The following is a 112,191-nucleotide window of genomic DNA, read 5'->3' on the forward strand; positions in this document are numbered from 1 at the left end:
GACGCTCAGCCGCCGGCGGCGGCCAGTTCCGCCCAGGTCGGCGCGCGCCCAGGGAAGGCCACCGCCTTGAACGGCCAGGCCTCGGCCAGCCAGCCGCGCAGGGTCTCGTAGAGCGGCCCGTCCAGCGCCGCCGCATGGCTGGCGCGGATCCAGCAGAAGGCCTCGGCGTCGTACCCGGCCAGCTCGGTGGGATCGATGTACAGGCAGCCCAGGCACAGGGTCTCGTCCAGGCTCATCACCGTGTAGGCGAACGAGCGGCGCTGCTGGAATTCCTTGTGATGCCAGCCGAGGTCGATCAGGTCCTGTTCGAAGGTCAGGCCGCGTGGCCAGCGGCCGGTGGGACTGAACACCCCCTGCAGGTGCGCCTCGCTGGTCATCACCGCATCGTAGTCCTTGACCACGTCGCTGATCCGCAGCTGCCGGATCCGGAAGTCCGCCGTCTCCAGAGCGGCGGGAATGACGAAGTCCTTGGGCACGAAGGGGGGCATGGGACGCCTGCGCGAAGATGGGGTTGCAGGCCGACGTTGCCCCATCCCGGCGGCGAACGCACGCGCGGTTGAGGGAGCCATGAGCTTTGCTCGCGAGCAGCAGCCCGCAGGAGCGGCCGGTCCCGATCTGGCGGGTGGCGTCTTTCGCGCGCAGCCGTCCTGGACGGCCTGTTCAAACCACCGCGTCGGGGCTAGACAGTGAGGGTCGGGCCTCAGCGGGCGCCCGGCCAAGACGGTTCGCCGTCCAAGACCCGCTCCTGTGAGTTCATCCGCGAGGTTGGACGGGAGCGAGACATGGCCATCAGCAGCAAGAGCAAGGTCGCCATTCTGTGGCGCGGTGACCGCCCTGCGCGCGACGCAGCGCGGGCCGAGTCCAGCCGGCTGAGTTCCATTTTTGAAGCCCTGGCGCATTGCGGGATCGGCGCCGAGCCGGCGGTCTGGTCGGAGGACCTGACCGATGAGGTTCGAAATCAGCTCCTGGCAATGGACGGCGTACTGGTGTGGGTTGATCCCATCTCCACAGCGACCGGCGCCAGGCGAAACGCCCTGGACGGCCTGTTGCGCGACGTGGCGCGCGCGGGCGTGTTCGTCAGCACTCATCCCGACATCGCCGCCAAGATGGGCGTCAAGGCTGTCCTCCACAGGACCCGCGACCTGGACTGGGGGTCTGACGTGGCGCTCTACGAGGATGAGCCGAGTTTCCGGGCGGCGTTTCCAGCCCGGCTGGCCACAGGCATACGCGTCCTGAAGCGCAACCGCGGCAACGGCGGGATCGGCGTCTGGAAGGTCGAAGGCCTGGATGGCGCGACCGTACGGGTCAAGGAGGCCAGGAGCGGCGGAGCGCCGCACGTCGTGCCGCTGGACACCTTCATGGCCGAGCGCCAGGCGGACTTCGAAGGCGGCGAACCCCTGGTCGACCAAGCGTTCCAACCGCGACACCTCGAAGGCATGGTTCGATGCTACGTGGCCGGAGACCGCGTGGCGGGTTTCGGCCATCAGTTCGTGCGGGCGCTGGCGGGGCCGGAGGATGGCCCGTCGTCGCCCAGGCTCTACTCGGCGGCCGACGATCCACGCTTCCAGCGGTTGCGGGCCCTGATGGAGAGCGACTGGATACCGGCCATGGCGAAGCGTCTCGCCATCCCCCCCGACACCCTGCCGGTGATCTGGGACGCCGACTTCCTGCTCGGTCCGAAAACCCCTGAGGGCGACGACAGCTACGTGCTCTGCGAGATCAACGTCAGCTCGGTGTTCCCTATCCCGGCGGAAGCCCCAGACGCCCTGGCGGAGACAACACGACTGCGCCTGGCGGCTCGCGCCGCGCGCAAGGCGGGCGCCTGACCCCGACCCCAATCCCCCAAGCAAGCCCGGAGACCTCCCATGTCAGAACCCCTGTTGGACCGCCGTCATCTCATGGCGAGCGCCACCCTGCTGGGCGCAGGCGCCCTGATCGCCGCGGGGTCGGCGCACGCGCAGCCACCTCCCGCGTTCGGCCCCACGCCCAAGGCCTTGCCGTTCGATCCAGGCAGCATCGCCGGACTGTCCGACAAGCTGTTGATCAGCCACCACGACAACAACTACCTCGGGGCGGTGAAGCGTCTCGGCGCGATCAGCGCCGAGTTCGCCGGCCTCGACCCAGCAACCGCACCTGGCTACCGGATCAACGGCCTCAAGCGGGAGGAACTGATCGCCTGGAATTCGATGATCCTCCACGAGGTCTACTTCGCCGGGCTGGGCGCCCCCTCGCAGCCGGGGCCAAAGCTGGCGGCCGCCCTCGAGCGTGACTTCGGCAGCGTGGACCGCTGGCGCGGCGAGTTTTCGGCGATGGGCAAAGCCCTCGGCGGCGGGTCCGGGTGGGTGCTGCTGACCTGGAGTCACCGTGACGGCCGCCTGGTCAACCAATGGGCGGCCGACCACACCATGGCGCTGGCGGGATCGACGCCGGTGCTGGCCCTGGACATGTATGAACACGCCTACGCCATCGACTACGGGGCCAAGGCCGCGGCCTACGTCGACGCCTTCATGAAGATCATCAACTGGAGTTCGGCTGACGCCGCCTTCGCCAAGGCGTCTGGCTGAGGCGGCTGACACTGATGCCGAGCCAGGTCCCAGGTGAAAGCCTTTTCCGATTGTGGCGCACCTGAGACTACCCCAACGCCGACGGCTGCCTACCGCAGCTCGAACCCGAGCCCGCCCAGCACTTCGCGCAGCACGTGGCGGCCGGCCATGGAGGCGGGGCCGGCGGTGCGGGTGAGGGCCTGGGTGGTCCAGTCCTGCTGGGGCATGGCCTGGCGTTGCTGGAAGGCGCGGATGCGGGGGTTGTAGGCCTCGACCGCAGCGGTCTGGGCGTCGGTCCAGGCGTAGGTCTCGTGGAACAGCACCGCGGCCTGCGGCAGGCGCGGCTTGACCTCCAGGCCGGCGTCGGGATCGGGCCAGCCGACGGCCATGCCGACCACGGCGACCACGTGCGGCGGCAGGTCCAGTTCGGCGGCGACCTCCGCCGGGCGGTTGCGGATCGCGCCGACATAGACCGCGCCCAGGCCCAGGGACTCGGCGGCCACGGTGGCGTTCTGGGCGGCGAGCGCGGTGTCGACGGCCCCCAGCAGGAAGCTCTCCACATAGTCCAGCGCCTCGACCGGGCGGTTCTGGGCCCGGCCTACGTAGCGCAGCCTGTGCTGGTCGAGCAGCCAGACCAGCAGCAGCGGGGCCTGGCGGATGAAGGCCTGGTCGCCGGCCAGTCTCGACAGCCGCGCCTTGCGTTCGGGGTCGGTGACGGCCAGCACGCTCCAGGTCTGCAGGTTGGACGAGCTGGGGGCCGACTGCGCGGCCGCCGCGAGGGTCTGGGGCACGCCGTCCGGCAGCGGCCGGTCGAGGAAGCGGCGCACCGAGCGGTGCGACAGGATCAGGTCCAGGGTCGGGTTCCAGGCCGGCGGCGTCCAGTCAAGCTGGGGCCCGTTCGGCGCCGTGGCGTCCGCCTCGCCCCCGCCCAGGCCGTAGCGGTCGGCGAGGCGGCGGGCCACGGGGGCGGCGTCTTTCGGCCCCCCGTCTTCTGCCCCCCCGTCTTCTGGCCCCCCGTCTTCTGGCGCAGCAGTCTCTGGCGCGATCCTGGCGTGGACGGTCATGCGGGGCTCCCTTGGCGATGCACGTCCCGCCTATCAACTAGATATGATATGGAGAAGACCGGTTTTGCTCACAGCTGCCTCAGGAATTCTCAGCCTTGGCGGCGCGCTGGATTTCAAATCCAATCTTGTTGATAGGATTTTGGAGCGATAGGAAGGCCCGGCGAGCGGCGGGGGCCGCGCTGCCGCTCAACCCGTTTCCTCCAGTCCAGCACAGGTTTGGCATGAGCAGCGATCCCGAAGTCCTCTGGTACATCCCCAACCAAATCCAGCCCGGCCACCGCGGCGACACCGTCGATGCGGCCCCGTCGAGCCTGGAGACCCTGACCAGTCACGCCCGGGCGCTGGAGGACAACGGCTGGAAGGGCGCGCTGATCGGTTCCGGCTGGGGCCGGCCGGACACCTTCACCGTGGCCGCGGCGCTCGCCGCGCGCACCACCACCTTCGAGCCGCTGATCGCCATCCGGCCCGGCTACTGGCGGCCGGCCAACTTCGCCTCGGCGGCGGCGACGCTGGACGAGCTGACCGGCGGGCGGGTGCGCATCAACATCGTCTCCGGCCAGGACAACCTGGCCGCCTATGGCGACGCCGAGGGCGACCAGGCCCAGCGCTATGACCGCACGCGCGAGTTCATGCGCCTGGTGCGGCGGCTGTGGACCGAGGAGGACGTGACCTTCGCCGGCGAGCATTTCCAGGTGGCCGGCTCGACGGTGCAGCCGCGCCTGACCCCGCGGGGCGAGCGGCGCCATCCGCGGCTCTATTTCGGCGGCGCCTCCGAGGCGGCCGAGCGCACCTCGGCCACCGAGTCCGACGTGCAGCTGTTCTGGGGCGAGCCGCTGGAGGACATCGCCGCGCGCATCGACCGGCTGAAGCGGCTGAGCCGCGACCTGGACCGCGACCTGCCGCCGCTGGAGTTCGGCCTGCGCATCACCACCGTGGTGCGCGACACTACCGAGGCGGCCTGGTCCTATGCCGAGGGCAAGGTCGAGGATATGGCCAAGGCCCGCGGCGAAGGCTGGCAGGATCACCGCCGCTGGGTGGCCGTGGGCCAGCAACGCCTGCTGGACCTGCAGGCGCGCGGCGACGTGCTGGACGACAACCTCTACACCGCCCCGGGCAAGTTCGGCGGCGGCGGCGCGGGCGCCACCTGGCTGGTCGGCTCGCCGCAGGACGTGGCCCGCTCGCTGAAGAAGTACCAGGACCTGGGCGTCACCCACTTCGTGCTGTCCGACACCCCCTACCTGCAGGAGATCGAGCGCCAGGGCCGCCAGCTGCTGCCGCTGCTGAAGACCCGCAGCCACACCGCCGAGCTGGAGGCGGCGCTGGTGCAGGCGGGGTAGGCGGATCCTCTTCCCCCGCCTCGGGTGGGGGAAGTGTCGCCAAAGCGAAGCGGGCGACGATGGGGGTGCGTGAGGGGTGAGGGCGCGGCGCGGCGCCCTACCCCGCGCCCTTGGCGGTCACCACCTGGTGGATCTCGGCGGTGAGGGTGTTGTTGACCTCGATCAGGCGATGGATCTCGTCCTGCATCTTCAGCAGGGCCTCGGCGTCCCTGTAAGTCTGCAGGGCCTGCTTGTCGGAGGCCGCGGCGGCCACCTTCTGGCCGACCATGATTACCGACAGCAGCACCAGCTGCAGGAAGGTCTGGGCGATCCAGGCGATCAGGGTGGCGACGCCGCCGCGGATCGCCTCGGGCAGGCTGACCAGGGCCAGGGCGGCGAAGGCGTAGGCGCACCACATGGTGCCGACGGCGTTGGTGATCAGCAGCGCCACCCGGCCGTTGAAGCCCATCCGCTCGTGCTTCGTCAGATGCGGCCCGATCGCCTCGCGTTCCTTCAGGCGCTGGTGCGCGGCGTGTTCGACCATGGCTGGGCTCCCCTCCGGATCGCCGCAGGCTAGCGCACTTTCGTGGCGCGGGGTGAAGCGGCGTCTAACCCCGTCCGCCCGCCCCCTGCGTACTCCTGCATGAACCGGCCCCACGGCGGGCCGAGCAATGGAGGCGCAGATGGCGACGACGGTGAGCCGCAGGACCCTGGCGGCGGCGATCCTGGGGGCGGTGGGCGTGGGGGCCGCGGCGGTGGCGGCGGGGACCTGCGCGCACGCCGACCCGGTGGACCTGCGGGTGGTCGACCGCGACAGCGGCCGGGTGCTGCCGCTGTGGCGCCATGACGGGCGGCTGTACGTCGCCGGACGGCCCGGCGCGCGCTATGGCCTGAGGGTGGTCAACCACACCGGCCGGCGGGTGCTGGTGGTGATGTCGGTGGACGGGGTCAACATCCTCAGCGGCGAGACCGCCGGCGCGGACCAGCGCGGCTATATCTTCGGACCCTACGAGCGCTACGACATCACCGGCTGGCGCAAGTCCGACACCGAGGTGGCGGCCTTCACCTTCGCGCCGCTGTCGCAATCCTACGCCGCGCGCACCGGACGGCCGGCCGACGTGGGGGTGATCGGCATCGCCGTCTTCAACGAGCGCCGCCGACCCCCGCCACCGCCACCGCCGCCGGTGGACGACGAGGCGGCGATCAGCGCGCGGCGGGCGCCGTTCGCGGCCAAGGCCCCGCCCCCGGCGCAGCCCGCGCCCGCGCCGCCCCCGTCCGCGGCCGGCAGCCGCGCCGCGCCGATGGCCCGCGCCGCGCCCGGGGGCGAGGTCTATGACGAGCCGCGCGACGAGCGGCTGGGCACCGGCCACGGGGCGCGGGAGTGGTCGGTGACCCACACCGAACCCTTCGAGTGCGAGACCGCCTGGCCGCAGTTCACGCGCCAGATCGAATACGACACCTATGCGAATCTGGCCGCACGGGGTGTCATACCGCGCCATGCCGAGCCGCCGCGCCATCCCCGGCCGTTCCCCCAGGACCCCGACGACGGCGGCTACGTGCCCGACCCGCCGGACGAGCCCTAGGCGCATGGGGCCGTCCTGCGACGCGGGTGGGCGCTGATGGCGGCGGAGTCGGACGACGACGCCGACCTGCTGCGCGCCCACGTCGCAGGCGATCCGCATGCCTTCGCGCGGCTGTACGACCGCTGGGACCAGCCATGCTTCCGCTTCATCCGCCGCCTGCTGGGGCCGGCCCAGGCCGACGCCGCCGAGGACCTGCACCAGGAAACCTGGATCGCGGTGTCGCGCGGGGCGGCGGGCTTCGACCCGGCGCGGGCCGGCTTCCGCACCTGGCTGTTCACCATCGCCCGGCGCAAGGTGCTGGACCATTTCCGGCGCCAGAAGGTTGTTCCCCTGGGCGTGGGCGACGACGATGCGGCGATGATGGTCCCCGACCCCGGCCCTTCCCCCGCCTGGCAGGTGGAGACGCGCGAGCTGGCGCAGAGCATCGTCGGCGCGGTGGACGCCCTGCCCCTGGAGCAGCGCGGCGCCCTGGTGATGTTCACGCAAGGGGGCCTGTCGCTGGAAGAGATCGCCCAGGCCACCGGGGTGGCCGTGGAGACCGCCAAGAGCCGGCTGCGCTACGCCCGCGCCCGGCTGCGCGCGGCCCTGAGCGGGGTGGCCCATGTCTGAGCGCCCGGAAGACGACATGCCCGATCCGGTCGACGACGCCTATGTGCGGGCCGAGGCGATGCTGAGCGACGACGCCGAGTCGCGCCAGGCCCGGGCCGAGCGGCGCGCGCGGGTGCTGGCGGCGGTGGCCGCCGCCGCGCCGGCGGAAACGCCGGCCGCGCCGCGGCCAAGGCGGACCGTCGGCCGCTGGGGCGGCTGGCTGGCGGCTGCCAGCGTCGTCGGCCTGAGCATCTTCATGGTGACGCAGATCTACCGGCCGCTGCCGCAACGCCGGGCGGACGTCGCCCCGGCCGAGACGGCGCCCGCCCTTGTCAAGCCGCGCGCCGCGCCGTCGCCCGCTGCAGCGACCGAAGCCGGCGGCAAGGTGAGCCTGACGCCCGCGACGCCGTCGCCTGTCGGAGCGCCGCCGGTGTCGCCCGCGGCCAAGGCGTTGCCGATCGCGCCGCCGGTCTCGCCACGACTGGCCCCGGCCCCGCCCGCCATGGAGCCCGCGCCGGTGATGGCGCCAAAGCCCCCGCCGCCGGCGCCCCCGCCTCCACCACCGCCACCGCCACCGCCCATGGCCGCCGCCGCACCGGCGCCGCCGGTCGCCCAGCCCGATCAGTCTCCGGCGGACACCCTGGTGGTGACGGCCGAGCGTCGCTCGAGCCGCCAGGAGAGATCGAGACCCACGTCCGGGGCCGATGCGCCGGCCGTCTCGAGCGGCTTCGCCCGCAACGAGGCGGCCGCTCCCGGCGGCGCGCTGGCGTCAGGGGCGGAGGCCTCACGGTCCGATCCCGCCGCCCGGCTGCGGGCCGCCGCCGCGGCCGGCGACCTGGCCGAGGCGCGCCGGCTGATTGCCGGCGGCGTCCGCATCGACGCCCCCGACGCCAAAGGAGAGACCGCCCTGATCGCCGCCGCCCGCGCCGACCATGCGGCGCTGGCCGCCCTGCTGGTGCGCCACGGCGCCAACCCCGACCGCCGCAACGCCGCGGGGGAAAGCGCGCGCAGCCTCGCCGCGCTGCTGGGCGATCCGGCGCTGAGCGAGGCCCTGGAATCGCGACGCTGAGGCGCCCGGGCGCGGCCGGCACGAGTCCGCCTCCCGCCCGGGACCGCCGGGCGAGCGCCGGGCCGGGCGGCTTATTCGTAACGCAGGGCGGTGATCGGATCGAGGCGGGCGGCCTTGCGGGCGGGGTAGTAGCCGAAGAAGCCGCCGACGCCGGCGGCGAACAGGAAGCCGCCCAGCACCGCCGCCGGCGAGACCGGGGCGGGCCAGCCGAACAGCAGCGACACCAGGGCCGAGACCACCACGCCCATGACGATCCCGGCCAGGCCGCCGCTGACCCCGAGGAACACCGCCTCGGCCAGGAACTGCAGCAGCACGTGCAGCCGCTGGGCGCCGATCGCCATGCGCAGGCCGATCTCGCGGGTGCGCTCGGTCACCGACACCAGCAGGATGTTCATGATGCCGATCCCCCCCACCAGGAGCGAGATTGAGGCCACCGCGGCCAGCAGCAGGGCCATGATCCGGCTGGATCCCTCGGCGGTCTCCGCGAACTGGCTGAGATTGCGCACGTCGAAGTCGTTCACGGCGCCCGGGCGGATGCGATGACGCCGCGCCAGGGTGGCCGTGACCTGTCGGATCGCCTCGGCCACCTGGGCCTGGCTGGCCGCCTGGACGAACAACTGGTTGGCGTAGCCGGTCAGCCGCGGCTGCAGGCCGTAGGGGTTGGGCGGCGCCTGGTAGGGCCAGTTCATCGCCGAGGTCGCCTGGCTGGGCGCGGCCACGCCCAGCACCTTGCGCTCGGCGGTGGTGAACGGCATCAGGATCAGGTCGTCCTGGTCCTGGCCGAATGACGATTGCCCCTTGGCCGCCAACACGCCGACCACCCGCAGCGACACGCTCTTGACCTGGATCGTCGCGCCGACCGGCGTCTCGGTGGGGCCGAACAGCTGCCGCGCCGGAGTCTGGCCGATCACCGCCACCGGCTCGGCCCGATCGACATCGTCGGCGGTCAGTTCGCGGCCCTCGGCGATCCGCCAGTTGGTGATCGGCGGATAGTTGGCGCTGACCCCCTGCAGGGTGGTCTGCCAGTTCCGGCCGGCGTACTGCGCCTGGCCCTGTTGGCGGATCAGATAGCCGACCTCGGCCACCGCCGGGTCCTCGCGCTGGATCGCCTTGGCGTCGGCCACGGTGAGGGTGCTGGCGCTGCCGAAGCCGCCGCGCACGCCGCCGGTCCGCGCCGCGCCGGGCAGCACGACCAGCAGGTTCGAGCCCAGGCCCTCGATCTGCTTTCGCACCGCCTGGTTGGCGCCCTGGCCCACGGCCACCATCACGATCAACGCGGCGACGCCGATGAACACCCCCAGCATGGTCAGGATCGAGCGCATGCGGTTGCGGAAGATCGCCTGCGCCGCCGCCGCCACGATCATCGCCGCGAAGCCCAGCATGTCGCCGTCCTCGGCGGGGGGCGACGGCGGTTCGACCGGCAAAGCGGCCTCGGGTCGCGGCGCGGCGGCGGGCTTGCGCTCGTCGGAGACGATCTGGCCATCGCGCATGGTCACCACGCGGTCGGCATAGGTGGCGATGTCCGGCTCGTGGGTCACCACCACCACCGTCACCCCCTCGCGCCGGTTGAGATCGGTGAGGGTCTGCATGATTTCGTGCGAGGTGCGGGTGTCGAGGTTGCCCGTGGGCTCGTCGGCCAGCAGCAGGCGCGGCCGATTGATCAGGGCGCGGGCGATGGCGACCCGCTGCTGCTGCCCGCCGGAGAGCTGGCCGGGACTGTTGCGCTCGCGATCCGCCAGGCCCATCCGCGCCAGCATCTCGCGGGCGCGGGCCAGGCGCTCGGCGCGCGAGACCGGGCCCGAGGCGGCGTAATAGAGCGGCAGGGCGACGTTCTCCAGCGCGCTGGTGCGCGGCAGAAGGTTGAAGCTCTGGAACACGAAGCCCAGTCGCTCGCCGCGGATCCTGGCCAGCGCCACCTCACCGAGGCCGGCCACGTCGACGCCTTCGAACAGGAACCGCCCGGCGCTCGGCCGGTCGAGGCAGCCGAGGATGTTCATCAGCGTCGACTTGCCCGACCCGGAGGCGCCCATGATGGCGACGAATTCGCCGGCCTCGATGGTCAGGTCGACGCTGCGCAGGGCCTGCACCTCCACATCGCCGAGCACGAAGGCGCGGCTCAGCCCCTCGATCCGGATCACCGGCTCGGCCATGGACTCAGAGCCTGGGCTGCGGCGCGGCCGCCGTGCGCCGCGTCCCGCCGCCCGTCGCGGCGCCCTCGCCGACGATCACCGCATCGCCCGCCTTCAGTCCGCCGCCGGAAATCTCGGTGAAGGCGTCGTCGGCCAGACCCGTCCTCACCGCCACCGCCACCGGCCGGCCGTCCCGCAGCACCCAGACCCGGGGCCCGCCGCCCGCCGCGGCGGCCGCGGTCTTCGGGGCGTATCGCAGCGCGGCGTTGGGCGCGCGCAGCACGCCCTCGCGCTCGGCCGAGACCATCTGCGCGGCCGCCGTCATGCCCGGCATCAGCGCCAGGTCGCGGTTGCCGACGGTGATCACCACGTCATAGGTCACCACGTTCTGCACCGTCTGAGGCGACTGGCGGATCTGGCTGACCACCCCGTGGAACACGCGCTGCGGCCAGCCATCGACCGTGAAGCTGGCCCTGGCCCCGACCTTCAGCCCGGTGACGTCGCTCTCGCTGGTGTTGGTGTCGACCTGCATGCGGGTCAGGTCGGTGGCGATCAGGAACAGGGTCGGGGTCTGGAAGCTGGCGGCCACGGTCTGGCCCTGGGTGACGTTGCGCGACACCACCGTGCCGCTCACCGGCGAGACGATGCTGGTGTAGCCGAGGTTCAGCTTCGCCCCGCGCACCAGGGCCTGATCCAGCCGCACGGTCGCGGCGTCCTGCTGCACCTGCCGGGCCTGGTCCTCGGCGAGCTGGCGGGCGATGGAGTCCTGGGCCAGCAGGGTCTGGTACCGGGCGAGGTTGGCGCGGTCCTTGGCGGCGATCGCCTGGTCGCGGGCCAGCTGGGCGCTGTACTGGTCGAAGGTCGCCTGGAACGGCCGCGGATCGATGCGGGCGCACACCTGCCCGGCGCGCACGCGGGTGTTGTAGTCGCACGACAGCGACTTCACGACGCCGGAGACATAGCTGCCGACCACGGTGGTGACTTCCGGATTGACCGTGCCGGTGGCGCTGACCGTGCGCACCACGTCACCGGTCGCCAGCGGACGGGTGAGATAGCGCACCGGCGGCGGCCGCGTGGCCGCGAACCAGGCGGCGCCCGCTCCGGCCAGGACCACGGCCGTCGCGCCCAGGATGACGAGGCCGCGGCGGCGGCGGGGAACAGGGACCATGGCAAGCGTCCGGCGAGGGTCAGGCGGCGGCCCGGGAGCCGACGCCTCACCTCAGCACAGGTCGCACCTGCCGCCCTTGCGCCGGATCAATCGGCGTCACCCGGCGGGTGGCTCCGCTCCGCCACCGATCATCGCCAGCCATTCATCGTCCTCGCCGGCTCCAGGCGAACGGCGGCGTCAGCGTCGCTCGCGCCGGACGTCTTCGACCACCCGGGTGATGGCGTCGACCACCGCCTGAGGTCTGGACAGCTGGATGAAGTGGGTCGAACCCGGGACGATGCGGGACACGCCGCGGGTCGAGAGGGCGGCGATACGGTCGTGACCGGCCCGCCAGTCGCCCAGGAACTGCCGCCGCAACGCCTCGTCCATCCAGGCGCCCATGGGCGTGAACTCCGACGTCAGCACCACCAGGGGCATGTCGCCCAGCGGGCGAGCGACCCTCTGAGACTCCTGGGTGTCCTCGCTAAGTCCCTGGTCGGCGATGAAGTAGTTGCGCGACTGGTTGTATTCCGCCTCGTACCAGTAGGGGTGCTCGACGATGTAGCTGAGGTAGGCCGCCTCCGCCGGCGACTTGGCCGGGCGGTAGCGGATGCAGCCGTGCTCTTCGCCGATGTGCTGACGCCCCTGCCGGGCCAGGTCGGCGCACTCCAGCAGGTGCGCCTCGGCCGGGCGAATGTTGCGCAGCCAAGTGTCCTTCTGCGCCTGGTCGCGCGGCTGCACCTGGCCGCCGAAGCCGGGGTCGACCAGCACGAGACCGGCGACCGCGCCCGGGAATCGCTGCGCATAGATGGTCCCATAGAAGCCGCCGATCGAGTGGCCGACGATCACGATCGGCCCCTCCACGTGGAGGGCGGCCAGGATCGCGCGAGTGTCGTCGGTCACGGTGACGGCCGTGATCTGGCCCGGCGGCGGGTCGCTGTAGCCGAAGCCGGCGCGGTCGTAGAAACATGTGCGGGTCAGGGCGGTGATCGCCGGCTGCACCTGCTGCCAATTCAGGATCGAGGCCTCACCGCCCTGTTCGAACAGCACGGTGGGGCTGCCGCGGCCGATGCAGGCCGCGTGGATTCGCCGGCCGTCGGCAAGGGTGACGAAGGTGCGCTGCATGAGCCGCGGATCGGAGAGTGGCGGCCCCGGGGGCGCAGGGATGAGGTCATCCGGATCCGGCGGAGGGTCTGCGGCAAATACCGTCCCCGCGGAGAACAGGCAGACAAGCGCCAGGGCGAGCCGGCGACATGCACGCTTCACCGCAAACGCCTGCCGCATGCGCCCTCCGCAATCCCGCATGGCGTGAGATTGTCGAACGTGCGCGCGCTGGGCAAGCCGCTCAGCCGTCGGCCTGGCCGTCCGTCGTCACCCCGATCATCGCCAGCCACTCGTCTTCGGTCATCACCTGGACGCCCAGCTCGGTGGCGGTCTTCAGCTTGGAGCCGGCGCCGGGGCCGGCGACCACGATGTCGGTCTTCTTCGACACCGACGAGGCCACCTTGGCTCCCAGCCCCTCCGCCTGGGCCTTGGCTTCGTCGCGGGTCATCCGTTCAAGCGAACCGGTGAACACCACGGTCTTGCCCGCCACGGCGGTGTCCGTCTTCGGCCGGGCGACCGGCTGAATGTCCAGCTGGGCGACCAGGTCGTTCACCAGGCCGAGGTTGTGCTCCTCCGAGAAATAGGCCGCCACCGCCTCGATTACCGCCTCGCCGATCTGGTCGAGGGCGTCCAGCTCGTGGATCGCCTCCGCGTCGCCGGCCGCCACCTTGTGCATCGCTTCCAGGAAGGCGTCCTTGTCCCCGTAGCCGCGCGCCAGGACCACCGCCGTGGTCTCGCCGACATGGCGGATGCCCAGCGCGTTGATGAACCGGTCCAGCGGGATACGGCGGCGCGCCTCGATACTGGCCACGAGGTTGCGCACCGAGGTCTCGCCGTAGCCGTCGCGCTCGCGCAGAGCCGCCAGCACGCTCTCGTTGCGGGCCAGGCGGAAGATGTCGCCAGGCGCCTTGATCAGACCCTCGTCGAAGAACGTCTGCAGCTGCTTGATCCCGAGGCCCTCGATATCGAACGCCCGGCGGCTGCAGAAATGGATCAGGTGCTCGATGCGCTGGAACGGACAGGCGAACTCGCCGGTGCAGCGCCGCACCACGCCGTAGATCGGGTTGCCCTCGGCGTCCTCCCCCTGGACGTCGCGCGCCAGGGGCGTGTGCAGCGGGCACGGGCAGTGGGTGGGATAGTCGAACGGGACGGCGTCCGCCGGCCGCGCCTCCAGCACCACGCCCACGACCTGCGGAATCACGTCGCCGGCGCGCTGCAGGATCACCGTGTCGCCGACCCGGATGTCCTTGCGGGCGATCTCGTCGGCATTGTGCAGCGTCGCGTTGACCACGGTGACCCCGCCCACCAGCACGGGCGCAAGCCGGGCGACGGGGGTCACCGCCCCGGTGCGGCCGACCTGGATGTCGATCGCCTCAAGCCGGGTGCGCGCCTGTTCGGCGGGGAACTTGCGGGCGATGGCCCAGCGCGGCGAGCGGGAGACGAAGCCCAGGCGCTGCTGCCAGTCCAGGCGGTCGACCTTGTAGACCACGCCGTCGATGTCGAAGCCGAGCGTCGGGCGGATCTGCGCCATGCGGGCATAGGCTTCCAGCAGCCCCTGGGCGCCCGCCACGGTGCGGGTCTCGGCGGTGGTCCGGAAGCCCCAGTCGGCCAGCTTCGCCAGCGCCTCGGTCTGGGTCTCTGCGAACGGGGCGCTGAGTTCGCCCCAGGCATAGGCGAAGAACCGCAGCGAGCGCTGGGCGGTGATCTGGGGGTCGATCTGGCGCAGCGAGCCGGACGCGGAGTTGCGGGCGTTGACGTAGGTCTTCTGCCCCGCCGCCTCGGCCGCCGCGTTCAGGGCGGCGAAGTCCTCGTGCCGGAAGTACACCTCGCCGCGGATCTCGATCAGGTCGGGCCAGCCGGAGCCCGCGAGCCGATGCGGAATCTCCTTGATGGTCTTCAGGTTGGCGGTGACGTCCTCGCCCACCCGGCCGTCGCCCCGCGTGGCGCCGCGCACCAGAACGCCACGCTCGTAGCGCAGCGACGCCGACAGGCCGTCGATCTTGGGTTCGGCCGTATAGCGGACCTCTTCCTCCAGGCGCAGGAAGCGGCGGATGCGGGCGTCGAACTCCAGGGCGTCCTCGTCCGAGAAGGCGTTGTCCAGCGACAGCATCGGCACGCCGTGCTCGACCGGCGCGAACTGCGAGGCGCGGGCGGCGCCCACCCGCAGCGACGGCGAGTTGTCGCGCACCAGGTGCGGGAAGCGCGCCTCGATGGCGGCGTTGCGCACCTTCAGCGCGTCGTACGCCTCGTCGCTGATCGAGGGGGTCTGGTCCTGGTAGTAGCGGATGTCGTGGGCCGACATCTCGTCGGCGAGGGCGGTCAGTTCGTCCAGCGCCTCGGCTTCGGTGAGGGCGTCGACGGGTTTCAGCGGCTCAGGCATGGACGAGCTTTAGCGCGCTCCGGGGCGGGCGCGAAGATGCTCGTGTCATCAGACGCAAGGGGCGCGAAGCGGCGGGTGGTCAGGCGCCCATCAGCGCCCTGGCGGCGGCCCGCGCGGCGTCGGTGATCTCGGCCCCCGACAGCATGCGCGCGATCTCCTCCTCGCGCGCGCCGGCCGACAGCACCGCGATTCCGGTGCGCAGGGCCTCGCCCTCCCCGGCCTTGGACACCCGCCAGTGGGCGTCGCCGCGGGCGGCCACCTGCGGACTGTGGGTGACCACCAGCACCTGGGCCTCGGCGGCCAGCCGCCGCAGGCGCAGGCCGACGGCGTCGGCCACCGCGCCGCCGACCCCCTGGTCCACCTCGTCGAAGATCATCAGCGGCTGTTCGCCCACCGCCCGGCCGGCCCCGCGCGAGGCAAGCGAGGCCTTGAGCGCCAAGGCGAAGCGGGCGAGTTCGCCGCCGGAGGCGATGGCGCCCAGGCCCGCGAACGGCGCGCCCGGCACGGTGGCGATCTCGAACTCCACACGGTCGGCGCCGGCCGGGCCGCAGCGATCCTCGGCCAGCGGTTCGACAGCCACCCGGAAGCGCGCCTTGTCCAGTTTCAGCGGCGGCAGTTCGGCCTGCACCGCCTCGGCCAGCCGGTCGCCGGCGGCGCGGCGCGCGGCGGTCAGGGCGGCGGCGGCGGCGTGATAGGCCGCGCGGCCGGCCGCCTCCTCGCGCTCGGCGGCGGCCAGGGATTCGCCCACCGACTCGATCGCCAGCAGGCGGGCGGCGAATCCGGCCCGGGTGGCGGACAGATCCTCGACCGCGACGCCCAGCTTGCGGGCCATGCCGCGCAGGGCGAACAGGCGCTCCTCGGCCTTCTCCAACTCGTCCGGCTCGAAGTCGAAGGCAGCGGCGGCGGCGTCGATGGCGCCGACGGCCTCGGTCGCCTCGATCAGGGCGCGGTCCACCGCCTCGGCGGCGTCGGCGATCAGCTTGCCCGCCCCATGATCGGGGCTGGCGCCCGCCTGGATAGTGCGTTCGCGAGCCCTTTCCAGGGCGCGGAAGGCCTGCGCCAGGCGGCTGGTGACCGCCTCGCCGCCCATGTGGTCGCGGGCGGCGGCGATCTCGCCCAGCGCCTTTTCCGCCGCGCCCAGCAGCGCGCGCTGCTCGGCCAGCGCCGTCTCCTCGCCGGGCTTCGGGTCCAGCCGGTCGAGTTCGGTCAGGCGCAGGGTCAGTTCCTCGGTCTCCGCCGCCGCACGGTCCTGGTCGGCGCGCAGGGTCGCGGCCCGTTCGCGCGCGGCGCGCCAGGCGCTCCAGGTCTCGGCGGCGGCGGCGAGTTCGGGCGCCACGGCGCCGAAGGCGTCCAGCAGCGGCCGGTGCGTGCGCGCGTCCAGCAGACCCACGGTCTCGTGCTGGCCATGCACCTCCACCAGCAGCGCGCCGAGCTCACGCAGCACCGCCACGCTGGTGGCCTGGTCGTTGACGAAGGCGCGCGAGCGTCCGTCGGCCGACAGGGTGCGGCGCAGGATCAGGTCCTCGTCGCGATGGTACTCCAGCCCTTTCTCGTCGAGGGCGGCGAACACGGCGTGGTCCGCCGGCAGGGCGAAGATGGCGGTGACGACCGCCTGGGCGGCGCCGCGCCGGACCAGGCCGGCGTCCGCGCGCGCCCCCAGCGCCAGGCCGAGGGCGTCGAGGATGATCGACTTGCCGGCCCCGGTCTCGCCGGTGAGCGCAGTCAGGCCAGGCCCGAACGCGAGGTCCAGGCTCTCGATCAGCACCACGTCGCGGACACCGAGGCCGATCAGCATGGCCGGTTACTCAACAGGCTCCCGTCGTGCGGGCGGCGAGTCGCCCGTTCACGAAACGTGCCGCAGGATCGCCGAAAATCGCGGCCGCTTAAAGCCCGAGAACGCCGTGCATGAAATCGCCCTTCTTGGCCGCCTTGTTGGCCGGCTGCCCGGGGGCTGTCGTAGCCGGCGGCATCAGGGTGTCGTCCTTGTGCTTGCCGAACCGGGGCAGCAGCCGCGGCAGGGGCGAAGCCGCGGCCGCCGGAACGACGGCCGGACGCAGGCCCTTGGAGTTCAACAGGTTGAAGGCGTCGCGGTACCAGATGTCGCCCGGATAGTTGTAGCCGAGCACGGCGCCGTTGCGCACCGCCTCGTCGCGCAGCCCGACGGTCAGATACGCCTCCACCAGGCGGTAGAGGGCTTCGGGGGTGTGCGAGGTGGTCTGGTAGCGGTCGACCACCGTGCGGAAGCGGCCGATGGCGGCGATGGTGTCGCCGCTGCGCAGGTAGTAGCGGCCGATGGTCATTTCCTTGCCGGCCAGCTGGTCGGCGACCATGTCCATCTTCAGCCGCGCGTCGGCGGCGTACTCGCTGTCGGGATAGCGCTTGATCACCTCGCGCAGCGCCGCCTGGGCGTTCTCGGTGAAGCCCTGGTCGCGGCCGACGTCGACGATCTGCTCGAAGTAGCAGATGGACTTCAGATAGTAGGCGTAGACCGTCGACGGATTGCCCGGATAGAGCGAGATGAACCGCTCGGAATCGGCGATCGCCTCGGCGTAGTTGTTGGCCTGGTAGTGGGCATAGGCGGTCATCAGGATCGCCCGGCGCGACCACTCCGAATACGGGTGCTGACGTTCGACCTCGCGGAAATAGTCGGCCGCCTCGCTCCAGCGGTGCTTGTCCAGCCGGTCGGCGCCGACGTTGTAGAGCACCTCCACCGGGCGCTCCTCGTAGGCCAGGGTCGCGTGCTTCTTCTTGCTGGCGCAGCCGGTCACGGCCAGGGCGGCGACAAGGGTCAGCAGGACGGCCGGACGACCCCAGGATCTGGAAAGCACGAAAGATCACCTCGAATGTCAAAGCGCGCCCCAGCGCCCGGGAGGTTCTACACTGTCCGCCGGGCGGCGCAAACGCCGCGACGGGCGTCCCGCCGCCGCAGGCGCCAGGGTCAGCCGGCCTCGGCCAGTTCGGTGGGCAGGGTGATCAGCCGCCAGGCCTGCGGCCGCGCCAGCAGCGCCCGGACCACGGCGTTGTTCAGCCCATGGCCGGCGTAGACGCCCTCGTAGCGGCCGAACAGCGGCGCGCCGAGCAGATACAGGTCGCCGACCGCGTCCAGCGCCTTGTGCCGCACGAATTCGTCGGGACGGCGCAACCCCTCGGGGTTCATCACCGTGTCGCCGTCGATCACCACCACATTGTCCAGCGAACCGCCGCGGGCGAAGCCAGCGGCCTGCAGCTGCTCGACCTCGTGGAAGAAGCCGAAGGTCCGGCAGTCGGCCAGTTCCCGGCGGAACACCGACTCGTCCAGCGCCAGGTCCACCTGCTGGCGGCCGATCGCGGGACTGTCGAACAGGATTTCGAACGCCATCTCGAATCGGTCGCACGGCGACAGCGTCACCCGCTTGTCGTCCTCGACCACCTCGACAGGCTCAAGCACCTCCAGGTAGCGGCGCGCGGCGGCCTGCGGGCGGCGACCGGCGCGGTCGAGCGCCTCGATGAAGGGTTGCGAGGAGCCGTCCATGATCGGCACTTCCGGGCCGTCCAGCGCCACCACCGCGTTGTCGATGCCCAGCGCCGACAGCGCCGCCATGAGGTGCTCCACCGTGGAGACGGTCACCCCGGCGGCGTTGCTGATCACGGTGCCCAGCTGGGTGCGGCAGACGGCCTCGCCGCGGGCCGGCACCAGGGCGTCCCGGTCATCGATGTCGGTGCGCAGGAAGGCGATGCCGCTGTCGGCTTCCGCCGGGCGCACCTCCACCGAAACCATCAGGCCGGTGTGGATGCCCACGCCACGGAACTGGGCCGGGGCGGTCAGGGTGTGCTGCCGATCGGGAGCAAGGCGAGGCGACAAGCGGTCAGACTCCACAACGGCGGCGGCCAGGCCGCCAGTCGCCCCTGACGTGCGGTCTAGGGTGCGCCCCGAAGGCCCTCAAAACAACTCCGGTTTCGGATTGTTTCCCAAAACCTGTTGAATTCATTGGAAAATACAAGCACCCCAAAAGCAACGCCCCGGCGCTGAGGCCGGGGCGAAACTTACGCGGGTACGCTAAGCATTACGCGACACTGCGCCCAAGTCACTCAGGGCGGTACTGAAAACCAGGCGCCACTCAGTTGGCGAGGCGACGCAGGAAGGACGGGATCTCGAGATCCTCGTTCGACTCGGCCTCCGGATCCTCATGCAGGTCCATCGCCGGCTGGGCCCCCCCCATCGGGCGAGAGGTCATGCTCGGACCTGCTGCGGCCTGCGGCTCGTGACGCGGCCGGCCGCCGAACAGGCTGAAGAAACCGCCCTTCTGCTGCTGCGGCCGACGCTCCTCGGCGTAGTGGGTCGAGGGGAACAGCGGCTCGTCCTCGTCGTCGGCCACGGACGGGTCGACGATGCGCTTGACAGTCGGCTGCACGATCTGCGGCTCGGGCGCCGCCTGCATCACAGGCGCGGGCTGGACCGGCTGCGGCGCCGGCTCATCGAAGGCAAACCCGGCCTGGTCGACGGTCGGCTCCGGCCCCGTGCGATAGGCGGTCGCGCGCAGCGGCTCGAACACCTTGGGCGCGGGCGCCGGCGCGGGGTTGAACACCATGCTCGGCGCCGGCTCCTCGGCCTCCATGAACACCGGTTCGGGCTCGACGGCGACGACCGGCTCGGGCTCGACATAGGCGATCGGCTCGGGCGCGGGCGGCGGGGCCTGGACCACCGGCTCGACGTAGCGCGGCTCCGGCTGGCGGGAGACGGCCTCAACGCGGCGGTAGCTGGGCTCGATCGCCGAGATCGAGGCGCCGTCCATGCCCGTGGCGACCACGGACACGCGGATGGTGTTCTGCAGCTGCGGATCGAAGGCGGCGCCGAAGATGATGTTTGCGTCCGGATCGACCTGGGCCGAGATGGCGTTGGCCGCCTCGTCCACTTCCAGCAGGGTCATGTCCAGGCCGCCGGTGATGTTCACCAGCACGGCCTTGGCGCCCTTGAGCGTGACTTCGTCGAGCAGCGGATTCTGGATGGCGTTCTCGGCTGCCATCAGGGCGCGGCCTTCGCCGGTCGCCTCCCCGGTGCCCATCATCGCCTTGCCCATCTCGGTCATGACCGTGCGGACGTCGGCGAAGTCGAGGTTGATCAGGCCCGGCAGCACCATCAGGTCGGTGATCGAACGGACTCCGGCGTGCAGCACCTGGTCGGCCATGCCGAAGGCTTCGGCGAACGTCGTGCGCTCGTTGGCGACCCGGAACAGGTTCTGATTGGGAATGACGATCAGGGTGTCGACGTAGCGCTGCAGCTCGGCGATGCCCGCATCGGCCAGGCGCATGCGGTGGCGGCCCTCGAAGTGGAAGGGCTTGGTCACCACCCCCACCGTCAGGATGCCGCGCTCGCGGGCGCACTTGGCGATGATCGGACCGGCGCCGGTGCCGGTGCCGCCGCCCATGCCGGCGGTGATGAAGATCATGTGCGCGCCGTCGAGGTGCTCGCCGATCTCGCCGGTGGACTCCTCGGCCGCCGTCATGCCGACATCCGGGTGCGCCCCGGCGCCCAGGCCCTGGGTCACCTGGATGCCCAGCTGGATGCGTTTGTCGGTCTTCGAGAAGGCCAACTGCTGGGCGTCGGTGTTGGCGACGACGAACTCGACGCCTTCGAGCCCCGCCTCGATCATGTTGTTGACCGCATTGCCGCCGGCGCCGCCGACGCCGAACACCACGATCCGGGGCTTAAGCTCCCTGGTCTGCGGTGCGAAAACCTTGAACGTCATCTGGACCCCGCGTCCTCCGCCGTAATTTGGAAAGCACAGCCCGTGACCCGCCAACGAGCTGCTTCGACGATGGGATTAACTGAACGACCACCATCCTTAAGCGTCGGTTAACTGCATACGCTGAGTCGTCCCGCCGTCGACGCCAGCTGGCCGCAAATTGTTGGCGGAATTGGGGTTGTGCGAGGGGGCGCGACCGGATGGCGCAGAGAAATCTCTTCATGCCCGATTAACCCGACGCCCCATGTGGGGCTTGAGCACAGGTTTCGAATCGGTTCGGCAAGCTTAAGCACGCAACAAACGCGGCTGTGGATTAACCATGATCTGAGGCTATTGGCGCCCGCCGGGGCGGCGGCGGCGACGTATCTGTGGCGCACAGACGAACAGCGCCCCGACCTGGTGGCCGGGGCGCCGGAAGCTCGATCGGCAAGTCGCGCGATAAAAGCGCCTAGAGGTTGTCCCTCAGCCAGGCCGCGGCCTTGGCCACGACGTTGGCGCGCGGGTCGATGCTGGCGCCCTGGCGGGCCTCCTGCAGCACCTTGGGGCCCGCCTCGCGCGGGCCGAAGGCGGCGCGTTGCAGCACGCCCGCCGCAGAACAGAACGCCGGTCCGGAAGCCGCATCGGCCAGATGCGGCACGCGGCGAGGCCGGCCCAGCCTCACCGGCCGGTCGAACACGCGCACGGCCACCTCGCGCACGCCCGCCAGCTGGCTGGCGCCCCCGGTCAGCACGATCCCGGCGCCCGGCTCCAGCGGCGCGCCGGAAGCCTTCAGCCGCTCGCGCAGCAGTTCCAGGGTCTCCTCGACCCGCGGGGCGATGATGCCCTTCAGCAGCGACCGGGGGGCGACCACGGGGCCGGCGCCGGGATCGTCGCCGCGCGGCGGCGCCTCGATCATCTCGCGGTCCTCGTTGGCCGAGGCGATGGCCGAGCCGTGCAGGGTCTTGATCCGCTCGGCGCCGGCGATCGAGGTGGACAGGCCGCGCGCCACGTCCTGGGTCACGTGGGACCCGCCCACGGCCAGGCTGTCGACGTGCACCAGGCTGCCCTGGGAATAGACCGCCACGCTGGTCGAGCCGCCCCCCATGTCGATGCAGATCGAGCCGAGGTCCATCTCGTCCTCTTCCAGGGCCGCCAGGGCCGAGGCGAACGGCGCGGCGACCACGCCCTCGAAGCTCAGGTGGGCGCGCTCGACGCAGTGTCCGAGCGTCTGCAGCATGCCCTCGTTCATGGAGACGACCAGCAGCTCCAGGCCAAGCGCGCGGCCGAACATGGCGCGCGGGTCCTTGACCCCCTTCTGCCCGTCGACGGCCCAGGCGATGGGGCGCAGGTGGATGGCGCGGCGGCCCTGCAGGCGCAGGGTGGCCAGGGCCTGGCCGATGCAGCGGCCGAGGTCGGCGTCGGTGATCGGCCGCGCGCCCAGCGACACCTGGGCGGCGACACGGTGGCTGGCCAGCTGGCCGCCCGCGGTGGTCACGGTCACGCCGGACACGTTGACGCCAGCGACGGTCTCGGCCCGCTCCACGGCCTGGGCGATGGCCTGCGCGGCCTCGTCCATGTCGACGATGGAGCCGCCGCGAATGCCGCGCGACTGGACGTAGCCGACGCCGCAGGTGGTCAGGGTGCGGTCTTCACGGCGCACGCCGTCGGGTTTCATGATGAAGCAGGCCACCTTGGAGGCGCCCAGGTCCACCGCCGCCACCACGGGCGCGCGGCCCAGCGCGGCCTTCAGCCCCTCGCGATTGTCGCGACGTCCGCCCGGCGCCGGCTCGGCCCGGCGCTCCTTCAATGCCAGCTTCATCCTAGACCCCGTCCGCCACCAGAGCCGGAGCGCCAGTCGACGCCCGCGGCCGCACCGCCACCATCTCCGGGTCGCGCAGATCGATGCGCGCGAACCCCAATTCCAGAATCCTCGACTTGTCGTCGAGCTGATCGAGGCGGATCAGGGCCGCCTCCTCCCCTGCCGCCGGCAGCTGGATCAGGCCCCCGTCCTTCAGCCTCAGGTCCCAGCGCCGGTCGTCGACACGGACGGCCGCCTCCACGCGCTGCGCCAGCCGCGGGCGCGAGGCGATCGCCGGCAGGATCTCGCCGGCGGCCTTGTCTGCGCCCTCGCCCACCACCAGCGGCAGGCCGGCGAAGCGGCCGGGATCGGCCTCGGGGACGACGTTGCCCTCGGCGTCCACCACCTGGCTGTGGCCGGCGTGCTGCCAGACGGCCAGCATCCGGCGTTCCTCGACCGCCACCACCAGGGTGTCGGGCAGCAGGCGCACCACCTTGGCGCTCTTGACCCATCCGACATGCTCGACGCTGGCGCGCACGGCGGCCAGGTCCAGGCCGAAGATCGGCTGACCCTGGCGCAGACCGGTGGCGGCGAGAATGTCGGCCTCGGCGGCCTTCGAGGCGCCCTGCAGATGCACCGCGTTCACCCGGAAGCCCGCCTGCGCCAGGCGGTTGTCGAAACCGGCGTTCATGGATGAGGCGAGGTTCGCGCCGCGGTTGCCGGTGGCCAGGGCGATGGTCACGCCCAGCACCACAATGGCGGCCGTGCCGGCCAGCGCGACGACCGGCGACAGGCCCACGCCCTGCGCGGCGTGCAGCTTGGACGGCGCCACGGCGGCGGCGCCCTTCGCGGACTTGCTCGGACTTGGGGGCCTTTTGGCCCGAGGCTTAACGGCTTGTCGTTCCGCCCCCCGCACCGCCGCGGGCATACGCGTCCTCCGTGATCCAAAGAACCAGGTCGTCAAACCCGATACCCAAATGCGCCGCCTGCTCGGGAGCGAGCGAGGTCGGAGTCATCCCGGGTTGGGTGTTGACCTCTAGAAGGACCAGAAGGTCGTTAATGTCGTCATAACGGAAGTCGCTCCGGGTAACGCCCCGACAACCAAGAGCGGCGTGCGCGCCCTCGGCCATCGCCTTCGCGCGCTCGGCGACCTCGGCGGGAATCCGCGCCGGAACCACGTGCATCGAGCCGCCTTCCCCGTACTTCGCCTCGTAGTCGTAGAAGCCGGTGCTCGGCACGATCTCGGTGACCGTCAAAGCCTTGCCGTCCATGACCGCGACGGCCAGCTCGTGGCCGCGGACATAGGGCTCGACCAGCACCTCGTCGCCGAACGTCCAGCCGGGGGCCAGAACCTCCGTAGGCGGACCATTCGCCCCCTCGAACACCAGGATCACCCCGACCGAGGATCCCTGGGCGTTGGGCTTCACCACATAGGGTGGCTGCATCACATGGTCGCGCGCCACATCGAAGCGGCTGTAGAGCCCCCCGCCGGGCACCTTCACCCCCGCCGCGGCGATCACCGCCTTGGCCTTGACCTTGTCCATGGCCAGGGCCGAGGCGAGCACGCCGGAGTGGCTGTACGGCAGGGCCAGCGTCTCCAGCACCCCCTGCACCACCCCGTCCTCGCCCCACTCGCCATGCAGGGCGTTGAAGCACACGTCGGGCTTCAGCGCGGTCAGCACCTGGGCGATGTCGCGGCCGGCGTCCACCCGGCTGACCCTGGCGCCCAGGCGCTCCAGGGCGTCGGCGCAGGCGGCGCCGGACACCAGGCTGACCTCGCGCTCCGGCGAGAGGCCGCCCATCAGGCAGGCGACGTGGCGTCCGGCGAGGGGAAGGGACATGCGGGCTCCATCGGCGATTCCCGTGGGCTTGTGGCGCAATCTAAAGCCGCTGTTAAGGCCGAGCCTCGACGATCATGGGGAGGGCGTCACGGGACCAGCCAGAAGGCCGGCTCCCGCAAGGACGCGCACGCCAATGGAAATCGTCAACGGCTACGTCTGCCGGACCTGCTGCGACGTCGATCTCGCCAAGCGCGGCGTCGACCCCGCCCACCCCAAGGACGATCCCAAGAACCCCGCGTACGACCCGGCGAAGGCCGCGGCCGACAAGGCCAAGGACGGCCACGGCCCGGCGTTCCAGCTCGGCGGCGCCCTGAAGGCGCACGGCGCGAAGGACGCTAGCGGCGTGGTCGGCGCCGCGACCAACGCCCTGCCGCCGGTCAACGGCGTCCAGGCGTCCGACGGGGCGGCGACGGCGCCGGCGCCGCAAAACACCCAACCCGGCTCGGTGCTGAACATCGCCGCCTGAGCCGCGGCTGTCTTCGAAGGCCCTTCCCCCTTCGGAGGAGAGGGCTTGTGGCCCCTACGGGCGCGCCGGCGACGGGGTCCCGGCGGGCGGATGCAGGTCCACGTCGGTGTTGGCGGCGATGTACAGGAAGGCGGCCCAGGCGGCGACGTTCTGGTTCAGCTGGACGCGATCGACCTTGTCCAGGGTGTCGTCGGCGCTGTGGTGCCAGTCGAAGTAACGGCTGGCGTCCTGGCGGAACGCGATGGTGGGGGCGCCCGCCATGGTCAGGCCCCCGATGTCGGAGCCGCCGAACCGCGACGGCTCGGGCGAGACATAGATCGACAGCGGCGCCAGCACCGTGGCCAGGGTCTTCATCGGCCCCAGCTTCGCCGCCCCGGCCGGCAGGGCCAGCGCCCAGATGCGGTCCGAGCCGGAGTCGCTCTCGCCGACGGCGACGATGTTGGCCAGCTCAGGCTTGTGCGCGGCGGTGAAGGCGTCGTCTGAGAAGTCCATCTCCTCGGCCCCGAACAGGGCCACCCGGATGGTCCGCTTCGGCGGATGGGCGGCGCCGGCGAGGTGCGCGGCGGCGACGGTGATGGCCATGCCGGTCCCGTCGTCGATGGCGCCCGTGCCCGGGTCCCAGCTGTCCAGGTGGCCGCCGACGATGATCACCTGCTCGGGGTGCTCTGATCCCGGGATCTCGCCGGTGACGGTCCACGCGGTGGACGGCGTGGCCGTGGACTGCAGCTTCAGCCGGATGCGGATCGGCTGGCCGCGGTCGGCCATGTGCTCCAGCAGCTCGGAATCGATCACCGACAGCGCCGCGGCCGGGATCTTCGGCGCGTCGGCCTGGTAGTTCAGCGCGCCGGTGTGCGGCAGCCGGCTCTCGCCGGTGGCCAGCGAGCGGTGCAGATAGGCCACGGCGCCGCGGCGCGCCGCTTCCGACGGGCCGGAGCGGCGGATCGGATTGGCCGCGCCGTATCCGGAGCCGTCGGCGGTGCGCACCATCGGCTGGGTGACGATGGCGATCTTGCCGGCCAGCGAGCCGACCGGGGCGGCCAGCAGGTCGTCATAGGTGCGGAACACCACCGCCTCCGCCTCGATGCCCTCCGGCGGGGTCGGGACCGAGCCGCCGAGGCCGAGGATGGCCAGCTTCTGCGGGTGCGGCGAGACCACGGCGGCCGCCTCCTCGCCCCGCTGCCAGGCCGTCACCGGGAAGGCTTCGGCGTGCACATTCTTGAAGCCGAGCGCCGTCAGCCGGGCGATGCCCCAGTCTCGGGCGCGGGCGCTGGCCTCGGTCCCGGCGAGGCGCTGCCCCACGTCGGTGGTGAGCGACTCCACGAAGTCATAGGCCGTGGTGTCGGTCAGCGCCCGGTCGCGAGCGGCCTCGGCCCCTGTGCGCAGCGGATCGGACGGCGGCGCGGCGATGGCGGGCATGGCGAGGGCGCTCAGGGCGGCGGCAAGCAGCAGGGGTCGCAAGCGGTAACTCCCGGACGAAAGGGCGGCTCCCTCAAGGGTCCGCCGACATGATCTCATGCGCCTGTCCATCGACCACCACGGCCGACGGCAGGGACAGGCTGCGCCACAGGGACATGGGATCGATCCCCAGCCGGCGGCTCACCCATAGAGCTATAACGGTTCCGTGCGCCGCAACCGCTACTGTGTGCGACTCTCGCCCGGCGACGGCGCGGGCGATGGCGGCGTCGAACCGCGCGTGGGCGGCGTCGCCGGTCTCCTCACCGTAGACCAGCTCGGCGGGGCGGCGCAGCAGGCCCTCGATCGCCGCCTCCACCTCGCCGCGCGGCAGCCAGCCGACCGTCTCGCGGTAGGTCTCCACCAGGCCCTCGTCGAAGCTGATCGGCGCGCCCAGCCGCTCGGCGATCACCCGGCCGGTGTCGGCGGCCTTGGGCTCGGTGCTGGCCGCGACCCGCGTCAAGGCCAGCGGGCGCAGCCGCTCGGCCAGGCGCCCGGCGGCGCCCCTGCCCTCTTCCGAGATCGGCCAGAGCTTCGAGGGCCTGCCCTCGTCGATCGCCGGCATGGCGTGCTTGACGAGGACCAGCCGGCTCACTTCGGCCGGCCGATGCGCTTGATTTCCCAGTGAAGGTCGACCCCGGCCTTGGCCTTGACGTCGGCGCGCACCGCCTCGCCGAGCCCCTCCAGGTCCGCGGCGGTGGCCTCGCCGGTATTGATCATGAAGTTGGCGTGCAGCTCCGAGAACTTGGCGCCGCCGAACAGCCTGCCGCGCCAGCCGGCCTCGTCCACCAGCTTCCAGGCGCTGGTCCCTTCCGGGTTCTTGAAGGTCGAGCCGCCGGTCTTCTCGCGGATCGGCTGGGTGGTCTCGCGGCGGGCGGTGATCTCGGCCATGCGCGCCTTGACGGCCTGCGGATCGTCCGGACGGCCCTGGAACAGGGCCTGCATCCAGATCACCTCGCCCTCGGGCAGGCTGTTGCGGCGATAGGAAAAGCCCATCTCCGCCGCCTGGAAGCTGCGCAGTTCGCCGGTGCGGTCGAAGCCCCAGGCCGACACCAGGACGTCCTTGGTCTCCGCGCCGTAGCAGCCGGCGTTCATGGTCAGGGCGCCGCCGATGGTCCCCGGGATGCCGGCGTAGAACTCCAACCCCGCCAGTCCGCCGGCCGCCGCCGCGCGCGCCACGGCCGTGTCCAGAGCGCCGGCGTCGGCGATCACCTGGTTCTCTTCCTTGTCGATCTCGATCTCGGCGAAAGCCTTGCCGGCCAGCCGGATCACCACCCCCTCGATGCCGCCGTCGCGAACGATGACGTTGGAGCCGACCCCCAGCACGGTCAGCGGAACCTCGGGGTCCAGGGCGCCGAGGAAGCTCGAGAGATCCTCCATGTCGGCCGGCAGGAACAGCGCGTCGGCCCTGCCGCCCACCCGGAACCAGGTGAACGGGGCCAGCGGCTCGTCGAACAGCAGCTTGCCCTCGACGGGCGGCAGATCGTCCCTCCAGCTCATGCCTTGGCCAGGGCCTCCAGCTGGCCCGGCAGGGCGTAGGCCCAGGCGGTGATGTCGCCGGCGCCGAGGCACACCACCATGTCGCCCGATCGCGCCTCGTCGGCGATCAGCCGCGGCAGGGCGGCGGCGTTCTCCAGCGGCAGGGCGCGGCGATGGCCGAAGCGCTTCAGCCCGGCGACCAGGGCGTCCTTGTCGGCGCCCTCGATCGGCGCCTCGCCGGCGGCGTACACGTCGGCGACGATCACCGTGTCGGCGTCGTTGAAGCAGCGGCAGAACTCGCTGAACAGGTCGCGCAGGCGGCTGTAGCGGTGCGGCTGGACCACCGCGATCACCCGCCCGTTGGTCATCGAGCGGGCCGCCTTGAGCACGTTGAGGATCTCCACCGGGTGGTGGCCGTAGTCGTCGATCACCCGGATGCCATCGGCCACGCCGGTGGTGGTGAACCGCCGCCGCACGCCGCCGAAGCCCGCCAGCCCCTTGCGGATGGCCTTTTCGGAGACCCCCAGCTCCCGCGCCACGGCGATCGCGGCCAGCGAGTTGAGCACATTGTGCTGGCCGGCCATAGGCAGGTGCAGGTCGCCGAGGATGGTCACCGCCCCGTCGGGCGCATCGATGGTGACATCGAACGTCGCCCCGTCGGCGCCCATGCCGATGTTGGAGGCGCGAATCTGCGCCTGCGGATTGGTCCCGTAGGTGATCAGGCGACGGTTCTCGACCATCGCCGCCATCTCCTGGACGTCGGGATCGTCGATGCACACCGCGGCGAAGCCGTAGAAGGGGATGTTGTCGACGAAGTCGCGGAACGCCTTCTTCACCGCATCGAAGGTGACGTAGTGGTCGAGGTGCTCGGGGTCGATGTTGGTGACCACCGCGACCGTGGAGCGCAGCTTCAGGAAGGTGCCGTCGCTCTCGTCGGCCTCCACCACGATCCAGTCGCCCTCGCCCACCTTGGCGTTGGTGCCGTAGGCATTGATGATGCCGCCGTTGACCACGGTCGGGTCCAAGCCGCCGGCGTCGAGGATGGCGGCGACCATCGAGGTGGTGGTGGTCTTGCCGTGCGTGCCGCCGACCGCGACCGAGAACTGCAGGCGCATCAGTTCGGCCAACATCTCGGCGCGCCGCACCAGCGGCAGCCGCCGGGCCGCGCCGGCGACCATCTCGGGATTGTCCGGCTTGACCGCGCTGGAAAAGACGATGGCCGAAGCGCCCTCGATGTGGGCGCCGTCGTGGCCGATGAAGATCCGGGCGCCCAGCTTCTCCAGCCGCTCGGTGTTGGCGCTGGCGCGGGCGTCTGAGCCCTGCACGGTGTAGCCGATGCGCAGCATGATCTCGGCGATGCCGCTCATGCCGATGCCGCCGATGCCGATGAAGTGCACGGGGCCCAGGTCGAAGGGGACGGGACGTCGGTTCATCGCCCGTGCTTAGCCGATGGTTCGCGCCAGGGAAACGGCGCGCGTCCCCTGGCTGGCCCGGACATCGTCTGGGGCGATCCGGACAAGACCCTGGCGCCGCCGGCGGCCAAGCCTATCTGACCAGCGAGCTGGCGGCACGGTCCGCCGGCGCGCACGCCCCGTTGGAGAAGCGGCAATGAGCGACCGGCCCGGCAGGATCCTGCTGCAGACGACGATCCCGACGACCGTGGACGACTGGTCGATCGCCCGCTTCAGCCGTCTCGCGGCGTTGCTTGCCGGCCAGCGCGACGAGGACGGGCGGCCGCTCTACGACGTCGTCGCCCGCGATCGCGGGCCGGTCGACCGGCCCGACCCGGTGCTGTCGAGCCTGGATCAGAGCGACTTCGACCAGCTGTGGCTGTTCGCCGTGGACACCGGCGACGGCCTGACGCCACAGGACTGCGACGGCATCTCCCGCTTCCGCGCGCGCGGCGGCGGGCTGCTGGTCACCCGCGACCACATGGACCTCGGCTCGTCGGTCTGCTCCCTGGGCGGCATCGGCCAGGCCCACTATTTCCACTCCACCAACCCCGACCCGGATCCCGGCCGCCGCCAGCCGGACGATCCGTTCACGCCGGAGATTCTGTGGCCGAACTTTCACTCGGGGCGGAACGGCGACTTCCAGGAGATCGAGGTGATCGGCGCGCCGCATCCGGTGCTGGCCGACGACGCCTCGCCCACCGGCGCGATCCGCCGCCTGCCGGCGCATCCGCACGAGGGCGGCATCGGCGCCCCGGCGGGCGTCGGGGCGCGGGTGATCGCGCGCGGAACCAGCCAGGTCACCGGCGCGCGCTTCAACGTCGCGGTGGCCTTCGAGCCGGGCGAACACGGCGGACCGGGGATCGCCCAGAGCACCTTCCACCACTTCGCCGACTACAATTGGGATCCGGGCGACGGATGCCCGAGCTTCGTCAGCGAACCGCCGGGCGACGGCCTGCGGCGCGTTCCCGAGGCCCTGGCCGATACCCGTCGCTATATGCTGAACCTGGCCGCCTGGCTGTCCCCGGCGCGGTAAGCGCGGGGCCGGGCGAAGAGAAAACCGGCGAGACCACGGGGCGCCGGCAGGGTGGCAGCACCCTCCCGCCCGGATCTCGCCGGCCCGCGCCGGCCCAGGACCAATATGCCCTGGCGCGCGCCGAGTTGGCGTTGCGGCGGGCTGCTCAGTATTTCACGGTCAGCGACGCCCCGAAGGTGCGCGGCTGGGCCGGGAAGCGGACCACCAGGTTGGCGTTGCTGGCCACCGAGTTCCAGTAATAGGTGTCGGTCAGGTTGCGCGCCCACAACGAGACCTCCCAGCGATCGCTCAGGGCGTGCACGCCGAGGCTGGCGTTGAGCAGGCCATAGCTGCGGATGGCGAAGTTCGGGTCCTCGCCGAGGTCGGCGTGCGAGCGGGTCTGCAGGTGGGTGTTGACCGCCGCCTGGAAGCCCAGCCGCTCGTTGATCGGGTGGTCGTAGGTGACCGTCAGGCTGCCCTGCCAGCTGGGGCTGTAGGGGAAGGACGCGCCGCTGAAATCCTGCGGCTGGCCGCCCCCGTTGATGCCCACATAGTGGCCGATCTCGGTGTGGATGTAGGTCACCGCGGCGATGGCGGTCAGGTCATGCGTCACGCGCCAGGTGATGTCGGCGTCGACCCCGTAAGCCTTGGCGTGCGGGATGTTCGAAAGCCGGGCCAGGGCCGTGTAGATCGGGTCGGCGAAATACACGCTCAGCTGCTTGTCCTGGTAGTCGTAGTAGAACAGCGAGGCGTTGACCTGCATGCGGCGCTCGAACAGCCCCGCCTTCACCCCCAGCTCGTAGGCGGTCAGCAGTTCCTGCCGGGCCGGCGCATCCTGGGTGGAGATGTTGGCGGCGTTGATCGGCGTGTCGCCGGCCTTGGCCCCTCGCGAGATCGAGCCGTACAGCAGCAGCCCGGGCTGCGGGGTCCAGTTGGCCACCACCCGCCAGGCGACGTTGTCCTCGTCCAGGGTCGAGGTCACCCGGCCGAAGCTCTTGGTCGCCGGATCGAAGGTGACGCACTGGCCCTGGCTGATCGGCGCCACCAGGCCGTAGACGCTGTAGAACAGGTAGCGGTTGGTGACGTTGACGTTGGCCAGCATGTCGCCGTTGAAGTCCAGCGAGCAGCCCGAGAAGCCCTGCCGGTCCTGGGTATAGCGGATCCCCGCGGTGAGCTTGAACTGGTCGCTGAACTTCCAGTCGGCGTTGCCGAAAAGGCTCCAGGTGCGGGTCGTCAGGTCGCCGATGTCGCTGTAGGTGCGGAACGCCGTCGCCGCGTCCGCCGCCGTGTACCCGCCGGTGTTGAAGGGCGAGGCCAGCAGGGCGTTGGTGTAGTAGCGGATCAGGCCGACGTTGGCGTTGTCGCCCAGCATGGTGCGATTGCCGTCGACGATGCTGTCGTGGCCGTAGTAGCCACCCACCAGCCAGTGCACGGGGCCGTTGTCGCCCTCCAGGTGCAGTTCCTCGGACACCGAGGCGATCTTGCCCTGGGCGTGCTGCACCAGGATCTCGTAGGGGGCGCCGCTCCAGTCGAACAGGGCGTCGCGGCGCAGCCAGTTGTAGCCGGTCAGCGACACCAGCTTCAGATTGTCATTGATCTCGTAGCCCAGCCGCAGCTTGCCGGCGTAGAAGCTGTCGTTCTCGCGCAGGGGGCCAGGCAGGCCCAGGCCCCTGCCCTGGTCGGCGCCGCGCAGGGTTTCCGGCTCCCAGTCGGCCTGGGTGGCGGAGGTCGGAAAGTGCGTCGCCACGTAGTTCGCCACGCCGGCGGCGTTGAACGGCCCGTTGGCGCCGGTGGTCGGGTTGGTGGCGGGCGTGAAGCCGATCGCCTGGGCCGCGGTGGTGTCCGAACGGTTCCACCAGCCCGAGAACGAGACATCGGCCGTGAACCGGTCGGTCGGCTGGGCCGCCAGGGCCGCGCGCAGGCCGTAGCGGTGCGCCTGGCCGAGGGTCTCGCTGCGGGTGTTGCTCTTCTGCCAGCCGTCGTCGCTGTCGTCGGTGCGGAACGCCACCCGGCCCTGCGCCCGGTCGCCCAGGGGGCCGGAGACGAAGCCCTCGAAGTTGTGCGTCGAATAGTTGCCGAACTCGGTGGTGATGGCGGCCCGCACGTCCTTGGTCGGCTTGCTGGTGACGAAGTCGATCAGGCCGGCGGTGGTGTTGCGGCCATAGAGGGTGCCCTGCGGCCCCTTCAGCACTTCCACCCGCTCCAGGTCGAAGATCGGCCCGGTGTTCATGAACGGATAGGCGTAGGCCACCTCATCCACATAGGTGCCGACGGTGGACGTGGCCGACAGGTTGATGGTGTTGAAGCCGATGCCGCGCAGCGTGTAGATCGGCACCCCCTGATAGCCCTGCGAGACGTTGAAGCTGGGGGCCACCGAGCTCAGGTCCTTCACCCCGGTCACGTGCAGCTGCTGCAGCTGCTCGCCGTGGAAGGCCTCGATCGACATGCCCACGGTGTTGGCCGATTCCGCCCGGCGCTGGGCGGTGACCACCACGCTCTCCACGGTACTCACCGACGACGACGGCTCGCTCGCCGGCGACGGGGCGTCGGCGGCCAGAGCCGATCCCGCGGCGGCCAGGGCCAGGGCGGATGCGCCGGACGCCAGGAAGGCCTGCAACTTGGACATACGTCAACTCCCCTCGATGGCGGGCCTTGGCGGCCTTCGCCTTTGTCCGGGGTGTGCACGTCCAGCGCGTGGTCGCGCTAGCTGTCGGGAATGAGAGGGTTGCCGGCGGCGGCCCGCTGGGCCGGGCGGATCGGATCGAGCGCGGCGGGGCGGTTGGGGCCCGCGCCCACGTAGCCCAGGGCCACGGCATGCCGCACCGCCTGCGAGCGACCGGCCACGCCCAGCTTGCGCGCGGCATTGGTGATGTGGAAGCGCACGGTCGGGGCGGAGATGTCCATGATCTGGCTGATCTCGCCGTCGGTCTTTCCCGCCGCCGCCCACTTCAGGCACTGGATCTCGCGCCGGGTCAGCCGCACCGGATCGCCGATGGCGTAGTCGCCGAGCGCCTCGTGGTAGGCGCCCATCAGACGATGCGCCAGGGCGTGCAACTGCGCCGCGCGCGCTGCGAACACCTCGCCAACCGCCAGGTTCTCGTCCGGCGAGGCCCACACCACCGCGCCGATGATGCCGCCGGGCAGGTGCGCCGGCGCGATGACCGCCGCGCCGATGTTGTGCGCCCGCGCGCTGTCGGCGGCGTCGATGGCTTCCAGCCAGCGGGCCGGCCGCCAGGTCCGCATCGCCCCGGCCTCGTAATAGAAGGGCTCGGCGCAATAGCGCGCGGCATGCACGAACGGGGAGCGCAGGGCGAAACCGCGGTCCTTCCAGTACTCCAGCCTGGGGTCGATCCAGCGGAAGGTGGTTTCCGCCAGAGGCCGCCCGTCGGGCCCGATCATCGCCTCCGGACTGCCGATGTCGGCGCTGACCGCGACGAACGGCAGGTCCATGGCCTGGCCGACGTCGGCGATCTCACCGGCGACGGCGGCGACCACCTTCATGCCGTCCGCATCGGGCCTGCAGGGCTTCACCGGACAACTTCCCTTGCGCCGCCTGTCACTAGCGCCAGCTTGTGCCACGCCTTCCGTGGGCGCAGCCTAGCGGAAAAAGCATCGGGGACGGACGGACCACATGAACCTGGATCTCAGCGACGACGAACGCGCCTTCCAGGCACAGGTGCGCGCCTTCCTGGCCGAGGCCCTGACCCCGGAGCTGAAGGCGGCCGCGGCCCTGACCACCAGCGTCTTCACCGACCGGGACGTGTCGATCCCCTGGCAGAAGATCCTGCACCGGCAGGGCTGGGTCGCGCCAAGCTGGCCCGTCGAGCACGGCGGCCCCGGCTGGAACGAGATGCAGCGCTACATCTTCACCGCCGAGTGCGCCCGGGCCGGGGCGCCGGGCCTGGCGCCGATGGGCCTGCGCATGGTCGCCCCGGTGATCATGAAGTACGGCTCGCCGCAGCAGCAGGCGCACTACCTGCCACGCATCCTGTCGGGCGAGGACTACTGGTGCCAGGGCTACTCCGAGCCCGGGTCCGGTTCGGACCTGGCCTCGCTGCAGCTGCGCGCCACGCCCGACGGCGACGACTATGTGCTGGACGGCTCGAAGATCTGGACGACCCACGCCCACTGGGCCAACCGCATGTTCCTGCTGGCGCGCACCCGCTTCGAGGGCAAGCCGCAGGCCGGCATCACCTTCCTGCTGATGGACATGGCCAGTCCGGGCGTGACGGTGAAGCCGATCGTCACCCTGGCCGGCGACCACGAGGTCAACCAGGTGTTCTTCGACGGCGTGCGCGTGCCCAAGGCCAATCGCCTGGGCGCCGAGAACGACGGCTGGACGGTGGCCAAGGCGCTGCTGGAGTTCGAGCGCGGCGGCGGCGGGGCGGCGGGACACAAGGTGGCGCTGGCGCGGGTGCGGCGGATGGCGGCGGCGGAAGCCTCCGATGGCGGCGGATCGCTGCTGGACGACGCCGGGTTCACCGCCCGCCTGGCGGCGCTGGAGATCGCCGTCCAGGCCATCGAGATGACCGAGCACCGGGTGCTGACCGCCTTCGCCTCGGGACAGAGCCCCGGTCCGGCCTCGTCGATGCTGAAGACCCAGTCGACCGAAGCGATGCAGAAGATCGACGAACTGGCGATCGAGGCGGCCGGCTTCTATGCCGCCGTCGACCAGTTCGACGCCCGCCAGCTGGGGGCCAACGTCGACGTGATCGGCCCGCAGCACAGCCTGACCACCATGCCCCGCTACCTCAACAACCGCGCCGGCTCGATCTACGGCGGCTCCAACGAGATCCAGCGCGACATCATGGCGAGGCTGGTGCTGGGGCTGTGAGCCCGGCGCACCTGCGCTCCGCGCCTCTCTTCCCCCCTTGGGGGAAGTACGGCCGAAGGCCGGGATGGGGGCTGCGGCGCGCCCGTGCGTCCGCCGGCGCCCTGCTGGAGCCCCCTACCCCCGCTTCGCGGGTACTTCCCCCAAGGGGGGAAGAGAGGCTTGCAGCGACCCGAACCGGCCCAGCCCGAACGCCCTGAACGGCGCCGGGACGCCCTCGGCCCGGGTCATCTGCGCCAGAGCCTCGCCGAACGCGCTGGCGAACTTGAAGCCGTGGCCGGAGCAGGCCGAGCAGAGGATGATGCGGGGGTCGGCCGGGTGCCGGTCGATGATGAATTCGTCGTCCGGCGTCGAGGTGTAGAGGCAGGTCTTCAGCGTCTTCAACGGCCCGGCGGCGCCGGGGATCAGGCGCGCCAGGGCTTCGGCGATCGGCTGGGCGTCGGACGGACCGGCGTCCTGGCGGGCGTCGCTGGCCGAGCCGAGCCGCTGGCCCAGCCGATGCGAGGCGGCCTTGACCCCCGTGCCCATGAAGTCCGGGAATCCGTACAGCGCCTCGGTCTCGTCCTCGAGCACGAACACCGGCATGCGGTCGGGCCCGGTGTCCGCCGCCCGCGCCGGCGTGAACCAGCAGACAGCCTGGCGCGTGACCGTCAGCCAGGGCGCCAGCTCGGGAACCAGCTCGCCGATCCAGCCGCCGGCCGCGACGATCACCGCCTCGGCCGCGATCGCCTCGCCGCTGGCCAGCACCAGACGCACCGCCGACCCGCCCGGCTCGATGGCCTGGACCACGGCGCCCTCACGCACGACGGCGCCGGCGGTCCGCGCGCCGGCCATGTGCAGCCGCATGGCCAGGTCGGCGCGCACCAGGCCGGCCTGCGGCTGGAAGACGATGCTCCAGTCGTCCGGCAGGTCGAAGGCCGGGAAGCGGGCGCGCGCCTGGGCCGCGGTCAGGGCCTCGTGCGGCAGGCCGTTCTCCCGCGCGGCGCGCAGCGAACCCTCGATGATCGGCGTGCCGGGAAGCCCGCCTTCCAGCATGCCGGTGCGCCAGATCAGATCCTCGCCGCCCGCCCGGCCGAGATCGTCCCACAGCGCCCAGGCCCGCTCCACCAGCGGCGTGTAGGCCGGGTTCTCGAACTGGGCCAGGCGGATGATCCGGCTCTCGCCGTGCGACGAGCCGCCCTCGTGCCCCGGCGCGGCGCGGTCCAGGCCGATCACCCTGCGGCCCTGCCGGGCGAGATGATAGAGGGCGGCGGCGCCCATCGCGCCCAGGCCGACCACGGCGACGTCAAACCGATCCATGCGCCCTTGTTCCAGAGCGCGCGCCGCCTGTCGATCCAGCGTCAGGCCGAGGGCGGGGCCGCCATCTCTTTCGGCTCGGTGAGGCTGAACCAGTTGCCGAACGGGTCGCGGAAGATCGACTCCACGCCGTAGAACTGTTCGGTGGGCTCCATGGTGAACTCGACCCCCTTGGCCTTCAGCTCGGCATAGGTGGCGCGGCAGTCCGCGGTCTTGAACACCGCCGCGCCGAACGCGCCCTTGCCGATCAGCTCCAGCATCGTCTGGCGGTCGTCCTCGGTCATCTTCGGGCCGAGGTTGGGCCGGGCCAGCACGATGACGAGGTCCGACTGGCCCTTGGGGCTGACGTTGATCCAGCGGAAGCCGTTGGGCAGGCTCATGTCCATCTTCAGCTCGAAGCCGAGCACGCCGACGTAGAAATCGAGCGCCGCCTGCTGGTCGGGGACGAAGATGGTCATGTGCGACATTTGCTGGATCATGGGTCCGCTCCGGTTGGGTGTGCGGCGATCTTAGGCGCCAGCCGGCGCGCCCGCTTCTTCGATCTTGCGGTGCAGTAGGCGGCCACGCGCCCCCCTCCCCGACTGTCATCCCGGACGAAGCGCAGCGAAGATCCGGGACCGCCGGAAACGCTGGCGCCCGCCATCGGCGGCAGGCGCTCGCGCCCTTGGCGGTCCCGGATGAGCGCTTTGCGCTCTCCGGGATGACAGCTTTTCGCGCTAAGCCCCGTACGCCGCGAGGAAGCAGCTGGGGATGAACACCGTGCGGTACAGCGCCTTGACGCCATAGACCCGGCGATGCTCGCGCCGGAAGGCCGTGGGTGAGAGGCCGGTCGCGGCCCGGAAACGGGCGCTGAACGTCCCGAGGCTGGAATAGCCGAGGGCCACGCAGGCCTCGGTCACCGAAGCCTCGCCGGAGAGCAGCAGATGCTTGGCGGCCGCCAGGCGGCGCTCGGCGACGAAACCGTGTGGCGTCGCGCCGAAGGCGTCGGCGAACAGGCGGTGGAAGTGCCACGGCGACAGGTTCGCCGCCGCCGCCATCTCCGCCAGGCCGGGCGGATCGTCCAGCCGCGCGGCGGCAAGGTCGCGGGCGCGGCACAGGCGGCGGAAGGTCACCGGGTCGAGGACGGGGCGCGGCATGGCCCCAGGAAAGCCAGTCCGGCGGACGCTGTCCAGCCGCTAGCGCGCCGTCTGCTCCACCAGGTCCGCCAGCCGGTCGGCGGCGTCCGGCCGGGCGACGGAGCGGGCCGCGGCGGCCATCTTGGCCAGGCGCGCCGGGTTGCTCAGCAGGGCCTTCAGCGCGGCGGTCATCGCCGGCTGGGTCAGCTCGTTCTCGCGCGCCACCTCGGCCGCGCCGACGTCGAACAGCAGGCGGGCGTTCTGGCCCTGGTCGTCGTCGAGGGCGATCTGCAGCGGCACCAGGATCGCCGGACGCCCGGCGCAGGCGATCTCGCACACCGTCCCGGCGCCCGCGCGGCCCACCACCAGGTGCGCCTGGCCGAGGCGGCCGGCGAGGTCGCGGAAGAAGGGGGCGATCTCGGCCTGGACCATGGCGTCGGCGTAGATCTTGCGGGCGTTGTCCATCGACTCCACGCGCGTCTGCTGCTGCACCTTCAGCTTCAGGCGCAGTTCCTCGGGCAGCTTGCGAACCGCCGCCGGCATCAGCTCGGACAGGAGTCGCGCGCCCTGGCTGCCGCCGGTGATCAGCAGGCGGATCTCGTCGGTGGGTGGCTCGTAGGGCTTGTCGGCCAGGGCGCGGATCTCGGGGCGCACGGGGTTGCCGACCACCACGGCGCGGGCCTTCACCTTGGCCGAGGCCTTCTGCAGCGTCGGGAAGGCGCAGCCCACCGCGGTGACGTGGTCCGCCAGCAGCCGGTTGGCCCGGCCGGAGACCGCGTTCTGCTCGTGGATCACCGTGCGGCGGCCCTGGGTGATGCCGGCGATCAGCGCCGGCAGCGAGGGATAGCCGCCGAAGCCGACGACGATGTCGGGGTCGATCTCGCGGAACGCCTTCCGCGCCTGCAGCACGCCGGCCAGGATCTTGAAGGCGGCGCGGATCACGCTCAGCGGGTTGCTGGCGCGGGCCGTGGCCGAGGACAGGGGTATGCGGCGCTCGGCGGGGAAGCTGTCGGCATGGCCGGCGACGCGGTCGTCGGTGGCCAGCACGATGCGCCAGCCACGGGCGATCAGCGCCTCGGCCAGGGCCTGGGCCGGGAAGAGATGTCCCCCCGTCCCCCCTGCCGCCAGCACCGCCACCCGACCGTTCGGGCGAACCGGATCAGGCAAAGGCGCCGGTTCCGAACGCGGCCTTGCGGCCCTCGCTGGCGTAGGCGCCCGGGCGGCGGCGGGTCAGCGCCAGCGCCATGCCCATGGTGAGCCCCATGGCGAGCATCGAAGACCCTCCGTACGAGATGAACGGCAGGGTCATGCCCTTTGTGGGGATCAGGTTCAAGTTCACCGCGACATTGATGAAGGCCTGCATGCCCACCAGCACGAACAGGCCGGCCGCGGCCACCTGCTCGAACGGGTCCGACAGCTTCATCGACTTGTAGAGCCCGCGCACCACCAGGATCATGAACAGGGCGATGAGGATCAGCGAGAACCACAGGCCGTATTCCTCCGCGGCGGCGGAATAGGCGAAGTCGGTGTGCATGTCCGGCACCGAGCGCTTCATGATCCCCTCGCCCGGGCCCTGGCCGAACAGGCCGCCGTGAGCGATGGCCGCGGCGGCGCGGTCGACCTGGTGGGTGTCGGTCTTCTCGTGGCTGAAGAAGCGGTCGACCCGGCTGGCCACGTGGTCGAACAGGAAATAGGTCGACGACAGGCCGGCGATGGCGAAGCCGCCCAGCACCATGATCCAGCTCATCGGCACCCCGGCCATCCAGAAGGCGGCGCCGAAGGCGACGGTGATCAGCACCGTCTGGCCGACGTCCGGCTCGATCAGCAACAGGCCCACGGCCAGGATGTAGAGGCAGAAGGCGATGGAGACGCCCGGCACCCCCTGGCCCTTCTGGCCCTCGGCGAACATCCAGGCCACCAGCACGATCAGCGCCGGCTTCATGAACTCGGAGGGCTGCAGGGTGAAGCCGCTGATCTCGACCCAGCGCGTCGCGCCCTTGGCGTTGTGGCCCAGGAACGGGAGGATCGCCATCGACAGGATGGCGGCCAGGTAGATGAAGAAGGCCGCGCGCCGCACGCCCTTTGGCGACAGCATCGAGGCGCCCAGCAGGATCGCCGTGCCGCCGGCGGCGAACACGCACTGGCGAACGGCGAAGTGGAACGGCCAGGCGATGTTGAGCCGGGCCGCGGCCGCCGGGCTGGTGCCGAACTGCAGCAGCACGCCCAGCGCGATCAGGGCCGCGGTGGCCCCCAGCAGCCAGCGATCCGTCGTCCACCACCACAGGCCCAGGGCCGTACGGTCTGTCCGGGCGAAGGCGTGATGCTGGGCGGTCAACGACGGGCTTCCTTGGCGACGGGCGCGGCGAGCGCGTGGACGGCGGCGCGGAACGCGTCGCCGCGTTCCTCGAAGTCGGCGAACTGGTCGAACGAGGCGCACGCCGGCGAGAGGAGGACGATGGCCTCCTCGCCGCTTGCCCGGGCGTCGGCGAAGGCGGCGCGGGTGGCGCTCTCGAGGTCGCCGCTGATCACATAGGGCGCCTTGCCATCCAGCACCCCGGCGAAGGCCTCGGCGGCCTCGCCGATCAGGTAGGCCTTGGCCACCGAGCCGAACAGTTCGGTCAGCTCGTCGATGCCGCCGACCTTCGCCCGGCCCCCGGCGATCCAGTAGAACCGCGGATAGGCGCTCATCGCCTGGCGCGCGGCGTCGGCGTTGGTGGCCTTGGAGTCGTTGACGAAGCGGACCTTGTCGAGCACGCCCACCGTCTCCATGCGGTGCGCCAGGCCGGGGAAGCTCATCAGCCCGTCGACGGCGTCCTGGGCGGTGAGGCCCAGCGCGCGGCAGGCCGCATAGGCGGCCGAAGCGTTCTGCCAGTTGTGCCGGCCGGGCAGCGAGCGGGCGCGGGTCAGGTCGGCGACCTCGTTCACCCGGCCGTCGGTGGCGTCATAGAGCATGCCCTGCAGGGAGTAGACCCCGCGGCCCATGGCCCGGCGGGCGCTGATCGGCCAGATGGTGCGACGGTTGGCGGCGGTGATCTCGGTGCAGATCTGCGCGCACCACGGATCGTCGACCCCGACGATGGCGAAGTCGCCCTTGCCCTGGTTCAGCAGGATCCGCTTCTTGGCCGCGACATAGCCTTCCATGTCGCCGTGCCGCTCCAGGTGGTCGGGCGAGATGTTGAGGATGATCGACACGTCGGCCTTGAGGCTGGACGTCAGGTCCAGCTGGTAGGACGACAGCTCCAGCACATAGACCGCGCCGCCATGCATGTCCTCCAGGCCCAGCACGCCATAGCCGATGTTGCCGCCGATGCGGATGTCGCGGCCGGCCTGGGCCAGCACGTGCGCGATCAGGGCTGTGGTGGTGGACTTGCCGTTGGTGCCGGTGACGGCGACGATCTTCGGCCGCTTGTGCGCCGGAGCCGCGGCCACGGTGCGGGCGAACAGCTCGATGTCGCCCAGGATCTCGACGCCGGCGTCGCGCGCCTTCTCCACCACCCAGTGCGGCTTGGGATGGGTCAGGGGCACGCCGGGCGACAGCATCAGGGCCGAGATCGCGTACCAGTCAGCGTTCGACAGGTCGACCAGGGTGAAGCCTTCGGCGCGCGCCGCCTCACGGCTCTTCTCGTTCTCGTCCCACAGGATCACCTTGGCGCCGCCGGCCTGCAGGGCGCGCGCGGCGGTCAGGCCGGTTCGGCCAAGGCCGAACACCGCCACCGTCTTGCCTGTGAAGCCCCGGACCGGAATCATCTTGGCGCTCGCCCTCCCCTACCGCAGCTTCAGGGTGGACAGGCCGAGCATCGCCAGCATCACGGCGATGATCCAGAAGCGGATGACCACGGTGGGCTCGGCCCAGCCGAGGCGCTCGAAGTGGTGGTGGATCGGCGCCATGCGGAACACGCGCTTGCCGGTCAGCTTGAAGGACACCACCTGGACCATCACCGAGACGGTCTCGAGCACGAACAGGCCGCCGACGATGGCCAGGACGATCTCGTGCTTGGTGCTCACGGCGACCGCGCCCAGGCCGCCGCCCAGCGCCAGGGCGCCGCTATCGCCCATGAATATCTTGGCCGGCGGCGCGTTGTACCAGAGGAAGCCGAGCCCCGAGCCGACCATCGCCCCGCAGAACACCGCCACCTCGCCGACGCCCGGCACGAAGTGAAGCTGCAGGTAGTTGGCGAACACATAGTTGCCGACCAGGTAGGCGATCAGGCCGAAGGTGGCGGCGGCGATCATCACCGGCACGGTGGCCAGGCCGTCCAGGCCGTCGGTGAAGTTCACCGCGTTCGAGGCGCCGATGATCACCACCGCGCCGAAGGCCAGGTAGAACCACGACAGGTCCAGCACCGCCCGCTTGAAGATCGGGAAGGTCACCGAGGTGGACAGGTGGGCGTCGTCCGCCAGCGGCGACGGCTGGCCGAAGCGGATCAGCAGGAAGACGGCGACCAGCGCCACGGCCAGCTCGACCAGCAGGCGCAGGCGACCGGAGATGCCGGCAGTGTTCTGCTTGGTGACCTTGGCGTAGTCGTCCATGAAGCCCAGCAGGCCGAACGCCAGGGTGACCAGCAGCACCACCCAGACGTAGACGTTGCTGAGGTCGGCCCACAGCAGCGTCGCCACGGTGATGCCGGCCAGGAACATCAGCCCGCCCATGGTCGGGGTGCCGGCCTTCTCGACCACGTGGCGCTCGATGCCGTCGGTGCGGATCGGCTGGCCCTTGCCCTGCTTGGACTGCATCCAGCGGATGAAGCGCGAGCCCATGGCCACGACCACCAGCTGAGAGGTGGCCACCGCCATGCCGCCGCGGAAGGTCAGGTAGCGCAGCAGGTTCAGCACCGGCACGTAGTGGTGATGTTCCGCCAGGCGCTCGTACAGCAGATAGAGCATCAGGCGTCCCCTTCGGCCAGGGGGTCGAGCGCGGCCAGGGCGTCCGCCAGGGCCTTCGCGTTCGAGGACTTCGACCCCTTCACCAGCACCACGTCGCCGGGCCGCAGAGCGCCGACGATCTGCGGCTGAACCCCCGCCGCGTCTTCGGCGTAGCCGCCGCGGCGAGTCGGCGATAGCGCGTCCCAGAGGTTTTTCATCAGCGGTCCGGCGGCGAACACCAGGTCGACGTCGGCCGCCTCGATCGGGGCCTTCAGCTCTGCATGATAGCGCGGCGAGTGGTCGCCAAGCTCCAGCATGTCGGTCAGCACGGCGATGCGGCGGCCGGGCGCCTGGCGGGCGCCGAGGGTCTTCAGCGCCGCGCCGACGGACAGCGGATTGGCGTTGTAGCTGTCGTCCACCAGGGTGAAGGCGCCGCCGGCGATGCGCACCTGGCGCTCGGCGCCGCGGCCGGCCAGGGGCTCGAATTCGGACAGGGCCTGCAGCGCCGTGCGCATGTCGACGTCCAGCGCCAGCAGCATCAGGATCACGCAGAGGCTCATCGTCCCCCAGTGCGAACCGGTCTGCAGCAGCGGGAAGCTGATCTGCTGGCCGTCCACCACGGCCTCCACCCGCGCGCTGCTCTCGCCGGCGGTGAAGCGGATCAGGCGGGCGTCGGCGCCGGCCACCGAGCCGAAGCTGCGCACCACGGCGCCGGCCTTGCGCGCCTCGCCGGAGAGGTAGTCGAACCAGCGGTTGTCGGCGTTCAGCACGGCCACGCCGCCGGGCTCCAGGCCGTCGAAGATCTCGGCCTTGGCGCGGGCCACGCCGGCCTCGCCATCGGGGAAGGCCTCGACGTGCACGGCGCCGACGGTGGTGATCGCCACGGCGTGCGGGCGGACCATGCGGGTCAGCGGGGTGATCTCGTCGGCGTGGTTCATGCCGATCTCGAACACCGCGCGCTCGGTGTCGGCGGGCATGCGCGCCAGGGTCAGCGGCACGCCGATGTGGTTGTTGTACGACTTCACCGAGGCGTGCGCCCGGCCGGCGCGGGCGAGGCCCGCGCGGATCGCCTGGGTGACGCTGGTCTTGCCCACCGAGCCGGTGACCGCGCCGCGGCGCGCGGCGGGCGCGCGAACGCGGGCCGCTTCGCCCAGCCTTTCCAGAGCCTTGAGGGTGTCATCGACGACGATGCACGAACCCGGCAGGTCGCGGCTGACCAGCGCCCCGGCGGCCCCGCGGCCGAAGGCGCCGGCCACGAAGTCGTTGCCGTCGCGCTCGCCGGCCAGGGCGACGAACAGGTCGCCCGCCTCGACCTCGCGGCTGTCGGTGGTGACGCCGGTCACCTGGAAGGGCGCTCCGGTCAGGCGTCCGTGGGTGGCGGCGACGATCGCCTCGGCGGTCCACAGCGGCTCAGTCATGCGCCGCCTCCAGATCCAGCGCACGGCGGGTCTCCAGGACGTCGTCGAACGGATGCGTCACACCGGCGATGATCATGCCTTGCTCATGGCCCTTGCCGGCCACCAGCAGCACGTCGCCCGATTCCAGCAGCGCCGCGCCCGCGCGGATCGCCGCATCCCGGCCGCCGATGTCCTTCAGGCCCTCGACGCCGGCCATGATCTCGGCGCGGATCGCCGCCGGGTCCTCGGAGCGCGGATTGTCGTCGGTGACGATGGCGACGTCGGCCAGATCGGCCGCGATGGCGCCCATCTGCGGGCGCTTGCCGCGGTCGCGGTCGCCGCCGGCGCCGAACACCACGATCAGCTTGCCCTTCACGTGCGGCCGCAGGGCGCTCAGCACCGTGGCCAGACCGTCGGGCGTATGGGCGTAGTCGACGTAGGCCTCGCCGCCGCGCGGACCGGTCCCCACCCGCTGCAGGCGGCCCGGCGCGCCCTCGATGTGCTCCAGGGCCGCGAACACCACGTCCGGATGCAGCCCGGCGGCCACGCACAGGCCCGCGGCCACCAGGGCGTTGGACGCCTGGAAGGCGCCGGCGAGCGGCAGGCGCACGTCGTAGGCCTCGCCCCAGGCGGCGATCTTCAGGCGCTGGCCCTCGGGCAGCAGCTGGCGCTCGGTCAGGGTGATGCCCTGGCCCATCGCGCCGACGCTCATCAGCGTGTGACCGTTGGCCACCGCGGTGGAGGCGAAGGCCTGGAAGGCGTCGGAATCGGCGTTCAGCACCGCCGTGCCGCCGCGCGGCAGCAGGGTCTCGAACAGCCGCAGCTTGGCCGCCCGGTAGGCGCCCATGGTGCCGTGGTAGTCCAGGTGGTCCTGGGTCAGGTTCAGGAAGCCGGCCGCGGTCAGCTTCACGCCGTCCAGCCGGCGCTGGTCGATGCCGTGCGACGAGGCTTCCAGCGCCAGGTGGGTCACCCCCCTGTCGGCGAGGCTCGCCAGCAGCTCGGCCACGTCGCCGGCGTCGGGCGTGGTCAGGCCGGGCTCGGTGACCTGTTCGTCGCCGCCCGCCAGGCCGCTGATGCGGACCCCCAGCGTGCCTATGCTGGCCGAGACCTGGCCGGCCGCGGCGAATATCTGGCGGCAGAAGGTGGCGACCGAGGTCTTGCCGTTGGTGCCGGTCACGGCCACGGCGACCGCCGGCTGGCGGCCGTGGAAGGCGGCGGCGGCCAGGGCGTAGGCCCGGCGCGGGTCGGAGGCGCGCACCAGGGGCGCGGCGAGGCCGGGGATGTCGACCGCCGAGAGCACCGCCGCAGCGCCCGAGGCGATCGCCTGGCTGGCGAACGCCTTGCCGTCCGCCTTGGCGCCCGGCAGGGCGGCGAACAGGAAGCCGGGCTTGACCTTGCGGCTGTCGGCGGTGACGCCGCGGATCTCGGGATCCACGGCGAGGTCGCGATGCACCAGGTCGGAGAGGCGGTGAGCGGTCATCCTTCCTCTCCCGTCAGGGTCTTGGGATCCACCGGCGCCCTGGGCCCGGTGTCCTGCGGCATGATCACCCGCGGCACGCCCAGCAGCGGGGCGATGCGCTCGATGACCCGTCCGGCCGCCGGCGCCGCCGTCCAGCCGCCGGTGGCGAAGCCGAAGGTGTCCTTGGTGGCGTGGGGGGTGTCGAGCATGATCAGGACGAAATAGCGGTCGGCGTCCAGCGGCCCGTCGGTGGGGAACACCGCCGCGAAGGAGGACACCAGCTTGTTGCGGTCGTAGTGGCCGCCGTCGGGCTTCTCGGCCGAGCCGGTCTTGCCGCCCACCCGGTAGCCGGCGACGTTGGCCTTGCCGCCGGTGCCGTTGGTGACGTTCAGCCGCATCAGGTTCAGCATGGTGCGCGAGGTCGAAGCCTGGATCACCCGCCGCCCCGCCGCCGGAGCCTGGCCGGCCTCCAGCTTGCGGATGGTCAGCGGGCGATAGACCCCGCCGTTCAGCACCGCGCTCATGCCCGTGGCGATGGTCAGCGGGCTCAGCGAGATCGCGTGGCCGAAGCTCATCGAGGCGACCACGTTGTCGCTGAGGCGGCTGTTGACGATCGGCCGGGTGGATTCCGCCAGCTCGCTGGGCGCCGCGGCGAACAGGCCGAAGCTGCGGAAATAGCGGTCCATCCGGTCGGCGCCGCACATCAGCCCCAGCCGCGCCGAGCCGATGTTGGAGGAGTGGGTGAACACCTCCCACAGCGGCAGCATGGCGTTGTCCTTGTCGTAGTCGTGGATCGTCTGGCCGCCCAGCGCCAGCGGCGTGCGGGCGTCCAGCATGGTGTTCACGTTGGCGACGCCGGAATCGATGCCCATGGCCAGGGTGAACACCTTGAACACCGAGCCCGGCTCGTAGTCTGTGGCGGCCACGTGGTTGATCAGCCTGGCCGGATCGGTGGTCCCGGCGTCGTTGGGATCGAAGTCCGGATAGCTGGACATCCCCAGGATCTCGCCGGTGCGCACATTGACGACGATGCCGACCCCGCCGATGGCGCCGAACTTGGTCGCCGCCGCGTTCAGCTCGTCGTCCAGCGCGCCCTGCACCCGAAGGTCGATGGACAGCGGCACCGGACCGCGGCCGGCCGCGGCGCGCAGGTCGTTGTCCAGCGCCTTCTCGGCGCCGGCGAGCCCGTGGCCGTCCTTGCCGGAGAAGCCGATGATGTGCGACGCCGTTTCGCCCAGCGGATAGGCCCGGGCGCTCTCTTCCTCGAAGTCGATTCCCGGAAGCGCCAGGTCGTGCACCTTGGCCTTCATCTCCGGAGTGAGGCCGCCGATCACGAACTCGCGGCGGTCGCCGGCCAGGGTCTTCTCCAGGCGCGCGGGCACGATGCCGGGCAGCACCGCCATCAGCGCCGCCTCGGTGCCCTTGGGGTCGGACACGTCATGCGGGTCGAGATAGACGCCGTAGTGCACCAGGTCCATGGCCAGGATCTGCCCGTTGCGGTCCACCAGGTCGGCGCGCGCGCCGGGCGGCGGGGGCGACAGTTCCTCGCTGAAGTCGTGGCCGGAGAACAGGGCCGCCTTGCTGGCGCCCAGGGCCAGGGTGATGAAGCCGGCGCTGAACAGGGCCATGACGAAGAAGATGCGGATGCGCGCATCGTCCTCGACCTTGCCGGAGGCGCGGGCGCGTTCGAAGGCGTGCTCCATCCACCACAGGCGCGCCGAGAACCACCGCCAGAGCGGGATCAGCACGTTGGGGACGGGGCTCGCCGGGGTCATCGGCCGGACTCCACGGGCGTGGCGTCGGCGGGCGACAGCGCCGGGCTGGCGGCGGGCTGCGGCTTGTCGACCTGGCTGGCCACCTGCGGCAGGGCCTCGACGCTGGCCTCGTGCTTGGGATCGACCGGCTTGAAGCCCAGGTACTGGCTGGACAGGCGCTCGATGCGGCTGGGGTCTTCCAGATGCGCGATCTCGGCGCGCAGCAGCCGCACGCGCTTCTGCTCGGCGACGATCTGGGTCTGCACGTCGGCGATGTCGGCGCTCTCGCGACCGGCGAGGGTCTTGAAGGCGTAAACGCCCAGGGCCAGGGCCAGCAGCACGGAGAGGGCCAGAAGGTCGATCACGCGGAAGCCCCGGATCCGCTGGGTGAACACCTGGGAGACGCCCGACAGGATCATGCCGCCAACCTCCAGGCCGGGGCTTCGGTTCGCACCGCGGCGCGCAATTTCGCCGAACGGGCGCGCGGATTGGCGGCCACCTCGGCCTCGCCGGGGCCGCGCGCGCCGTTATGCAGCAGCTGGAAGCTGGGGGCCGGGCCGCCGACCTTCGGCGGGGCGTGGCGCGAGCCGCCGGCCTCGCGCCCGGCGCGGGCGGTCAGGAACGCCTTGACGATGCGGTCTTCCAGCGAATGGAAGGTGACCACGGCCAGCCGCCCGCCGGCCTTCAGCACGTGTTCGGCGGCCACCAGGCCGGCCTCGAGCTCGGTCAGCTCCTCGTTGACGGCGATGCGCAGCGCCTGGAACACGCGGGTGGCCGGATGCACCTTGGCCCCGCGCCGGCCGCCCAGGGCGCGCTCGACCACCTCGGCCAGGTCCAGCGTGCGCTCGAACGGCCGCTCGGCCCGGCGGCGGACCAGGAACGAGACCACGCGGCGCGCCTCGCGCTCCTCGCCGTAGTCGCGGAAGATGCGAGCCAGGTCGGCCGGATCACCCTCGTTGACCAGGTCCGCGGCGGTCATGCCGTCGGCGCCCATGCGCATGTCCAGGGGACCGTCGCGCATCAGGGAGAAGCCGCGCTCGGCCTCGTCCAGCTGCATGGACGACACGCCCAGGTCCAGCGCCACGCCGTCGACGGCGCCCTCGCCCAGCACCTCGGCCATGCGCGAGAACGTGGCCTCCACCAGGCGGAAGCGCCCGCTCTCGGCAAGGCCAGCGGCGAAGCGGGCCGCCGTCGGATCGCGGTCGAAGGCGATCACGCTCGCGCCGGCCGCCAGGATCGCGCGGCTGTAGCCGCCGGCGCCGAAGGTGCCGTCGACGATGGTCTGGCCGGGCGCCGGGGCGAGCGCCTCCAGCACCTCGGCCATCAGCACCGGGATGTGCGGGGCTTCGCTCATTCGGCGGCCCCCAGGCGCGCGGCGCGCTGCTGGGCGCGCAGTTCCGCCAGACCCTCGCGGGCGATGCGGCGCTGCTCGACCCGATGGGCTTCGAAGGCGGCCTTCGGCCAGATCTGGAAGCGGTCGCCCAGGCCCACCACCGACACCCAGTCGGAAGCGCCCAGGCCGAACATGTCGCAGAGGGTCTCGGGAAGGGTCACGCGGCCGGCGGTGTCGAAGGACAGCTGCGAGGCGCCGGCGAGCACGGAGGTCTCCAGTGCCGACCGCAGCGGGTCGCCGAACGGCAGCTCGTCGATCACGCCCATGTAACGGTCGAACAAGGCTTTTCCGCCACCCTCGATGCAGTCGGCCTCGATGGAGGGGAAGCAGAACACGCCGTCGAAGAAGCTCCCGACCGAGGCGCGGAATTCCTGCGGCACAACGATGCGCCGCTTGGCATCCAACTGCTTCTCGAAGGTCGAGAGAAACACGTGTCGCCCCAATCCCCTCGTTGCCGCCGCCGGATTCCGCCTCCGCCCTCCCCAAGGCGGACGCGCGCCATCGGGCGACGCAACGCAATTGGGTTAACATGGGCCGAACTGGGAGACAATGACACTTGGCGCCATTTCGGCGGCAAATCAAAGATGTCGCACACACCCAAACCCCTCAAATCCGAGTTATCCACAGAACATATCCAGAACTGTTAAGTATTTGCGCTTCGGAGGCATCCTGGCCCAACGACCGCGCGGCGGTCGGGACTCGACTCGAATCGCTTTTTCGGGGGTCGCGCGCGCCGGCGGCGAGGGGCGCAGGGATCAGACGGCCTGTAAGCCGGGTTCTGTGCCGTCCGCATTGCTGCGGGCGCGGCGGCCATTCCTCTGGACCGTCCGTTGCCGAACGGTTCTCGCGACCTACCCGGACGCCTCGGGCCTGCGACTGCCCTACCGGCGAACCGGCGCGACGTCCCTATTCGGTCTTGCTCCAGGCGGGGCTTGCCATGCCGTCCCGGTCACCCGGTCCGCGGTGGGCTCTTACCCCACCCTTTCACCCTTACCCGCGCCCGAGGGCGCAGGCGGTTTGCTTTCTGTGGCGCTATCCCTGGGGTCACCCCCGGCGGGCGTTACCCGCCGCCTTGTCGCCGTGGAGCCCGGACTTTCCTCCCCTCCCCTTGCGGGAAAGGGCGACCGCCCGGCCGTCTGATCGGGGCGACAGGTGGACGGTCAGGGGGCGGACGTCAAGGGAAGGCTCCTGGCAGCGGCCTTGCGCGGAACAAACCTCAGGCTCGCGCGGTGCGCGCGTACAGCAGCTGGTCCCAGAAGCGGTCCTTCCAGTAGCCGTAGTCGCGCAGCACGCCCTCGCAGGCGAAGCCGTGGCGTTCCAGCAGGCGGCACGACGGCTCGTTGCCCGGGGTGACGAAGGCTTCCAGGCGCTGCAGCCGCAGCCGTCCCAGGCCCAGGTCGACCAGGGCCGGCATGATCTCGGCCATCACCCCCTTGCCCTGCCAGGCGGCGGACAGGTCGTAGGCGATCTCGCCGCGGCAGCCACGCTCGAGCACCAGGGCGTTGAAGCCGCAGCTGCCGGCGAACCCGCCGTCGGCCTTGGCGCGGATGGCGAAGCGGGCGCCCTTGCCGGCCTGGCGCAGGTCCTCGGCCCACTCGACGATGCCCTCGGCCTGCTCGACGGTCTCCAGCGGGTCGATGTCCATGAAGGCGGTGACCGCCGGATCCGACAGGTGCCGGTAGAGGTCGGGCGCATCTTCTACGCCCAATGGCCGCATGACGAAGCGGCTGGTCTCGAAGCCCTTGAGTTCGGACGGCAGGATCATGGCGTCGGGATCACTCCGCAGCGAGCCTCAGCAGCGCCATCAGGCGCGAACGGGTGGCGCCGTCGGCGACGCCGTCGAAGCGGTCCTGCACCCAGTGCCGCTGGAAGGCTTGCACGACCGTCGCGGTGGCCTCGTCGAAGCGTCCCGACGGCGGACTGTCGTAGCCCAGCCGATGGAAGCCGGCCTGCAGGGCGAACACGCCCGGCCCCTCGTCGCCGAGGGTCAGCGGCGCGCCGGGCGCCGGCGCTGGCGTCGCCCACAGGCCATGGCCGGCCGCCGCCAGCCTGGCCCAGGGGAACAGCTCGCCCGGGTCTTCCTTGCGGTCCGGCGCCACGTCCGAATGGCCGATGATGCGGGCGTCGGGGATCTCCCAGCGACCGCGGACCTCGTCGATCAAGGCGATCAGGGCCTCGACCTGGGCGTCCGGGAACGGGCGATAGCCGAACTCGTGCCCGGGGTTGACGATCTCGATGCCGACGGACACCGCGTTCACGTCCCGCTCGCCCTTCCAGTACGAAACCCCGGCGTGCCAGGCGCGGCGCTCCTCGGCCACCAGGCTGAAGATGCGGCCGTCTTCCTCCACCATGTAGTGGGCCGAGACCTTGGCCGCCGGATCGCGCATCCGCGCCAGGGCGGCCTCACCGGTGGGCATGCCGGTATAGTGCAGCACCAGCATGTCGGGCGGCGCCGTGCGGGCGTCGAAGTTCGGCGACGGCGCGGGGATGATCTCCAGGGTCACGGCGCGCGGCTCCGCATCGCCAGCAGCAGCGGCATCACGTGGTTGGGCCGCAGCGCGATGATCAGCACCCCGCCAAGCGCGATCGCCGAGCCGAGGATCATCCGCCCGTCGAAGGCGTCGTGGGTGATGAGCACGCCCATGGCCACGGTGCCGAGCGGGGTCATCAGGGTAAGCGGCTGCAGCAGGTTCGCCTCGTAACGCTGGATCAGGCCGTAATAGGCGGTGTGACCCACCACCGATACCACGAGCCCGGTATAGAGCACCCCCGCCAGGAAGGCCCAGGGCGTCGCGTGCAGCACCGCGACCTGGCCGTGCTCGAACAGGGCCGAAGCCGCCGCCATCGGCCAGAACGAGGAGAAGCCGACCCAGGCCTGGAACTGCAGCGGCCGCACGCCATCCATGTACTTCAGCAGCACCGCGCCGAACGACCCCGACAGGGCCGAGGCGGCGACCATCAGCAGGCCGAACGACAGGGAGATGCCGCCGGGCTTCCACATCACGATCACCACCCCGATCAGGGTCAGCACGATGCCGAGCCCCCGCCGCCAGCGGATCCGCTCGCCCAGGAAAATCACCGACAGCAGGGTCGTGAGCGGCGCGCCGAGCTGGGCGACGATGGCCGCCGCCGAGGGCGTGGCGCTGCGCAGGCCGATGAACAGCAGGCCGAACGCTCCCGCCCCCATCAGCAGGCCTACCGCGATCAGGCGGCCGATCTTGCCCGGCGCAGGGAACAGGAACGGCGCCGTGGCCAGGGTCACCACGGCGAAACGCGCGGCGGCGACGAACAGCGGCGGCGCGCCCAGGCCCGAGATCAGCAGCTTGCCGACCACGTTGCTGGACGCCCAGACGATGCAGACGAACACCAGCAGGCCGAAATCGCGCAGGGACATGGGCCGGCTTTGGCCGATCGTCCCGGCCGAGGCAAGCCTCAGCGTCGGCGGGTGAAGCGCAGCGCCGTGCGACTGTCGGAAAAGCTGCAGACCTTGTTGTCGACCAGCCCCAGGGCCTTGGCGGCGGCCATCACCTCGACGTCCCTCAGCGTGGCGGCCCTGCCCTTGCGCGAGACGATCCACAATGCGCCGCGATCGGCCAGTCGAGCGATCAAATCCGGAAGGCGCTGCAGCTCGGCGGCGCTGTCGGCGCCATAGACCAGGATGTCGAGACCGGCCTCCCCGTCGCCCAGCGGCGGAACCCGGCCGGCGAGTTCGTCGGCGAACGCCGGGTCGTCGAGGTTGACGATGGCCGCCCGCTGGCCGGCCTTCACCCCCAGCTTGTCCAGCCGGCCGCGGGGGTTGCGGATGGCCTCGGCCCAACTTGCCGCCGCCCGTTCACCGAGGGCGAAGCGGGCGCCGTTGCCCAGCACAAGATCGGGCCCCTCGGCGCGGACCTGGGCCAGGGCCTCGCCTTCGAACACCCGGCGCGCGGCGCCGCGGAACACCAGCTTCGGCGCCTCGTACTGCAGCCGGCCGCGCTCGCGCGCGCCGTCCGGCCAGCAGGCCTCGACCTCAGTTTCCTTTCCCACGGACCGTCTCGATGGCGCGGCATACGTCCAGCAGCCCCTTGGTGACGCGAGCGTCGGGCGCGGCGAACACGCCCGTGGACTGGCCGCCGTAGCGAAGCTCGAAGGTCGGCGTACCCTCGATGGCGTCCAGCAGCCCCGCGGGCGTCGGCCCGAAAGCGGTGATCGCGTCGGCGGGGGCGCCCTGGCCGGCGGCGAGGGGCACGGCGTAGCTCCTGCCCGCCACCACCACCTCGATGACCTTGGCCTCCGGCCGTGGCTTCAGGCCGTAGGCGGCGACGTAGAACCCGGTCGGGATGCGGCAGGCCAGCATGCCGACGGCCGCATCGGCCTCGTCGGTCCGGCGAAGCCAGCGCAGGCCGACCCCGTCGCCCACCTCGTCGGAGGCCTGCACCAGCTGCCAGCGCGCCGTCTGGGTCTGCCCCGCCGCCGCCGCGGCGGCAGGCGCCGCGGGCGCGGGCCGGGCGGTTCTGGTCCGGGCCAGGCCGCCAGCGGCCGGCGCCGTCAGCAGAACCGCGATGATCCCCCCCGCGAGCGCGCGCCGCACCCTCAGGCCGCGCTGGCGAACGACAGGCCTTCGTAGCGGCGCAGGTGGTGGTCCACCGAGCCGAACAGGCCTTCGATCATGGTCGCACGCTTGAAGTAATGGCCGATGGCCATCTCGTCGGTCATGCCCATGCCGCCGTGCAGCTGAATGGCGTTCTGGCCGACGAACTTGCAGGCGCGGCCGATCTGCACCTTGGCCGCCGACACCGCCTTGGCCCGCTCGGCCGCGGCCTCGCCCAGCTTGATGTGCGCCATGTAGGTCATCGACACCGACTGCTCGACCTGGATGAACATGTCGACCATGCGGTGCTGCAGCACCTGGAACTGGGCGATCGGCTGGCCGAACTGCTTGCGCTGCTTGGTGTAGTCCAGCGTACCCTCGTGCAGCTTGCGCAGCACGCCGCAGGCTTCGGCGCAGGTGGCGGCGATGGCTTCGTCGATCACCGTCTCCACCAGCGGCAGGCCGTCGCCTTCCTGGCCGATCAGGGCGGAGGCCGGCAGGGCGACGTTCTCGAAGGTCACCTCCGAGGCGCGCTGGCCGTCGACGGTGGGATAGTCGCGGGTGGTCACGCCCTTGGCCGACTTCTCGACCAGGAACACCGACACGCCCGAGGCCTCGCGTTGCGAGCCGCCGGTGCGGGCGGTGACGATCAGGTGGCTGGCCCAGGGAGCGCCGACCACCACGGCCTTGGCGCCGTTCAGCACCCAGCCCGCGCCGTCCTTGCGCGCGGTGGTCTTCAGGTCGGCCCAGTTGTAGCGGGCCTGCGGCTCGGCGTAGGCGAAGGCGATCGTCGCCTCGCCGGCGATGATCTTGCCGGCCAGGTCGTCGCCGCCCGCGGGCTGGCCGTGACGGATGAAGCCGCCGCCGATCACCACCGTGCCGACATAGGGCTCGACCACCAGAGCTTTGCCGAACTCTTCCATGATCACCATGTTCTCGGTGGCGCCGCCGCCAAGGCCGCCCAGCTCTTCCGAGAACGCCGCGCCCAGGATGCCGAGCTCCTCGGCGAACGCCTTCCACACCTCCGGCCGCCAGCCCGTCGCGGACTTCACCGCCGCGCGGCGCTTCTCGAAGTCGTAGTGGTCGGCCAGATAGCTGGCGACGGTGTCGCGCAGCAGGGTCTGTTCCTCGGTGAAGCTGAAGTCCATGGCTATTCCTGGGTTCCTGCTTATTCCCCTCCCCCTTGCGGGGAGGGGTTAGGGGTGGGGGTGGCGACGCCGGCCTCGGCCACTATGACCGCAACCGCCGCCTCGATGTCGAGCGCCTGCTGATTGGTCAGGCGCAATACGCGGTATCCTCTACTGGCGAGCCAGGCTTCACGCTCGGCGTCGCGCTGCGCCACCGCATCCAGATTGTGGATGCCGCCATCGACCTCGACGATCAGTCTCGAGCGGTGGCAGACGAAGTCGACCACATAGGGGCCGAACGGCGTCTGGCGGCGGAAATGAAGTGTCTCGACCTTTCTCAGAGCCTTCCAGAGTTGTTTCTCGGCGAAGGTGGGCGCTTTGCGCAGGCGTCGCGCGAGCCGGTCTGACCGCTCGCTGGTGTGGATCGCGCCTGGCGTTCGTTCTGACACCCCCACCCCCGACCCCTCCCCGCAAGGGGGAGGGGAGCTTTTGGCCAGCCTCGCGTCAGAGCCCCAGCACCATCTTGGCGATGATGTTGCGCTGGATCTCGTTGGAGCCGCCGTAGATCGAGGTCTTGCGGGTGTTGAAGTACTCGCCCGCAACGCCGTCGGCGTATTCCGGCCCGATCGCCCCGCTGTTGGACGGCAGGTCGCGCAGGTAGGGCGCGCCGTAGTGTCCGGCCGCTTCCAGCGCCAGCTCAGTCAGGCGCTGCTGGATCTCGGTGCCCTTGATCTTCAGGATCGAGGATTCCGGCCCCGGCCCCGTGCCGGCGCTCTCGCCCGCCAGGGTGCGCAGCTCGGTGAACTCCAGAGCCGTCAGGTCGATCTCCAGTTCGGCCACCTTGCGGCGGAAGAACGGGTCGGCCAGCAGGGCGCCGCTGTCGTCGGAGCGCTCGGTGGAGGCCATCTCCCGCAGGCGTTCGAGGTTGCGCTTGGAGCGGGCGACGCCGGCGATGCCGGAGCGTTCGTGCTGCAGCAGGGCCTTGGCGCAGGTCCAGCCCTTGTTCTCCTCGTAGATGCGGTTCTCCACCGGCACCTTGACGTTGTCGAGGAACACGTCGTTGACCTCGTGCCCGCCCTCCAGGGTGATGATCGGGCGCACGGTGATGCCCGGGCTCTTCATGTCGATCAGCAGGAAGCTGATGCCGGCCTGCGGCTTCACATTCGGGTCGGTGCGGACCAGGAAGAAGCCCCAATCGGCGTGCTGCGCCAGGGTGGTCCAGGTCTTCTGGCCGTTGACCAGGTAGTATTCCTTGCCGTCGTCGCCGGTGATGCGCTCGGCGCGGGTCTTCAGCGAGGCCAGGTCGGAGCCGGAGCCCGGTTCGGAGTAGCCCTGGCACCACCACACCTGGCCATCGCGGATGCCCGGCAGGAAGCGCGCCTTCTGCTCCTCGGTGCCGAAGGTGTAGATCACCGGCGCCAGCATGGCGACGCCGAACGGCAGGATGCCGATGGTGTCGGCCTTCGCCTGTTCCTCGGACCAGATGTACTTCTGGGTGGGGGTCCAGTCCTGGCCGCCCCATTCCTTGGGCCAGGAGATCGCCGACCAGCCCTTCTTGGCCAGGATCCGGTGCCAGGACAGGTAGTCCTCGCGCGACAGGGCGTTCTCGTGCCGCTGCTTGTCGCGCAGCTCCGCCGGGTAGTTCTCGGCCAGGAAGGCCCGCACCTCCTCGCGGAAGGCGTTGTCTTCAGGGGAGAAATCGAGGTCCATGGCGGCTTCCCTTGCGCCCGTTGGCGGGCGCTCCTGCGGAGCCGGCGCGGCTCCGTTCGTGGCCGCGGACCATATTCAGGCGCCTCGCCCTTGCCAAGATGACGCTAACGTCAACGTCAACAGATCGAGGCGGACAGAAAAGCCCGCCCCGGGCTGAGGGACGGCCCGGGGCGGAAGTGGGGGCCGGGTGGATCGGTCAGTTGACCGAAGAGGCGGCGCCCGCCGCCGGGGCGTGGGCGACCGAGGTGGTGGCGGAATTGGGCGCCAGATTCTGGCAGACCCCGTCCCGCTCGGCGACCAGCTTGGCGCGGTAGTCGCCGGAAGCGTGCTGCGCTGCGGTGGCGGCGTCGTCGCGCATCTGGTCGGCGCGTTCCATGATGTAGGGGTCGCGGCCGCGGCTCTGCTCGCGGATCACGGCGTCCACCAGCTTGCCGTCGCCGCCGCCGAGCTGCTGCGAGGCGACCAGGCCGGCGCAGCGATTCAGCTGCAGGAACTGCACGTCGCTCATGCGGCTGGACGCGGGGGCGGCGACCGCCGCGCCGGCGGTGGCGAGCGCCGCGATCGCCATCAGGGTCTTGGAAATCAACATGATCAGCTCTCCCTTGATCTGATTAATGCTGATACCGCCCACTCCTTTTCTATCCCAGTTAAATCGCGTCCATGAGTTTTGACAAATGAGTACTTTCGTTATCGACACTAACGCGAACAGTGTTCAGATGAATTCTGTGTAAGACTCGACGTCGAGACGGGAGCCTCGCGGGTGGCGTTGTCATCGCCACGCGCTTGAGGCATGGCATGGACCATGGATACGCCGCCCCGCGCCATCGCCACCCCGTGCATCAAGGTCTGCGTCGTCGACGGCGAGAGCGGCCTGTGCCTCGGCTGCTACCGCAGCCTGCCCGAGGTGGCCGGCTGGCAGAAGCTGAGCGACGACGAGCGCACTGCGATCATGGCCGAACTGCCGACCCGACGCTCGCGCATCCGGCCCGAAAAGCTGTCCATGTTCTGAGGCTTGCGCCTCGCAGCGCGCCCATTCACGCGTTGCAAACCCATTGTCGCCTAAGCTGCCGATCAACGGCCGGAGAAGCTGGCCATAAGACGCGCCAAACATGGCGGGGATCGTGTGATGCTGAGGTTCGCCATCGTGGCCTTCGTGGCCGCCCTATCCGCCGTCGGCGTGGCCCAGGCCTTCGCCTCGCTGGATCTCGCCTACAGGGCGCCGCAACCGCAGGCCGCCGTGGCCATCGCGCCGCAGCGCATCGAGACGCCCGCCGGCGCTGCCCAGGTCTCCAAGTCGCCGGACGGCCACTATTGGGCCGAGGGCGAGGTCGACGGCCACACGGTGAAGTTCCTGGTCGACACCGGCGCCTCCGCCGTCGCCCTCACCGCCGAGGACGCCCGTCGCCTGGGCATCGACACCCAGGGCCTGAACTACAATTACACGGTCACCACCGCCAACGGTCAGGCGCGCGCCGCGCAGGTCAAGCTGGCCAGCGTCGCGGTCGGCCAGGCCCGCATCGACAACGTCGACGCCTTCGTGCTCGACCGCGGCCTTGAGACCTCGCTGCTCGGCATGAGCTACCTCGGCCGCCTGTCGCAGTTCGAGGCCACCCAGACCAGCCTGATCCTGCGGCCGTAACCGCCGCTGAAGGTTCGGAAGGGGAGCGCCGATGTCGGCGCTTGGGGAAGGCTGTCTGGCGACGCTCCCCCTCCCGGTCCGCGCCAGGCGCAGACCGAAGGCGCAGACACCTCAGATGTCGAACCTGACCCCCTGCGCCAGCGGCAGGGCCTCGCCGTAGTTCACGGTGTTCGTGGCGCGGCGCATGTAGGCCTTCCAGCTGTCTGAGCCGGCCTCGCGGCCGCCGCCGGTCTCCTTCTCGCCGCCGAACGCCCCGCCGATCTCGGCGCCCGAGGGGCCGATGTTGACGTTGGCGATGCCGCAGTCCGAGCCGGCCAGGAAGCGTTCGGCCTCGCGCACGTTCAAGGTGAAGATCGAGGACGACAGCCCCTGCGGCACGTCGTTGTTCAGGGCGATCGCCTGGTCCAGGTCGGCGTAGGGCATGACGTAGAGGATGGGGGCGAAGGTCTCGCGCCTGACCACCTCGGCCTGGCTGGCGAGTTCGACCAGCGCCGGGCGCACATAATGCCCCTGCCCCGGCCCTTTCACGCTCTCGCCGCCGGCGATCCGGCCGCCGGCCGATCTGGCGTCGTCCAGGGCGCGTTGCATGGCGTTCAGCGCCGCCTCGTCGATCAGCGGCCCGATCAGGGTGTCGGGATCGCGCGGATCGCCGATCCGCACCGAGCCGTAGGCGCTCTTCAGCTTGCCGACGAAGCCGTCGTAGACGCTCTCGTGCACGAACAGCCGCCGCAGGGTGGTGCAGCGCTGGCCCGCCGTGCCCATCGCCGCGAAGGCCACGGCGCGCAGAGTCAGGTCGAGATCGGCCGAGGGGGTGACGATGGCGGCGTTGTTGCCGCCGAGCTCCAGCAGGCTGCGGGCGAAGCGGGCCGCCAGCTTCGGCCCTACCGCGCGGCCCATGGCCGTCGAGCCGGTGGCCGAGACCAGCGGAACCCGGGGATGGTCCACCAGCGCCTCGCCGACCTCGCGCCCACCGATCAGCACCGTCGAGAGGGCCGCGGGCGCATCGCCGAAGCGGGCCGCGGCGCGCTCGAAGATCGCCTGCACGCCGAGCGCCGTCAGCGGCGTCTTCTCGGACGGCTTCCACACCACCGGATCGCCGCACACCAGGGCCAGGGCCGCGTTCCACGACCACACCGCCACCGGGAAGTTGAAGGCGCTGATCACGCCCACCACGCCCAGCGGATGCCAGGTCTCCATCATCCGGTGTTCCGGCCGCTCTGTGGCGATGGCCAGGCCGAACAGCTGGCGCGACAGGCCGACCGCGTAGTCGCAGATGTCGATCATCTCCTGCACTTCGCCCAGCCCCTCGGAGAGGGTCTTGCCGGCCTCCAGGGTGACCAGCATGCCGAGATCGGCCTTGGCCGCGCGCAGTTCCTCACCGAGCAGCCGCACCAGCTCCCCGCGGCGCGGGGCGGGAACCTTGCGCCAGGCCAGGAAGGCCGCGTGCGCGGCGTCGATCGCGGCCGCAGCCGCCGCCGGCGACACGTCATGCACCTTGGCGATGACCTCCCCGGTGATCGGCGATCGGACCGACCGGTCGCCGCCGGTGAAGGCGGATGGGCTTACGCCCAGTCGGGTCAGCAGGGCGGCGGCCTCGTCGGCGACGTTGGGGGCGAACAGCACCGTCATGCGGCGGACTCCACGAGTTGCGGGCGGGCCGCGTCGCGCGGCTCGGCGTCGGAGGCCGCGTACACCCGTCCGAAGCGATTGCCCAGGAAGTCGGCGAGGGCGATCTCTTCCTGACGCACGAAGCCGCCGGCCGGCAGCTGACCCTGCGCCAGCAGGTCCAGCACCGCGCACAGGCTGGCCGCGGTGGTGATCTGGATGGCGCTGAGCAGCCGCCCGCCGATGTGCTGGGCGTAGATCTTGTGGGCGTAGGTCTCCTGCACCAGGTGGCCGCCCTTCAGGCCGGAGACGGTGACGAACACGATCACCACGTCCTGCATGGTGGCCGGGACGGCGTTCTCCAGGATGTCCTTCAACAGGTCGCGACGGTCGCGCAGGCGCAGGTCGTTGAGCAGCGCCTTCATGATCGCCGCGTGGCCGGGATAGCGGATGGTGCGGTAGTTCAGGTTGCGCACCTTGCCGGCCAGGGTCTCGCACAGGGTGCCCAGGCCGCCGGAGGTGTTGAACGCCTCGTAGGTGACGCCGTCCAGCGAGAAGGCCTCGCACTCCTCCAGCGCCCGCGACTGCCGCGGCAGGCCGTCGACGATCGCCTCGCAGGGCTCGCAGTACTCGTTGATCACCCCGTCGGTGGACCAGGTCAGATTGTAGTTCAGGGCGTTCGACGGGTACTTCGGCAGGGCGCCCACCCGCAGACGCACATCGTGCAGAGTGTCGAAGCCCCGGATCAGGTCGGCGGCGACGATGGAAATGAACCCGGGGGCCAGGCCGCACTGCGGGATGAAGGCCGTCTGCGCGCCCTGCGCCAGGGCCTTGACCTTGCGCGTGGTGGCCACGTCCTCGGTGAGGTCCAGGTAGTGGCAGCCGGCCGCCTTGGCGGCCTGGGCGACGAAGAACGTCAGGTGATACGGCGCCGCGCTGAGCACGGCGAAGCGACCGCTCAGGGCGCCGGTCAGCGCCTTGACGTCGGTGACGTCGAGCACCAGGTGCTCCACCCGGGCGTCGGCCGGCAGCTCGGCCAGCTGGTCGGCGGACCGGTCGATCACCGTGACCCGGTAGTCGCCGGTGTCCGCCAGCAGGGCGGCGGCCGCGCCGCCGATATGGCCGGCGCCGATGATGGCGATGTCTTTCATGGCGTGTCGCTCCGCGAGAGGGTTTTCTGCGACTCAGACTGCGGCGCTTGCCTGCCAATCGCCATTGCCAGGACGACGGATCGCCGGGATGATTTCGGCGATCCGCCGACGAGGGCTGACAGATGGACGAAATCGACCAGAAACTCCTGGCCAAGCTGCGAGAGAACGCGCGCCTGCCGGCCGCCGAGCTGGCCCGCGACCTGGGCCTGTCGCGCACCACGGTGCAGAGCCGCATCGACCGGCTCGAGCGCTCCGGGGTCGTCACCGGCTACACGGTGCGCCTGTCCGAGGCCCATGAACGCGGCCTGATCCGCGCCTATGTGATGCTGACGGTCGGCCCCAAGCAGGCGGCTTCGGTGGTGGCGGCGGCGCGGCGCATGCCCGCCGTGCGGCGGCTGCAGTCGGTCAGCGGACCGTTCGACCTGATCGCCGAGGCGGCCACCGAGAGCGCCGCCGAGATGGACGCCCTGATCGACGCCCTGGGCGCGCTGGAAGGCGTGGAACGCACCACCTCCTCGATCGTGCTGTCGAGCAAGATCGACCGGTGAAGCTCGCACCCCCACAGGACGTTCTGACCGCGAACCCTTCCCCTTCACCTCATCCCGACGCAGGTCGGGACCCAGGCATGACTCGCCTCCGGCAGGATGTTGGCGCCGTCAGGCTGGACGCAGATCCAGTGAATTGAAGCTTTTGCCTGGGTCCTGACCTGCGTCGGGATGAGCGGGGGGCTTGTTCGTGTGGTTCGGGCGGGTTCGTGGTTCAGCTTATCGGCCCCGCTCCGCCCGCTGCAGGTCGCGCAGGGGCCGCCAGCCGATGCGCACCACGCCGGCGGCGTCCATGAACTGGGCCACCGCCGGGTCGGTCAGCACGATGGCGTCGTTGGCGCGGATATCCGGGTGATCGGGGTCGTAGGCGCGCAGCTCCGGACCGTCCTCGACCGGATGCGCGTAGATCTCCGAGACCCCCGGCTTCAGGTGCGGAATACGCTCGTCGATCACCTCGCGGGTGTCGCGCGGCCAGGGAGAGACGAAGTGGTCGTTGAACAGCAGCCCGCGGCTGCTCGCCCGTTCACGGCCCTGCAGCCCCAGCTGGACGTCCTGTTTCTCGCTGACCATGCGCAGGGGCAGGTCGAACGCCTCGGCGAGGCCGAGGTAGATGTCGAAGAACCGCGGGTCGATCTGCACCGTGCCCATGTGCGAATCCAGGTGGGTGGGCTGCAGGCCCCAGTCCATCGCCTGGACGATCTGCGCCTTGCACTCCTCGAAGGCTTCCGACGGGTCGGCGCGGGCATAGACCGCCTCCACCGTGGCCGGCATGAAGCCGTCATCGTCGTGCAGCGACTTCGCCCCGGTCAGCGAGCGCCAGCGATAGCCCGGGTACTCGCACGTCAGCGTCAGGTGCACCCCCACGTCGCGGCCCTCGGCCCGGCGCACGGCGTCCCGGGCCCAGGGACAGGGGACCATCAGCGTGGCGCTGGTGGCGACGCCATGGTCGAGGGCGCGCAGGATAGCGCTGTTGGCCGCATGGCTGGAGCCGAAGTCGTCGCAGTTGACGATCAGCAGCCGGGTGTCGGCGGCGTAGCCCAGGCGCTCCGCCAGGCTGGCCTCAATCTGCGGCATGGCCGCCCTCCCCTGTTCGCGCTCAGTCGCCGCCGACCAGGTCGCGGCGCGCCTTTTCCAGTTCCTCGGCGTAGCGCCGCGTGGCGTAGGCCTCCGACAGCAGGCCCAGCACGTCGCGCTTGTCGTCCAGCACCACCAGCTCGTCGCTCTCGGTCTGGTCGAACACCTTCATGATTTCCTTGATGTCCATCTGCGGCGTCAGCCAGTCGTCCTGATGGGTCATATTCTCGCCCACCAGCCCCTCGCCGTCCTCGTCGGCATACACCTTGGACACCGCCACAAGGCCGGCGTAGCGGCCTTCGGGATCCAGCGCCACCACCCGGCGGGTCGAGCCCAGCGGGAAGCGGCGGCGGAACTCCGACAGCGGCGCGTCCGCGGCGATGGTGGCCGGATCGCCGCGCATCATCCGCCCAGCCGTCAGGGTGCGCAGCCAGCCCACGTCGTGGGCGCTGCGGATGGTCTCGCCGCGCAGGTGCAGCCGCCAGGTCGAGAACGAATAGCCGAAGGTCTCGCGCACCAGCACGCTGGCCACCAGCGAGGCGGTCAGGGTGGCCGCCGTCAGGCCGAAGTCGTTGGTGGTCTCCAGCACCAGGAAGCTCATGGTGAAGGGCCCGCCGATCACCGCCACGGCCAGCGCCCCCATGCCCACCATCGCCCCGGCCAGGGGCTCGATGCCGGTGTGCAGTCCGGTCTGCGCCAGCCCCAGGGCGCACAGCCGGCCGATCAGCGAACCGAGGTACAGCGAGGCGAAGAACAGGCCGCCGCGAAAGCCGAACCCCAGCGACACCACCGAGGCGGCCGCCTTGGTGGCGACCAGGAACGCCAGGGCGCTGATCGCCAGGTCCTGACTGAGGTCCAGGTGCATGGCGCCGTGCCCGGCCGACAGGGTCTGGGGCGCGATCAGGGCCAGCGCCGCCAGCAGCACGCCGCCCACGGCCGGCCGCAGCAGCTTCGGTCCCGGGGTCAGGGAGGCGACCCGTTCGGTCCAGGCCACCAGCCGCATCAGGCCGACGGCGAACACCGCGCAGACCAGGCCAAGGGCGGCGAACAGGGCATAGTTGACGGCGGTGAGCGGCACGCTGGCGCGTGCGTGGATCACCAGCGGATCGACGCCCATCAGCTTGGTCATCAGCGAGCCGGCCAGGGCGGCGGCGGCCACCGGCGCGATGTTGGCCACGGTGTAGGAGCCGATCACCACCTCGAAGGCATAGAAGGCGCCCGTCAGCGGCGCGCCGAACGCCGCGGCGATCGCCGCGCCGGCGCCGGCGCCGACGAAGGTGCGCAGGTCGCTGCGGCGCAGGTTCAGGCGGATACCGGTGAGCGAGGCCAGCGCCCCGCCGATCTGGGCATAGCCCGCCTCCAGCCCCACCGAGGCGCCGAAACCGTTGGACAGGATGGTCTGCGCCACCACCGACAGGCTGTCGCGCAGCGACATGCGCCCGCCGTGCAGGGCGTTGGCCTCCACCGGGTCGACCGCCGGCGAGGGCCGGCGCCGGGACCACAGCCAGGTCGCCAAGCCCAGCAGCAGGCCGCCGACCGGCAGCCAGGCCGCGCGCGCCGGCGGGATCGAGGCCACCGCGCTCAGCCGCTCGTCGAAATCGATGCCGTAGAGCAGGGTCTGCATGCCGTGGGCCAGGGCGCCGATGCCCAGCGCCGCCAGCCCCGAGACTGCCCCGACCGCGGTGGCGATCACCACCAGCCACAGCTCGCTGGCGCGGATCTGCCCGCGCAAGGCCGCCAGGGCCGAAATCACCGGTCTGCGATGGTGTCCGATCCGATGCCCGGGCGCACGCGCCGGCGCCCCGTCGGGAACCGAGGGGGGTGTGGGATCGCCCGAAACGGTGTCTGGCGCGGCCGTCACCCGCCCGCTTTAGCGCAAGCCGGCCCTCGCCGTCCAACGGCGGCCGGACAGGGCGCCGTCAACGGCCGCTGGCGTCAGGGCGAAGGCGGCTCATCCTCGCCGTCGAGGTCGTCATCCTCGAGGGCTTCCCAGGCCGAGGGACTGGCGGTCAGTTCGGCCACGTCGATGACGTTGAACGCCTCCACGGCGCCCGGCGGCAGCGCTTCACCGGGCTTGTGCACGAAGCGCACCCTGGCCTTCAGCACCGGGTCGGGTTCGAACACCACCTCGTGGATGATGCGCTGGCCGTGCGCGACCGGTCGCGGATGCTTCTCGCCCATGGGAATGCCTCCTTGGCTCGAAGGAGGAACGCGCGAGGGAGCGATATCGGTCCGCGCCTATCCCGGCCCCTTACCCTGTCATCCCGGACGAAGCGCAGCGAAGATCCGGGACCGCCGGACACGCTGGCGCCAACCGCCGGCCCGCGCCGGTGCTCGCTGCGGTCCCGGATATCGGCTGCGCCGATTCCGGGATGACAGAAGAGGGGAGCGCTAGCAGGCCCTAGAACGTCACCACGCTGCGGATGCTCTCGCCGGCGTGCATCAGGTCGAAGGCCTTGTTGATGTCGCCCAGCGGCAGGGTGTGGGTGATCAGGCTGTCGATGTCGATCTTGCCCTCCATGTACCAGTCGACGATCTTCGGCACGTCGGTGCGCCCACGCGCGCCGCCGAAGGCCGAGCCCTTCCAGACCCGGCCGGTGACCAGCTGGAACGGGCGGGTGGAGATCTCCTGGCCGGCGCCGGCGACGCCGATGATGATGCTCTCGCCCCAGCCCCGATGGCAGCATTCCAGCGCCTGGCGCATGGTGTGCACCGAGCCGATGCATTCGAACGAGAAGTCGGCGCCGCCGCCGGTCAGGTCGACGATGGCCTGGACCACCTTGTCGCGACCGACCTCGTCCGGGTTGACGAAGTGGGTCATGCCGAACTTGCGGGCCATCTCGACCTTGGCCGGGTTGAGGTCCACGCCGATGATCTTGTCGGCGCCCGCCATGCGCGCGCCCTGGATCACGTTCAGGCCGATGCCGCCCAGGCCGAACACCACGACGTTGGCGCCCGGCCACACCTTCGCCGTCCAGATCACCGCGCCGATGCCGGTGGTCACCCCGCAGCCGATGTAGCAGATCTTGTCGAACGGCGCGTCCTCGCGGACCTTGGCCAGGGCGATCTCCGGCAGCACCGTGTGGTTGGCGAAGGTCGAGCAGCCCATGTAATGGAACACCTTCTCGCCGTTCAGCGAGAAGCGGCTGGTGCCGTCGGGCATCAGGCCCTGGCCCTGGGTGGCGCGGATCGCGGTGCACAGGTTGGTGCGCCGCGACAGGCACGACTTACATTGCCGGCACTCGGGCGTGTACAGCGGGATCACGTGATCGCCCGGCTTCAGGCTGGTGACGCCAGGACCCACCTCGACCACGACGCCGGCGCCCTCGTGGCCCAGGATCGCCGGGAACAGCCCCTCCGGATCGGCGCCCGAGAGGGTGAACTCGTCGGTGTGGCAGACGCCGGTGGCCCTGATCTCCACCAGCACCTCGCCGGCGCGGGGGCCTTCCAGGTCGACGGTCTCGATGGAGAGCGGCGCTCCGGCCTTCCAGGCGACGGCGGCTTTGGTCTGCATTGTGCTCTCCGGTGTGCGACTGTGCGGCCGGGCTTAGCTGGCGAGAGGCCTTGGCCGCAAGGCCCCGGTCTTTGCGCCGGACGCCCTTTCGGCTAAGGCGGCGCCATGAGCCGCCTGGAAACCCTCACCCCCGGAATGCCGATCGTCTACGGCGGCGACAAGGTCGTCCACGTGGACGACGCCCTGGCGGCGCGCTTCCGGGCCGGGGACCGACTGCTGGTGGTGGATGGGGCCCTGCTGCACGTGCCGGCGCAGGTCCAGGCCGTGGCTGAGGGCGCGGTCGGCCGCGCACACGCCGCCTTCGCCGCGCTGGCGCAGGTGAGCGACGACCAGATCACCGCCTTCTTCGACGCCTTCGCCCGCAACCTCGAGGACGAGGCCGCCTGGGCGGCGATCGCACAGGCCAACGCCGCCGACGTGCGCGAGGCCCAGGCGCGGGGGCGATCCACCACCCGCCTGGCGGCGACGGCGAAGATGCGCGCCGACATGGTCGCCGGCCTGCGCGAATGGCGCGACACGTCCGGGGGTCGCGAGCGACTGGTCGAGCGGGTGGAGCACGACGGCTGGTCGGTGGAGCAGGTCACCGCGCCGCTGGGGGTGGTCGGCTTCGTGTTCGAGGGCCGGCCCAATGTGTTCGCCGACGCCGCCGGCGTGATCCGCACCGGCAACACCGTGGTGTTCCGCATCGGCAGCGACGCGCTTGGCACCGCCCGCGCCATCGATCGCCACGCCCTGGCCCCGGCCCTGGCGCAGGCCGGCCTGCCGCCCGGCGCGGCGGTGCTGGTGGACAACGCCGAACGGTCAGCCGGCTGGGCCCTGTTCTCCGACCCGCGCCTGTCGCTGGCCGTGGCCCGCGGCTCGGGCCCCGCCGTGGCGCAGCTGGGCGGCGTGGCGCGCCAGAGCGGCGTGCCGGTCAGCCTGCACGGCACGGGGGGCGCGTGGCTGGTGGCCGACGCCGCGGCCGACGCCGACCGCTTCGCCGCGGTGGTGCGCAACTCCCTGGACCGCAAGGTCTGCAACACCCTGAACGTTTGCTGCATCTTGCGCGAGCGGGCCGGCGAGCTGGTCCCGCGCTTCCTGGAAGCCCTCGCCCAGGCCGGCGACCTGCGCGGCCATGGCTGCAAGCTGCACGTGGTCGACGGCGACTTCGACTGGCTGCCGGACGACTGGCGCTCGGGCCGCACCCTGGTGCGCCGCGCCGACGGCGACCACGACGAGCCGCTCGCCCAGGTGCTCCGCCTGGACGATCTGGGCGTGGAATGGGAGTGGGAGGAGACCCCCGAGGTCTCGCTGAAGATCGTCGACGACCTGGACGAGGCGATCGCCCTCTTCAACCGCTTCAGCCCGCAGTTCGTCGGTTCGCTGGTCTCGCAGGACCCGGCGGCGCACCAGCGGTTCTGGGCAGGGGCCAACGCCGGCTTCGTCGGCGACGGCTTCACCCGCTGGGTGGACGGCCAGTACGCTTTGAACCGCCCGGAGCTGGGCCTCTCCAACTGGCAGTTCGGCCGCCTGTTCGCCCGCGGCGGCGTGTTGTCGGGCGATGGCGTCTACACCATCCGCACGCGCATGCGGCAGACCTCGCCGGACGTGAAGCGCTAGCTCACTCGAACCCGCGCAGGACGGCGAATTCGCTCAGCGGCGCACGATCCGCGCGATAGCGGTTCACCGGCGCGGCCGTGTCCGCATAGCCCAGCGCGATGCCACAGTAGAGCATCAGCTCATCGGGCATCCCCACGTGCTCGCGCACCGTGCGATGGAACAGTGACCAGGACTCCAGCGCCGCCGTGTGCAGGCCGTGTTCGCGCGCCAGCAACACGATGGACTGCAGGAAGATGCCAAGATCGGCCCACTGGCCCTGCAGCATGGTCCGGTCGATGGCCAGCAGCAGCCCCACCGGCGCCCCGAAGAAACTGAAGTTGCGGGCGTACTGGGCCAACCGGCCCGGTCCGTCGTCGCGCGCCACGCCCAGCGCCTGGTACATCGCCTCGCCGTTGCTGAACCGCCGGGACGCGTAGGGCTCCTTGTCCGGCGGATAGATCATGTACTCGAGGTCGCCCTCAAGCAGCTGACCCTGGGCGATCTTGTCCGCAACAGCCGATTTGAGGGCCGCCAGATCCTCGCCGGCCAGCGCCCACAGCCACCAGGGCTGGAAGTTGCCGCCCGATGGCGCGCGGGCCGCGCCTTGCAGGATCGACTCGACGACCGCGCGCGGCACGGGATCGGGGCGAAAGGCGCGGCAGGTGTAACGGCTCGCCAGAGCCTCGGAAACGAACATGCGGCCTCCTGCGGAACGACGGATGGTCGTCGCCGACGGGGGACGGATGTGCATTGATCGCCGTCAAGCGCGGCGTGGGCCGCCGCGCCTGAGTGGCGCCTGCCGCCGGTCTAGAACGCGCCCTTCAGAGCCTCGACCAGGTCGGTCTTCTCCCACGAGAAGCCGCCATCGGCTTCGGCGGTGCGGCCGAAGTGGCCGTAGGCGGCGGTGCGGGCGTAGATCGGCCTGTTGAGGCCCAGGTGCTCGCGGATGGCGCGCGGCGTGCAGCCGCCGACCAGCTCGGGCAGCAGGGCTTCCAGCTTCTCGGGGTCGACCTGGGCGTTGGCGCCGAGGTTGACGTAGAAGCTCAGCGGCTTGGCCACGCCGATGGCGTAGCCGATCTGGATCACGCAGCTGTCGGCCAGGCCGGCGGCGACCACGTTCTTGGCCAGGTAGCGGCAGGCGTAGGCGGCCGAGCGGTCGACCTTGGTCGGGTCTTTGCCGGAGAAGGCCCCGCCGCCGTGCGGCGCCGCGCCGCCGTAGGTGTCGACGATGATCTTGCGACCTGTCAGGCCGGTGTCGCCGTCCGGGCCGCCGATGACGAAGTTGCCGGTGGGGTTGATGTGCCACTCGGTCTCGGCGGTGACGAAGCTCTCGGGCAGCACCTGCAGGATGTACGGCTTGACGATCTTGGCGATGTCCGCCGGCGTCAGGCCGTCGCGGTGCTGGGTGGAGAGCACGATCGAGGCGGCGCGCACCGGCTTGCCGTTCTCGTAGACCAGGGTCACCTGGCTCTTGGCGTCCGGCTCCAGTTCCGGCGCCGCGCCCGAGTGACGGGCGTCGGCCAGCACCTTCAGGATGTTGTGCGAGTACTGCAGGGTCGCCGGCATCAGCTCCGGCGTCTCGTTGGTGGCGTAGCCGAACATGATGCCCTGGTCGCCGGCGCCCTCGTCCTTGTTGCCCGCCGCATCGACGCCCATGGCGATGTCGGCCGACTGGGCGTGCAGGTAGCAATCGTAGCTGGCGTTGGCCCAGTGGAAGCCTTCCTGCTCGTAGCCGATGTCCTTGACCGCGGCGCGGACCTTGTCCTCCAGGCTGTCGATCACGCCTTCCGGCCCGCGCACCTCGCCGGCCAGGATGATGCGGTTGGTGGTCACCAGGGTCTCGCAGGCGACGCGGGCATAGGGGTCGGCGGCCAGGAAGGCGTCGACCACGGTGTCGGAGATGCGGTCCGCCACCTTGTCGGGATGGCCCTCGGAGACGCTTTCGCTGGTGAAGATGTAGGACGTGCGGCTCAAGACAGGCGCTCCGGCAGGACTGGGCGAACAGGACTGTGTGGACCACGCGGCGCGCGGCCAGGGTCGCGTTCATATAAAGCTTGCGTTATATCCGCAAGCCTTCGCCCCGATCCATCGGACCCGCCCTAGCGCGGCTGATACAGGATCGCCGGCCAGCCTCCGGGGGTCATGACCACGCAGCGCACCTCATGCGGCCCCTCCTGCGGCTCGCCCACATCCAGGCCCTGGCCCCTTGCCGCGCCAAGCGCCGCGGCCAGATCGCCGACCTTGATCATCACCCCGGCCTGGTCGCAGGCGCGGTCGGTTCCGGCCAGCGCCAGGCGGCGGCCAGCGACGTCGAACTGCGCCCATCGGTCGCCATCGACGAAGGTCGGCTTGGCCCCCAGCAGCGCCGACCACACGGCCACGGCCTGGTCCAGATCGTCCACCGGCAGCACGGGGTTGAGGCCCTGGATATCCATGGCGCGGCTCCTCTGGTTGTCGCCCGATCGCTGTACGGCGCCGCGATGACCGCCGTCAGCCTGCTTCGTGCGCCGTGGCGCGAGCCGGCCGCCGTCCTGGCGGCCTTCGCCGACGAACCGTTCGCCCTGGGACTGCTCTCGGACGGCTCACGCCCGCGGGGCCGCTGGTCCTACGTCGCCCGCGCGCCGCGGAGGACGCTGGTCTTGGCGGCCGACGACCCGACGGACCCCTTCACGGCCCTCGCCGACCTCATCGGCCCGCTCGAGCCGCAGCTGGCTGACGGCCCCCCGTTTCAGGGCGGCGTCGCTGGCCTTGCGGCCTATGACCTTGGCGACCGGATCGAAGACCTGGGTCTGGGGCGCCTGGCGGGCTGGCCCGACCTGGCGTGCGCGGCCTACCCGGCCGTGCTCGCCTTCGACCACTGGAACGCCGAGGTGCTGGCCATCGGCCGGGGCGCGGACCCGGACCTCAGGGCCCGACAGGCCCTCGCCTGGCTGGAAGCTCCCGCCCCCCGGGCCACACGCGGCGCGGCGCTTGCGGACGCCCTCGAGGCGGATGCCCCTGACGCCTATGAGCGCGCGGTGGCCCAGGTGGTCGCGCGAATCGCAGCGGGCGAGATCTTCCAGGCCAATATCGCCCGGCGCTGGCGGGGGGTTCTCGCATCCGGCGCGCGGCCGTTCGACCTGATGGCGCGCCTGGCCGCCGCCAGCCCCGCGCCCTTCGCGGCCTACCTGAACCTCGGCGACCGGGCGCTGGTCTCCAACTCGCCGGAGCGCTTCATCAGCCTGTCGCGGGATGCGACCTCGCTGATCGCCGAGACCCGGCCGATCAAGGGCACCGCCCCGCGCGCGGCGGATCCGGAAGAGGACGCCCGCCTCGCCGCCGCCCTGGCGACGTCCGCGAAGGACCGGGCGGAGAACCTGATGATCGTCGACCTGATGCGTAACGACCTCGCCCGGATCTCGCCGCCCGGAGGGGTGGTGACGCCAGAGCTGTTCACGGTCGAGAGCTTCGCCAACGTGCACCATCTGGTCTCTGCCGTGCGGGCGCGCCTGGCGCCCGGGGTCGCCGTCGCCGACCTGCTGCGGGCCACCTTCCCCCCCGGCTCGATCACCGGCGCGCCGAAGGTGCAGGCGATGAAGGTGATCGCCGGGCTGGAGCCCCCGCGGGGTCCCTTCTTCGGCAGCCTGTTCTTCGCCGGCGCCGATGGCGGCTTCGATTCCAGCGTGCTGATCCGCACGGTCGCCTTTCAACGCGAGGGCGAAGGGTGGTCGTTCGAGCTGCGGGCCGGGGCCGGGATCGTCGCCGACTCCGATCCCGCGGCCGAGCGCCTGGAGACGGAGACCAAGGCGTCGGCGATCCTGGCGGCGCTCGGCCCGCAGGCCTGACGGCGGCGACCCTGCCGCCCCGGCGAACGGCCTCCATGGCGTAATCTGCGCCCCCGGCCGCACCTGGACAGAGGCGCCGACGCGCAAATGGCGGTAGTCTGCCCGCGGACCCGCTGGGGAGCGTCGTCATGCCATCCAGGTTCCTGCGCCTTGGGCCGCTGGCCCTTGTCCTCTCCGCCCTCGCCGGCTGCGGCGGCAAGCCGAACACCGAGACCCTGGCGATCGACGCCGTCCCGGCGCGACAGGCCGCGCCCCTGACGCCGACCTCGATGGCCCTTGCCGTCGGCGGCGCCTTCGGTCCGCGCCAGAGCGCCTACGCCAACAACCTCTCCCCCCCTCTGGCCTGGGCCACCACGCCGGGCGCGCAGGCCTACGCCGTCGTCATCGAGGATCCGGACGCCGAAGGCGGGCGGCCCTTCGTCCACTGGCTGATCTGGAACATACCCGGCGACGCCGTGGGCCTGCCGGAAGGCGTGCCGCTGGGGCCGTCCACCGCCGTCCCGCCCGGCGCGAGCCAGGGCATGAGCGACGCCCGCACGCCCGGCTATTTCGGCCCGCATCCGCCCGCGGGCGCCGGCGTGCACCACTACCACGTCGAGCTGTTCGCCCTGGACCAGCGGCTGGACCTCAAGCCCACCGCCCAGCTGCCGCAGCTGAAAGCGGCCATGACGGAACATGTCCTGGCCAAGGGGGAGCTGGTGGCCACCTACGCCGCGCCAAAATAGGGCCACCCGGGGGCGTCGATTGACGCAAGGGCGCCGTAGGCCGGCCAGACTTTCCCCGCTATCGTCGCGGCAGACCTGACGGGAGGAAACCATGGACGACGCCGGCGCAACCCTCAGCGGATTCGATCCACAGGCCCTGGCCCGTGTCCCGGGCGCGCTCAGCGGCGTGATCGAAGCGGGCGACCTTTCCGGCGCCGTGACCCTGATCTGGCGCAAGGGCGAGATCGCCCAGGTCACCACCCAGGGCCAGCGCGACATCGCCGCCGGCAAGCCGATGCAGCGCGACACCCTGTTCCGCATCGCCTCGATGACCAAGCCGATCACCAGCGTCGCGGCGCTGATGCTGATGGAAGAGGGCAAGTTCAAGCTCGACGACCCGATCACCAAGTGGGCGCCCGAGTTCACCGGCATGAAGGTGCTGAAGGATGCGCAGGGGCCGGTGGAAGACGTCTACGACGCCCCGCGCGAGATCACCTTCGACGACCTATTCACCCACCGCGCGGGCCTGGCCTACGGCTTCACCTCGATCGGGCCGATCGCGCACGCCTACCAGAAGGCGCTGGGCGACGTGCTGTCGATCAACACCACGCCGGACGCCTGGATGGAGGCCATCGCCAGTCTGCCGCTGTCCTATCCGCCGGGCGAGCGCTTCCACTACAGCCACGCGACCGACGTACTCGGCTTCCTGGTCGGCCGCATCGCCGGCACGGGCTTCCGCGAGTTCCTGATGGAACGGATCTTCAAGCCTCTGGGGATGCACGACACCGACTTCTACGTGCCGCCCGAGAAGCGCGACCGCGCCGCGGTGGTCTATCGGATGGACGACAAGCTGGAGGCTCTGGAGCCGGTCCCGTTCGCGCAATACGACGCGCCGCCGGCCTTCTGCGGCGGGGGCGGCGGCCTGATCTCCACGGCCGACGACTATCTGAAGTTCGCCCGCCTGCTGCTCAACGACGGCGAGCTGGACGGCGTGCGGCTGCTGAAGGCCGAGACGGTGCAGCTGATGCGCGCCAACCGCCTGACCGAGGCCCAGCGGGAAATCCCGTTCATGGGCATTCCGTTCTGGCTGGGCCAGGGCTTCGGCCTGGGGGTTTCGGTGATCACCGACCCGGCGAAGGCCGAGTGGATGGGCGCGGGCTCGGAGGGCAGCTTCGGCTGGCCGGGCGCCTTCGGCACCTGGTGGCAGGCCGATCCGGTGGAGGACATGATCCTGATCTACCTGATCCAGAACTCCATGCCGCTCGGCCCCGAAGCCGCGGCCCAGCTGGCCACCGGCCAGCGGATGGGCGGGCGGGTGGCCCTGCCCATGTTCCAGAAGCTGGTGTACGCCGCCCTGAGCAAATAGCGCCCCTGGGCGGATCGCGAACCCAACAACAGGCGGGAGAGTCGGACGTGGGTCGAGACGGGGAACTGTCGGCCGCCAGTGACCTGGGCGCGCCGATGCGGCGCACGCGCGGCCGCTACGCCAGCTACACCCGCGATCGCGTCCGCCAGTTCGGCTCGCGGCTGCGGCGGGCGATATACCCGGAAAAGGTCGCCGTGCAGCGGATCGAGATCTGCGGCCCGGTGGGTCGCATCCCCCATGCCGAGGGGATCGCCCTGCCCTATCGCGACGCGGCGATCGGCGAGGTGCTGGGTCCGCTGTTCGCCACCTACTGGGTTCGGGTGACGGCGCATGTGCCCGAAGCCTGGGCCGGCCAACGGGTGGACCTGTGGTGGGATTCCCGCTCCGAGGGCCTGCTGTGGCTGGACGGCCGTTCGCACCAGGGGCTCAATCCCGGCCGCCACGCGGCCATCCTCCTGCCCAGGGCCGCCGGCGGCGAGACCCTGACCTTCCACGTCGAGGTGGCCTGCAACGGCATGTTCGGCCGCGGCGACGAAGCCGAGCGCAAGGGCCCCGATCCCTACCGCCTGATCGCCTGCGAACTGCGCCGCTTCGACCCCGAGGCCTGGAGCCTGTTTCACGACTTCGACGTGCTGCGCCAGCTCGAGGCCGACCGCGAACCGGCCCAGACCCTGCGCTCGACCGGCGGCGTCGGCGCCCGGATCGTCCGCCCGGCGCTGGACAACGCCTGGGCCGGCAAGCTGCTGAACGACCTCAACCGGGTCTGCAACCTGATCGAGCCGGAGGACCCCACCACCTGGGCCGCGGCCCGGCCGATCCTCTCCGGCCTGCTGGCCGCGCGCAACGGCTCGGTGACGCACGAGATGTCGGCCGTGGCGCACGCCCACCTCGACACCGCCTGGCTGTGGCCGATCGACGAGACGCGGCGCAAGGCGCAGCGCACCTTCTCCACCGCCGTCGGACTGATGGACCGCTATCCGGACTTCAAGTTCGCCGTCTCGCAGGCCTATCAGTACGCCACCATCGAGGCGGTCGACCCGGACCTCTTCGCACGCATCCGCGCCAAGGTGGAGACCGGCCAGTGGCTGCCGATCGGCGGCGCCTGGGTCGAGCCGGACTGCAACCTGCCCTGGGGCGAGAGCCTCTGTCGGCAGTTCCTCTACGGGCAGCGGTATTTCGAGACCACCTTCGGCCGCCGCTCGACGATCTTCTGGAACCCGGACGTGTTCGGCTACGACGGTCAGCTGCCGCAGCTGATGCGCGAGGCGGGGATGACCCGCTTCCTGACCCAGAAACTGTCGTGGAACCGCTTCACCGCGCCGCCGCACCACAGCTTCCACTGGAAGGGCATCGACGGCAGCGCCGTGCTGACCCACTTCCCGCCGGCCGACACCTACAACGGCGAGTGCGAGGTGCAGGAGCTGCGCTACCACGCGGCCAACTACAAGGACGCCGACCGCACGGCCGACGCCCTCTACCTGTTCGGCTTCGGCGACGGCGGCGGCGGGGCGAACGCCGACATGATCGAGACCTTGCGCCGTACGGCCGATCTGCAGGGAACCCCGCGCACCGCGATCCGCACGCCGGAAGCGTTCTTCGATCGCCTGGCGCTGGCGTCGGACGACCTGGCGGTGATCCAGGGCGAGCTCTATTTCGAGTACCACCGCGGCGTCTACACCAGCCAGTCGGAGACCAAGCGGCTCAACCGGCTGTGCGAGACCCGGCTGCAGGCGCTGGAATTCCTGGCCACCGCCTGCGCGGTTGCGGGCCTGCCGGCGCCGGCGCCGGGCGAGATCGAGGCCCTGTGGCGCGTGGTGCTGACCAACCAGTTCCACGACATCCTGCCCGGCAGCTCGATCACCGAGGTGTACCAGCGCACCGAGCGCGAGCTGACCGAGGTGGCCGAGGCGGCCGAGGCCATGGCCGGGACGCTGCTGGCGGCCCTGGCGAGCGGCGAGGGCCCGGCGACGCCGGTCAACACCCTGGGCCATGCCCGCGCCGAGGTGGCCCGCCGGCCGGACGGGGAGCTGGCCTATGTCACCGCGCCGCCGATGGCGGCCGGCCAGGTCGGCGCCGCGCCGGAAGCGGTGTCCCTCACCCGCGAAGGCGCGGCCATCGTGCTCGAGAACGGCCAGATCCGCGCCCGGCTCACCGCTGACGGCCTGGTCCGCTCGCTGCTGCACAAGGCCAGCGGCCGCGAGGCGCTGGCGGCGCCCGCCAACCGCATCCTGCTGCTGGACGACCGGCCCACCAACTACGAGGCCTGGGACATCGACCCGTTCGCCTGGGAAACCGCCGAGGACGGCCAGCTGGCCGACGCCGCCGAGGTGATCGCCGAGGGCCCGCTGCGGGCCGCGGTGCGCTTCAGCCGCCCGCTCGGCCGGCATAGCCGCCTGATCCAGACCGTCAGCCTGGACGCCGGCGGCCGCTGCCTGCGGGTCGAGAACGAACTCGACTGGAAGGACCGGCGCACCCTGGTCAAGGCGCTGTTCCCGCTCGCCGTCACCGCCCCGCGGGCCACCTACGAGACCATGTTCGGGGTCGCCGAGCGGCCGACGCACGCCAACACCGACGCGGACGCCGCGCAGTACGAGGTCCCCGGCCAGCGCTGGGCCGACCTGTCGGAACCGGGCTTCGGCGTCTCGCTGCTCAGCGACGCCCGCCACGGCTTCTCGTGCCTGGGCGGCGACATGACCCTGACCCTGGTGCGCGGCGCCATGTCGCCCGACCCCGGAGCGGACCTCACCGTGCATCGCTTCGCCTTCGCCCTCTATCCGCACAGCGACGACTGGCGCGCGGCGGCGACGGTGCGCGAGGCCGCGTGCTTCGCCCGGCCGATACTGTGGGCCGGCGGCCCGGTCGCCCCGGCGCTGGCGCAGCCGCTGGTCCGCGCGTCCGCCGCCAACGTCGTGGTCGACACCGTCAAGCCGGCCGAGGACGGCGACGGCTGGATCGTGCGCCTCTACGAGAGCGACGGCGTGCGCGGGCCGGTGCGCCTCGACTTCGGCCCGAAGGTCTCGACGGTGACGATCAGCAACACCCTAGAAGACCCCGGTGAGGCGCTGGCGGTGACGGACAACGCGGTGGCGCTGGACGTGCGCCCGTTCCAGATCACCACGCTGCGGGTGCGCTGAGGGGACACTATCCTCCCGTCACCCCGGACAAGCGCGAAGCGCGCCGATCCGGGGCCGGCGGTCGAGCAACCCAGGCAGATTCCAGATGCCGCTGCGACTGAAGCGGAGGTTCACCGTCTTCTAAGCGCCCGCACGGATGGCCCCGGGTCTTCGCTGCGCTCCGCCCGGGGTGACGGAAAGGGAAATGGCTAGTGATGCCTCCCCTACCCTCCCGTCCGCGCCTCATACACCTTCTGGAAGTTCTCCAGATCCGGCGCATCCACGTCGGACACCGCCCAGTAGACCAGGCCGCCGCGGCCCCAGCGGACCAGGGCGTAGCCCTTGCGGCGGATCAGCTGTGGCTCGGCCGGCGCCTGGCCTGGCCAGATGAACAGGTTGATGACGTGCGCCCGGCGGCGGAACACCAGCGCCGCGGCGGTCTTCTGGTCGACGTAGTCCAGCCTCCCGCCCACCAGCGGATAGCCGGCGTCGGCGAGGTCGGCGACCGGCGGGGCGAAGTCGATCTTGCCGTCGAACCAGGGCTTCACCGTGTGCCGGTCCGAGGTCTCGACGTCGACCAGGTGCTGGGCCTGCAGCGAACGGACGTGGCCGTCCACCAGCTCCATCGGCAGGTCGCCCCCCACGGGCCCGATGGCGGTGAACAGCGCAAGGCTGGCCGCCAGGGCGGTGACCGACCCGCCGGCGATCCAGGTCTCCACCGCGAAGCGCCGGCGGCGCGGGGTCGCCAGCACGGTCGGGGCCGGGGTCGCGGGCGCGGCGTCCGCCGCGGCCTGGGCGTACTCCGCCTCGAGCGCGGCGAACACCCGTCCGCGCAGGCCCTCCGGCGCCCGGTCCACAAGGCCCGGCGCCCTGAGCGCGGCCTTGACCTCGGCCAGCTCCGCCCAGGCGGCCGAACAGCCCGGGCAGGTCTTCATGTGCGCTTCCAGATCCAGCGCGTGACCGGCGTCCAGCTCGCCGTCCGCCAGGGCGTTCAGCAGCAACAGCTTGTCGTCGCAGGCGCTCATCGAACCGCCTCCTGCGCCAATCCCATGGCCTTGGCCAGCATCTGCCGCGCCCGCGCCAGGCGCGACATCACCGTGCCGATCGGCGCGCCGGTCGCCTCGGCGATCTCCTTGTAGCTGAGCTCCTCGAGGTCCTTCAGCACCAGCGCTTCGCGGAACGGCTCCGGCAGAGCCTCGATCGCGGCGCGCAGGGCGGCCGCGTCGCCGCGCCGGATCAGGGCGGCCTCGGCGCCCGCCTCGGGATCGTCGGCTACGGCTTCGGCGAGATCTGGATCGTTCACGGTGCGGGCGTCCCAGGTCTGGCGGGCGCGGGCCCAGTCGAAATAGGCGTTGCGCACGATCGACAGCAGCCAGGCCTTGGGCTCGCCGCCGCGATAGCCGTCCCAGGCGCGGTAGGCCTTGAGCATCGCCTCCTGGGCGATGTCCTCGGCGGCGGCCGGGTCGCGGCACAGATAGCGGGCGAAGCCGTAGGCGCTGTCGAGGTGGGGCAGGACAAGGCTGCGGAACCGCGCCGGTTGCGAGGGACTGGATGAGGCCGACGCGGTTCCGCCCGAACCGGCCGGATCGAGGCCCCGGCGGCTCGGAAGCGATCGCTCCGCCGGCACGTCAGCGCCCTCCCCGTCCCGGGCGGGACGGCGGCCGAGCGGGGCGAGCGGAGGGCGGATGGACACCACCCGGCCGCTGCCTGGACTGTGCTGGCGGGGCATATGCGGTCACGGACGCTTGACGATCACCTTTCCGACCATGCGCGGGTGCAGCGAACAGAAGTAGCTGTACACGCCGGGCTTGGTGAAGGTGAAGCTGAAGCGTTCCTCGGAGTCGATGGGGTGCGAGCGGAATGTCCCGTCGGTGGCGACCACCGTGTGCGGCACGTCGTCGTCGTTGACCCAGGTGACCTGGCCTCCGACCGGCACGGTCAGGGTCATCGGGCCGAAGGTGAAGTTGCCGATGGTGACCACCGGGGCGCTGGCCGTCGCCGGCGCCGGGGCCGCGGCGAGCGCGAGGCCGCCCCCGATGCAAACACCACCCATCAGGGCGAAGGCGATGAGCGCCGCACGCGCGGCGTTGGACTTGAACACTGAGAATCTCCTGGAAAGTCGAGCGCGGCGCTCAGGCCAGCGGGGTTTCGATGACGGCCAGCGGCTGGCCGGCGCGGACGAAGTCGACCTGGCGCACGCCCAGCACGCCGCGCAGCTGTTCGGCGGGCACCTTCATCGGGCCGGGCGACGGTCCCTGCCCTGGCGCGGGCTGCGGGAAGGCGGTGGAGCGGGCGGTGTGGAAGGCGACACGGCCCTCGACCTTCTGCAGCACCTGATGGATGTGGCCGTTGAGCACGGTCACCGAGCCGAACCGCGAGAGCAGCTTCAGCGCCTCGCCGGCGTCGTCGGTGCCCCACCCCCAGTCGGGATAGACCGACCACAGCGGGATGTGGGCCAGCACCACGATCGGCGTGGAAGCCGAGCGGCCGGCGAGATCCGCCCTGAGCCACGCCAGCTGCTCATGTCCCAGGCTGCCAAGGCCGCCCGCCTTGAGGTTCAGCACATTGATCAGGGCGACGAAGTGGACGCCGGAATGATCGAAGCTGTACCACCCGGCGCCCTGCGCCCTGCGGCCGTCCGGCAGCGCGCCATAGCGGGCGAGAAAGGCCTTGCCGGCGCCGTCATCCAGAACGTCGTGCTCGCCAGGAACGTGGAACACCGGCAGGCCGGCTTCCTTGAGGATCTGGTCGGCGTCGTCGAATTCCTGGTCCTTGGAGAGCTGGCTGACGTCGCCGGTGTGGACGATGAAGGCCGGGCTGTCCGGCAGGGCCCGGATCTTGGCCACCGCCTCGCGGAAGGTGGCGCGGGCGTCCGGGTTGGCCGGCTTGGCAAAGCCGATGTGGCTGTCGCTGACCTGCACGAAGGTGAAGGGCTTCGTCCCGGCGGTGCGCGTCGCCGCGTTGGCCGCCTCCAGGCCGAGGCCCATCGGCAGGCCGCCGGCCAGGCCCCAGACCACGCCGGTTCCGGCCCAGGCCATGCACTTCAGGGCGCCGCGGCGGCCGGCGTCGGGCAGGTCATCGCTTCGGTTGGCCATCGATCTCATCTCCATCGAGCGGGTGTCGGGAGATGAGACGCAGACGGGCGGCGGGATATTCCCGCCGCCCGCCATTTTCTTTCCGAAGGCGCCGCGGGGCCTGAGCCGCGCGGCGATCCCGGGGTCCTAGAACTTCTTGGTCAGCGACACCCCGTAGGTGCGCGGATCGAGCGTGAACACGTTGGTGAACAGGCCCGACGTGGCGTCGGTCACATAGGTGTCAGTGATCGGCTGGTTGTTGGTGAGGTTCTTCACCCACAGCTGCAGGTCGACGCCCTTGTCCACGTTGGAGAAGGTCAGGGTGGCGTTGAGGTTGTTCCACGCCTTCAGCTGATCGTTCACCGCGTTGTAGATGCGGGCGTAGCTGGAGGCCTGCCAGTAGTAGTCGCCGCGCAGGGTGGCCTTCCAGTCGCCGGGCAGCTCGAACACGTACTGGGCGCCGAAGTTGAGCGTCCAATGCGGCGAGTTCGGCAGCTCCTTGCCCTTCAGGTTCACCGAGACGCCGTCGATCGAGGCGTTGGAGCCGTAGTTGTAGAGCGCGCCGGTGAAGAAGTTGGCCGTCGCCGTGCTCAGGCCAGCGCCACCGGAAGCCACCGGCGTGGTCAGGAAGGCGCTGTAGGCCGTCGGACCGCCGCAGATCTTGGTCAGGGCGGCGCCGCCGAGCGCGTCGCTGGTCGCGGTCAGCAGCTGGGCGATGCCGGCCGAGTCCACGATGCAGTTGGCCCCGCTGCCCGTCTTCAGCAGCACATAGGTCGGATCGCTGCCCGTCAGGTTCAGGGTGTCGATCGAGTCGCCGCCCGTGATCTCCGTATGCAGATAGCCGACGTTGGCGTTCAGGGTGAGGTTGCGCACCGGCGACCAGACGCCCTCGAACTCGGCGCCGTAGATCTTGGCGTTGATGTTCTCGTTGACCGAGGACTCCGCCACGATCTTGGAGATCTGGTAGTTCTTGTAGTTGTAGTAGAAGAAGTCGGCGTTCAGCGTCAGCTGACCGTTCAGCAGGGTGTTCTTGGTGCCCAGTTCGAAGGCGTCGATGAACTCGGGGGAGAACTGCAGCGAGTAGCCGCAGGCGCCGCCACCCGCCTCGCCCAGGTTGCCCTGGCACGGGGTGTTGAAACCGCCGCCCTTATAGCCGCGGGAATAGGTGAAGTAGACCAGGGTCTTGTCGGTGAACGACAGGTGCGGCGTCCAGTCGACGTTGAAGCGACCGGTCAGCGCGTTCCAGACGTGGCGCTGGTTGATGTTGCAGGTGGCGCTGACGACGGTGGTGCAGTCGGTCGTCGGGAAGCCCGAGAAGCCCGGCACCAGCAGCAGGATCGGGTACTGTTCGTACTGCAGGTGGTCGCTGGTGTAGCGCAGGCCGGCGGTGATCTTGATGTCCGGCGTCGCCTGCCAATAGGCCTCGCCGAAGGCCGCATAGGACTGCAGCAGGCTGCCGCCGCGGCTGTCGTAGTAGTTGTGCCCGGTTCCGTCCGGCGGATAGCCGGCGCCGATGGTGACCGGGCCGCCCAGAAGACCGCCGCCCAGCAGGTTGTTCATCTGCGAGAAGGCGGTGAGCGAGCTGCTTTCGACGTAGTAGTTGGACGTGCCGTTCGGCGTGCGGTTGCTGGAATAGAACAGGCCGCCGGAGAAGTTCAGCGGGCCGGAGAACGACGACGACAGGCGGAACTCCTGCGTCCACTCGATGTCTTCCGACGTGCCGTAGTCGAAGCTGTTCAGCTTGTTGGAGGTGCCGGTCTGCGGGTCGGAGACCACGCCGCCCGGGAACAGCAGGCTGTAGAGGTAGGCGTAGGTGGCCTGGCCGCCCACGGCCCCGGCGATGCCGTTGTTCGGATCCGGCGTGGCGTTGAAGCCGATCAGCGGCACCAGACGGTTGTAGTCTTCCGCCGACGTGCCCCAGGCGTGGTTGTAGCCGGTCACCGAGCTGAGGGTCAGATTGTCGGTGATCCGCCATTCCATGTGGAAGTCGACGGTTTCCGATCGCGCCTTGTAGAGCGGATTAATGCTCGACTCGATGTCGTGCAGATTGCGGTTCTGCAGCGGATGGTTGGCGAACACGTCGCCGCTGGTCAGGCCGAGGATGTTGGCCAGCTCTCCGCCCAGGGTGCCCGAGCTGTTCAGGGTGCCATAGGACGCCGGACTATAGAGCGAGCCGGCCTGGCAGCCCTGGGTCATGAACTCCTTGTCGAGCGCGCTCGTCGTGTAGCCACCGACCGTGCTGGGGCCCGGATCCTTGATGCAGAGCTGCTTGCCCACGCGATTGCGCGTGTCGTTCTCCTCGAAGTGTTCGTACACGAGGTAGGCGTTGAACCGATCGTTGGGCTTGAACGACACCGTGGCGCGGATCGAGCCCACGTTCTCCCCATCGACGCGGTCACCCGTGTACGAATTCAGGCCGTAGCCGTCGTGGTCCTTCCAGAAGCCGGCGAGGCGGACCCTGAACTCGTCGTTCAGGCCGAAGTTGACGAAGCCCGTCAGCTTCTTCTCGCTGTAGTTCCCGTATTCGCCCGTGATGCTGCCGTTGAAGCCGTCGGTGGGCTGGTTGGTGATGATGTTCACCGCGCCGCCGGTGGCGTTGCGGCCATAGAGGGTGCCCTGCGGGCCACGCAGCACCTCCACGCGCGAGACGTCATAGAACTCTTCGTCGGCGAAGTGGTTGGCCGTGACGGGCAGTTCGTTGAGGTTGAAGCTGACCCCGGACGTGCCGCCGGCGCCAATCACCTTGGTGCCGACGCCGCGAATCTGGAAGTTGTAGCCGCCGAAGTTGCTGCGCGAGAAGTTCGCGTTCGGGATCGAGGTTTCCAGGTTCTCGCCGCCGTCGAGGCGCTTGGTCTTCAGCGTGTCGCCGGAGAAGGCGGACACCGCGATGGGCGTGTCCTGCAGGTTCTCGGCGTGGCGTTCTGCGGTGATCACAAGTTCGCCGATGGTGGTCGGCTGGTCCGAACTGCCGGCTCCGGCGCCGGCCGCTGCCGCGGCGGTCGCCGCGTGCGCGGTCGATCCCAGCGTCGCCATCGCCACCAGCGAGGCGCCCATGAGTAATCCGCTCCGCAGACGCAGAGTATTTGGCATCCGAACACCTCCCAACGGCCGCGTTAGTCGCGGCTCGTGCTGACGTTTTCCCTGCGCCCGGAACCGGCCACCTGTCTTGCGGGGCCATGCACAGCGCGGCCGAAGTAGTTCCGGCGGCCGGCGAGCATGTCAATACGCCTGTTTGAACCCTCAATGTTTCATGATGGCCATATTTGACGCATGGCGAGCCGATTTACGTCAGGGAAAGCTTCCCACCTCTGACACCAGACTGGAGCTTGGGCCCTGTCCCTCGAACCCAACAGGGATACGGGGCGAGCCAGGTAACGTGCAGGCTTTCCAATATCTTGCGCACAACCCTGACGGTTCGGCCCGCCGCGGCGGACCGAAGAGGATTTCGAAGTTATCAGCGATCAGAAAAGTGGCCCCTGCGTCAGCCGGAGGGGCCTCCTGGAATGTTGCGCGCGCGCCGCATTTTCGCCGGCACGGGAAAAAAGCGCGGCGGTGTTGCGCCGCGCCCTCACATTTCATGCAGCCGGCGCCCCGGACTGCCTCGTTTCTACGCGGACCGGCGGCGGACCGGGTCGGCCCGCCGCCGGCGCATCGACCCTAGAAACGCTTGGTCAGCGACACCCCGTAGGTGCGCGGATCGAGGGTGAACACGTTGGTGAACATCCCCGAGGTGGGGTCGGTCACGTAGGTGTCGGTCAGCGGCTGGTTGTTGGTCAGGTTCTTGACCCACAGCTGCAGGTCGATGCCCTTGTCTGCATTGGAGAAGGTCAGGGTGGCGTTGAGGTTGTTCCACGGCTTCAGCTGATCGTTCACCGCGTTGTAGATGCGGGCGTAGCTGGCGGCCTGCCAGTAGTAGTCGCCGCGCAGGGTGGCCTTCCATTCGCCGGGCAGCTCGAACACGTACTGGGCGCCAAAGCTCAGCGTCCAATGCGGCGAGTTGGGCAGTTGCTTGCCCTTGAGGTCCACCCCCACCCCGTCGATCGAAGCGCGGCCGGAGTAGGTGTAGAGCAGCCCACCGGGGCTCCCCGGCGCGCCGGTGAAGGCGTTGGCCTGGCCCTGGCTGAAGCCGGCGACGTTGACCAGGAACGCGTTGTAGTCCGCCGCGGAAACGGTCGCGTTGCCGCTGCACAGCTTGGTCAGGCCGGCCCCGCCCAGGGCGCCGCTGGTGGCGTTGAGCAGAGTGGCCAGGCCCGCGGTGTCGACGATGCAGTTGGCGCCGCTGCCGGTCTTCAGCAGGGTATAGGTCGGATCGCTCTGCGTCAGGTTCATGGTGTCGATGGAATCGCCACCGGTGATTTCCGTGTGCAGGTAGCCGACGTTGGCGTTCAGGGTCAGATTGCGCACCGGCGACCAGACGCCCTCGAACTCCACGCCGTAAATCTTGGCGTTGATGTTCTCGTTCACCGAAGACTCGGCGACGATCTTGGAGATCTGATAGTTCTTGTAATTGTAGTAGAAGAAGTCGCCGTTGAGCGTCAGCGCGCCGTTCATCAGGGTGTTCTTGGTGCCCAGTTCGACGGCGTCGATGAATTCGGGGCTGAACTGCAGCGCGTAGCCGCAGGCGCCGCCGCCGGCCTGGCCGAGGTTACCCTGGCAGGGCGTGTTGAAGCCGCCGCCCTTGTAGCCGCGCGAATAGGTGAAATAGACCAGGGTCTTGTCGGTGAACGACAGGTGCGGCGTCCAGTCGACGTTGAAGCGCCCGGTCAGGGCGTTCCAGGTGTGCCGCTGGTTGACGTTGCAGGTAGCGCTCACCACCGTGGTGCAGTTCACCGACGGGAAGCCGCTGAAGCCCGGCACCAGCAGCAGGATCGGGTACTGGGTGTTGTTCAGCTTGTCCGAGGTGTAGCGCAGGCCGGCGGTCACCTTGATGTCCGGCGTCGCCTGCCAGTAGGCCTCGCCGAACGCCGCGTATGACTGCAGGATGCCGCCGAAGCGGGCGTCATAGTAGTTGTGGCCGACGCCGTTCGGCGGATAGCCCTGGCCGACGGTCACCGGGCCGCCCAACACCCCGCCGCCGAGGGCGTTGTTCAGCATCGAGAAGGCCGTCAGCGAGCTGCTCTCGACGTAGTAGTTGACGGTGCCCTGCGGGTTGCGCTCGCTGGAGTAGAACAGGCCGCCCGAGAAGTTCAGCGGCCCCGAGAAAGACGACGACAGGCGGAACTCCTGCGTCCACTCGATGCCCTCGGTATTGCCGTAGTCGAAGCTGTTGAGCTTGTTCGAGGCGCCGGTCTGCGGGTCGTTGATCACCCCGCCGGGGAACAGCGACTGGTAGATGAAGGTGTACACCCCCTGCCCGCCCACGGCCGAGGCGAAGGCGTTGTTCGGGTCGGGCACAGTGTTGAACGGGATCGTCGGGACCAGTCGATTGTAGTCCTCGGCCGAGGCGCCCCAGTTGTGGTTGAAGCCGGTGATCGACGACAGCGTCAGGGTGTCGGTGATCCGGTACTCCATGTGCAGGTCCACCATCTCGGACCGCGCGTAGTAGTAGGGATCGATGGCCGACTCGATGTCATGCAGGTTGTGGTTCTGCAGCGGGTGGGTGGCGAACACGTCGCCGCTGGACAGGCCGATCAGGTTGGTCAGTTCGCCGCCCAGGGTCCCGGAGCTGTTAAGCGTGCCATAGGCCGCATTCTGATACAGCGTGCCGGGCACGCAGCCCTGGGTGGTGAACTCACGGTCCAGCGCGTTCGTGGTGTAGCTGCCGATGTGGCTCGGACCCGGGTCCTTGATGCACAGCTGCTTGCCGACGCGGTTGCGTGTGTCGTTCTCCTGGTAATGCTCGAACACGAGGTAGGCGCTGAACTTGTCGTTCGGCTTGAAGGACACGGTGGCGCGGATCGAGCCCAGGTCCAGGCCATCGACGTGGTGGCCGGTGAAGCTGTTGTGGCCGAAGCCGTCGGTCTTCTTCCAGAAGCCCGCGAGCCGGACCCGGAACTCGTCGTTGAGCCCGAAATTCAGGAAGCCGGTCAGCTTGCGCTCGTTGTAGGCGCCATACTCGCCGGTGATGCTGCCGCCGAAGCCTTCGGTCGGCTGGTTGGTGATGACGTTGACCGCGCCGCCCGTGGCGTTGCGCCCATAGAGGGTGCCCTGCGGGCCGCGCAGCACCTCGACGCGCTGCACGTCGTAGAAGTCGGTGTCGGCGAAGTGGTTGGCCGCGACCGGCAGTTCATTGATGTTGAAGCTGACGCCGGATGTGCCGCCGGACCCGACCACCTTGGTGCCCACGCCGCGGATCTGGAAGTTGTAGCCGCCGAAGTTGCCGCGCGAGAAGTTCGCGTTCGGGATCGAGACTTCGAGGTTCTGGCCGCCGTCAAGCCGCTGGGTCTTGAGCTTCTCCTCGGAGAAGGCGGACACCGCGATGGGCGTATCCTGCAGGTTTTCAGCGTGGCGCTCGGCGGTGATCACCAGCTCGCCCAGGGTTGTGGGCTGATCAGAACTGCTGCTCCCCGAGGCGGCTGCGGTGGCGGCCTGAGCGGTGGACCCCAGGGCGACGATTGCCGCCACTGACGCGCCCACGAGCAAAGCGCTCCGCGTTTGCAGAGTATTTGACATCCGAACACCTCCCAACGGCCGCGTTTGCCGCGGCTCGTGCTGACGTTTCCTCGCGCTTCTTGATTCCGGCCCCCTGCGCGAACGGGCAACCGGGGTTTGAAGCAAGTAGAGGTATCGGCTCGGCGATCTGTCAATACGGCTGTTTGGATGTCGAATATTGGCGTTGAATCTCGACAACACAGGCATGGCGTGTGTCATCGCGCGGATGCAGACATCCGGTAGGTGCAATCTTCCTCTGGATTGAGGCTTACAGGACGATCTCTCGGATCTCGGAGCCGTTGTCCTGCAAGGCATTGACGCGCCACGCCCTGACTTAGCGTCGATAACTTGAGAACGACTCGCGATTTCTGATTATCAATGATTACCCAGATGACACGAACGGGGTCCCCGTGCGTCACGCATGCAAACTATTTCACGTTTGCAACCAATCAATTGTACGCGATCATTCTGCCGCCGGCGGGTGTCCGGCCCGCCCATGGGCGGCGGCCGGGTCGCCGCGCCACGCCCCGAGTCGACCAGGCGACCGCCGAACGCCAATTGCGGCGCAGCAACCGCCGCCCCTGCTGGCGTCAGTCGACGCTGGCTTCAGTCGATGTTGGCGCTGTGGGTCGAGAACACGCCGGCCACGCGGCCGTTGCGGCCGAGGATGACGATGTTGTCGGCGCCGATGTCGCGGGCCCGCAGCATGGCGGCGGCCAGGACGGCGTCGATACCGGGGGCGGCGCTGGTCTCGCGCTTGAGCGGGAAGCGTCCCTTGCGGTGCTCGATGAAGTACATCAGAGCCTCCTTCCCCAACGCCTTTACCCTAACGCAGCGTCAGCCCTGACGGCAAACGCCGTTCGATCAAAGCTTCGGGATCAGACCCTTCGCTTTCCGTGATCCGGGCGCTGTGGCGGACAGAGCGCAGCAAAACGGGGAGGCCGTTTCCGACCTCCCCGCAAGGCTTGCCGACGGGCGGCAGGCGTCAGCTGTCGAGGAAGCTGCGCAGCTTGCGGCTGCGGCTGGGGTGCTTGAGCTTGCGCAGCGCCTTGGCCTCGATCTGACGGATGCGCTCGCGGGTCACCGAGAACTGCTGGCCGACCTCTTCCAGGGTGTGGTCGGTGTTCATGCCGATGCCGAAGCGCATGCGCAGCACGCGCTCCTCGCGCGGCGTCAGCGAAGCCAGCACGCGGGTGGTGGTCTCGCGCAGGTTCGACTGGATCGCCGCATCGATCGGCAGCACCGCGTTCTTATCCTCGATGAAGTCGCCCAGGTGGCTGTCTTCCTCGTCGCCGATCGGCGTTTCGAGGGAGATCGGCTCCTTGGCGATCTTCAGCACCTTGCGCACCTTCTCCAGCGGCATGGCCAGCTTCTCGGCCAGCTCCTCCGGGGTCGGCTCGCGGCCGATCTCGTGCAGCATCTGGCGGCTGGTGCGGACGATCTTGTTGATCGTCTCGATCATGTGCACCGGGATGCGGATGGTTCTTGCCTGGTCGGCAATGCTGCGGGTGATCGCCTGCCGGATCCACCAGGTGGCGTAGGTCGAGAACTTGTAGCCGCGGCGGTACTCGAACTTGTCCACCGCCTTCATCAGGCCGATGTTGCCTTCCTGGATCAGGTCCAGGAACTGCAGGCCGCGGTTGGTGTACTTCTTGGCGATCGAGATCACCAGGCGCAGGTTGGCCTCGACCATTTCCTTCTTGGCCTGACGCGCCTCGCGCTCGCCCTTCTGCACGGTCTGGACGATGCGGCGGTAGTCGTCGATCGGCACGCCGGACTCGGTGGCCAGGGTGGCGATCTCCTGGCGGATGTCGCTGATCTGGTGGGCGTCGTTCTCGACGAACTTGGTCCAGCGGATGCCCAGCTGCGGCACCTTCTGGGCCCAGGCCGGATCCATTTCCGAGCCGAAGTACGCCTTCAGGAATTCGCCGCGGCTGATGCCGTAGCTGTCGGCCAGGCGCAGCAGGCGCCCCTCCAGGCCCATCAGGCGCTTGTTGATCGCATACAGCTGCTCGACCAGCGCCTCGATGCGGTTGTTGTTCAGCTTCAGCGTCTTCAGGTGCTGCACGATGGCGCCCGTGGCGGCCTCGTAGGCCACACGCTCGCTGTCGGCCAGCTGCTCGCCCTTCAGCCGGTGCTCGACCAGCTTTTCCTGCAGGCGGCGGAAGCTTTCGAACTCGCCGGCGATGGCGTCCAGGGTGGCCATCACCCCTTCGCGCAGCTCGGCCTCCATCGCGCTGATGGTCGGGCCGGCGCCGTCGTCGAAGTCGTCGTCGTCGGATTCGGCCTTGGCCGCCGCGGCGCCGCCATCCTCGTCCTCGTCGTCCTCGCTGCGGACGGCCGCCTCGCTGTCGGAGGCCTCGCCGGCCACCGCCTCGTCGCTCAGGGCCTGGGCCACCTGGCCGCCGTAGGTCTGCTCGAGGTCGATGACCTCGCGCAGCAGGATGCGGCCCTGCGCCAGTTCCTCGCGCCACACCATGATGGCTTCGAAGGTCAGGGCGCTTTCGCACAGGCCGCGGATCATCGTGTCGCGGCCGGCCTCGATGCGTTTGGCGATGGCGATCTCGCCCTCGCGCGACAGCAGCTCCACGGAGCCCATCTCGCGCAGGTACATGCGCACGGGGTCGTCGGTGCGGTCGTAGGCGCTCTGCTTGTCCGCGGACTCGGCGACTGCGGTCTCTTCGCGCACGGCGACCTCGCCGCCTTCGCTCTCGGCCGCGTCCTCCTCGGCCTCGACCACGTTGACGCCCATCTCGGAGAGCATGGCCAGGGTGTCTTCGATGGCCTCGGACGTCACCTCTTCCGACGGCAGAACCTTGTTCAGCTCGTCCATGGTGACATAGCCGCGGGCCTTGGCCTGCTTGATGAACTTCTTGACCCCGGCGTCGGTGAGGTCGAGCAGCGGCCCATCCGGCGCGGCGGGCGCTTCGGGGGCGTCTGCGGTCGTGGTGGTGCTCATCTAGGTCTCCGGGGGCCGCCCTCGCTGGATGCAAGAACGGCGCCGCAAATGGTTAATGGCCGGGCGGAGTCAAGGCGTTCGCCTCAATCAGGACCCGTCTTCTATCCAAATCGTTCCCAGTCTTACCGCCCGCCTCAGTGCGTCGCGCTCGGTCTTCAACGTCATGAACACCGCTGTGCCGGACGCACCCGACGTCGCTCCGTCCCCCAAGTCGTGCTTGGCGGCCGTCAACGCCTGCTCCAGCGCAGCCAGCCGGTTCAGAACGGCGAAGGCATGCGACCACTGGGCTCTGGCGGTTGCGAGGGTGACATCCGATTGAATGAAGGGCGCGCCCGAATGCGGTGCGGCCCGGTCGATGTCAGTCAACAGCGCGCTAAAGCCTGTAGCCGCCAAATGGCGTTGCAGCGCCTCGGTGTCAAGATGTTCCGCCTCCAGCCGCAGGCGGATGATTTCCTTGGCCAATTGATCCAGGGCCGGATCACCGAAGCCGTACGCCTCCAGCGCCTCGAGATGCTCATCCAGTACATGCGGATCGGCGATCGCATGCTTGGCCAGCGCCGCTGGCGCCGCACCCAGGCTGCCGGCGAGGCGTTTCGCCGCAGCCACCCCCTGGGGCGTCGGATAGAGGCTGCCCTCGTCCTCGCGCCACGGTCCACGGCGCCCGCCATTGCGTCCCCGGCCGCCGCCGCGCGGCCCCCTCCCCTCGCCGCCGCCCCGCGACGGGGGGGCGAACAGGCCGTCGTAGCGCCGCAGCAGGTCGTCGCGATAGGCCTGGGCCAGGTCCTTGTCGGCGATCGACGCGGCGGCGGCGCGCAGGCGCTGCTTCAGGCCCGCGCGGCGCTCGGGCGTGTCCAGCGGCTCGGCGTCGCGCTCGCGGTTGAACAGCATCTCGGCGAACGGCGCGCCGGCGGCCAGCTGGCTCTTCAGCGCCGCCGCCCCCTGTTCGCGCAGCACGTCGTCGGGGTCCTTGCCGCCGACCACGGCGGCGAAGCGGAAACTGCGCCCCGGCTTCAGCAGCGGCAGGGCGCGGTCCATCGCCCGGCTGGCCGCCAGCTTGCCGGCCCGGTCGCCGTCGAAGCACAGCACCGGCTCCGGATGCAGCCGCCACAGCATCTCCATCTGCGCCTCGCCCAGCGCCGTGCCCATGGCCGCCACGCCCGCGATGCCGGATCGCTGGCAGGCGATCACGTCCATGTAGCCTTCCACCACCACCAGGATGGCGCCGTCCCCGCCGGCGTGCAGCAGCTTGCGCGCCTCCGGCAGGCCGTAGAGCACGTGCCCCTTGTCGAACAGGCTGGTGTCCGGGCCGTTCAGGTACTTGGCCCGCGCCTCCGGATCCATGGCCCGGCCGCCGAACGAGATGATCCGCCCGCGCCCGTCGGTGATCGGGAAGATGATGCGGTCGCGGAACCGGTCGTAGGGCGCGCCGCCGTCCTCCGGCGCGATCAGCAGCCCCGCCTCGACCAGTTCGCCCGGGCGGGCGCCCTTGGCCACCAGATAGTCCTTCAGCGCCGTGCGCCCGGCGGGCGAGAAGCCCAGACGGAAGCGGGCCCACTCGCTCTCCGGCAGGCCGCGGCGCTCCAGATACTCCCGGGCCGCCCGCCCCACCGGCCGGCGCAGTTCGGCCTCGAACCAGGCGGCCGCGGCGTCCAGCCAGTCGGCCAGGCCCTGGCGCTTCTTCTCCTGCGCCGCCGCCTGGGGATCGGGCTCGGGCAGGGCCATGCCGGCTTCCGCCGCCAGCTGCTCCACCGCCTCGACGAAGGTCAGCCGCTGGGTCTCCTGCAGGAAGCCGATCAGGTCGCCGTGCTTGCCGGACGAGAAGTCGTGGAAGAAGCCCTTGTCATCGTTGACGAAGAACGACGGCGACTTCTCCTTGGTGAACGGCGACAGGCCGACGTACTCGCGCCCCTGCCGCCGCAGCTTCACCGTCTTGCCGATCACGTCGGACAGGCGGAGCCGGTTCTTCAGCTCGTCGAGGAAGCGGTCGTCGAAGCGCACGGACGATGATAGGCGCGAAGGCGCTTTCAATTCCAGAACTGGAAGCTCTTCAGCCCGTCCAGGATCAGTTGCGGCGAGATGCCCAGCAGCGCGCAGAGCAGCTCGGCGACGCCGAACAGCACGACGCTGAGCGGCGGGAACCACAGCAGGGCGGCGATGAACAGCAGCGCGGCCACACGCTGCACCGGCAGCAGGGCCAGTTGCACCCGGGGCGGGATGTACGGCCGCAGGGCGCCGAAGCCGTCGAACCCGGGGATCGGCAGCAGATTCAGCACCAGGGCCGTGGCCTGCAGGAAGGCCAGCAGCGCCACCGCCGGCCCGGCCGCCCCGGAGAAGCCGGTCGCCTGCATGAGCGCCATGGCCGCCGAAAGACCCAGCAGCACCGCCAGGGTGCCGCCCGGCCCGGCCAGCGAGGCGGCTGAGCGCCACAGACGGCTGCGCATGAGGTCGGGCCGCAGGTAGACCGCGCCGCCGGGAAAGCCGATGCCGCCGATCGCCAGCACCAGCACCGGGATGACGATGCTCATGAACGGGTCGGCGTACTTCAGGGGATTGAGGGTCAGATAGCCGCGCCCCTCCACCGTCGTGTCGCCGCCACGGTCGGCGACCCAGGCGTGGCAGAACTCGTGCGCCGACAGCGCCAGGATCCAGCCGCTGATGACGAAGGCGAAGGTCAGCACCTTGGGGGGTTGCGGCATCAGGCCGAGCGCCGCCCAGGTGGCCGCCCAGACGGTGATCAGGCCCATGGCCAGCCCGCTGATCGAGCGGTTCGGGTTGGGCGACGGGTCCGGCCCGGTCTGCGGCGCGGCCGCTCCCCAGGGTCCGGGCGCGGGGCCCGGCGTATCTTGCGGAATCGACATCGAGGCCCCCGGCATCCCGCGCACGCCGCAGGTTGCGCTCCCCTTTTCGGCGATCCGGCCGCCGCCGTCCACGCCTGCTGCAGGCGGCTCGCGGCGGCCGTTGTCCGATTTGGCGGCGCCGGCGATCGATGTCGCCCAAAACCCAGGCGCCGCGCCGGAATGCGGCGCGGGTGACGCGCCCGTCACCAAAGGGCTCAACCTGCGGGCGGCAAGGTGGCGGCGGTCGGGGGATTCGCTCCAAGGAGCGTTGGGCGTAGTCATGGGGTCTGTGCGGGGGAGCGTGCCGAAGCGAGGCCTGTTGGGCCGGCTTGGCTCCGCCTTGTCCGGCGCCCTGTTCCCGCATCTGGCCGTCCGCCGGGCCGAGGCCGATGCGCGCCTCGCCGAGGAACGCCTCGCCGCCGCCCTCGACGCCCTGCCCGAAGGCATCGTGTTCCTCGACTCCGAGGGCCGGTACATCCTGTGGAACCAGCGCTACGCCGAGATCTACCACCGCTCGGCCGACCTGTTCGCCCCCGGCGCGAAGCTGGAGGACACCCTGCGCATCGGCGTCGCCCGCGGCGACTATCCCGAGGCGATCGGCAACGAGGACGAGTGGCTGGGGCGGCGGCTGGAGATGCTGCGCAACCCGGGTCAGCGGCACGAACAGCGCCTGAAGGACGGCCGCTGGGTGCTGATCGAGGAGCGCCGCACCAGCGATGGCGGGGTGATCGGCCTGCGCATCGACATCACCGCGATGAAAACCCAGGCCATCGCCCTCACCGACGCCCTGGCGAACGCCGCGGCGGCCAGCAAGGCCAAGTCCGAATTCCTCGCCAAGGTCAGCCACGAACTGCGCACGCCGCTGAACGGGGTGATGGGCCTGGCCGACGTGCTGTCGCGCACGGCGCTGTCCGACGAACAGCGCGAACTGGTGAGCGGCGTGCTGCAGTCGGCGGGGCGGCTCAACCGGCTGGTCTCGGACCTGCTGGACTACAACAGCCTGGGCGCCGGCAGCCTGGCCATCAACGCCGCGCCCTTCGACCTGCCGGCGCTGGTGCGCGACACGATCGAGGCCTACCGCCCGCGCGCCGAGGCGCAGAAGCTGGCGCTGAACCTGCGGCTGTCGGAAGGGGTGGCCGGGCAGGTGGTGGGCGACGCCGAGCGGGTGCGGCAGATCCTCGCCAACCTGCTCAGCAACGCCCTGAAGTTCACCCCCGAGGGCGGGGTTCAGGTCTCGGTCGCCCCGGTTTTCGAGGAGGGCCGCACCCGCTGGCGGCTGGAGGTCACCGACACCGGGGTGGGCTTCGAGGAGGCCGACGCCGAGCGGCTGTTCGGCCGCTTCGAGCAGGGCGACACCTCCGCCACCCGCCAGCATGGCGGCGTGGGGCTCGGCCTGGCCATCTGCCGTCAGCTGGCCGAGCTGATGGACGGCGAGATCACCGCCCGCAGCCGCCCGGGCGAGGGCTCGACCTTTTCCGTCATCCTGTCCCTGCCGCCCGCCGCCGCCGAGGCCAGTCTGGCCGACGCCCCGCCTCTGCGCGTGCTGCTGGCCGACGACAACCCCACCAACCGCAAGGTGGTGGAGCTGATGCTGGACGCCATCGGCGCCGAGGTGGTCAGCGTCGAGAACGGCCGCGAGGCGGTGGACGCCCTGAACGCCGGCGGCTTCGACATCGTGCTGATGGACCTGCAGATGCCGGTGATGGACGGGCTCGAGGCGATCCGCCTCATCCGCGGCGCCGAGGCCGACAGCGGCGCGGCGCGACTGCCGATCATCGTCCTGTCGGCGAACACCTCGCAAGACGACCTCGCCGCCTCCGAAGCGGCCGGCGCCGACGCGCACCTCGGCAAGCCGATCCGCGCCGAAGCCTTGCTGAGCGCCATGCTGGAGGCGACCGGCGGCTAGCGGTTGATGCGGCTGAGCTTTTCCGGATTGCGCACGATGTAGATCGCCGAGATGCGGCCGTCGCCGGAGGCTTCGAGCGAGAGCGTGGCCGGCCCGTCGTCCATCTGCAGCACAAGTCCGGGCAGGCCGTTGATGCGGACCACGCGGGCAGTCTCCAGGTCGGCCCAGCGTTCGTGCCGCCAGGCGAGTCCCCGCAGCAGGGTCAGTACGTCCTCGCGGCCGATCATCGGCCGCAGCGCCGCCTTGCGCTTGCCGCCGCCGTCGCTGATCAGCACGGCGTCCTCGGTCAGCAGGCTGGCGATGGCGCTCATGTCGTTGGACGCGGCGGCCTGCAGGAAGGCCCCGGCGAGCCGGCCGGCCTCCTCCTCGGACACCTGGAAGCGCGGCCGGGCGTCGCGCACGTGCTGGCGGGCGCGGGCGGCGAGCTGGCGGCAGGCCGGTTCGCTGCGGCCCAGGCTGTCGGCCACGGCGGCATAGTCCTGGTCGAACACGTCGTGCAGCAGGAACACCGCCCGCTCCAGCGGCGACAGCCGCTGCAGCGCCAGCAGGAAGGCGACCGAGATGTCCTCGGCGCGCTCCAGCGGATCGGCCGTGACCTCCTCCACCAGCGGCTCGGGCAGCCAGGGGCCGACATAGGTCTCGCGCCGGGCGCGGGCGCTCTTCAGCCGGTCCAGGCACAGGCGCGTGATCACGCGCACCAGCCAGGCCTGTGGCGCATCGATGCCGGCCGGATCGACCGCGCTCCAGCGCAGCCAGGCGTCCTGCACCGCGTCCTCGGCCTCGGCCAGGGAGCCCAGCATGCGGTAGGCGAGCCGGATCAGCCGCCGCCGCTCGCCTTCGAAGATGTCGGTGGGGGTCATGCGGCGACGGGCTCGGCGAGCGGCTTGTGGAAGGGCGCTGTCTCCCCCGCCACCAGCACGCGCGAGCAGGCCTTGCCGTGGCCCAGGCCGTATTTCAGCGTCGGGTACATCCGCGCCGTGGTCAGGGCCAGGCTGATGTCGACGAGCCCGGCCTTGCCCCACCGGGTCAGGATCTGATCGCGCAGGGGATCGGCCTCCTCCAGATCGCGGGCCAGCACCGCCTTGGCGAAACGATAGCCGAGCGCGGCGGTCTCGCCCATGGCCGCCAGATCGCCGGCCAGGATGGCGCGCAGGATCTGCGGCTTGATCCCGCCGCGCGCGGCGATGTCGACGCCGATCTGGGTGCAGGGGCCGCAGTCTTCCGCCAGGGTCCCGACGATCCCGGCCGCCGCCACCGCTTCTGCCGGCGCCGACTTGCCCCGGCCCAGGGCCGGCACGACCGAAAAGCGCAGGAACTTCCAGGAGCTGGCGTCCAGCAGGTCGCGCATGTAGCCGGCGTCGTAGTTGAAGTCGCGTTCGAAGGCGTCGATCTGGCGCCTGAAGATGGCTTTCAGCATGACAGGTCTCCTTCAGCTCTTGCGGGCCGGCCAGGCCAGCCAGACGGTGATCAGGGTCGGCAGGAAGATGGCGGGGGTGTCGCGCACCAGCGCCGCCACGGGGCTGCCGCACACGGCCGCGTCGGTCACGTGCACGAGGGCGTGCAACACCTGGAAGGCTGCGGCGGCCACCAGCGCGCCCTGCCCCGCCAGCGGTCGGGCGGCGCGCCATGCGAGCGCGGCGGCGCACACTAGGTAGATCGAGCCGATGTCCTTGACGAAGTGCGGGTTGTAGGGGCCGGTCGCCACCACGCCCGGAACCACGCCGTACCACCACAGCCCGGCGAAGATCATCACCAGGCCGTTGAGGCCGAAGACCAGGGCCAGCAGACCGGCCAGCGTACGTTTCATCGCCTTCCCCTTCATGTTTCGTGGGGAAGACGAGACCGACCTCAAGCCTGTGACATCAGGCGCGAACGATCAGGTGCGAATGATGAGGGCCGAATAGGGCTGAAAGACCCCGTCAAGCACCTCGCCGGTGATGCTGAGCAGCTCGCCGCCCGGGATCTCGGGCCAGCTGGCGGACTCGCCGCTCATGTTGAACATCGCCACCACCATCTCGCCGTCGGCCTCGCGGGCGAACGCCAGGATCGGCGCAGGCGCGTCGAGGAAGGTGATCTGGCCCCACTTCAGCGCCGGGGAGGCCTTGCGCAGGGCGATCACGTGGCGGGCGAAGTTCAGCGTCGAGCCGGCGTCGGCCTCCTGCACGTCCACGGTCAGGCCATCGTGCTCCGGCGCCGCGGGCAGCCAGGGGGCGCCGCGGGTGAAGCCATGCGCGGGCGCATCCGCCTGCCAGGGCATCGGCGTGCGGCAGCCGTCCCGCCCCTTGGCGACCGGATAGTAAAGATCGCCCACCGGATCGCGCAGCTGATGGCGCTTGAGGTCCGCCTCCGGCAGCCCCAGTTCCTCGCCCTGGTACATCAGGGTGGTGCCCTTCAGGGTCACCAGCAGGGCCAGCATCAGCCGCGCCAGGGCCGGGTTCGAGCCGCCGTCGCCGAACCGGCTGACCGTCCGGGTGACATCATGGTTGGAGAACGAGATGCACGGCCAGTGGCGCGGATGCCGCGCCAGGTTGGCGAAGTGCTTCAGGATGAAGTCCGGCGACAGGCGGTTGGCGATCAACAGCGGGAAGCTGTAGCCGGCGTGCAGCCCCTCGTCGGGTGCGGCGAAACCGCCGGCGCGCTCGGCCTCCTCCGAGAATTCGCCGAATACGAAGCGATCGTCAAAGGCGTCCACCCGGCGGCGGATCTCGTCCAGCACCGCGATGTTTTCCGGCAGATTGGCGTCGTAGCGCTGGTGCTGCAGGTTCGAGGCGTGGCTCCAGTTGTACGCCGTGCGCTCGGCGGGCGGCACCGACGGATTGGGGGTCAGGGCCTCGTCGTGCAGATAGGCGTTGGCGACATCCAGGCGAAAGCCGTCCGCCCCGCGCTCCAGCCAGGTCTCCAGCACCCGCAGCGCCGCCGCGCGCGCCTGCGGGTTGCGCCAATTCAACTTGGGCTGCTGGCGCAGGAACTTGTGGTGATAGTGCTGGCGCCGGTCGGGCTGGTACGACCAGGCCGGGCCACCGAACACCGACAGCCAGTTGTTGGGCGCCGTGCCGTCGATCTGCGGATCGGCCCAGACGTACCAGTCGGCCTTCTCCCCGCCCTTGCGGCTCTCCAGGAACCAGGCGTGCTCGTCGGAGGTATGGGCCAGCACCTCGTCCAGCAGCACGCGCAGGCCGCGCGCGTGCGCCGCGTCCAGCAGCGCCTTGAAGTCGTCCAGCGTGCCGTAGTCGCCCTGCACCCCGTCGAAGTCGGCGACGTCATAGCCCCAGTCCCGGTTCGGCGACGGGTGAATCGGCGACAGCCAGATGGCGTCCACGCCCAGGGCCTGGATGTAGTCGAGCTTGGCCAGCACCCCCGGCAGGTCGCCCTGCCCGTCCCCGTTGCTGTCGAAGAAGCTGCGCACATAGACCTGATAGATCACCGCGCCCTGCCACCAGGGCCGCCCGGCCACGTCCTGCGCCATCACTTGGCCTCCCCCTGCATCCGCTCCAGCCATGCCGGCAGTTCGGTGAACGCCGCAAGTTCCGCATAGCGGGGGTGATCCTCCGGCGCGTCGGCCAGTTCGTGCGCCCAGGTGACCACATAGGGGATGTAGGCGCCGAAGGCCCCCGCCTCGATCGCCGGCAGCACGTCCGACTTCATCGAGTTGCCGACCATCGCCGCCTCCGCGGCGCCGGTGCCGAACCGCTCGAACACCCGCTCGTAGGTGGCGCGGTCCTTCTCAGAGACGATCTCCACCGCCGAGAACAGGTCGCCCAGGCCCGAGGCGGCCAGCTTGTTCTCCTGGTGCAGCAGGTCGCCCTTGGTGATCAGCACCAGCCGGTAGCGTTCGGCCAGGATGGCCAGCGTCTCGGGCACCCCCGGCAGCGGCTCGACCGGGTGGGCCAGCATCTCGCGGCCCGCCGCGAGGATCTCGCGCACGGCGGCGGTGATGTCGGCGCCGTCCGCCAGCTCCATCGCCGTCTCGATCATCGACAGGGTGAAGCCCTTCACCCCATAGCCGTAGAGCCGCAGGTTGCGCCGCTCGACCGCAGCCAGATGCTCGCGCACCGAAGGCTCGTCGGCGTGCGGCGAGAGCAGGCCGACGAAGCGGTCCTGGGTCAGGCGGAAGATGGTCTCGTTGTGCCAGAGGGTGTCGTCGGCATCGAGACCGACCGTGGTGATGCTCATCCCCGTCCGCTACCACCTTCGCGGGCAGGCCGGAACCGGCGCCGCCGCGGATGTTTTGCCATGGTCATTCCCCACCGGCACGCTATGTTTCACCGTATATGGCTAGACCTCATGCCGGAGCGGTTTCTTGAAGCGCCTTCTGTCCCTGTTCGCCCTGATCATCGCCGTCGGCGCCGCCAGCCTCGCCGCGCCGGCCCGGGCGGACGCCCCGGTGACGGTGTTCGCCGCCGCCTCGCTGAAGAACGCCATGGACGAGGTGGGCAAGGCCTATGCGGCGCACGGCGCCGCGGCGCCGCGGATCTCCTACGGCGCCTCCTCGGCGCTGGCCCGGCAGATCGAACAGGGCGCGCCGGCCGATGTGTTCGTCTCCGCCGACGCCGACTGGATGACCTATCTGGACCAGAAGCGCCTGATCGTCGCCGCCACCCGCCGCGACGTGCTGACCAACCACCTGGCCCTGATCGCGCCGGCCGATTCTCACCTGATGCTGCGCATCGCCAGGGGCTTTCCCATCGCCCGCGCCCTGGGCGCCGGTCGCCTGGCCATGGCCGGTCCGGACGTGCCGGCCGGCAAGTACGGCCGCGCCTCGCTGACCGCGCTCGGCGTCTGGGACCAGGTGAAGGACAGGCTGGCGCCGGCCGACAACGTGCGCGCCGCCCTGGCCTTCGTGGCGCGCGGCGAGACGCCGCTGGGCGTGGTGTACGACACCGACGCCAAGGTCGAACCCAAGGTGCGCATCGTCGGCCTGTTCCCCGACGCCAGCCACCCGCCGATCGTCTATCCCGCGGCCCTGGTGCTGGCCTCGCACAACCCGGCCGCCGGCCGCTTCCTCGGCTTCCTGCAGGGGCCCGAGGCGTCCGCCATCTTCAGGAAGTACGGCTTCGTGATCCTGGCGCGGCCCGGCAGGTAGCCGTCCGGTGCGCGACTTCGGTCAGGCGGCCGTGCCGCACTGGGCATGGGCCTTGGTGAAGCGCTCGGCCTGGGCCGGATACTTCGCCAGCATCGCCGGCGGACGGATCGGCCGGGCGACCAGATCGCCACCGCAGTTGGGACAGACGCCGCCGAATCGGCTCTCCGCGCAGTCGGCGCAGAAGGTGCATTCGAAGGTGCAGATGCGCGCGTCCGCGGCCGCGGCCGGCAGATCCTTGTCGCAGCATTCGCAGTTCGGGCGTAAGGCCAGCATCGGCTCTCCTCCTGACGCGCCCTGACGGGTCCATCCGCCGCGGCGGGTGGCGCGTTGACCCGGCCGGCCAGAATCACTACCTACGCGGCCGTTTGCCCGCACGGAAGGAACTCCCGCGATGTCGCACGACCTGCTGCCCGGCGTCACCGGGGTCCTCGCCCTGGCGGACGGCACCATCATCCAGGGCCTCGGCGCCGGCGCGGAAGGCGACGCGGTGGGCGAGGTCTGCTTCAACACGGCGATGAGCGGCTACCAGGAGATCCTCACCGATCCCTCGTACATGGCCCAGATCGTCGCCTTCACCTTCCCCCACATCGGCAACGTCGGAACCAATTCCGACGACGTCGAGCAGGTGTCGGGCGCGGCCGAGACCGCCGCCCGCGGCGCGATCTTCCGCGACGTGCCCACCGACCCGGCCAACTGGCGGGCCAACTCCGATCTTGACGGGTGGCTGAAGCGCCGCGGCGTGATCGCGCTGGCCGGCATCGACACCCGGGCCCTGACCAAGGCGATCCGCGAGAAGGGCATGCCGCACGGCGTCATCGCCCACAGCCCCAAGGGCGAGTTCGACCTCGAGGCCCTGGTCGCCAAGGCCCGGGCGTGGTCCGGCCTGGAAGGCCTGGACCTGGCCAAGGACGCCACCTGCCTGCAGCCGTTCGAATGGGACGAGGGTCTCTACAGCTGGCCGGACGGCTATGCCTGGATGAACGGCGAGGACGCCCGGTACAACGTCGTGGTGGTCGACTACGGGGTGAAGCGCAACATCCTGCGCGCCCTGGCCTCGATCGGCGCGCGCATCAGCGTGGTGCCCGCCGACACCACCGCCGAAGACATCCTGGCGCGCGAGCCGGACGGGGTGCTGCTGTCCAACGGCCCGGGCGATCCCGCCGCCACCGGCAAGTACGCGGTGCCCGAGATTCGTCGCCTGGTCGCCAGCGGCACACCCGTGTTCGGCATCTGCCTGGGTCACCAGATGCTGGCCCTGGCGCTGGGCGCCCGGACGGTGAAGATGGAACAGGGCCACCACGGGGCGAACCACCCGGTCAAGGACCTGACCACCGGCAAGGTGGAGATCGTCTCCATGAACCACGGCTTCACCGTCGACCGCGACAGCCTGCCCGCCAACGTCGAGGAGACCCACGTCTCGCTGTTCGACGGCACCAACGCCGGCCTGGCGGTCAAGGACGCGCCGGTGTTCTCGGTGCAGCACCACCCGGAAGCCTCGCCGGGCCCGACCGACAGCCTGTACCTGTTCCAGCGCTTCGCCGCGCTGATGGACGGGCGCAAGTAAGCGCTCGCTTCACGCGATCGCTCCCCTCACCCAACCCTCTCCCCATTGGCATGGGGAGAGGGCTATTTTCGTGCAAGCCTTTGAACCTCAAAGCCCTCGCCCCCTTTGGGGGAGAGGGTTGGGTGAGGGGTGCGCGCCGGCCCTTCACACCCGCGGCTGCGTCTCGCCGAACCGCTTGACCAGGCCATCCACCATCGCTTCCGCCGCCGGCGAGACCTCGGCGACATAGGCCGCCGGGGTGGTACGGGCCTCGTAGCGCTTCACCGAGGTGGTGAAGGCGCCGACGCCGTTCATCGCCGAGAACACGCCGATGCCGGCCGAGATGGCGGCGGCGGCCTTGTCCCCGTTGGTGGTGGTGTTGGCGACCTCGAGCCCGTCGGACCCCAGCAGCACCGCGCGGTTGGCGCGCGCCACGGCGTTGCCGCCCCAGAAGCCGCGCTTCTTCTCGCTGGCCGGCGTCGCGCCGACGTAGCAGGCCTGGGGCATCAGGGCGATGGCGGCCGTGGAGTCGACCTTGGCCCAGTTCCCGCGCGTGCCGCGCCCGCCGAACAGCAGCTTGCGGTCGGAGGAATGCAGGCTGACGAAGTCGACGCCCAGTCGCCCCTCGACAAAGCGGGCGCCCAGCGCCGCGGCGATGTTGCCCTCCAGGGGTCCCAGCGAGTGCGGCAGGGCGCTGAAGAAGCCGGCGCGCTGGTCGTTCTGCTGCGCCAGCATCGGCAGGCCGCTGGCGCCGAAGATCTTGGAGTGCTGTTCGCCGACCTTCAGTTCCAGCGGCCCGCTGCGATCCCACCCCGGCAGCTTCATGAAGTCCGGGTCGGCCTTCATCTCGTCCAGGCTCAGCACCTCGAAGCCGGCGCCCCTCAGCCGGTCGACGTAGCGGCGATAGAGGGCGTCGGTGAGCGACTGCAGCAGGGCGTCGTCCTCCAGCGCCCCGGCCAGGGTCCAGACGACCACCTTCTGCGCCTGCCCCGAGTCGCCGATGTAGCCATGGGCGGTGGCCGAGGCGCGCGAGCGATGCACGAACTCGACCTGGAAACTGTAGGGCGCCAGCCGCGTCGTGCCGCTGGTCCCGCCGAACGATGGCTTGTTCAGGCTGGCGTCCACCGCCTCGCGGGCCAGGTCGTCGCCGGACATGGCCGGATCGAACGCCAGCGGCCCCGCGCCCCCGCCGCCACCCCGCAAGTTCAGCAGCGCCGCCGTCGCCGGCGGGGCCGCGCTCAGGGCGGCAAGGCCGACGGCGCTGGCGATCAGCTCACGGCGACTGGACGTGGTGGACATGGCAGGCTCCCCGGCTCCGGGCGCACCCCACGCGCCCGAGGGGAAGATCGGGGAAGGCGCGCGCGACCTCTTCCCCAAGAAGGGGGGCCGAGCGGGGTTGCGCCGGGCCGGCAGGGTCTCTAAACGGGCGCCTTAACCTGCAGTTTTGCTCCACCGAACGGCGCGCTCGGAAGCGCGGCCGTCCCTGCGCGCGAGAGACGATGCCCAAACGCACCGATATCAACTCCATCCTGATCATCGGCGCCGGCCCCATCGTCATCGGCCAGGCCTGCGAATTCGACTATTCGGGCGTGCAGGCGTGCAAGGCGCTGCGGGCCGAGGGCTACCGGATCATCCTGGTGAACTCGAACCCGGCGACGATCATGACCGACCCGGACGTGGCCGACGCGACCTACATCGAACCGATCACCCCGGAGATGGTGAAGAAGATCATCGCCATGGAGCGGCCGGACGCCCTGTTGCCGACCATGGGCGGCCAGACGGCGCTGAACACGGCGCTGGCCCTGGAAAGCGCCGGGGTGCTGAAGGAATACGGCGTCGAGATGATCGGCGCCCGGGCCGACGTGATCGACAAGGCCGAGGACCGCCAGAAGTTCCGCGACGCCATGGACGCCATCGGCCTGGAGAGCCCGCGCTCGCGCGTGGCGCATACCCTGGAGGAGGCGCTGGAGGCGCAGATCGACGTCGGCCTGCCGGCGATCATCCGCCCGTCCTTCACCCTGGCCGGGACCGGCGGCGGCATCGCCTACAACATGGAAGAGTTCCGCGAGATCGTCACCGGCGGCCTCGACCTGTCGCCGACGCACGAGGTGCTGATCGAGGAGAGCGTGCTGGGCTGGAAGGAGTACGAGATGGAGGTGGTCCGCGACAAGGCGGACAACTGCATCATCGTCTGCTCCATCGAGAACATCGACCCGATGGGGGTGCACACCGGCGACTCCATCACCGTCGCCCCGGCCCTGACGCTCACCGACAAGGAATACCAGCGCATGCGCGCCGCCTCGATCGCGGTGCTGCGCGAGATCGGCGTCGAGACCGGCGGCTCCAACGTGCAGTTCGCGGTGAACCCCGCGGACGGGCGCATGGTGGTGATCGAGATGAACCCGCGGGTGTCGCGCTCGTCGGCCCTGGCCTCCAAGGCCACCGGCTTTCCGATCGCCAAGGTCGCCGCGCGCCTGGCCGTCGGCTACACCCTGGACGAGCTGACCAACGACATCACCGGCGCGACGCCGGCCTCGTTCGAGCCCAGCATCGACTACGTCGTCACCAAGATCCCCCGCTTCGCCTTCGAGAAGTACCCGGGCTCCGAGCCCTACCTGACGACCCAGATGAAGTCGGTGGGCGAGGTGATGGCCATCGGCCGCACCTTCGCCGAGAGCCTGCAGAAGGCCCTGCGCGGCCTGGAAACCGGCCTGACCGGCCTGGACGAGATCGATATCCCCGGCGCCGACGATCCCGACACCGGCCGCGCCGCCGTGGTGCGGGCCCTGGGCATGGCCACGCCCGACCGGCTGCGGGTGATCGCCCAGGCCTTCCGCCACGGCCTGACCGTGGAGGAGATCAACGCCGCCTGCGCCTATGAACCCTGGTTCCTGCGCCAGATCGAGCATCTGGTGGCCGAGGAAAAGCGCCTGCGCGAGGGCGGGCTGCCGGCCGAGCCGGCCGCCCTGCGGCGCATCAAGGCGCTGGGCTTCTCCGACGCCCGGCTGGCCCACCTGACCGACCAGAGCGAGGCGCAGGTGCGCGGGGCGCGCCAGGCGCTGGGCGTGCGCCCAGTGTTCAAGCGCATCGACAGCTGCGCCGCCGAGTTCGCCGCGCTGACGCCGTACATGTACTCGACCTACGAGACCGGCTCCCTCGGCCAGCCGCCGGAGTGCGAGTCCGATCCGTCCGACAAGAAGAAGGCGATCATCCTCGGCGGCGGCCCCAACCGCATCGGCCAGGGCATCGAGTTCGACTACTGCTGCTGCCACGCGGCCTTCGCGCTGGACCAGATCGGCGTGGAGTCGATCATGGTCAACTGCAACCCGGAGACCGTCTCCACCGACTACGACACCTCCGACCGCCTGTACTTCGAGCCGCTGACGGCCGAGGACGTGCTGGAGCTGATCGCCGTGGAGCAGTCCAAGGGGACGCTGCTGGGCGTGATCGTGCAGTTCGGCGGCCAGACGCCGCTGAAGCTGGCGCATCCGCTGGAACAGGCCGGCATCCCGATCCTGGGCACCACGCCGGACGCCATCGACCTGGCCGAGGACCGCGAGCGCTTCCAGCAGCTGCTGCACCGGCTTGAGATCGCCCAGCCGATCAACGCTATTGCCCGCAGCGCCGAGGAGGCCTTCGACGGCGCCCGCCGCGTCGGCTTCCCGGTGGTGATCCGCCCGTCCTACGTGCTGGGCGGCCGGGCCATGGAGATCGTCCGCGACGAGGAACAGCTGGCCCGCTACATCCGCGACGCGGTGAAGGTCAGCGGCGACAGCCCCGTGCTGATCGACCAGTACCTGTCGCGCGCCACCGAGGTGGACGTCGACGCCCTGTGCGACGGCGAGGCGGTGTTCGTCGCCGGGGTGATGGAGCACATCGAGGAAGCCGGGGTGCACTCGGGCGACAGCGCCTGCTCCCTGCCGCCGTTCTCGCTGAAGGGCGAGACCATCGAGGAGCTGAAGCGGCAGACCGAGGCGATGGCCCGGGGCCTGAACGTGCGCGGCCTGATGAACGTGCAGTTCGCCATCGAGGAGCCGCACTCGGCCGCGCCGCGGATCTTCGTGCTGGAGGTCAATCCGCGCGCCAGCCGCACCGTGCCGTTCGTCGCCAAGACCATCGGCAAGCCGCTGGCCTCGATCGCCGCCAAGGTGATGGCCGGCGCCAAGCTCTCCGAGTTCGATCTGCAGGTGAACGAATACGACCATGTGGCGGTAAAGGAAGCGGTTTTCCCCTTCGCCCGCTTCCCCGGCGTCGACACCGTGCTGGGGCCGGAGATGCGCTCGACCGGCGAGATCATGGGCCTGGACTGGCGCCGGCCCGGCGAGGACGACATGGGGGCGGCCTTCGCGCGCGCCTTCGCCAAGAGCCAGCTGGGCGGCGGCACTGTCCTGCCGGCCTCCGGCGGCGTGTTCGTCTCGGTGAAGGACGCCGACAAGCCGTGGGTGCTGGAGCCGATCCGCATCCTGGTCGGCCGCGGCTTCCGCATCGTCGCCACCAGCGGCACGCACGGCTTCCTGGCCGAGAACGGCATCGAGGCGGAACTGGTCAAGAAGGTGCTGGAGGGCCGTCCACACATCGTCGACGCGATGAAGAACGGCGAGATCCAGCTGGTGTTCAACACCACCGAGGGCAAGCAGTCGCTGGAGGACAGCTTCTCCCTGCGTCGCAGCGCCCTGATGATGAAGATCCCCTACTACACCACCACCGCCGGGGCGCTGGCCGCCGCGCGCGCCATCGCCGCCCAGGCCGAGGGCACGCTGGAGGTGCGCTCGCTGCAGAGCTACGGCTGAGCGCGCAGCGCCGGCAGCACATGAAGCCTGAGGAGTGGGGCGAGGTCGTCCCGCTCCTCCTCCAGCGGCCGCCATTCGACGGCCTCTATTTCAGCGCGCGGCTGAGGCGTTTCGGATGAACCCCACTCGGCGGCGAACACGCTGGACAGCACCTTGCGCCCCGGCTCGTTGGCGGCCGGCGCGGTGAACTGGCCGAGCGGGCGCAGGCCCAGCGCGGCGACATCGACGCCCAGCTCCTCGTCCAGTTCCCGGCGCAGGCAATCCAGCGCGCCCTCCCCGCCCTCGAACTTGCCGCCCGGCAGCATGAACCGCGCCGTCCCGCGCTTGCGGACGACGAGCAAGGCGCCGGCCCGGACAAGGGCCAGGCCGGCGATGCGGATCGGCGGCGATTCCATCTGGGGATGAGAACGCGGCCGCGCGACGTCGGCAAGGCGCGTCCCCCACCTCGCACTTCCACTGTCATCCCGGACGGAGCGAAGCGGAGATCCGGGACCGCCGGAAACGGCGATTGGTGAGTTGTGACTAGCGCTGGCGCCTGCCGCGGTCCCGGATATCGGCTGCGCCGATTCCGGGATGACAGAAGGGAGGGGTCAGGGCTGCATTCAGCAGCCCAGCTTGTCCGCCAGCTCGGTGAAGCTGTCGGCCATCACGTCGTAGGCGTCAGGCGCCGGCCGGGCCCGGTCGGCCATGTGCGCGCCGAACTCCAGCGGCCGGTGCACATAGGCGGTGCGCAGGCCGCGGGTGGTCGCGGCGTCGAGGTCGTAGGTATGGCAGGCGGTCATCAGCACCTGGTCGGGCTTGAGGCGCAGCAGCGCCACCGCCCGGTCGTAGGCCTGCGGCTCGGGCTTGTAGGCGCCGGCGATCTCGGCGCCCAGGATCACGTCCCAGGGCAGGCCGGCGCGCCGGGCCATGTTCACCGTCAGGGCGACGTTGCCGTTCGACAGGGTGGCCAGGATGAACCTGCGCTTCAGCCGGGTGAGGCCCTCGACCACGTCCGGCCAGGGGTCCAGCCGATGCCAGGCGAAGTTCAGCTCATCGACCTCGTCGTCGCTCAGGCCGCCGACGCCCCGTTCCTGCAGCAGGCCGACCAGGTTCTCGCGGTGCAGGTCGTCGAGGATGGTCCAGGGCCGCTCGCCGCTGCGCACCTGGGCCATGGCCGGCGCGTAGCGGGCGCGCCAGCCGTCGGCGAAGTCGCCCCAGTCGAGGCTCACGCCCTTGGGCGCCAGCAGGGCCTCGGCCTCGCGGGCCACGCCGGAGCGCCAGTCCACCACGGTGCCGAACACGTCGAAGGTCAGGGCTTGGATGTCGGAAGGCATGCCCTCATTGACACCGCGCTCCGCCGGGGGGCAAGCCCATGGCGAGGCCTTAGGGCAGGGACTTTGGGGCAAGGACCTTGGGGCGGGGGCTCGTGGCGTCGATCAGCGTGGTCATCACCTGCAAGGGCCGCCTGGAGCACCTGCGCCAGACTCTGCCGCTGGTCGCCCGCCACCTGCCGGACGCCGAGCTGATCCTGGTCGACTACGACTGCCCGGACCGCTGCGGCGACTGGGCCGAGGCGAACGTCCCGGGCGCCCTGGTGGTGCGCGTTCGCAACCGGCCGACCTTCAACCTCGCCAAGGCGCGCAACCTCGGCATCGCCCGGGCGAGCGCGCCCTGGCTGCTGCTCGCCGACGCGGACGTGCTGTTCAACGCCCCCCTGCCCCCTGCCCTGGCGGCTTTGATGGGCGCGCCGGCCATCCTGCTGCCCGATCCCCGGCCGCCGGAGCTGTTCGGCACGATCCTGGTCCCCCGCGCCGACGCCCTGGCCATCGGTGGCTACGACGAGACGTTCGAGGGCTGGGGGGTCGAGGACGAGGACTTCCTGATGCGCCTGGAGCAGCGTGGGCTTGCCCGTCGGAGATTCCAGGGCGACGCCATCGCGGCGATCACCCACGACGACGCCCTGCGCAGCCGCTTTCACGACCGGGGGCGCGCCCTGTCCTGGACGCTGAACTGCCTCTATCTCGACGCCAAGCGCGACCTGATCCGGCTGGATCAGCGGCTGTCGGCCCGGGGGCGTCAGGCCCTGTACGAGGCGCTGCGCAACGAACTCGACCGGGCCGCCAGTCAGGGCGACGCGGTGCGACAGCAGATCCACTTTCGCCGCGAGCGGATCGGCGATCTGGAGGTGTCGAGCGCCCTGGCCTATGCCGCCGAGCTCGATCCGGCGCCGACGGCATGAGCGCCCCGGTCGTCAGCCTGATCGTCCAGGCCTCTGCCGCCGCACGGCTGGCGCTGCTGCTGCCGGGGCTCGCGGCGCAGCAGCCGGCGGCGCAGGTGGTGGTGGTGGTCGCCGGCGGCGATGCGGCGGGCGTCGCGGCCGTCCTCCAGGCGCAGGCTCCCGCCGCCGCCCTGATCGCGTGCGAGGCGGAGGTCGGCTTTTGCCGGGCGCGCAATCTCGGCGCGGCGGCGGCCAGCGCCCCCTGGCTGTTCTTCCTGGACGAGGGCGTCGGCCTGCAGCGGTCGCTGGCGATCCGGCCACAGGCGGGGATGTTCCTGTCGGCGCCCGGCCCCGAGGATTGCGCCCTGCTGGTCGCCGCCGACGACTTCCGAAGGGCGGACGGCTACGATGAGACGTTCGCCGACCCGGACGCCGCGCAGGCCGACCTACTGCAGCGTCTCACGCAGGCCGGCGTGAAGCCTGCCGTCCTGCCGATCCACGGCCTGGCGCGGCTGCACCGCGCCGGCGCGCCGCCGGCGCGCACGCCCGACGAGAGGCTCTACCAGCGGATCAAGGCGGACCTGGTGGGGCTGGGCGCGCCGCCGGACGCGGCCTCGCGGCAGGCGCTGCACGCGGAGATTTGCGCGACCCTGGTCCGGGCGGCGGAAAGCGGCGGTGTCGCCGACCTGCACGTCCACTTCCGCCACGCCCGCGCCGGGGCCAGCGCCGCGCGCACCAGCCTGACCTACAGCGTCCGGCCGGCGGGGTAACGCCTGTCGAACTGCCGCTAGGGAAGACTTGGCGCGGCGGCGCCGGCGTGTAGAAGCGATGGCGACAAGCAGAATTCGCCAGAGGGAGAACGACATGGGACGGGTAGCGGGCAAGGTCGCGCTGGTGACGGGCGGGGCGAGCGGCATCGGCCGCGGGTGCGCGGAGCTGCTGGCCCAGGAAGGCGCCAGCGTCGTCATCACCGACCTGCAGGACGACAAGGGCCAGGCCCTGGTGGCCGAGATCACGGCCGCCGGCGGCAAGGCGCGCTACCTGCACCAGGACACCACCAGCGAGGAAGGCTGGGTCTCGGTGATCGCCGACATCGCCGCCGCCGAGGGCCGCCTCGACATCCTGGTCAACAACGCCGGCATCGCCATCACCGCCCTGTCGATCACCGAGATGAGCCTGGCCGACTGGCGCAAGCAGCAGGCGGTCAACGTCGAGGGCGTGTTCCTGGGGATCAAGCATTCGCTGCCGCTGATGCGGAAGGCCGGCAACGGCGGCTCGATCATCAACATGTCGTCGGTGGCCGGGCTGAAGGGCTCGCCGACCCTGGCCGGGTACTGCGCCACCAAGGGGGCGGTGCGCCTGTTCACCAAGGCCATCGCCATGGAATGCGCCAACGCCAAGGATGGGGTGCGGGTCAACTCGGTCCACCCCGGCATCATCGAGACGCCGATCTGGGAAGCGATCATCCCGGCCGGCGGCGCCAACACCCCGCCGGACCTCGACGCCATGTCGACGATGGCCGTGCCGCTGGGGGTCAAGGGCGTGCCGCTGGACATCGCCAACGGCGTGCTGTGGCTGGCCTCGGACGACAGCCGCTATGTCACCGGCATGGAGATGGTGATCGACGGCGGGCTGTCCGTCCGCTGATCTGCGGCAGATGACCTGGCGGGTAATCGCCAGGCCGCCTGAAGCGGGCGAGGCTCCTTCCGGTCGGCGGCGCGCAGGGCGCCGTCCCAGCGTAGGAGCCTCCCTGATGAGCAACGCCCAGACTCTCGCCGAACAGTACATCGCCGCCTGGAACGAGACCGACGCCCAGCGGCGCCGGGCGATCGTCGCCGGCTCGTGGGCCGAGGACGCCGCCTATGTCGACCCCATGATGACCGGCGCCGGCCACGACGGCATCGCCGCCATGATCGGCGGGGCGCAGGCGCAGTTCCCCGGCTTCCGCTTCAGCCTGATCAGCAAGGTCGACACCTACGGCGACAGGATGCGCTTCAGCTGGGGCGCGGGGCCCGCCGGCGCCGCGCCGGTGGTGGAAGGCACCGACTTCATCGTCGTGGCGAACGACCGGCTGAAGTCGGTGACCGGCTTCCTGGACAAGATCCCGGGCTGACCGCGGATTCTCGTCCCTCCTCTCTGTCATCCCGGAATCCGCGCAGCGGATATCCGGGACCGCGGCAAGCGCCGGCGCCCGCTACGGCGGGCAAATCTCGGCGTTTCCGGCGATCCCGGATAAGGCGCTCGCGCGCCTTTCCGGGATGACAGCGGGGTTTGTGGCGGACCTACTGCTGGGTCATCTCCGCCCGCACCCGGGCCTTGACCTCGCCGGAGGGCATCTCGGTGGGGATCTGGAACACCACCTTGGCGATGGCGCCCGGATAGGTGAAGGGCGCGGCGTAGTCGTGGGTCACCGGCGACAGGCTGCGGCCGAGATCCATGCCGGTCGACGAGATCAGGAACAGCAGCCGCGGCACATGTCCGGACGCCGCCGCCTGGCCGTCGACCAGCAGCGCGATGTCGCCGCCGCCGTCCGGCCGGCGGTCCACCTGCACCGTCACCTCGTGCGCACCCGGCGCCAGCGGCGCTGGCGCCACCAGCCGGGTGTGGTCATGGAAGCTGTTGTAGTCGAACACCAGCCGCCCATCCTTGACCATCAGCACGAAGCCGCTGTTGGCGCTGCCCCGGGCGATCAGCGCCCCGTCGCCCCCGCCGGGCGGGTGCTCCAGGGTGGTGGTCATGGTCCAGCCGCGCGCCACCGGCGGGCAGGCGTCGCTGACCAGGTGCGAGAGCGGCGGATAGTAGACGAACCGCGTGCGCGAGGTCGGCAGGCCGGGCCGCATCGAAGCGCGGAACAGGGCGAAGGCGCCGCGGTCGTCCAGCGGCAGCACGCCGTGAGCCTCCGCCTCGGCCCACCACAGGTCGACCATCTCCTTCAGCTTCTCGGGATGGCTGGAGGCCAGGTCGTCGTACTCGGAGAAGTCGTCCGACAGCCGGTAGAGCTCCCAGCGATCCTCGTCGAAGGGCACGCCCGGCTCGTGGTGGGTGACGGCCTTCCAGCCGTCCTTCCAGATGCCGCGGTGGCCCAGCATCTCGAAGTACTGCGCGCCGCGCTCGAGGCTGGCGTCGCCGGCCTCGAAGGTCGGCGCCAGGCTGACCCCGTGCACCGGCATCTGCGGCACGCCGGCCACCACCTGCGGCGTCTCGATCCCAAGGGCGTCGAGGATGGTCGGGGCCACGTCGATGGCGTGGCAGAACTGGTCGCGCGTCTCGCCCGCGGCCTTGATCCCCGCCGGCCAGTGCATCACCAGCGGATCGCGCACGCCGCCGCCGTGGGTGTTCTGCTTGTACCACTTCAGCGGGGTGTTGCCGGCCTGGGCCCATCCCCAGGGGATGTTGCAGTGGCTGTCCGGGCCGCCGATGTCGTCCAGGCGCTTGACCGCCTCGTCGACGCTCTCGCGCATGCCGTTGAACCACTTCATCTCGTCGAGCACACCGGTGGCGCCGCCTTCCTGGCTGGCGCCGTTGTCCGACAGCACCAGGAACAGGGTGTTGTCCCATTGGCCGATCGATTTCAGGAACTCCGCCAGCCGGCCGATCTGGTGATCGGTGTGCTCCAGCATGGCGGCGAAGGCCTCCTGCAGGCGGGCGGCGAACTTCTGCTCGTTCTCGCTGAGATCGGCCCAGGGGCGGACGCCAGGGTTGTGCGGGGCCAGCCTGGTGTCCGGCGGGACGATGCCCATCGCCTTCTGCCGGGCGAACCATTCGTCGCGGGCCACGTCCCAGCCGGCGTCGAACTTGCCGCGATACTTGTCGAGATAGGCCTGCGGCGCCTGGTGCGGCGAGTGCATCGCCCCGAACGCCAGATACAGGAAGAACGGCCGCTCGGGCACCAGCGAGGTCAGGTCGCGCACCATGCCGCAGGACCGGTCCACTATGTCCTCCGACACGTGGTAGCCGTCCTGCGGCCCGGCGGGCGGGTCGACGAAGTGGTTGTCGTGCGTCAACTCCGGATAGAACTGGTCGGTCTCGCCCTGCAGGAAGCCGTAGTAGCGATCGAAGCCCTTCTGCAGCGGCCAGTTGGTGAAGGGTCCCGCGGCGGTGCACTCGCTCATCGGGGCCAGGTGCCACTTGCCGGCGGCGAAGGTGGCGTAGCCGTTGTCGCGCAGGATCTCCGCCAGGGTCGCCGAGGACCGCGGCACGGCGCCGCGCATGTTCGGAAAGCCGGTGTCGAAGTTGGAGATCGCCCGCATGCCCACCGCGTGGTGGTTGCGTCCGGTCAAGAGGCAGGCGCGGGTCGGCGAGCACAGGGCGGTGGTGTGGAAGCCGGTGTAGCGCAGGCCGCCCGCCGCCAGGGCGTCGATGTTCGGGGTGGCGATGGTCGAGCCGTAGCAGCCGAAGTGCGAGAAGCCGGTGTCGTCGAGCACGATCAGCACCACGTTGGGCGCGTCCTTGCGGAACTTCGGCCCCGGCCACCAGGGCTTGGAGTCGGCGAAGGTCCGGCCGATGACGCCTTGGAAGTCCTCTCCCGAGGGCGGCTTGATGCTCATGTCTGGGGTCCTCTCCCGATGGTCTTCTTGTCGACTGGGGGCTGATCAGGGGGCGCGGCGAGAAGGCCGGCGGCGCCGTAGGTGGCCAGGTCCTCGACCAGGGTCGCCATGCCCGCGGCCGTGCGCTGCGCCGGCGGCGTGTCACGCACCCAGCGGGCCATGGCGAACACCACGCTGTCGCGCATCCATTCCATGCGCCGGGCGATCAGCCTGGCCGGCAGGCGACCGGCGGCGGCCGCCGCCTCGATGCGCGCGCGCGCCAGCCGCAGGCCCGACAGGTTCTCGCCGCGCACCTGCCGCTCGCCCAGCAGCTGCGGATGGAAGGTGACCTGCGCCAGGATCGACAGGTAATCCGGCCCCCACGGCTCCTCGACCACGGTCTGGCCCAGGGCGGCGATGTCGGCGCGGACGATGGCCAGCACCCCGCCCTCGGCGTCGGCGGCGGCCAGCAGCGCGTGGCGGCGGGCGTTGATGGGGGCGAGGCGGCGGTCGAGCACCGCCTCCAGCACCCCGGCCCGCGATCCGAAATGATAATGCAGCGCCGAGCGGTTCTTCTGGCCGCTCTCGGCGACGATGGCGGTCAGGGCGACGTTCTCGACGCCTTGCTCGGCGAACAGCCGCTCGGCCGTCGCCAGCAGATCGTCGACCGTCCCGGCCGCATCCTGCCGCCTGGCTCGTGCGCTTGCCACGCCGGCGCCTCCCATTTAATACGTCGTATTAGATCGGCGTGGCGCACAGCGTCAAGACGCCGGGGGAGGGCCACGGGATGGCGCACACGGATACGGGCGCGGGCGCGCAGCCGATCATTCTCTACGCCATGCCGGGCTCGCTCTATTCGGCCAAGGCGCGCGCCTATCTGCGCAAGCAGCGGCTGGCGGTCGAGGAGCGGGTCCCCGGCGACCCGCG

Annotated in this window: 98 protein-coding genes and 1 other RNA gene (1 of these 99 only partly in view); 26 read left to right on the forward strand and 73 right to left on the reverse strand. The window is 70.7% G+C overall.

Annotated elements, in window-relative coordinates:
* Positions 1–5: 5 nt before the first annotated feature.
* The gene (locus tag ACO2Q3_RS02905; RefSeq protein WP_423304917.1) at positions 6–488 is read right to left on the reverse strand and encodes a hypothetical protein; all 483 of its coding nucleotides are present in this window, start codon (positions 486–488) and stop codon (positions 6–8) included.
* Positions 489–782: 294 nt separating this feature from the next.
* Between ACO2Q3_RS02905 and ACO2Q3_RS02910 the strand changes: the two genes are divergently transcribed.
* Both ACO2Q3_RS02910 and ACO2Q3_RS02915 read left to right on the forward strand, forming a co-directional pair.
* On the forward strand, positions 783–1,826 hold the full coding sequence (locus tag ACO2Q3_RS02910) for a Cj0069 family protein (RefSeq protein WP_423304918.1): 1,044 nt from the start codon (positions 783–785) through the stop codon (positions 1,824–1,826).
* 39 nt (positions 1,827–1,865) lie between these two features.
* Positions 1,866–2,564 carry a superoxide dismutase gene (locus tag ACO2Q3_RS02915; RefSeq protein WP_423304919.1) on the forward strand — a complete coding sequence of 233 codons (699 nt, stop codon included), beginning with the start codon at positions 1,866–1,868 and terminating at the stop codon, positions 2,562–2,564.
* An 89-nt stretch (positions 2,565–2,653) separates the two neighbouring features.
* On the opposite strand, the gene ACO2Q3_RS02920 is transcribed toward ACO2Q3_RS02915, so the two are convergent.
* Positions 2,654–3,505, reverse strand: a complete 852-nt coding sequence (locus ACO2Q3_RS02920; protein ID WP_423304920.1) for a nitroreductase family protein — start codon at positions 3,503–3,505, stop codon at positions 2,654–2,656.
* A gap of 323 nt (positions 3,506–3,828) precedes the next feature.
* On the opposite strand from ACO2Q3_RS02920, the gene ACO2Q3_RS02925 reads away from it, so the two are divergent.
* Complete coding sequence (locus ACO2Q3_RS02925) at positions 3,829–4,944, forward strand: LLM class flavin-dependent oxidoreductase (RefSeq protein ID WP_423304921.1); 1,116 nt, start codon at positions 3,829–3,831, stop codon at positions 4,942–4,944.
* Between the two features lie 97 nt (positions 4,945–5,041).
* Here the strand turns inward: ACO2Q3_RS02925 and ACO2Q3_RS02930 are convergent, their stop codons facing one another.
* Complete coding sequence (locus tag ACO2Q3_RS02930) at positions 5,042–5,467, reverse strand: hypothetical protein (RefSeq protein ID WP_423304922.1); 426 nt, start codon at positions 5,465–5,467, stop codon at positions 5,042–5,044.
* A gap of 139 nt (positions 5,468–5,606) precedes the next feature.
* On the opposite strand from ACO2Q3_RS02930, the gene ACO2Q3_RS02935 reads away from it, so the two are divergent.
* Genes ACO2Q3_RS02935 through ACO2Q3_RS02945 form a run of 3 tightly spaced genes read left to right on the forward strand, consistent with a single transcriptional unit; the run spans position 5,607 to position 8,163 of the window.
* Entirely contained in the window at positions 5,607–6,506 is a 900-nt protein-coding gene (locus tag ACO2Q3_RS02935) for a hypothetical protein (protein ID WP_423304923.1), read from the forward strand.
* 36 nt (positions 6,507–6,542) lie between these two features.
* Positions 6,543–7,115, forward strand: a complete 573-nt coding sequence (locus tag ACO2Q3_RS02940) for a sigma-70 family RNA polymerase sigma factor (RefSeq protein WP_423304925.1) — start codon at positions 6,543–6,545, stop codon at positions 7,113–7,115.
* A complete protein-coding gene (locus ACO2Q3_RS02945; RefSeq protein ID WP_423304926.1) occupies positions 7,108–8,163 on the forward strand; it encodes an ankyrin repeat domain-containing protein in 1,056 nt (351 codons plus the stop codon). The genes ACO2Q3_RS02940 and ACO2Q3_RS02945 overlap by 8 nt, the downstream gene beginning before the upstream one ends.
* 71 nt (positions 8,164–8,234) lie before the next feature.
* On the opposite strand, the gene ACO2Q3_RS02950 is transcribed toward ACO2Q3_RS02945, so the two are convergent.
* The 11 genes from ACO2Q3_RS02950 to ACO2Q3_RS03000 form a co-directional block, all read right to left on the reverse strand.
* Positions 8,235–10,313 (reverse strand): ABC transporter permease, encoded by a 2,079-nt coding sequence (locus tag ACO2Q3_RS02950; RefSeq protein WP_423304927.1) that lies wholly within the window; start codon positions 10,311–10,313, stop codon positions 8,235–8,237.
* 4 nt (positions 10,314–10,317) lie between these two features.
* Positions 10,318–11,460, reverse strand: coding sequence for an efflux RND transporter periplasmic adaptor subunit (locus ACO2Q3_RS02955; protein WP_423304928.1), 1,143 nt, complete (start codon positions 11,458–11,460; stop codon positions 10,318–10,320).
* A gap of 177 nt (positions 11,461–11,637) precedes the next feature.
* Positions 11,638–12,564 (reverse strand): alpha/beta hydrolase, encoded by a 927-nt coding sequence (locus ACO2Q3_RS02960; RefSeq protein WP_423304929.1) that lies wholly within the window; start codon positions 12,562–12,564, stop codon positions 11,638–11,640.
* 220 nt (positions 12,565–12,784) lie between these two features.
* Positions 12,785–14,923 carry an NAD-dependent DNA ligase LigA gene (gene ligA, locus ACO2Q3_RS02965; RefSeq protein ID WP_423304930.1) on the reverse strand — a complete coding sequence of 713 codons (2,139 nt, stop codon included), beginning with the start codon at positions 14,921–14,923 and terminating at the stop codon, positions 12,785–12,787.
* Between the two features lie 79 nt (positions 14,924–15,002).
* Complete coding sequence (gene recN, locus ACO2Q3_RS02970) at positions 15,003–16,718, reverse strand: DNA repair protein RecN (RefSeq protein WP_423304931.1); 1,716 nt, start codon at positions 16,716–16,718, stop codon at positions 15,003–15,005.
* A gap of 88 nt (positions 16,719–16,806) precedes the next feature.
* Complete coding sequence (locus tag ACO2Q3_RS02975) at positions 16,807–17,751, reverse strand: outer membrane protein assembly factor BamD (RefSeq protein ID WP_423304932.1); 945 nt, start codon at positions 17,749–17,751, stop codon at positions 16,807–16,809.
* Positions 17,752–17,861: 110 nt separating this feature from the next.
* Positions 17,862–18,764 carry a UDP-3-O-acyl-N-acetylglucosamine deacetylase gene (gene lpxC, locus ACO2Q3_RS02980; protein ID WP_423304933.1) on the reverse strand — a complete coding sequence of 301 codons (903 nt, stop codon included), beginning with the start codon at positions 18,762–18,764 and terminating at the stop codon, positions 17,862–17,864.
* Between the two features lie 256 nt (positions 18,765–19,020).
* Positions 19,021–20,649 carry a cell division protein FtsZ gene (gene ftsZ, locus ACO2Q3_RS02985; RefSeq protein ID WP_423304934.1) on the reverse strand — a complete coding sequence of 543 codons (1,629 nt, stop codon included), beginning with the start codon at positions 20,647–20,649 and terminating at the stop codon, positions 19,021–19,023.
* Positions 20,650–21,094: 445 nt separating this feature from the next.
* Positions 21,095–22,444 (reverse strand): cell division protein FtsA, encoded by a 1,350-nt coding sequence (gene ftsA / locus ACO2Q3_RS02990; protein WP_423304935.1) that lies wholly within the window; start codon positions 22,442–22,444, stop codon positions 21,095–21,097.
* 1 nt (position 22,445) lies between these two features.
* A complete protein-coding gene (locus ACO2Q3_RS02995) occupies positions 22,446–23,351 on the reverse strand; it encodes a cell division protein FtsQ/DivIB (RefSeq protein WP_423304936.1) in 906 nt (301 codons plus the stop codon).
* Positions 23,311–24,264 carry a D-alanine--D-alanine ligase gene (locus ACO2Q3_RS03000; RefSeq protein WP_423304937.1) on the reverse strand — a complete coding sequence of 318 codons (954 nt, stop codon included), beginning with the start codon at positions 24,262–24,264 and terminating at the stop codon, positions 23,311–23,313. The genes ACO2Q3_RS02995 and ACO2Q3_RS03000 overlap by 41 nt, the downstream gene beginning before the upstream one ends.
* Before the next feature lie 133 nt (positions 24,265–24,397).
* On the opposite strand from ACO2Q3_RS03000, the gene ACO2Q3_RS03005 reads away from it, so the two are divergent.
* Positions 24,398–24,730, forward strand: a complete 333-nt coding sequence (locus ACO2Q3_RS03005; protein ID WP_423304938.1) for a hypothetical protein — start codon at positions 24,398–24,400, stop codon at positions 24,728–24,730.
* 54 nt (positions 24,731–24,784) lie between these two features.
* On the opposite strand, the gene ACO2Q3_RS03010 is transcribed toward ACO2Q3_RS03005, so the two are convergent.
* From ACO2Q3_RS03010 to murC, 4 genes are read right to left on the reverse strand one after another with little or no spacing between them, the layout of a single operon-like run.
* Positions 24,785–26,188 carry a M28 family peptidase gene (locus ACO2Q3_RS03010; RefSeq protein ID WP_423304939.1) on the reverse strand — a complete coding sequence of 468 codons (1,404 nt, stop codon included), beginning with the start codon at positions 26,186–26,188 and terminating at the stop codon, positions 24,785–24,787.
* A 31-nt stretch (positions 26,189–26,219) separates the two neighbouring features.
* Positions 26,220–26,777: a histidine phosphatase family protein gene (locus ACO2Q3_RS03015; protein ID WP_423304940.1), complete on the reverse strand. Its 558-nt coding sequence runs from the start codon at positions 26,775–26,777 to the stop codon at positions 26,220–26,222.
* Positions 26,774–27,682, reverse strand: coding sequence for a UDP-N-acetylmuramate dehydrogenase (gene murB, locus ACO2Q3_RS03020; RefSeq protein WP_423304941.1), 909 nt, complete (start codon positions 27,680–27,682; stop codon positions 26,774–26,776). The genes ACO2Q3_RS03015 and murB overlap by 4 nt, the downstream gene beginning before the upstream one ends.
* On the reverse strand, positions 27,679–29,094 hold the full coding sequence (gene murC, locus ACO2Q3_RS03025) for a UDP-N-acetylmuramate--L-alanine ligase (RefSeq protein WP_423304942.1): 1,416 nt from the start codon (positions 29,092–29,094) through the stop codon (positions 27,679–27,681). Before murC ends, murB begins: the two co-directional genes overlap by 4 nt.
* 175 nt (positions 29,095–29,269) lie before the next feature.
* Here murC and ACO2Q3_RS03030 point away from each other — a divergent pair, with 175 nt between their 5' ends.
* Positions 29,270–30,148, forward strand: coding sequence for a hypothetical protein (locus ACO2Q3_RS03030; protein WP_423304943.1), 879 nt, complete (start codon positions 29,270–29,272; stop codon positions 30,146–30,148).
* 145 nt (positions 30,149–30,293) lie between these two features.
* Here the strand turns inward: ACO2Q3_RS03030 and ACO2Q3_RS03035 are convergent, their stop codons facing one another.
* Together ACO2Q3_RS03035 and ACO2Q3_RS03040 are read right to left on the reverse strand one after the other, a co-directional pair.
* The gene (locus ACO2Q3_RS03035; RefSeq protein WP_423304944.1) at positions 30,294–32,753 is read right to left on the reverse strand and encodes a TonB-dependent receptor; all 2,460 of its coding nucleotides are present in this window, start codon (positions 32,751–32,753) and stop codon (positions 30,294–30,296) included.
* A gap of 77 nt (positions 32,754–32,830) precedes the next feature.
* Positions 32,831–33,658 (reverse strand): helix-turn-helix transcriptional regulator, encoded by an 828-nt coding sequence (locus ACO2Q3_RS03040; protein WP_423304945.1) that lies wholly within the window; start codon positions 33,656–33,658, stop codon positions 32,831–32,833.
* A 100-nt stretch (positions 33,659–33,758) separates the two neighbouring features.
* Here ACO2Q3_RS03040 and ACO2Q3_RS03045 point away from each other — a divergent pair, with 100 nt between their 5' ends.
* Positions 33,759–34,961 carry an acyl-CoA dehydrogenase family protein gene (locus ACO2Q3_RS03045; protein ID WP_423304946.1) on the forward strand — a complete coding sequence of 401 codons (1,203 nt, stop codon included), beginning with the start codon at positions 33,759–33,761 and terminating at the stop codon, positions 34,959–34,961.
* Between the two features lie 114 nt (positions 34,962–35,075).
* Here the strand turns inward: ACO2Q3_RS03045 and solA are convergent, their stop codons facing one another.
* The 23 genes from solA to ACO2Q3_RS03160 all read right to left on the reverse strand — a co-directional run bounded on the left by solA (position 35,076) and on the right by ACO2Q3_RS03160 (position 56,231).
* Positions 35,076–36,257 (reverse strand): N-methyl-L-tryptophan oxidase, encoded by a 1,182-nt coding sequence (solA, locus tag ACO2Q3_RS03050; RefSeq protein WP_423304947.1) that lies wholly within the window; start codon positions 36,255–36,257, stop codon positions 35,076–35,078.
* A 41-nt stretch (positions 36,258–36,298) separates the two neighbouring features.
* Positions 36,299–36,733 carry a VOC family protein gene (locus ACO2Q3_RS03055; RefSeq protein WP_423304949.1) on the reverse strand — a complete coding sequence of 145 codons (435 nt, stop codon included), beginning with the start codon at positions 36,731–36,733 and terminating at the stop codon, positions 36,299–36,301.
* A 237-nt stretch (positions 36,734–36,970) separates the two neighbouring features.
* Complete coding sequence (locus tag ACO2Q3_RS03060; protein WP_423304950.1) at positions 36,971–37,390, reverse strand: helix-turn-helix domain-containing protein; 420 nt, start codon at positions 37,388–37,390, stop codon at positions 36,971–36,973.
* Positions 37,391–37,429: 39 nt separating this feature from the next.
* Positions 37,430–38,536, reverse strand: coding sequence for an undecaprenyldiphospho-muramoylpentapeptide beta-N-acetylglucosaminyltransferase (gene murG, locus ACO2Q3_RS03065; protein ID WP_423304951.1), 1,107 nt, complete (start codon positions 38,534–38,536; stop codon positions 37,430–37,432).
* Positions 38,529–39,704 carry a peptidoglycan glycosyltransferase FtsW gene (locus ACO2Q3_RS03070; RefSeq protein WP_423304952.1) on the reverse strand — a complete coding sequence of 392 codons (1,176 nt, stop codon included), beginning with the start codon at positions 39,702–39,704 and terminating at the stop codon, positions 38,529–38,531. The genes murG and ACO2Q3_RS03070 overlap by 8 nt, the downstream gene beginning before the upstream one ends.
* Positions 39,701–41,116: a UDP-N-acetylmuramoyl-L-alanine--D-glutamate ligase gene (gene murD, locus ACO2Q3_RS03075; protein ID WP_423304954.1), complete on the reverse strand. Its 1,416-nt coding sequence runs from the start codon at positions 41,114–41,116 to the stop codon at positions 39,701–39,703. Before murD ends, ACO2Q3_RS03070 begins: the two co-directional genes overlap by 4 nt.
* Before the next feature lie 18 nt (positions 41,117–41,134).
* A complete protein-coding gene (mraY, locus tag ACO2Q3_RS03080; RefSeq protein ID WP_423304956.1) occupies positions 41,135–42,253 on the reverse strand; it encodes a phospho-N-acetylmuramoyl-pentapeptide-transferase in 1,119 nt (372 codons plus the stop codon).
* Complete coding sequence (locus tag ACO2Q3_RS03085) at positions 42,253–43,650, reverse strand: UDP-N-acetylmuramoyl-tripeptide--D-alanyl-D-alanine ligase (RefSeq protein ID WP_423304957.1); 1,398 nt, start codon at positions 43,648–43,650, stop codon at positions 42,253–42,255. Before ACO2Q3_RS03085 ends, mraY begins: the two co-directional genes overlap by 1 nt.
* Complete coding sequence (locus tag ACO2Q3_RS03090; protein WP_423304958.1) at positions 43,643–45,109, reverse strand: UDP-N-acetylmuramoyl-L-alanyl-D-glutamate--2,6-diaminopimelate ligase; 1,467 nt, start codon at positions 45,107–45,109, stop codon at positions 43,643–43,645. Before ACO2Q3_RS03090 ends, ACO2Q3_RS03085 begins: the two co-directional genes overlap by 8 nt.
* Entirely contained in the window at positions 45,106–46,863 is a 1,758-nt protein-coding gene (locus ACO2Q3_RS03095; protein WP_423304959.1) for a peptidoglycan D,D-transpeptidase FtsI family protein, read from the reverse strand. Before ACO2Q3_RS03095 ends, ACO2Q3_RS03090 begins: the two co-directional genes overlap by 4 nt.
* Positions 46,860–47,261, reverse strand: a complete 402-nt coding sequence (ftsL, locus tag ACO2Q3_RS03100; protein ID WP_423304960.1) for a cell division protein FtsL — start codon at positions 47,259–47,261, stop codon at positions 46,860–46,862. Before ftsL ends, ACO2Q3_RS03095 begins: the two co-directional genes overlap by 4 nt.
* On the reverse strand, positions 47,258–48,196 hold the full coding sequence (gene rsmH / locus ACO2Q3_RS03105) for a 16S rRNA (cytosine(1402)-N(4))-methyltransferase RsmH (RefSeq protein WP_423304962.1): 939 nt from the start codon (positions 48,194–48,196) through the stop codon (positions 47,258–47,260). The genes ftsL and rsmH overlap by 4 nt, the downstream gene beginning before the upstream one ends.
* Positions 48,193–48,666, reverse strand: a complete 474-nt coding sequence (locus ACO2Q3_RS03110) for a division/cell wall cluster transcriptional repressor MraZ (protein WP_423304963.1) — start codon at positions 48,664–48,666, stop codon at positions 48,193–48,195. Before ACO2Q3_RS03110 ends, rsmH begins: the two co-directional genes overlap by 4 nt.
* Positions 48,667–48,986: 320 nt before the next feature.
* An RNA gene (gene rnpB / locus ACO2Q3_RS03115) (RNase P RNA component class A) lies at positions 48,987–49,375 on the reverse strand.
* 76 nt (positions 49,376–49,451) lie between these two features.
* Entirely contained in the window at positions 49,452–50,000 is a 549-nt protein-coding gene (locus tag ACO2Q3_RS03120) for a GNAT family N-acetyltransferase (RefSeq protein WP_423304964.1), read from the reverse strand.
* A 10-nt stretch (positions 50,001–50,010) separates the two neighbouring features.
* On the reverse strand, positions 50,011–50,733 hold the full coding sequence (locus ACO2Q3_RS03125) for an N-acetylmuramoyl-L-alanine amidase (RefSeq protein WP_423305647.1): 723 nt from the start codon (positions 50,731–50,733) through the stop codon (positions 50,011–50,013).
* 2 nt (positions 50,734–50,735) lie between these two features.
* Positions 50,736–51,629, reverse strand: a complete 894-nt coding sequence (locus tag ACO2Q3_RS03130; RefSeq protein ID WP_423304965.1) for a DMT family transporter — start codon at positions 51,627–51,629, stop codon at positions 50,736–50,738.
* Between the two features lie 38 nt (positions 51,630–51,667).
* Positions 51,668–52,261 (reverse strand): DUF3052 domain-containing protein, encoded by a 594-nt coding sequence (locus tag ACO2Q3_RS03135; protein ID WP_423304966.1) that lies wholly within the window; start codon positions 52,259–52,261, stop codon positions 51,668–51,670.
* Entirely contained in the window at positions 52,245–52,805 is a 561-nt protein-coding gene (locus ACO2Q3_RS03140) for a hypothetical protein (RefSeq protein ID WP_423304967.1), read from the reverse strand. Before ACO2Q3_RS03140 ends, ACO2Q3_RS03135 begins: the two co-directional genes overlap by 17 nt.
* Positions 52,806–52,807: 2 nt before the next feature.
* On the reverse strand, positions 52,808–53,953 hold the full coding sequence (locus tag ACO2Q3_RS03145; protein ID WP_423304968.1) for an acyl-CoA dehydrogenase family protein: 1,146 nt from the start codon (positions 53,951–53,953) through the stop codon (positions 52,808–52,810).
* Positions 53,954–53,973: 20 nt separating this feature from the next.
* Positions 53,974–54,381, reverse strand: coding sequence for an endonuclease domain-containing protein (locus tag ACO2Q3_RS03150; RefSeq protein WP_423304969.1), 408 nt, complete (start codon positions 54,379–54,381; stop codon positions 53,974–53,976).
* Between the two features lie 55 nt (positions 54,382–54,436).
* Positions 54,437–55,642, reverse strand: a complete 1,206-nt coding sequence (locus ACO2Q3_RS03155; RefSeq protein ID WP_423304970.1) for an acyl-CoA dehydrogenase family protein — start codon at positions 55,640–55,642, stop codon at positions 54,437–54,439.
* 196 nt (positions 55,643–55,838) lie between these two features.
* A complete protein-coding gene (locus tag ACO2Q3_RS03160) occupies positions 55,839–56,231 on the reverse strand; it encodes a hypothetical protein (protein WP_423304971.1) in 393 nt (130 codons plus the stop codon).
* A gap of 213 nt (positions 56,232–56,444) precedes the next feature.
* On the opposite strand from ACO2Q3_RS03160, the gene ACO2Q3_RS03165 reads away from it, so the two are divergent.
* Both ACO2Q3_RS03165 and ACO2Q3_RS03170 read left to right on the forward strand, forming a co-directional pair.
* Positions 56,445–56,651, forward strand: a complete 207-nt coding sequence (locus tag ACO2Q3_RS03165; protein WP_423304972.1) for a DUF1289 domain-containing protein — start codon at positions 56,445–56,447, stop codon at positions 56,649–56,651.
* Between the two features lie 117 nt (positions 56,652–56,768).
* Positions 56,769–57,281 (forward strand): TIGR02281 family clan AA aspartic protease, encoded by a 513-nt coding sequence (locus tag ACO2Q3_RS03170; protein ID WP_423304974.1) that lies wholly within the window; start codon positions 56,769–56,771, stop codon positions 57,279–57,281.
* Positions 57,282–57,392: 111 nt separating this feature from the next.
* Here ACO2Q3_RS03170 and ACO2Q3_RS03175 read toward each other — a convergent pair whose 3' ends face one another.
* Entirely contained in the window at positions 57,393–58,910 is a 1,518-nt protein-coding gene (locus ACO2Q3_RS03175; RefSeq protein WP_423304975.1) for an aldehyde dehydrogenase family protein, read from the reverse strand.
* A complete protein-coding gene (locus ACO2Q3_RS03180; protein WP_423304977.1) occupies positions 58,907–60,037 on the reverse strand; it encodes a saccharopine dehydrogenase family protein in 1,131 nt (376 codons plus the stop codon). The genes ACO2Q3_RS03175 and ACO2Q3_RS03180 overlap by 4 nt, the downstream gene beginning before the upstream one ends.
* 122 nt (positions 60,038–60,159) lie before the next feature.
* Here ACO2Q3_RS03180 and ACO2Q3_RS03185 point away from each other — a divergent pair, with 122 nt between their 5' ends.
* Positions 60,160–60,585 (forward strand): Lrp/AsnC family transcriptional regulator, encoded by a 426-nt coding sequence (locus ACO2Q3_RS03185; RefSeq protein ID WP_423304979.1) that lies wholly within the window; start codon positions 60,160–60,162, stop codon positions 60,583–60,585.
* Positions 60,586–60,801: 216 nt separating this feature from the next.
* Here ACO2Q3_RS03185 and ACO2Q3_RS03190 read toward each other — a convergent pair whose 3' ends face one another.
* The 4 genes from ACO2Q3_RS03190 to ACO2Q3_RS03205 all read right to left on the reverse strand — a co-directional run bounded on the left by ACO2Q3_RS03190 (position 60,802) and on the right by ACO2Q3_RS03205 (position 65,170).
* The gene (locus ACO2Q3_RS03190; RefSeq protein WP_423304980.1) at positions 60,802–61,656 is read right to left on the reverse strand and encodes a polysaccharide deacetylase family protein; all 855 of its coding nucleotides are present in this window, start codon (positions 61,654–61,656) and stop codon (positions 60,802–60,804) included.
* 22 nt (positions 61,657–61,678) lie between these two features.
* Positions 61,679–63,409, reverse strand: coding sequence for a chloride channel protein (locus ACO2Q3_RS03195; protein ID WP_423304982.1), 1,731 nt, complete (start codon positions 63,407–63,409; stop codon positions 61,679–61,681).
* Between the two features lie 182 nt (positions 63,410–63,591).
* Positions 63,592–63,837: a hypothetical protein gene (locus tag ACO2Q3_RS03200; RefSeq protein WP_423304983.1), complete on the reverse strand. Its 246-nt coding sequence runs from the start codon at positions 63,835–63,837 to the stop codon at positions 63,592–63,594.
* A 220-nt stretch (positions 63,838–64,057) separates the two neighbouring features.
* A complete protein-coding gene (locus ACO2Q3_RS03205) occupies positions 64,058–65,170 on the reverse strand; it encodes an S-(hydroxymethyl)glutathione dehydrogenase/class III alcohol dehydrogenase (protein ID WP_423304984.1) in 1,113 nt (370 codons plus the stop codon).
* Between the two features lie 105 nt (positions 65,171–65,275).
* Here ACO2Q3_RS03205 and ACO2Q3_RS03210 point away from each other — a divergent pair, with 105 nt between their 5' ends.
* On the forward strand, positions 65,276–66,769 hold the full coding sequence (locus ACO2Q3_RS03210; protein ID WP_423304985.1) for an aldehyde dehydrogenase family protein: 1,494 nt from the start codon (positions 65,276–65,278) through the stop codon (positions 66,767–66,769).
* A 1-nt stretch (position 66,770) separates the two neighbouring features.
* On the opposite strand, the gene ACO2Q3_RS03215 is transcribed toward ACO2Q3_RS03210, so the two are convergent.
* The 3 genes from ACO2Q3_RS03215 to ACO2Q3_RS03225 all read right to left on the reverse strand — a co-directional run bounded on the left by ACO2Q3_RS03215 (position 66,771) and on the right by ACO2Q3_RS03225 (position 69,183).
* Entirely contained in the window at positions 66,771–67,445 is a 675-nt protein-coding gene (locus ACO2Q3_RS03215; protein ID WP_423304986.1) for a nitroreductase, read from the reverse strand.
* A 110-nt stretch (positions 67,446–67,555) separates the two neighbouring features.
* On the reverse strand, positions 67,556–68,722 hold the full coding sequence (metK, locus tag ACO2Q3_RS03220) for a methionine adenosyltransferase (protein ID WP_423304987.1): 1,167 nt from the start codon (positions 68,720–68,722) through the stop codon (positions 67,556–67,558).
* A 125-nt stretch (positions 68,723–68,847) separates the two neighbouring features.
* Positions 68,848–69,183 carry a hypothetical protein gene (locus ACO2Q3_RS03225; RefSeq protein ID WP_423304988.1) on the reverse strand — a complete coding sequence of 112 codons (336 nt, stop codon included), beginning with the start codon at positions 69,181–69,183 and terminating at the stop codon, positions 68,848–68,850.
* Positions 69,184–69,228: 45 nt separating this feature from the next.
* Between ACO2Q3_RS03225 and ACO2Q3_RS03230 the strand changes: the two genes are divergently transcribed.
* The 4 genes from ACO2Q3_RS03230 to ACO2Q3_RS03245 all read left to right on the forward strand — a co-directional run bounded on the left by ACO2Q3_RS03230 (position 69,229) and on the right by ACO2Q3_RS03245 (position 75,776).
* The gene (locus tag ACO2Q3_RS03230) at positions 69,229–70,572 is read left to right on the forward strand and encodes an anthranilate synthase component I family protein (RefSeq protein WP_423304989.1); all 1,344 of its coding nucleotides are present in this window, start codon (positions 69,229–69,231) and stop codon (positions 70,570–70,572) included.
* Positions 70,573–70,700: 128 nt separating this feature from the next.
* Positions 70,701–71,297, forward strand: a complete 597-nt coding sequence (locus tag ACO2Q3_RS03235) for a YbhB/YbcL family Raf kinase inhibitor-like protein (protein WP_423304990.1) — start codon at positions 70,701–70,703, stop codon at positions 71,295–71,297.
* Positions 71,298–71,388: 91 nt separating this feature from the next.
* On the forward strand, positions 71,389–72,642 hold the full coding sequence (locus ACO2Q3_RS03240) for a serine hydrolase domain-containing protein (RefSeq protein WP_423304991.1): 1,254 nt from the start codon (positions 71,389–71,391) through the stop codon (positions 72,640–72,642).
* 47 nt (positions 72,643–72,689) lie between these two features.
* Positions 72,690–75,776, forward strand: coding sequence for an alpha-mannosidase (locus ACO2Q3_RS03245; RefSeq protein ID WP_423304992.1), 3,087 nt, complete (start codon positions 72,690–72,692; stop codon positions 75,774–75,776).
* A 203-nt stretch (positions 75,777–75,979) separates the two neighbouring features.
* Here ACO2Q3_RS03245 and ACO2Q3_RS03250 read toward each other — a convergent pair whose 3' ends face one another.
* From ACO2Q3_RS03250 to ACO2Q3_RS03295, 10 genes are all read right to left on the reverse strand, one after another.
* Positions 75,980–76,780 (reverse strand): anti-sigma factor family protein, encoded by an 801-nt coding sequence (locus ACO2Q3_RS03250; RefSeq protein ID WP_423304994.1) that lies wholly within the window; start codon positions 76,778–76,780, stop codon positions 75,980–75,982.
* Positions 76,777–77,382 (reverse strand): sigma-70 family RNA polymerase sigma factor, encoded by a 606-nt coding sequence (locus ACO2Q3_RS03255; RefSeq protein WP_423304995.1) that lies wholly within the window; start codon positions 77,380–77,382, stop codon positions 76,777–76,779. Before ACO2Q3_RS03255 ends, ACO2Q3_RS03250 begins: the two co-directional genes overlap by 4 nt.
* Positions 77,383–77,490: 108 nt before the next feature.
* Positions 77,491–77,856, reverse strand: a complete 366-nt coding sequence (locus ACO2Q3_RS03260; protein WP_423304997.1) for a cupredoxin domain-containing protein — start codon at positions 77,854–77,856, stop codon at positions 77,491–77,493.
* A 31-nt stretch (positions 77,857–77,887) separates the two neighbouring features.
* Positions 77,888–78,850: a metallophosphoesterase family protein gene (locus ACO2Q3_RS03265; RefSeq protein WP_423304998.1), complete on the reverse strand. Its 963-nt coding sequence runs from the start codon at positions 78,848–78,850 to the stop codon at positions 77,888–77,890.
* 126 nt (positions 78,851–78,976) lie between these two features.
* Positions 78,977–81,883, reverse strand: a complete 2,907-nt coding sequence (locus tag ACO2Q3_RS03270) for a TonB-dependent receptor (protein ID WP_423305000.1) — start codon at positions 81,881–81,883, stop codon at positions 78,977–78,979.
* Between the two features lie 603 nt (positions 81,884–82,486).
* On the reverse strand, positions 82,487–85,393 hold the full coding sequence (locus ACO2Q3_RS03275) for a TonB-dependent receptor (protein ID WP_423305001.1): 2,907 nt from the start codon (positions 85,391–85,393) through the stop codon (positions 82,487–82,489).
* 633 nt (positions 85,394–86,026) lie between these two features.
* A complete protein-coding gene (locus ACO2Q3_RS03280) occupies positions 86,027–86,218 on the reverse strand; it encodes a hypothetical protein (protein WP_423305002.1) in 192 nt (63 codons plus the stop codon).
* A 187-nt stretch (positions 86,219–86,405) separates the two neighbouring features.
* Positions 86,406–88,379 (reverse strand): RNA polymerase sigma factor RpoD, encoded by a 1,974-nt coding sequence (rpoD, locus tag ACO2Q3_RS03285; protein WP_423305004.1) that lies wholly within the window; start codon positions 88,377–88,379, stop codon positions 86,406–86,408.
* A gap of 87 nt (positions 88,380–88,466) precedes the next feature.
* Positions 88,467–90,377: a DNA primase gene (gene dnaG / locus ACO2Q3_RS03290; RefSeq protein ID WP_423305005.1), complete on the reverse strand. Its 1,911-nt coding sequence runs from the start codon at positions 90,375–90,377 to the stop codon at positions 88,467–88,469.
* 26 nt (positions 90,378–90,403) lie between these two features.
* A complete protein-coding gene (locus ACO2Q3_RS03295) occupies positions 90,404–91,237 on the reverse strand; it encodes a site-2 protease family protein (RefSeq protein WP_423305006.1) in 834 nt (277 codons plus the stop codon).
* 319 nt (positions 91,238–91,556) lie between these two features.
* Between ACO2Q3_RS03295 and ACO2Q3_RS03300 the strand changes: the two genes are divergently transcribed.
* Positions 91,557–93,122: an ATP-binding protein gene (locus tag ACO2Q3_RS03300; RefSeq protein WP_423305007.1), complete on the forward strand. Its 1,566-nt coding sequence runs from the start codon at positions 91,557–91,559 to the stop codon at positions 93,120–93,122.
* On the opposite strand, the gene ACO2Q3_RS03305 is transcribed toward ACO2Q3_RS03300, so the two are convergent.
* The 5 genes from ACO2Q3_RS03305 to ACO2Q3_RS03325 all read right to left on the reverse strand — a co-directional run bounded on the left by ACO2Q3_RS03305 (position 93,119) and on the right by ACO2Q3_RS03325 (position 97,295).
* A complete protein-coding gene (locus ACO2Q3_RS03305; RefSeq protein WP_423305008.1) occupies positions 93,119–93,982 on the reverse strand; it encodes a sigma-70 family RNA polymerase sigma factor in 864 nt (287 codons plus the stop codon). The two genes, ACO2Q3_RS03300 and ACO2Q3_RS03305, sit on opposite strands and share 4 nt — an antisense overlap.
* Positions 93,979–94,539, reverse strand: coding sequence for a hypothetical protein (locus tag ACO2Q3_RS03310; RefSeq protein WP_423305009.1), 561 nt, complete (start codon positions 94,537–94,539; stop codon positions 93,979–93,981). Before ACO2Q3_RS03310 ends, ACO2Q3_RS03305 begins: the two co-directional genes overlap by 4 nt.
* 12 nt (positions 94,540–94,551) lie before the next feature.
* Positions 94,552–94,929, reverse strand: coding sequence for a hypothetical protein (locus ACO2Q3_RS03315; protein WP_423305010.1), 378 nt, complete (start codon positions 94,927–94,929; stop codon positions 94,552–94,554).
* 69 nt (positions 94,930–94,998) lie between these two features.
* On the reverse strand, positions 94,999–96,588 hold the full coding sequence (locus ACO2Q3_RS03320; RefSeq protein WP_423305012.1) for an alpha-glucosidase: 1,590 nt from the start codon (positions 96,586–96,588) through the stop codon (positions 94,999–95,001).
* Positions 96,588–97,295, reverse strand: a complete 708-nt coding sequence (locus ACO2Q3_RS03325; RefSeq protein ID WP_423305014.1) for an HAD family hydrolase — start codon at positions 97,293–97,295, stop codon at positions 96,588–96,590. Before ACO2Q3_RS03325 ends, ACO2Q3_RS03320 begins: the two co-directional genes overlap by 1 nt.
* Before the next feature lie 127 nt (positions 97,296–97,422).
* Here ACO2Q3_RS03325 and modA point away from each other — a divergent pair, with 127 nt between their 5' ends.
* The gene (modA, locus tag ACO2Q3_RS03330; RefSeq protein ID WP_423305015.1) at positions 97,423–98,205 is read left to right on the forward strand and encodes a molybdate ABC transporter substrate-binding protein; all 783 of its coding nucleotides are present in this window, start codon (positions 97,423–97,425) and stop codon (positions 98,203–98,205) included.
* Positions 98,206–98,226: 21 nt separating this feature from the next.
* On the opposite strand, the gene ACO2Q3_RS03335 is transcribed toward modA, so the two are convergent.
* Positions 98,227–98,478, reverse strand: a complete 252-nt coding sequence (locus tag ACO2Q3_RS03335) for a DUF1272 domain-containing protein (RefSeq protein ID WP_423305016.1) — start codon at positions 98,476–98,478, stop codon at positions 98,227–98,229.
* A 118-nt stretch (positions 98,479–98,596) separates the two neighbouring features.
* On the opposite strand from ACO2Q3_RS03335, the gene carA reads away from it, so the two are divergent.
* Positions 98,597–99,769, forward strand: a complete 1,173-nt coding sequence (gene carA / locus ACO2Q3_RS03340; RefSeq protein WP_423305017.1) for a glutamine-hydrolyzing carbamoyl-phosphate synthase small subunit — start codon at positions 98,597–98,599, stop codon at positions 99,767–99,769.
* Positions 99,770–99,913: 144 nt separating this feature from the next.
* On the opposite strand, the gene ACO2Q3_RS03345 is transcribed toward carA, so the two are convergent.
* The gene (locus tag ACO2Q3_RS03345) at positions 99,914–101,047 is read right to left on the reverse strand and encodes a hypothetical protein (protein WP_423305018.1); all 1,134 of its coding nucleotides are present in this window, start codon (positions 101,045–101,047) and stop codon (positions 99,914–99,916) included.
* A 200-nt stretch (positions 101,048–101,247) separates the two neighbouring features.
* On the opposite strand from ACO2Q3_RS03345, the gene carB reads away from it, so the two are divergent.
* The gene (gene carB, locus ACO2Q3_RS03350; RefSeq protein WP_423305019.1) at positions 101,248–104,538 is read left to right on the forward strand and encodes a carbamoyl-phosphate synthase large subunit; all 3,291 of its coding nucleotides are present in this window, start codon (positions 101,248–101,250) and stop codon (positions 104,536–104,538) included.
* Here the strand turns inward: carB and ACO2Q3_RS03355 are convergent.
* Positions 104,529–104,933 (reverse strand): NUDIX hydrolase, encoded by a 405-nt coding sequence (locus ACO2Q3_RS03355; RefSeq protein ID WP_423305020.1) that lies wholly within the window; start codon positions 104,931–104,933, stop codon positions 104,529–104,531. The two genes, carB and ACO2Q3_RS03355, sit on opposite strands and share 10 nt — an antisense overlap.
* 207 nt (positions 104,934–105,140) lie before the next feature.
* Positions 105,141–105,854, reverse strand: coding sequence for a haloacid dehalogenase type II (locus ACO2Q3_RS03360; RefSeq protein ID WP_423305021.1), 714 nt, complete (start codon positions 105,852–105,854; stop codon positions 105,141–105,143).
* A 92-nt stretch (positions 105,855–105,946) separates the two neighbouring features.
* Here ACO2Q3_RS03360 and ACO2Q3_RS03365 point away from each other — a divergent pair, with 92 nt between their 5' ends.
* From ACO2Q3_RS03365 to ACO2Q3_RS03380, 4 genes are all read left to right on the forward strand, one after another.
* Complete coding sequence (locus tag ACO2Q3_RS03365) at positions 105,947–106,759, forward strand: glycosyltransferase family 2 protein (protein ID WP_423305022.1); 813 nt, start codon at positions 105,947–105,949, stop codon at positions 106,757–106,759.
* Positions 106,756–107,508 carry a glycosyltransferase family 2 protein gene (locus tag ACO2Q3_RS03370; RefSeq protein ID WP_423305023.1) on the forward strand — a complete coding sequence of 251 codons (753 nt, stop codon included), beginning with the start codon at positions 106,756–106,758 and terminating at the stop codon, positions 107,506–107,508. Before ACO2Q3_RS03365 ends, ACO2Q3_RS03370 begins: the two co-directional genes overlap by 4 nt.
* A gap of 94 nt (positions 107,509–107,602) precedes the next feature.
* Positions 107,603–108,385: an SDR family NAD(P)-dependent oxidoreductase gene (locus tag ACO2Q3_RS03375; protein WP_423305024.1), complete on the forward strand. Its 783-nt coding sequence runs from the start codon at positions 107,603–107,605 to the stop codon at positions 108,383–108,385.
* A gap of 106 nt (positions 108,386–108,491) precedes the next feature.
* Positions 108,492–108,851, forward strand: a complete 360-nt coding sequence (locus tag ACO2Q3_RS03380; protein ID WP_423305025.1) for a nuclear transport factor 2 family protein — start codon at positions 108,492–108,494, stop codon at positions 108,849–108,851.
* 169 nt (positions 108,852–109,020) lie between these two features.
* Here the strand turns inward: ACO2Q3_RS03380 and ACO2Q3_RS03385 are convergent, their stop codons facing one another.
* On the reverse strand, positions 109,021–111,285 hold the full coding sequence (locus ACO2Q3_RS03385; protein WP_423305027.1) for an arylsulfatase: 2,265 nt from the start codon (positions 111,283–111,285) through the stop codon (positions 109,021–109,023).
* Positions 111,282–111,974: a TetR/AcrR family transcriptional regulator gene (locus tag ACO2Q3_RS03390; RefSeq protein WP_423305028.1), complete on the reverse strand. Its 693-nt coding sequence runs from the start codon at positions 111,972–111,974 to the stop codon at positions 111,282–111,284. The genes ACO2Q3_RS03385 and ACO2Q3_RS03390 overlap by 4 nt, the downstream gene beginning before the upstream one ends.
* Before the next feature lie 77 nt (positions 111,975–112,051).
* Between ACO2Q3_RS03390 and ACO2Q3_RS03395 the strand changes: the two genes are divergently transcribed.
* Positions 112,052–112,191: the beginning of a glutathione S-transferase N-terminal domain-containing protein gene (locus ACO2Q3_RS03395; RefSeq protein ID WP_423305029.1), read on the forward strand. The gene runs 1,015 nt beyond the window's last position; the window shows 140 of its 1,155 coding nt (coding positions 1–140); its start codon is at positions 112,052–112,054; the stop codon falls past the right edge of the window.

It is taken from the genome of Caulobacter sp. KR2-114 (assembly GCF_049446115.1).
Classification (GTDB): Bacteria; Pseudomonadota; Alphaproteobacteria; order Caulobacterales; family Caulobacteraceae; genus Acaudatibacter.

What these genes read in the sequence shown, in the direction of transcription:
- ACO2Q3_RS03295 (WP_423305006.1), bottom strand. Translation starts at nt 91,237, where the DNA reads ATGTCGATTCCGCAAGATACGCCGGGCCCCGCGCCCGGACCCTGGGGA.
- ftsA (WP_423304935.1), bottom strand. Translation starts at nt 22,444, where the DNA reads ATGAAGCTGGCATTGAAGGAGCGCCGGGCCGAGCCGGCGCCGGGCGGA.
- rpoD (WP_423305004.1), bottom strand. Translation starts at nt 88,379, where the DNA reads ATGAGCACCACCACGACCGCAGACGCCCCCGAAGCGCCCGCCGCGCCG.
- ACO2Q3_RS03310 (WP_423305009.1), bottom strand. Translation starts at nt 94,539, where the DNA reads ATGCTGAAAGCCATCTTCAGGCGCCAGATCGACGCCTTCGAACGCGAC.
- murC (WP_423304942.1), bottom strand. Translation starts at nt 29,094, where the DNA reads ATGAACCGACGTCCCGTCCCCTTCGACCTGGGCCCCGTGCACTTCATC.
- ACO2Q3_RS02945 (WP_423304926.1), top strand. Translation starts at nt 7,108, where the DNA reads ATGTCTGAGCGCCCGGAAGACGACATGCCCGATCCGGTCGACGACGCC.
- ACO2Q3_RS03030 (WP_423304943.1), top strand. Translation starts at nt 29,270, where the DNA reads ATGAGCGACCGGCCCGGCAGGATCCTGCTGCAGACGACGATCCCGACG.
- ACO2Q3_RS03215 (WP_423304986.1), bottom strand. Translation starts at nt 67,445, where the DNA reads ATGTTCGTTTCCGAGGCTCTGGCGAGCCGTTACACCTGCCGCGCCTTT.
- ACO2Q3_RS03280 (WP_423305002.1), bottom strand. Translation starts at nt 86,218, where the DNA reads ATGTACTTCATCGAGCACCGCAAGGGACGCTTCCCGCTCAAGCGCGAG.
- ACO2Q3_RS03250 (WP_423304994.1), bottom strand. Translation starts at nt 76,780, where the DNA reads ATGAGCGCCTGCGACGACAAGCTGTTGCTGCTGAACGCCCTGGCGGAC.
- ACO2Q3_RS03375 (WP_423305024.1), top strand. Translation starts at nt 107,603, where the DNA reads ATGGGACGGGTAGCGGGCAAGGTCGCGCTGGTGACGGGCGGGGCGAGC.
- ACO2Q3_RS02940 (WP_423304925.1), top strand. Translation starts at nt 6,543, where the DNA reads ATGGCGGCGGAGTCGGACGACGACGCCGACCTGCTGCGCGCCCACGTC.
- ACO2Q3_RS03045 (WP_423304946.1), top strand. Translation starts at nt 33,759, where the DNA reads ATGAACCTGGATCTCAGCGACGACGAACGCGCCTTCCAGGCACAGGTG.
- murB (WP_423304941.1), bottom strand. Translation starts at nt 27,682, where the DNA reads ATGAGCTGGAGGGACGATCTGCCGCCCGTCGAGGGCAAGCTGCTGTTC.
- ACO2Q3_RS02910 (WP_423304918.1), top strand. Translation starts at nt 783, where the DNA reads ATGGCCATCAGCAGCAAGAGCAAGGTCGCCATTCTGTGGCGCGGTGAC.
- ACO2Q3_RS03190 (WP_423304980.1), bottom strand. Translation starts at nt 61,656, where the DNA reads ATGCCGCAGATTGAGGCCAGCCTGGCGGAGCGCCTGGGCTACGCCGCC.
- ACO2Q3_RS03270 (WP_423305000.1), bottom strand. Translation starts at nt 81,883, where the DNA reads ATGGGCGCCTCGCTGGTGGCGATGGCGACGCTGGGATCGACCGCGCAC.
- ACO2Q3_RS03175 (WP_423304975.1), bottom strand. Translation starts at nt 58,910, where the DNA reads ATGACGGTGCTGTTCGCCCCCAACGTCGCCGACGAGGCCGCCGCCCTG.
- ACO2Q3_RS03165 (WP_423304972.1), top strand. Translation starts at nt 56,445, where the DNA reads ATGGATACGCCGCCCCGCGCCATCGCCACCCCGTGCATCAAGGTCTGC.
- ftsL (WP_423304960.1), bottom strand. Translation starts at nt 47,261, where the DNA reads ATGATCCTGTCGGGCGTCTCCCAGGTGTTCACCCAGCGGATCCGGGGC.
- ACO2Q3_RS03035 (WP_423304944.1), bottom strand. Translation starts at nt 32,753, where the DNA reads ATGTCCAAGTTGCAGGCCTTCCTGGCGTCCGGCGCATCCGCCCTGGCC.
- ACO2Q3_RS03000 (WP_423304937.1), bottom strand. Translation starts at nt 24,264, where the DNA reads ATGTCCCTTCCCCTCGCCGGACGCCACGTCGCCTGCCTGATGGGCGGC.
- ACO2Q3_RS02930 (WP_423304922.1), bottom strand. Translation starts at nt 5,467, where the DNA reads ATGGTCGAACACGCCGCGCACCAGCGCCTGAAGGAACGCGAGGCGATC.
- ACO2Q3_RS03325 (WP_423305014.1), bottom strand. Translation starts at nt 97,295, where the DNA reads ATGAGCATCACCACGGTCGGTCTCGATGCCGACGACACCCTCTGGCAC.
- ACO2Q3_RS03345 (WP_423305018.1), bottom strand. Translation starts at nt 101,047, where the DNA reads ATGTCCACCACGTCCAGTCGCCGTGAGCTGATCGCCAGCGCCGTCGGC.
- ACO2Q3_RS02915 (WP_423304919.1), top strand. Translation starts at nt 1,866, where the DNA reads ATGTCAGAACCCCTGTTGGACCGCCGTCATCTCATGGCGAGCGCCACC.
- ACO2Q3_RS02905 (WP_423304917.1), bottom strand. Translation starts at nt 488, where the DNA reads ATGCCCCCCTTCGTGCCCAAGGACTTCGTCATTCCCGCCGCTCTGGAG.
- carA (WP_423305017.1), top strand. Translation starts at nt 98,597, where the DNA reads ATGTCGCACGACCTGCTGCCCGGCGTCACCGGGGTCCTCGCCCTGGCG.
- mraY (WP_423304956.1), bottom strand. Translation starts at nt 42,253, where the DNA reads ATGCTCTATCTGCTGTACGAGCGCCTGGCGGAACATCACCACTACGTG.
- ACO2Q3_RS03060 (WP_423304950.1), bottom strand. Translation starts at nt 37,390, where the DNA reads ATGCCGCGCCCCGTCCTCGACCCGGTGACCTTCCGCCGCCTGTGCCGC.
- ACO2Q3_RS03055 (WP_423304949.1), bottom strand. Translation starts at nt 36,733, where the DNA reads ATGATCCAGCAAATGTCGCACATGACCATCTTCGTCCCCGACCAGCAG.
- ACO2Q3_RS03370 (WP_423305023.1), top strand. Translation starts at nt 106,756, where the DNA reads ATGAGCGCCCCGGTCGTCAGCCTGATCGTCCAGGCCTCTGCCGCCGCA.
- ACO2Q3_RS03320 (WP_423305012.1), bottom strand. Translation starts at nt 96,588, where the DNA reads ATGGCGCAGGACGTGGCCGGGCGGCCCTGGTGGCAGGGCGCGGTGATC.
- ACO2Q3_RS03210 (WP_423304985.1), top strand. Translation starts at nt 65,276, where the DNA reads ATGAGCCGCCTGGAAACCCTCACCCCCGGAATGCCGATCGTCTACGGC.
- ACO2Q3_RS03155 (WP_423304970.1), bottom strand. Translation starts at nt 55,642, where the DNA reads ATGGACCTCGATTTCTCCCCTGAAGACAACGCCTTCCGCGAGGAGGTG.
- ACO2Q3_RS03225 (WP_423304988.1), bottom strand. Translation starts at nt 69,183, where the DNA reads ATGGATATCCAGGGCCTCAACCCCGTGCTGCCGGTGGACGATCTGGAC.
- ACO2Q3_RS03265 (WP_423304998.1), bottom strand. Translation starts at nt 78,850, where the DNA reads ATGGCCAACCGAAGCGATGACCTGCCCGACGCCGGCCGCCGCGGCGCC.
- ACO2Q3_RS03085 (WP_423304957.1), bottom strand. Translation starts at nt 43,650, where the DNA reads ATGACTGAGCCGCTGTGGACCGCCGAGGCGATCGTCGCCGCCACCCAC.
- ACO2Q3_RS03355 (WP_423305020.1), bottom strand. Translation starts at nt 104,933, where the DNA reads ATGGAATCGCCGCCGATCCGCATCGCCGGCCTGGCCCTTGTCCGGGCC.
- ACO2Q3_RS02960 (WP_423304929.1), bottom strand. Translation starts at nt 12,564, where the DNA reads ATGCAGCGCACCTTCGTCACCCTTGCCGACGGCCGGCGAATCCACGCG.
- ACO2Q3_RS03380 (WP_423305025.1), top strand. Translation starts at nt 108,492, where the DNA reads ATGAGCAACGCCCAGACTCTCGCCGAACAGTACATCGCCGCCTGGAAC.
- rsmH (WP_423304962.1), bottom strand. Translation starts at nt 48,196, where the DNA reads ATGAGCGAAGCCCCGCACATCCCGGTGCTGATGGCCGAGGTGCTGGAG.
- ACO2Q3_RS03005 (WP_423304938.1), top strand. Translation starts at nt 24,398, where the DNA reads ATGGAAATCGTCAACGGCTACGTCTGCCGGACCTGCTGCGACGTCGAT.
- ACO2Q3_RS03130 (WP_423304965.1), bottom strand. Translation starts at nt 51,629, where the DNA reads ATGTCCCTGCGCGATTTCGGCCTGCTGGTGTTCGTCTGCATCGTCTGG.
- ACO2Q3_RS03090 (WP_423304958.1), bottom strand. Translation starts at nt 45,109, where the DNA reads ATGACCGCTCACCGCCTCTCCGACCTGGTGCATCGCGACCTCGCCGTG.
- ACO2Q3_RS02925 (WP_423304921.1), top strand. Translation starts at nt 3,829, where the DNA reads ATGAGCAGCGATCCCGAAGTCCTCTGGTACATCCCCAACCAAATCCAG.
- ACO2Q3_RS03205 (WP_423304984.1), bottom strand. Translation starts at nt 65,170, where the DNA reads ATGCAGACCAAAGCCGCCGTCGCCTGGAAGGCCGGAGCGCCGCTCTCC.
- recN (WP_423304931.1), bottom strand. Translation starts at nt 16,718, where the DNA reads ATGCTGATCGGCCTCGGTGTCCGCGACGTGGTGCTGATCGAGAGCCTG.
- ACO2Q3_RS03095 (WP_423304959.1), bottom strand. Translation starts at nt 46,863, where the DNA reads ATGACCCCGGCGAGCCCCGTCCCCAACGTGCTGATCCCGCTCTGGCGG.
- ACO2Q3_RS03305 (WP_423305008.1), bottom strand. Translation starts at nt 93,982, where the DNA reads ATGACCCCCACCGACATCTTCGAAGGCGAGCGGCGGCGGCTGATCCGG.
- ACO2Q3_RS03145 (WP_423304968.1), bottom strand. Translation starts at nt 53,953, where the DNA reads ATGGACTTCAGCTTCACCGAGGAACAGACCCTGCTGCGCGACACCGTC.
- carB (WP_423305019.1), top strand. Translation starts at nt 101,248, where the DNA reads ATGCCCAAACGCACCGATATCAACTCCATCCTGATCATCGGCGCCGGC.
- ligA (WP_423304930.1), bottom strand. Translation starts at nt 14,923, where the DNA reads ATGCCTGAGCCGCTGAAACCCGTCGACGCCCTCACCGAAGCCGAGGCG.
- solA (WP_423304947.1), bottom strand. Translation starts at nt 36,257, where the DNA reads ATGGATCGGTTTGACGTCGCCGTGGTCGGCCTGGGCGCGATGGGCGCC.
- ACO2Q3_RS03160 (WP_423304971.1), bottom strand. Translation starts at nt 56,231, where the DNA reads ATGTTGATTTCCAAGACCCTGATGGCGATCGCGGCGCTCGCCACCGCC.
- ftsZ (WP_423304934.1), bottom strand. Translation starts at nt 20,649, where the DNA reads ATGACGTTCAAGGTTTTCGCACCGCAGACCAGGGAGCTTAAGCCCCGG.
- ACO2Q3_RS03240 (WP_423304991.1), top strand. Translation starts at nt 71,389, where the DNA reads ATGGACGACGCCGGCGCAACCCTCAGCGGATTCGATCCACAGGCCCTG.
- ACO2Q3_RS03385 (WP_423305027.1), bottom strand. Translation starts at nt 111,285, where the DNA reads ATGAGCATCAAGCCGCCCTCGGGAGAGGACTTCCAAGGCGTCATCGGC.
- ACO2Q3_RS03230 (WP_423304989.1), top strand. Translation starts at nt 69,229, where the DNA reads ATGACCGCCGTCAGCCTGCTTCGTGCGCCGTGGCGCGAGCCGGCCGCC.
- ACO2Q3_RS03315 (WP_423305010.1), bottom strand. Translation starts at nt 94,929, where the DNA reads ATGAAACGTACGCTGGCCGGTCTGCTGGCCCTGGTCTTCGGCCTCAAC.
- ACO2Q3_RS03180 (WP_423304977.1), bottom strand. Translation starts at nt 60,037, where the DNA reads ATGAAAGACATCGCCATCATCGGCGCCGGCCATATCGGCGGCGCGGCC.
- ACO2Q3_RS03235 (WP_423304990.1), top strand. Translation starts at nt 70,701, where the DNA reads ATGCCATCCAGGTTCCTGCGCCTTGGGCCGCTGGCCCTTGTCCTCTCC.
- ACO2Q3_RS03335 (WP_423305016.1), bottom strand. Translation starts at nt 98,478, where the DNA reads ATGCTGGCCTTACGCCCGAACTGCGAATGCTGCGACAAGGATCTGCCG.
- ACO2Q3_RS03200 (WP_423304983.1), bottom strand. Translation starts at nt 63,837, where the DNA reads ATGGGCGAGAAGCATCCGCGACCGGTCGCGCACGGCCAGCGCATCATC.
- ACO2Q3_RS03120 (WP_423304964.1), bottom strand. Translation starts at nt 50,000, where the DNA reads ATGATCCTGCCGTCCGAACTCAAGGGCTTCGAGACCAGCCGCTTCGTC.
- ACO2Q3_RS02950 (WP_423304927.1), bottom strand. Translation starts at nt 10,313, where the DNA reads ATGGCCGAGCCGGTGATCCGGATCGAGGGGCTGAGCCGCGCCTTCGTG.
- ACO2Q3_RS03360 (WP_423305021.1), bottom strand. Translation starts at nt 105,854, where the DNA reads ATGCCTTCCGACATCCAAGCCCTGACCTTCGACGTGTTCGGCACCGTG.
- ACO2Q3_RS03185 (WP_423304979.1), top strand. Translation starts at nt 60,160, where the DNA reads ATGGACGAAATCGACCAGAAACTCCTGGCCAAGCTGCGAGAGAACGCG.
- murD (WP_423304954.1), bottom strand. Translation starts at nt 41,116, where the DNA reads ATGATTCCGGTCCGGGGCTTCACAGGCAAGACGGTGGCGGTGTTCGGC.
- ACO2Q3_RS02995 (WP_423304936.1), bottom strand. Translation starts at nt 23,351, where the DNA reads ATGCCCGCGGCGGTGCGGGGGGCGGAACGACAAGCCGTTAAGCCTCGG.
- ACO2Q3_RS02955 (WP_423304928.1), bottom strand. Translation starts at nt 11,460, where the DNA reads ATGGTCCCTGTTCCCCGCCGCCGCCGCGGCCTCGTCATCCTGGGCGCG.
- ACO2Q3_RS03170 (WP_423304974.1), top strand. Translation starts at nt 56,769, where the DNA reads ATGCTGAGGTTCGCCATCGTGGCCTTCGTGGCCGCCCTATCCGCCGTC.
- ACO2Q3_RS02935 (WP_423304923.1), top strand. Translation starts at nt 5,607, where the DNA reads ATGGCGACGACGGTGAGCCGCAGGACCCTGGCGGCGGCGATCCTGGGG.